Raw genomic sequence first — 114085 nt, 5'->3', positions numbered from 1 at the left:
CGGAGCGGGCCCATTGCCTCGCCCATATCTGCGACTGGAACGCGCCCGGCTATCGCGATTTCACCCCCGGCCTGCCGGAAATGGTGACAAGCGGCGCCGCGCCGTTCCTGTTTCTCGCCTTCGAGGACGATCCCGCGCATCAGCGCATTCGGTCGGAAAGATACGCAAAGCGCCTTGTCGGCACGATCTCTGCCGCCAAGCCCGCGCCGCCAGCCCATGACAAGATCCGCGTGGGCTATTTCTCTGCCGATTTCCACACCCATGCGACGATGCACTTGATGGCCGGGATGCTGGAGGCGCATGATCGCACCCGGTTTGAGCTTTACGCCTATTCCTTCGGGCCGGACATTCAGGACGCCATGCGCAAGCGCGCGGTGTACGCGGTGGATTGCTTTACCGACATCACCGGGATGAGCGATTATGACGCCGCCGCGCTTGCCCGCGCGCATGGGCTGGATATCGCAATCGACCTCAAGGGTTTTACCGGCGGCACGCGCCCCGCCATTTTCGCCCATCGCGCCGCGCCGGTGCAGATCGCATGGCTGGGGTTTCCGGGCACGACGGGCGCGAAGGAAATCGATTACATTATCGCCGACAAGGTCGTGATCCCCCCCAAAGAGCGCCGGCATTACAGCGAGAAAATCCTGACATTGCCCGGCTGCTATCAGCCCAATGACAACACGCGCCCGCTGCCCGATCCGGGCGTGACCCGGGCCGATGTGGGCTTGCCTGCGGAGGGGCTCGTCTTTTGCTGTTTCAACGGCAGCTACAAGATTTCGCCGGTGGAATTCGATATCTGGATGGACCTGCTACGCGAGGTCGATGGCTCCGTGCTGTGGCTGCTGGACGGTGGAGAGGTCGCCAACACCAATCTGCACCGGGCGGCGGAAGCCAGCGGCATCGATTACCGCCGCATCATCTTTGCGCCCAAGATGAAGCACGACCAACATCTCAGCCGCACAGCCCATGCGGACCTGTTCCTTGATACGTTCAACTGCAACGCACATACAACGGCGTCGGATGCGCTATGGGCCGGGGTGCCCGTGCTGACGCTGCCCGGATGCCAATTCGCAGCGCGGGTCGCGGCCAGCCTTGTCACCGCGATCGGCACGCCGGAAACGGTCTGCGACAGCGTCGAGCAGTATCGCGCGAAGGCTTTGGACTACGCCCGCAATCCCGAAAAGCTGGCACATCTGCGCCAAAAGCTGGAGGCGGCCCGTCAGACCGCCCCCCTGTTCGACACCGAAGGGTTCACGCGCGCCTTCGAAGACGCGCTGCGTTCGACACAAAAAACGAAAAAGCGCCGCTAACCGGGTCAGCCGAAATTCGGCGCGCGTTTCTGCATCTGCGCGGCGATGACCTCCATCTGGTGCGGCTTGCCGATAAGCGCCGCCTGTTCGCGGCTTTCCGCCATCAGGATGTCGGACGGGTCAGCCCCGCTTTCGGCATAATCGATCAGCCGTTTCGCCGTGCGAATGCCCGATGGCGATTTTTGTGTGATCGTCCGGGCCAGTTCCATGGCCGCCGCAAGAGGATCCTCTGCCGTTTCGGTGACCAGCCCCCAAGCCAAGGCCTGATCTGCGCCAACCGGGTCAGCGGTGTAGGTCATGCGCCGGATCACGTCGCTGCGCACCAGTTTCGGCAACAGCACCATGCCGCCCATATCCGGCACGATGCCCCATTTCATTTCCATCACGGCCATGCGCATGTCCGGCCCCGCGATGCGGATATCCGCGCCCAGCGCCAATTGGCACCCTGCGCCATAGACCGGACCATGAAGCGCGGCGATCACCGGGATCGGCACCCGCGTCCAGATCATCGCGACTTCCTGCCATTGGTTGGTCGTGCCATCCCCATGGGTGCGCGGCTCCAGCAAGGCCGCCGGGTCTTGCCCGGCCATCGCACCCAGACCGGAAATGTCGATCCCCGCACAGAACGCCTTTCCCTCGCCCGAGATCACGCAAACGCGCGCATCGCTCGCGGCGACCTCCTGTCCGGCGGCAATGATCGAATCGATCATTTTCTGGTCGACGGCATTCATCTTGTCCGTGCGGGTCAGACGCACATGCGCGATATGCGCATCATAGGTGATTTGGACGCGGTCCGGGTCGATCTGGGTCATGCTGTTCCTCCTGCTTGGGCGCAGCAGACCGCAAATTCCCGGCCCGCGCCACAAAAACGTCAGGTCAGGAACGCGCGTTTAACGAATGGTGCAATTACGCGTGTTAGCCTTTCCAGCGGGCAACACGGGCACTACCTAGGGCAGATGGACGATTTCGAACCACCACGGCAGAACCTGATTTGGACCTTGGCGGGCCTTCTTGCGCTTGGTACCGGGATCATCGGAATTGTGCTGCCTGTGCTGCCGACCACACCACTGGTGCTGCTTGCGGCTTTTTGCTTTGGCAAAGGTTCACCCCGGTTGCGTGCGTGGATCATCGACCACGCGCATTTCGGGCCAATGATCCATGACTGGCAGGAACGCGGCGCGATCCCGCCGCGGGCCAAGCGCGCGGCAGTCGTCGCCATGCTGGGGGCGTTCGGGCTATCGCTTGCGCTTGGGCTTTCTGCGACGATCCTGATCATCCAGGCCGTCTGCCTGTCCGGCGCGGCGACATTCGTTCTGACCCGGCCTTCTGCATAACGCATCTTCTTGCGCGGGCCCGCTTGCCGGAGCTTGCGGCGCAGTTTAACGATGCGCGCATGACGACATTTCGCCTGACCCCGCTTGCCGCTTCTCTTCCCGCCACGGTGCCTTTCGTGGGGCCCGAAACGCAGGAGCGCCAGCGCGGTGCCCCGTTCCTTGCCCGTCTGGGCGCGAATGAAAGCATCTTTGGTCCCTCCCCCCGCGCGGTCGAAGCGATGGCCAAGGCGGAACACTGGAAATACGGCGATCCGGAAAACCACGACCTGCGCCACGCGCTTGCCGCGCATCTGGGTGCGACACCCGAAAACATCGTCGTTGGCGAAGGGATCGATGGTCTTCTTGGGTATCTGGTTCGTCTCTTTATCGTCCCCGGCGATGCGGTCGTGACCTCGGACGGGGCCTATCCGACCTTCAATTACCATGTGGCCGGATTTGGCGGCGCTTTGCACAAGGTGCCCTATGACGCGCAGGATCGCGAAAGCCCCGCCGCGCTGTTTGCCAAGGCGGCAGAGGTCGACGCAAAGCTGGTCTATCTGGCCAATCCCGACAACCCGATGGGCACGGTCTGGACCGGGGCGCAGATTACCGCCGCGATGGACGCGCTGCCTGCCGGAACGCTGCTGGTCCTGGACGAGGCCTATATCGAATGTGCGCCGGACGGCACTGCGACGGATTTGCCATGGGACGATCCGCGTCTGATCCGGATGCGCACGTTTTCCAAGGTGTACGGGCTTGCAGGCGCACGGGTCGGATACGCGTTGGGCCACCCGGAGTTGATCACGGCCTTCAACAAGGTGCGCAATCATTTCGGCGTCAACCGCGCGGCGCAGGCCGGTGCTTTGGCGGCGCTTGGCGATCAGGACTGGCTGGCGCAGGTCCAGACCCGGATCACCGAGGCGCGCGGCGAGATCGCCCGCATCGCCACAGCAGCAGGGCTTAGCCCGCTTTCCTCTGCCGCCAATTTCGTCGCGATTGACTGCGGCCATGACGGCGCTTTCGCCAAATCGGTTCTCGATGGGCTGGTCCAACGCGGTATTTTCGTGCGTATGCCCTTCGCCTCGCCGCAAAACCGGTGCATCCGTGTCAGTTGCGGGACTGCCAAGGATCTGAACACCCTCGCCGAATTTCTGCCCAGCGCCCTGCAAGACAGCCGTAATCAGCTTTAATTTACCTGACTTTCAGCTTTTCCAGCCTAAAATATGGTTGGAACAAGCGAAGGTTCGATCTGATGCGCGACCCGATCACGCAATCCGCTCCGGATTACAAAAACGCCTGTCTGGTTCTGTTCGCCGTGAACTTGACCTGGATTCTTATCGCCATTTGGGCCGTCTGGGGGCTGGTTATCGCTGGCCTTGTCGCGGCGGGCATCAATCATGTGATGTCGCGCGTGCATGAACGGGCCGTGGCGCGCGCGCGGATTGATCGCAGCGCCCCACGGGCCAAGGTTCGCAGCTAGCGACGCGGCCTACCCGGCGATGACCTGCGCCGCTGCGCCCAGCGCGTTGTCGCCAATCGGCACATCCAGCGATCGCAGACCGGCCTCGATCCCGCCCAACATGCCCATCACCATGTTGCCGTTCAAATGGCCCATATGCCCCAGCCGGAAGAAATCGTCGCGCTTGGGATCGCCCGGTTCCGCCATCCCCAGACCAATCCCCAGGGTCAGCGAAATCTGGCCTTCCGTCCAGCGCCGCAGCGCCGTGGCACGCCCCTGATCCAGCCGCAGCGAGGTCACCGCCCGGCTGCGATTGTCCGGGTCCGCGACGTTAAGGGACAAGGCGCCGCCCTCAGCCCAGACGTCACACGCCGCCCAGATCGCGCGGGCCAGGGTGTCGTGCCGTTTCCAGACGGCCTCCATCCCCTCAGCCATCAGCATGTCGAGAGCGGCGCGCAACCCATACAGATGCTGCGTCGGCGCGGTGCCGTTCCAATATTGGAAGAACTGCTCGGGATTGGCGCGCGGCGTCCAGTCCCAATAGCGGCTGACCTGCGCCATCCCGGCCCGAACCGAGGCCGCCTTGTCATTGAAGAACACGAAACACATGCCCGGCGGCACCATCAGCCCCTTTTGCGAGCCTGTGACCATCACATCGACGCCCCAGGCGTCCATCTCGAACACATCGCAGCCAAGCGATGCGATACAATCGGCCATCAGCAAAGCTGGGTGACCGGTGCGGTCCAGAGCGGCGCGAAGCCCCGCAATATCGTTGCGGACCGAGGTGGACGTATCCACATGCACCGCCAGAACCGCCTTGATCCGGTGCGCCGTGTCAGCGGCCAAAGCCTCTTCGACGCGGGCCAGATCGAACGGGTCTTTCTTGCCGAAATCCAGAATCTCGGTCTGCACACCAAGCCCCTGCGCCGTATCGGCCCAGCCGTGACCGAACCGCCCCGTCGCGGGCACCAGAACGGTATCGCCGGACGCGACCACATTGGACAGCGCGGCCTCCCACGCGGCGTGGCCATTGCCGATATACATTGCCACATGCCCCTGCGTGCGCGCCACGCGGCGCAGATCCGGCCCCAGCGTCGCCGCCATATCCACCAAAGCCCCTTCGTAGATATTCGGGGCAGCGCGATGCATCGCGGACAGAACCGCGTCGGGCATCACTGACGGACCGGGAATGGCAAGATAGTCGCGACCGGGCATAAGCGGCCTCCTTTGATCGATTTGAGCGCAACCTACGCCCCCCTTCGGCGAGGTCAACGCCTTGCGACCCCGTCCCCAACCCGATAACCCGCAAATACGTGACCACGGATGGCGGACCATGACCCAGACCAGCGCCGATACGGCCCCTGCCCCGAACGCAAACTCCGCCGTGCTGCTTGCGTGGCTGTGGCGCGGTTACCTGCGCCGCCACATCGGGCTTTTGCTGGTGGCCTTGTTCTTCATGACCCTCGAAGGCTCCATGCTGGGCGCGCTTAGCTACATCATGCAGCCCATGTTCGATCTGGTGTTCACCAAAGGTGAGACTGACGCGCTTTGGTGGGTCGGGCTGGCAATCATGGGGATTTTCGCCCTGCGTGCCGTGTCTGGCGTGGTGCAGCGGGTCGTGCTGACGCGGATTGCACAAAAATCAGCCGCCGATCTGCGGATCGACCTGCTCGACCACATGATGCAGCAGGACGGTGCCTTCCATCAGGCCCACCCGCCGGGGCACCTGATTCAGCGCGTGCAAACGGATGTGACCGCCATCGGGCAGGTCTGGAAAGCGCTTCTGACCGGGGCCGGGCGCGACTTCATCTCTCTTTTGGTGCTGTTCGGCGTGGCCCTGTCGGTCGACCCGATCTGGGCGCTGCTGGCCTGCGTGGGCATTCCGATTCTGGTACTTCCCGCCGCGCTGGTGCAGCGCTTCGTGCGCACACAGGCCCGCGATGCCCGCGATCTTGGTGCCTCTCTTGCGACGCGGCTGGACGAGGTGTTCCACGGCATCGTGGCGGTAAAGCTCAACGCGCTGGAAGATTACCAGTCCCGCAAATTCCGCGACCTGTCGGGGCGCTTTGTCGACTCGCAGGTGCGGGCGGCCTTCGGGTCGGCGGTGATCCCCGGCATGATCGACATCATGGCCGGGATCGGGTTTCTGGGCGTGCTGCTTTACGGCGGGTCCGAGATCATCTCGGGCGAGAAAACCGTGGGCCAGTTCATGACATTCTTCACCGCCATCGGGCTGGCCTTTGATCCGATGCGCAAGCTGGGTCAGGTCGCTGGGCTCTGGCAGGTCGCGGCGGCCGCGATTGAACGCCTGAAAGAGCTGATGGAAACGCCGATCCGCCTGACATCGCCAGCGCACCCGGTTCCGGCCGCCACTGGCACACCGGAGATCGTGCTGGAGGATGTCACGCTCAGCTATGGCGACACGACGGTTTTGAACAAGCTCAGCTTTACCGCGGCGGCTGGCAAGACGACGGCGCTTGTCGGCGCGTCCGGTGCCGGCAAGTCGACCGTGTTCAACCTGCTCACCCGCCTTGTGGACCCGCAGGAAGGCAAAGTGCGTCTGGGCGGCCCGGCCGTGAACGAAATGGCGTTGAACGATCTGCGCAGCATGTGCTCTGTCGTGACGCAAGAGGCGCTGCTGTTCGACGATACGATCCGCGAAAACATCCTGCTGGGCCGCGAAGACGTGAACGACGCGCGCCTGCAAGAGGTGCTGAACGCGGCCCATGTGTCGGACTTTATCTCGAAGCTGCCAGACGGGCTGGATACGCAAGTGGGCCCGCGCGGCTCTGCCCTGTCGGGCGGGCAGCGCCAGCGCGTTGTCATCGCGCGTGCCTTGCTGCGTGACACGCCGGTCCTGCTGCTGGACGAGGCAACCTCTGCCCTTGATGCGCAATCGGAAAAAGTGGTGCAGCAAGCGCTGGAACAACTCTCGCAAGGGCGAACAACGCTGGTCATCGCCCACCGCCTGTCGACGATCCGCGAGGCGGACAAGATCGTGGTGATGGATCGCGGCCAAGCGGTTGATGAGGGCACCCATGACGAGCTTTTGGCGCGGGGCGGGCTTTACGCGGATCTCTACCGGTTGCAGTTCAAGGACGGCAAAACCGTTGTCGATGCCCGGCTCGACACCACAGACCCGGAAGACCCGCAGCGCACGACCTTCCGCCCCGGCATCCTGCGCTGGCTGACCTTCTGGCGGTAAGTCGCGCCGGCGTTCAGCGACGGTAGATCGCGGCGAGCCGTTCGGGCGAAATTCCGGCGAAATAGCCCGCAAGGCACCAAAGGTTGCGCGCCCCACGGCGCAGCCAGCCCTGCTTGCGATACTTGGCTGCGCTGGTCACAGCGGTGAACCCTGCGGGGCGCAACTGACCGCGTAAGGCCCGCGCAAGGGCCACATCCTCCATCAGCGGCTGATCGGCATATCCCCCGACTGACTGATAAAGGCGGCGCGGCAACAACAGCGCCTGATCGCCATAGGGCAGCCCGAAAACCTGGCTGCGCAGATTGGCCCAGCCCGCGACCCAGGCGCCGCCCTGATCGAAGCGCAACTGCCCCCACCCGGCCTTGCCCGTCTTCAGATGCGCCACGGCTTTTCCCGTCCAGCCCGGCATAAGCTGGGTATCGGCATGAACCACCAACAACCAATCGGAGCGCGCCGCAGCACAGCCCCGCGCAAGCTGGCCCCCGCGCGAGGGCGGCCCGCTTATCCAGTTTGCGCCGATCTCGTCGGCTATATCCTGCGTCGCGTCCCGAGAGCCGCCATCCGTCACGATCAATTCGCGGATCAACCCTTCGCGCACACCCTCCATCAGCGCGTCCGCACAACCGGGCAAGCTGCCCGCAGCATTGAGAGTCGGGATCACGACGGAGATAGGGGCTGGCATCTGACTGGGACTTTCTTCACACCGGGGACGCGCCTATATCTGGCGAAAACCGCAACCGGGAGCAATCCATGCCGCGCCGTCTGCTGCGCCTGAGTGGCGCTGACACTCATGATTTTCTGCAAGGGCTCGTCACCAATGACGTGCGCAAACTGGCCGATGGTCCGATCTATGCCGCGCTGCTGACGCCGCAGGGCAAGTATATCGCGGATTTCTTCCTGATTGCCGATCGCGGCGATATTCTGATCGATGTGGACGACGCCCTTGCCGCCGCGGTTAAGCAGCGGCTGACCATGTACAAGCTGCGCGCGGATGTGAGCATCGCTGATGCGGATGGCCACCTGCATCGCGGGTTGGGACCGGTCCCGGCCGATGGCTGGGCCGATCCGCGTCATGAGGCGCTTGGATGGCGCGCGTGGCGCGACACGCCGCAACAGGACGATACCGTGGATTGGGAAGCGCTTCGTGTCGCGCATCTTGTCCCGCAATCGGGGATCGAACTGACACCGGACAGCTTTATCCTTGAGACAAATTTCGAAGCGCTGCATGGCGTCGATTTCCGCAAGGGCTGCTATGTCGGGCAGGAAGTGACCGCCCGGATGAAGCACAAGACAGAGCTGCGCAAAGGGCTGGCGGTGGTCGACATCGAAGGCGATGCGCAGATCGGTGATGACATCACCACCCCGGATGGAAAAACCGCCGGAACGCTTTTGACACGCTCCGGCGGCAAGGCACTGGCCTATTTGCGGTTTGACCGATCGGGCCCGGACATGACCTGCGGCAACGCCAAGGTCAGCTATCCGGGCTAAGGCGCCGGGTCAGGCGCGTTCGGCATATTCCATGGTTTCGGTGTTGACGATGATGTCCTCATCCGGCCCGACGAAGGGCGGCACCATCACCTTGACGCCGTTGTCGAGGATCGCGGGCTTGAAGGAATTCGCCGCCGTCTGGCCTTTGACCACTGGCTCTGTCTCGACGATCTTGCAGGTCACCTTTTGCGGCACCGTCGCGTTCAGCGCTTCGTCTTCGTAGAATTCCACGACGATGGTCATGCCATCCTGCAGGAACGGGCGACGATCGCCCAAAAGGTCCGCAGGCAGTTCGATCTGCTCATATGTCTCGGAGTCCATGAACACTAGCATACCGTCGGTTTCATACAGAAATTGCTGATCTTTCTGCTCAAGTCGGACACGTTCCACCTTGTCCGCACTGCGGAAACGTTCGTTCAACTTTGACCCGTTGCGCAGATTACGCATTTCGACCTGCGCGAACGCCCCGCCCTTGCCGGGCTTCACGTGATCGACCTTCACAGCGGCCCACAGGTGGCCGTCATGTTCCAGAACATTACCGGGGCGGATTTCGTTACCGTTGATTTTTGGCATTTGGACGACACCATGGCGAGAGGTTGATGAAAATATGTTCGCCCCTATATATAGCGCTGGAGCGTGGCGCAAGCCGCGCTGGTCGTGTGCGTTTGAGACGAGTTATGCATAAATTGCAAGGGTGATATGCATTTTCGGAGTATCCGAATCGCAACTGATACGCCATAAGGGACGCCACGCCAGAATCCAAGAGCAATAACAATTAGGGAATCGCGATGAAAGATTTCGTCGACGGCACGGCCTTCAACAACGAGCAAGGTAACCGTGCCCGCAAACTGTTCGCAGCCGTTGTGTTGGCTGCACTGGACGACGCAATTGCGGATGACAAGAAGTACGGCAATGGCCCCGAGCAAATCGCACGCTGGGCGCGTTCGCGCGATGGCCGCGAAGTTTTGAGCTGTGCCGGCATCGATCCGAATGAGCGCGTCGTCGAAGGGCTGATGGAATTCGTTGGCAAAGGTGTCCGCACCTCTGTTGCGCTGTCCCGTGAGGAAAGCGAGCGTCGCAACGCTGCTCTGGCTGCCGAAGAGGAAGCCCGCGCCGCCTGACGAACATCGTCCGGTACGAAAAAGGGACCGTGGTTTGAAACCGCGGTCCCTTTTCTTTTGCTCTGCGCCGGGATTGCGCCCCAGCCGGATCGATTTCCGTGAGGTGATCAGTCCAATTCGCGGGTTGCCAGCGCCCGGTGGATTTCCCGGCGGACCAATTTGCGCACATTGCGCGTAATTCTTTCGCCCAAAGCGCCCTGAAGTTCTTGCCGGACGATCTCTGCCACCATGTCGCGCAGCGCTTCCTCGTCAAGCAAGTCCTCGTCAGGTACCAGCGACGCCTCGTTCACCGGCATCGGCATATCCGCCTGCGGGGCCGCATCCGGTTCCGCGCCATCAACGTCATCCGTCTCGCGCCACGTCATTTCCATCGGGTCGCCGCCGGAATACCCATCGTCGTCTTCGCTGCCGTCCGGCTCCCACGCGTCGCCGCGGCGGCCGACCATGGATTCCAGCGCAGCAATCTTGGCGCCAAGGCTGCCAGCCACGCGGAAAGACGTCACCTTCTCGTCATTCTCGGCTGCGGGGGCGTCGCCCTGATCCTCCGGATCGGCAGCCTCCTGATCCAGATCGGTTACGTCCGCGCTGTGATCATCGGTGAAGCTGACTTCTTCCGCTTCCATGAATGGGGCCTCTTCGACCTCCCCCTCCGCAGCGTCCAGATAACCAGCCTCTTCGGTCGCATCGCTGGCCACCTCATCGGGGGCCGCATCCACGGGGCTGAAATCGAACGGATCTTCGTCGAAGCCGAACTCTTCGGGCGCGGCCTCGGCAAGGGTTTCCCCATCAACCTGGCTATCGGATACCGTTTCGGTCGCCTCTTCACCCACCACTTCGGCATTCTCAACGCCGTCAACCGTGTCTGGCATAACCGCGTCCCGCAGAACCAGCGGCTGATCTGCCACCTCTGCGGAGGCATCTGCATCCGCCGTGTCGATCTTGTCGGGTGCGCCTGTAACGTCTTCTGTCCCCGGCTCCGGCGCGTCGGCCACCCGCAAGGATGGCGTCAGGACCAGCCGCTCATTATCCCGCGCCGCATCCGCAACAAACGCGCGCGCATCATCGACGGCCGCCTTTGCCGCAGGCCGCAACGGGCGTTTATCTTCGGATACAAGTCGGCGGATCGACGCCAGCACGTCTTCCACGTCAGCGTTGGATACAGGTTCAGACATTTTTTCTTTTCGAGCTACTCACACCTCTTCCGAAGCATAGCCGCGCGCATAGAGTCGCACAACAGATAGGAAGAATTGTCAGTCTTTTTGCAGAGACTTCAGCACACGGTCCAGTTTCTTGCCCTGAGCGGAGCTTGCAACCGGGGCCGTTTTGACCAGATCGTAGTAGGAACTGGGATCGTATTGCTGAATGCCAAGGCCCAGCCCTGTCACGGTCAATTGCCCCATGGCGGACAGCACCGAATAGGCCGCGATGTACCGGTCCGCCTCGGCAGAAATGCGGGCCGCCTGCGCGTCCAGCAAGTCCTGCTCTGCGTTCAGCACGTCCAGCGTAGTGCGCGCACCCAATGTCGCCTCTTCACGGACACCCCGGAACGCCACGCGCGCGGCGCGAATCTGTTCTTCGGTCGATTGAAGCTGCGCCGTGGCCGCTTGCAAGCTGGCATAGGCATTGCCCACATCCTGACGGATATCGTGGCGCGTTGTGTGCAGCAGGCCACGCTGGGCATCCCGGTTGGCAATCGCCTGACGCGTGACCGAGGCCAGCGCCCCGCCCTGATAGATCGGCCCGGAGGCTTCGATCCCGAAGCTATAACTGTTGGTCCGCCCGCGATTGTTCAGGTTGTCGGACAGGCCTATGGTCCCGACCGCATTGACAGTGGGGGACGCCGACCGCTTTGCTGCCTCGACCCGGATGTCGGCGGCAGCGACCTGATGTTGCACCTGCTTGAGACTTGGGTGATTGCGCACCGCGATTTCCTTGGCGCGCGGAATTTGCGTTTCCAGACGCGGCAGACGGCCCGGCGCGGCCAGTTGTCCGGGCTTGCGGCCTACGACATTGGCATATTCCTCTTGCGCCTGCACCAGATCGCCCATCGCCGATGCCAGCCCACTGCGGGCGGCGGCCAGACTTGCCTGCGCTTGCGCCACGTCGGTACGCGTCACTTCACCGACCTCGAACCGGTCTTCCGCAGCGCGAAGCTGTTCGGTCAGAACGCGCAAGTTGTTGCGGCGCAGGGTGACGTTCTCTGCCGCGCGGCGCACGTTGAAATAGGCGGACACCGCACGCAGGAACACTTGCTGCTCAACTGCGATAAGCTGCTGACGTGTCGCCAGAACCACTTCCTTGACCGCTTCAATGCCCAGCTTGGTCTGCGCGTTGTCCCAAAGCAGGAGTTGCGCGCTCAAACCCAGTTCCAGCGCAGTCGTATTGATGCCGATCCGCAAAAAGCCCGTGCTGCTGCTTCTTGTATCACCGAATGACCGGCTGAGTTCGGCAGACCAGTTGAGGATCGGCCGCAACGCGGCAACCGCCTGTGCCACATCTTCGTCCGCCGCCCTGAGAACCGCCCGGTTCTGGTCGAGCAGACCTGAATGATAATACGATCCGACCAATGCGTCGCGCAGCGTTTCCGCCCCGGCGGCGAACGGTGCCGTTGCGGTTCCAACCATGACGACAAGCGCGCGGGTCACCCGAAGGCCCTGTTTCAGCATCTGTCTACTCCTGCTTCACTGCCTGTGCCCCGCTTTCAAAGAGCGAAGACATCTTGTTTTTCAAACCCCGGCAGAACCGGGGCACCTGCATGAAAGGCGCGGCGCCACGATACGACGCCGTCACTTTTATATCCGATACGCACCTCGCCCAGCGCGCCTTGCGCGAAAATCGCGGCGATACGTCCATTGTCACGAAGCTGATCGGTCAGCGTCTGCGGCACGGTTTCGACCGCGCCCTGAAACAAGATCACGTCAAACGGTGCGTGATCCGGCGCGCCATCCACCAGCGCGCCAACCTCGACGATCACGTTATCCGCATGTTGCGATGACAGCGCATCCTGCGCCTCGCGCGCCAGGCCTTCATCTTCCTCCAGCGCGACAACTGCCTCTGCCAACCGCGCGATCACCGCCGAAGAGTACCCCTGCCCGGCCCCGACATCGAGCACCAGTTCAGTCGGCGCAATATCGAGCGCATCGAGCATCTTGGCCAATGTACGCGGCTCAAGCATGACACGGCCCGCACCCAGATCGAGGTTCTCTCCGACATAAGCCGCCTCGCGCTGGCCCGCCGGTACGAACTCCTCGCGTGCGACATGCAACATGGCGTCGATGATCGGAAATTTGGTCACGTCCGAGGGACGAACCTGCGTGTCTACCATCATGGTCCTGCGCGCTGCGAAATCGGACATCGGTCGAAGCTCTCTCGTTCGTATTCCTTAAAGTCAGATTTGGCACATCTGACCCGATTGGGCAATGATACGCGTTCAATGCATAACAAACCGTGACACTGCTGCCTCTTGCAGCCCCCCGCATGTTCAGCTATTGCCTGCCTCGCACCTCTCGAGGCGAGTTGGCGGAGTGGTGACGCAGCGGATTGCAAATCCGTGTACACCGGTTCGATTCCGGTACTCGCCTCCAAAGCCACCATTCCAATTTTTTCCCAGTATGTTAGCCTCTTGAGGCATACTATGGAACATATTGCGGAACATACAGATGGCCGACTACCCACCCGTCAAACTCGTCTTCATGAAATCAAAGGGCAAGTACTACGCGAACATGACCGTGCCAGCGGACTTACGTGAGGCGACCGGCAGGAACCAGTATCGATTGTCGACTGGCACCAGCGACAAGGGCGTAGCTGAAAGTAAGCGTGGAGCCTTAACCATGAGGATGTATGACTGGCTGGACAAACACCGGCCTGACCCGCTGGGGACGCTGAAAGATACTCTAGCCACCTCCCTTACCCCAGAGGACGTAGATGAGCTTGCTGCTTCTGGAAGCCTCTCTGAAGTCGTGGAAGACCTATCCAAGGAGAAGCTACCAACGACCGGCTTGGAAGAGGATTATTTTACTGCGATTGAAGAGCGCGACGCAGCTCTCGAAGCGCTCTCTATTTTGGAAACATTAGAAGAAGATATAATTCCCGCAACGTCTGACCATACTATTTCTGCGGCGATTTCTGAGTACCTATCGACCAAGCCCTACGCCCTAAACAAGACCGCCAAAGAGGCTGAAACGGCCCTGAATGAATTCGCTGAGTTCACAAGCGCCAGCACGTTGGAAGAAATAAAGAGCATAGATGGGTACCGGTATGCTGATCATATCTCGGCGACCAAATCCCAAAGCACCACCAAGAAAAAACTTGGGTACGTCAGAGGGCTACTAAGTTACTTCGTGCGTTCCGGTGTCCTGCCGGACAATGCTTTCCGGGGATTGAGTCTACCTACGAGTTCAAAAGCAAGAACTTTGCACCGTTTGCCTTTTACGGATGCAGAGTTAGTAGAAATATTCAAGCAAACGATGCCGAAACATGTCCGCGACCTTATGGAAATCCTATGCACAACAGGGATGCGTCTGGACGAAGCTGCCCTACTAGATTGGGAAGACATCAAAGAGGAAGATGGCGTTGTGTTCTTCGACCTCACCCACAGGGACAAAAGAGTTAAGAACATCGGCTCCGCCAGAAAGGTCCCTGTTCCTGCCGTTCTGGCGACAAAGTTCAAACCCGGCAGCGGGACAGGCCAGATTTTCCACCAGTTCAAACGCAATTCTGACGGAAAGAAACAAGGTCCAGCCTCCAAGGCCTGCATGGCTGTGATACGAAAGGTAACGGACGATCCACAGAAGGTTGCTCACTCCTTTCGAGGCAACCTGAAAGACAAACTGCGCTCAGCTGGCGTTGACAAAGAAACCAACGATTTTATTACTGGGCATAGCTCTGGGGACGTTGCAGGTACCTACGGCTCAGGCCCGTCACTGAAGGTCAGGAAAGAGTCGTTAGACAAAATCGAACATCACTGGCTATAAAACTAAGACCCACTAATTTAACAAGCAGGTCTATATGAATACCACATTTATTACCCTTCCAATAATCTCCGTGCTGGCATCCAACGCCGCTGCGGAGGGTTGCACTCAGCAAAGGACCGATTCTAATGCTTACGAGAACCATTGGAAGTACGAGTCAGCTGATGAGATAGTGGCAGGTGGCGAAGTGTTAGCGACAATGAATGACACCACCTTTCAGCTTGCCGTTTTGTACAAAGACAATGTGTATGCCTGCAGATTGTGGCCCGGCGACGGAGCACTCACGTGCAGACGAAAGACGACCCAACCCCTTTTCGATGTTCTCACCTACACTGCGGACAACACATTTTCTTTTGGGCCTTGTGAATAGCGACTTACTCATTTCACTTTTCAGTCGGGGAATGCCAGTGAGTTATAGACAATCCTGTGTGAAAATTTTTTGGCTCCTTTCAAGGAACTGCAGTCACCCCCACTCCCCCTGCCCCGGTTGTCAAGCAAAGCGGATTTTGTAAAGGCCCCCTAGCTTTCAGCAGCCTCCGCATAAGCTGCACCCCAATAGATCAAGCCCTAACGAGACACTCAGCAACCTGAGTCAAACTGTCTCACACAAGTAGGATTCACATTTCGGGACACTCGCCTTACTGTATCTTTGACCTTAATGAGACAAGAGGGGAATGAGATGCTCGTTGGGTATGCCAGAACATCAACACTGGACCAAACCGCAGGACTTGAGGCGCAGCAAGAGGAGTTGAATAAGGCGGGATGCGAGAAGGTTTTCATTGAACAGGTATCGTCAGTGGATGTGGCCAGACGTGAACAACTGATTGAAGCACTGGATTACATCAGAGAGGGAGACACCCTGATTGTTACCAAGCTGGATCGTCTCGCCCGGTCTGTGTCCCACCTTCTGGAACTATTGGAACAGATAGAAAGCAAGAAGGCATCCCTGCGCATCCTCTCAATGGGTGTGGATACCGGAACAGCAACAGGAAAACTCATGCTTACCATACTTGGCAGTGTGGCTGAGTTTGAAAGATCAATCATGCTTGAGCGTCAGCGTGAAGGGATCGCCAAGGCCAAAGCTGCTGGCAAGTACAAGGGACGCAAGCCAACGGCCCGAGCCAAGATTGACGAGATCAAAGCTCTGAAAAGCGAGGGGTTGCCAGTCATCGACATTGCCAGAAAACTGAACATCGGTAGGGCCAGCGTCTATCGCTTGTTGAAAGAATAAAGACTGACGGCCAAACTGTCCATTTTGCTGAAACCTAGGGCGAGAGATGCAGAAACGCAGGAGTCAGAAGCAGAATGTCTTGATTAATAGTTAACATACTTGGAGAGTGCGGTAGCAAAGCTCTTTATGACCAGAGCCACCGCAGTTACTTTTACGCCCCAGCGCCAAATTGGACATGAAAATGAAATATTTACTAGCTCTCGCACTCTTTGCCTTTCCTAGCTCAGGTTTCGCAGCGACAACCCGCGACTACGACCTGCATGGCATTTACCACTACGCATTTGATGTGATTGGGAGTAGAAAGCCCTATGTAGATGTTTACAAGAGCGGAGGCCGCATCGACGATGCCGAGTACGATGCTTTCAGCGAAGCATTTCTACGAGCATATCATCCGATGCGCTCCAGTTTGTTTGAGACTGGGCGTGTGGAACTTGAGGTTGAGTACGGTACCTATCAGGGTGTGTCTGGCAAGGATGTATATGTCTATCCTAGCATCATTATGACATGCCTCTCAGGCATTTTTTGCCGGCCAGAAGGGGGTATACAAGTAAACTATCTGGAAGGAACATACAGTGGTCGTTCTTCAAGTTATGATGCCCAGATAGAGCCGTTCGAAGCGGTAGGTTCTGATTCTCAACATGGCATCTTAAGTGGTTTCTCTTGGTCCGAAGGGTTTAATCCGTACGAAGGCTTCTATGCCGCTGATAACGGTATGGAGTTCGGCCTTGATTTCGATGGCAATGGCTCTGGAGTTTTTCGCTTCGGTGATGACGCGGCCTTTTCCAAGTCTGCCCAATTCGGTGATTACATGATCCAAATGGGGTTCGGCGCAGACACTCGTTTCTATCTGGAGAATGTCGTAATTACGAGAATCGCCCCGGTTCCGCTTCCCCTAAGCGGACAGCTTCTTCTTGGGGGGATACTTGTTCCTGCGGCCTTCATCCGCGTAGGAAAAAGACCAAGTCTGTGCTAAGGTAGGTCAGCGGACTTGGCGGGATGCCTGCTGCGCCAAGCCTGACCGTTAGCTTCGTGAATTTTTCCGGAACCACCGGGTCCGCGTGTTTTGGTAGCGGCTCTGAGGGATTAGGGGCGACAGAGATTGCACAGCGTCTGGGTGTAGGACGCGCTAGCGTCTATCGTGTCCTGAGCGAGTAGATATTTTTCCGGCAATTAGGGAACGACCTCAACGCATAGATTGAGTTTGATTGAATATCTATATGTAACAAAAGGATATCTTAGGGGCAGCCAGTAAGGCGACACACAGAATAATCCCCCCCCCTTAGAGCCATCAGATGCTGCATATAGTATACTTTAGGTATACATTTAGTACCTCTATCTCTCTTAAGTTTTTATTTCTCCTCTTAAGTAAGACTTATAAGAGAGATAGGTACTCTTATGTCTTATCTTTCTTGTCTCCTCTCAGAAAGAAAGCCCTTCAAGATATACTTAAGGTCCTATAGCTCTTGTCTTTCCTCAACGAGGGTCAGGGTCATTTGAGGCTCCTTAAGGTGTACTATCGAGCGATTGTCTTTCCTCCTGCCCCACATCAGCACAGCCAGACTAGCGGATTATAACCACCGGTACATTTTGCTCCGTGACGCGCAGTGGCGGGCTTTTGGCTACCTCCCCATGGAAAGCGCCCCTAGACGCTCTCAGCGCAGCTTATATCCCGGTCCACGGGCTATCTTGCAGCCTCGCTTCGATTGGACTGGCTCTTCTCTGGCAGACCTACCCTAACAAATCGCATACTGTGACCCTCATCCGCTTCCTTCACGATCTGCGCCGCCCAGAACTTGATAGGCCTCGCTTCGAAACAGAGAGTCTCGCCACGGCGGAACTCAATCAACTGGTCTGGGTCTGCACCATTAAGATACATTCTGCGACAGATGGCAGTCGGCCCTTCGTCAGAGCCGGTTAGTTCGTAACTGATCATTAAAATTCCTTGGGATACGAGTTGCGCATTCGGCGAGATGCGGAATGTAGTCAGACTGAAATTGACTGACCTACAGAAAGATGAAGCCGAGTATCGTTATATTATAACACAATCATTCAAGAATGTCAACAACATTTACCTAATGGGGCAATCCCACCCCAACATGGAACATACGAAAGAACATATAACGGAACATACGATCCAGTTATATTATTGTTATTATTATGTAAAAAAATATCGCCTCGATTCCGGTACTCGCCTCCACTTTATTCCAAAAATAGGGTTGACGGCTGAATGGTCGAGTGTGACGCAAAGTGGGACACATACCCTATGATACTGTCGTCCTATCTAAGCCCTTCTCCGGCACGGTGTTTATTACTTCTGATGGGAGGCCCCTCCGTCCCAAGAGGGACAGCGGATCACTGTACGCATCTCTCTGCGGAGCCGTTGGCTGGTTCGGGCGGGTGATTTGGCCCGCCGTCTCGCGACAAGGCCGATTGCCCCGCAACTTACGGCCCATAGTCAGCCGCTAGCGCGTCAAATCAGGAACCCCGCCCGCTGATCGGTTAAGGCCGCTGATGGGGTCATTCCATTTCCAGCATGCAGGTCACTGTGTCTGCGAAATGCGCTAGGGTTGATTTGTCGTTCCAGGTCGAATGAGCACGGCTCTTGTCATCCAGCCTCGTTTCACGCGCGCTGAGCACCCCGCCAAGATAGGATTCCAAGAAGATAAAGCGCTGGTTTTGTATAGTCCGTTTTTTTGACGGCATCAGCACGCGCAGATGCTCCAGACAGCGCTGATAACCGGAGTTCCAGCGCCCCCCCAACGCATCATCGAACAGGGCCCTGTGCGACATGGTAAGCATGTGCAGAAAGCGGTTGTATGTGTCCGTTTCGCCCTCCGCGGCCAAATTGACGGACGGATAGATCAGAATATCGGTGATCTGAGAAATGCTGGTTGGGCCGCCGCTTTCTTCCAAAGCATCAAGCTGCTCGTTTCGACGCGCATCGATAATCTTGGCGCCATCTACGATAAGTTCGCGGATCAACGCCTCCTTCGAGCCGAAGTGATAACCGACTGCGGCAGGGTTCTTTTGGCCGGCCGCCTTGGCGATGTCGCGCACCGTAACCCCGTCGATGCCACGATTGGCAAAGAGGCGCTGCGCCTCCGCCTTGAGCCGTTCCACCGAAGGGCTGGGCACTTTTGAAGACAGTCTGCTCATCTCAGGGTCACGTAGACCACAAGAAATTGAGGGTTGCAATAATTCAAATGATTAATACAAATGATTTATGACAAGCCAACCAAGCAAAGAATCGATGCCGGTCAACCTGCAAGCCCTGACAGCTTGGATGGACGATGTCGGACTGGAACGCGGACCGCTCAGCAACCTACAGCTTCTTGCTGGCGGGACGCAGAATATCCTGCTGCGATTTGACCGTGGCGGCCAAGAATTCGTTTTGCGCAGACCGCCGCTCCATCTGCGGAAAAATTCTAATGACACGATGAAGCGCGAGGCGCGTGTCTTGGAAGCGCTCACCGCAACCGACGTGCCGCATCCGAAATTCATCGCGAGTTGTGACGATGAGGATGTGCTTGGCGCCTGCTTCTACCTGATGGCACCGGTTGAGGGCTTCAATCCTGCCAATGGTTTGCCGACGCTCCACGCCAGCGACCCGGCGATCCGCGCGCGCATGGGCTATTCCTACGTCGAAGGCATGGCGGCGCTGGGGGCGGTTGACTACAAAGCGGTCGGTTTAAAGGAATTCGGCAAGCCCGACGGGTTTCTAGCGCGGCAATCAGGCCGGTGGATGAAGCAGTTGGAAGGCTACGCTGCATTTGACGAATGGACGGGCTTCAAGGAACTGCCCGATGTCGACAGGATTGTCTCTTGGCTTGAACAGAACCTGCCTCAAGAGTTCACGCCCGGCATCCTCCATGGCGATTGTCATTTGGCAAACACAATGTTTGCACATGACAGCGCCGAACTTTCCGCGCTTGTCGATTGGGAACTGGCCACCATTGGCGACCCTTTGATCGACCTTGGATGGGTCATGGCCACATGGGCGGATGATCATACACCTGTCGTGGGCGATATCGAACCCTGGGGCGGCTTCCCAAACCTCAATGAACTCATCGCGCATTATGATGAACACACCACACGCAGCTTGGATGCGATCGCTTGGTACGGTGTTCTCGCCTGTTTCAAATTGGGCACCTTGCTCGAAGGTACCCACGCCCGCGCAAGTGCTGGCAAAGCCCCCAAGGAAACCGGCGATCGCCTGCATGCGATGACAATTTCGCTGTTCGATCGCGCGCACCGCTTGATCGCGAAGAACTAAGAAGGAAGCAGCCATGAATGATTTGGACTTTACGGGAAAGCGGGTGCTGGTTGTCGGCGGCTCCAGCGGGATCGGGAATGGCATCGCCCGCGGTTTCCTCGCACGCGGGGCCGAGGTGCACGTATGGGGCACACGCGCCACGGCAGGCGATTACGCGGCTGAAGAAGGCTCCGACCTGGAGGGCCTGCAATACGCGCGGGTCAATGTCGCTGACTTCGCCGAACTCTCCGCCTACGAACCGCCCTTCGACAGCTTGGATGTGCTTGTCCAATCTCAGGGCTTCGTCCGATACAAGCAGGCAGAATATGCCAAGCAAGGCTGGGATGAAGTGATGGATATCAACATCAACTCCGTCATGCATACGGCGACCAAATTCAAGCCAATGCTCAGCGAAGCCAACGGCTCTCTGGTGATTGTCAGTTCAGTCTCTGGCTTTCAGGCCAATATCGGTAACCCCGCCTATGCCGCCTCCAAGGCCGCCGCGATCAGCCTTACCAAAACGCTTGGTCAGGCGTGGGCGCGGGACGGGATACGGGTGAACGGGCTTGCGCCGGGTTTGGTGCCAACGAAGCTGACCGCCGTCACCACGCAGAATGAGCAACGCGCGCAGGCATCTTTGCGCGCGATCCCGGTGCGCCGCATGGGCACCCCGGAAGAGATGGCCGGCGCCGCCATGTTCCTTGCTTCACCGCTCGCATCCTATGTGCAGGGCCACACACTTGTCGCAGATGGCGGCCTCACACTTTGATGTCGCAGCCAGCCAATACAGTTTAGGATCCCCCTTTCATGTTCTTCGAATATTCCGAGAAAACACAAAACCTGATCGCCAAGCTGCAAGCCTTTGTCGATGCCAATATACTTCCGGTGGATCGCGAGGTTCGTGAATGGAACGACGATCCGGCCAACCGCTGGAAGCCCTGGCCCGGCTTGGAACCGCTCAAGGATAAAGCCAAAGCAGCTGGCCTATGGAACCTGTTCCTACCGGAGGAATATGGCAAATACAGCCCCGGCCTGACCAATCTGGAATATGCACCCTTGGCAGAGATCATGGGCCGCACCGGATGGTGTTCCGAGGTTTTCAACTGCTCCGCGCCGGACACCGGCAATATGGAAGTCTTCGCCAAATTCGGCACCGAAGCGCAGAAACAGGGCTGGCTCGAACCCCTGCTGGCCGGGGACATACGGTCAGCATATTTGATGACCGAACCCGATCACGCCTGCTCTGACGCGACGAATGTCCGCACTGAAATTCGTCGCGATGGCGACGAATATGTCATCAATGGCAAGAAGTGGTGGATTTCGGGCATCCACGACCCACGCTGCAAAGTCTTGCTGGTGATGGGGCGGACCAATCCAGAAAACCCGCGTCATACGCAGCAATCGACAGTGATCGTCCCGCGGGACACGCCCGGCGTCGAGGTGGTGCGCGCCCAGAAGGTATTCGGCAGCGTCCATTCGCCCGGCGGGCATTGCGAAGTGCATTTGAAGGATGTTCGCATCCCCAAAGAGAACATCATTCTTGGCGAAGGGCGTGGCTTTGAAATCGCTCAGGGTCGGCTTGGGCCGGGCCGCATTCATCACTGCATGCGCTCTATCGGGTCGGCGCAGCTTGCTCTGGAATTGATGTGTCAGCGCGTGACAGAGCGCAAGACCTTTGGCCGGATGATGTCGGATCGCTCCAGTATTCGGATGGAGATCGCGAAGAGTTATTGCGAAATCGAGCAGGCCCGCCTGCTCACATTGAAGGCTGCCGATGCGATTGACCGTCACGGCGCGAAGAACGCCAGGGATTTGATCGGAGCGATCAAAGTGGTGGCCCCGCAAATGGCACAAACAGTGGCGGATCGCGCGATCCAGATCTTTGGGGGCATGGGCGTGAGCGATGATGTGCCCTTGGCGGATATTCTTGCCACCCAGCGCTACATTCGTCTGACAGATGGTCCAGAAGAGGTACACGCATCCCAGCTTGGAAAGTTCAAGATCGGGCAATACGCAAAGCCCGGTGCTGGCTGGAATGAAATCCCGCAGACCTAATCCGTTCGGTCCGGGTAAGAAACGCGATGAACGCTCCGGCCTGCGACGGCCCGGGCGGAATTTGCGACGGAACCGAGGACAGTGATACAGCGTTCAGCCGTGGTTGATCACATCCAGACCACGCCGGGCGAAACATCTGGCAAGATGCCCTGCGTCGGCACCGTCCGCCCCCGCCGCATTGCCCGCGCGCACACGATCCGCGATGCCGACCCAGATGACCGAGAACCGGAACAGCGCGAAGGCCTTGTGGAACGAAGTCAAAGGCGGCAAGTCCGGGCAGTTTGACATGTAACGGTCCACGAACGCCTCTTCGGTCGGCAAGTTCTCTGCCGCGAGGTCCAGCCCGAGGATTCCGCCGTATTCCTCCGGCGCCGTGTGCCAAGCCATGCAGCAATAGCCAAGATCGGCGAGAGGATGCCCCAGCGTCGAAAGTTCCCAATCCAAAATGGCCGCGACACGCGGTTCTGTCGGATGAAAGATGACGTTTCCCATCCGGTAATCCCCATGGGCCAGACTTACCCGGCCATCATCCTGGGGTTGGTGTTCGACAAGCCAGGCCGACAACTCGTCCAGTTCCGGGATCGGGTCGCTTTGACTTTCCTGCCACTGGCGCGACCAACGCGCGATCTGCCGGGCGAAGTAATTGCCCGGCCGGCCGAAATCCTCCAGCCCCACGGCTTCGGGGCGTACGTTATGCATGGCGGCCATCGCATCTGCCAGCCCCATCCACAGCGCATGACGTTCCTGTTTATCCGCTGCGGCCAAGGCACCATCTGCGAACACCCGCCCCTCGACCCGTTCCATCAGGTAAAACGGTGTGCCCAAAAGACTTGCATCCGCATGGTACAAAACCGGGCGCGCCACCGGGACGCCTTGCGGGTGCAGCGCCTCCAGCACGCGGTACTCGCGATCGATGGCATGGGCCCCGCGCAAGATCGGCCCGCCCGGCTGCTTGCGCAAGACCAGTCGCGCGTCATCGCGGGTAATGAAATAGGTCGGGTTAGATTGCCCGCCCGCGATCCTCTCTATCGTGACCGGTGCCTTGCCACCGAAGGTTCCAGCCAGGAAATCGGCAAGGGCCTCGGGCTTGAAATCCATTGCCCCTTTCGTAACCGTGTTCATGCACGCCCCCGCAGGTCAAAGCCCTGACCTTCTGACGCTACGCTGCGGGCGATGCTGGTGAATTGGCCAATCCGCGCAATGGTCACTGCGGCGGGGATTTGAGTGATGAAGTACATGGAATTCCGTTCCTTGATCTGTAGACCTGCGGCACTTCTTCAGAACACCATATAACCGCCGTCGATGATGAAATCCTGACCGGTATGCCACGCGCTGGCATCGCTCATGATATAGGCCGCAATCGCGCTGAAATCCGATCCCTGCCCAAGACGCCTTGCAGGTATTCTGGGCACCACCCGGTCCGCGAAAGCCTTTGACGCAAAGCTTTCGTCGGTCAGCGGGGTCTCCACAAATCCCGGCAGGATGCTGTGCGCGGTCACACCGTAGCGCGCATATTCCACCGCCAGGGAACGGATCATGGAAACCAAGGCCCCCTTGGCCGCTGAATAGTGCTGATTGCGGGGCATTCCGTTCAAGGCACCGATACTGGAGGTGCCCACCAAGCGCCCGAACTGATCGCCCGCCTCTGCGCGTTCACGCATATGCCCTGCCGCCGCCCGAAACACGTAATAGGCACCGTTGAGGTTGATATCGATCATCTGGCGCCAATGCGCATCCACTGACTGATCAAAGCCAGCACTCGGCGTGGAAAATCCAGCATTGGCAAAGCAACCATCGACGCGCCCATGGTCGTTCAATGTAGCGGCAAACACGTCGTTCACAGCATCTGAATTGGTCACATCGCAGACATATGCGGTGACCTTTGTGCCATGAGCGGACAGCGTTTCCAGCGCTTGCGCGTTCTTGTCAGCATTCCTGCCCCAAATCGCGATATCGCAGCCGCATCTGGCAAGACCTTCTGCCATGCCCAGACCGATCCCGCTATTGCCGCCAGTGATCAAGGCGGTTTTTCCCGTCAAATCAAACATGTGCAGCCTCATTGCGGCAGGTGTTTTCGGCCGTGGTCATCACACGGCTTTCGAATGCTCGCCCAGTTCCTCGCGGATCGCGGCAGTATCCCCGCCTATTGCACGCGGCGTGTTGATCTCCGGTGATGTGCTGCGCGAAAAACGTGGGGCCGGGGCCGCTTGCAAGACGCCATCCACCTCGACAAGTGTTTTACGCGCCGCCATATGGGGATGAGATGCCGCGTCGGTCATGCTGAGCACAGGGGCCACGCAAGCATCCGTGCCTTCAAATATCTCGGACCACTCGGCCTGTGTCCGCCGCGCAAAGGCCTGCGCATAGAGTTCGGCACGGTCAGCCCAGTTTGCAGGGTCGTTTTGGTCCTTGCCATGCTCGGCGGGCAGCGCGGCTTTTTCCAGCAATACGGCAAAGAACTGCGGCTCCAACGGGCCGACGGACATGAAAAGATCATCCTTGGTCCGGTAGCACCGATAGAATGGGGCGCCCCCGTCCAACAGGTTGGACGCACGGTTTTCATTCCACTCGCCGCGTGCCTTGAAGGTGTGGAAAAGCCCCATCATCGCGCTGACGCCGTCCACCATGGCCGCATCGACCACCTGACCTTTTCCGGATGTCTGCCTCTCGAACACGGCGGCCAGTATTCCAAGCAACAGGAACATGGTGCCCCCGCCATAATCGGCAATAAGGTTCAGCGGCGGCGGCGGCGGGTTCTCGACCTGCCCCATGGCAGCCAACGCGCCCGTCAGGCCAAGGTAGTTGATGTCGTGCCCTGCCGAATGACTCAACGGTCCTTCCTGCCCCCAGCCTGTGATCCGGCCAAAAATCACCGAGTCATCAAGGTCATCTGGACCAAGGCCCAGCCGTTCCATCACGCCCGGCCGAAAGCCTTCGATGACGATGCCTGCCCGGTTGATCAGCGCTTGCGCGGTGCGGTGCCCCTCTTCGGACTTCAGGTCCAGACACACAGATCGCTTCCCGCGCCGGTTTACATCGGTTTTGTCGGCAGGGGCTTCGGCCCGGTCAATGACGATCACGTCTGCGCCAAGATCGGCAAGCAACTGCCCCGCCAAAGGGCCGGGACCGATCCCGGCCATCTCGATCACTTCCAAACCTTTCAATGGTCCCGACATGTTCCCCCCTCAACCTTTAGTGCGATCATCCAGACCGAGGCCGCGACCGATGATTTCACGCATGATCTCAGACGTTCCCGCATAGATCCGGCTGATCCGCGCATCGACATAAAGCCGAGAGATTTCATATTCTTCCATGTACCCCGCGCCGCCATGCAGCTGCAGGCAGGAGTCAATGATTTCCCCTTCGATTTCCGAAGTGAACAACTTGGCCTGCGCCGCCATTTCTGCGGTGCAATTCCCCTCCAGATGGGCCATCGCGCAATGATCCAGAAATGCCCAGCCAACATCCAGTTTAGTCCGTGCATCCGCCATCGCGAACCGGCTGTTCTGGAAGGTGCCGACTGGTTTCCCGAACGCCTTGCGCTCCTTTATGAAGTCCATCGTGATTTCGAACGCGCGTTCGGCACGCCCCAGATAGCCATCGGCCCCCACAAGCCGTTCTTCGGCCAAATTGGTCATCATCAGTTTGAAACCATCGGTTCCATCGCCAACAAGATCCGAGGCAGGGACCTTCACGTTATCAAAGAACAGCTCCGACGTATCCTGCGCATGGAGCCCCATCTTCTTGAGGTTTTGCCCCTTGGAGAACCCTTCCGCGCCCTCTTCGATCCAAAACAGGCCGATGGAGCGTGGATTATCCGGGTCGGTCTTGGCTGCAATCAGATACAGGCCGGCGATCTGACCATTTGAAATGTAGGTTTTTGACCCGTTCAGCACCCAATGGTTCCCCTGCTTTTCAGCGCGGGTTTTGATCGAAGCCAAGTCAGACCCACATCCCGGCTCCGTCATTCCGATCGCAAGGATCGTGTCGCCCGAAACGATACCCGGCATGTACCGGTCTCGCTGGTCGTCGGTCCCGAACTTGTGAAGATAGGGGGCCACGATGCGGTTGTGCAGCGTGATGAAGAAAGAGCTTTCGACCTTGGCCAGCTCTTCGTTAAGCACCATGTCAAAGCGGAAATCGTCAAGGCCCATACCGCCGTATTTCTCATCGGCGAACATCGCCAGAAAGCCGTTCTCCCCCGCCGATTTCCAGGCTTCCTTGCTGACCTGTTTGTTCTGACGCCAGGTTTCGGCATGGGGTTCGACTTCAGCCGCGATCCATTTGCGAACACTGTCGCGGAACATCTCGTGCTCTTCTTCAAAAATGCGTCTTTTGATCATGGGACATCCCTTGGTAATATGTTGGATTCGGGCTTCAGGAGCGTGAATGGGTCAGCTGTTCGTCCAGTTCGGGGCGCGTTTCTCGACAAATGCCGCGACACCTTCCTTCCCGTCATTGGACTGCAGTACGACGTCGAACTCGGCCATATTGCCTTCAAACGCTTCTGGCAGACGCTCGATCTTTTCTTCGAGGGTGTTGAGCACGCGCTTTGACGCCCTGACCGCCGTGGGCGATACCAGTGTGATTTCCTTGGCGATTTCGCGGGCAACATCCATCGCCGTTTCACCTTCGCCCGCAACGCGGTTGATGATGCCAAGCTCACAGGCACGTTCCGCTGTGATTGCCCGGCCCGTCAGGATCAGTTCCATCGCGGCCTTGCGCCCGATCTGGCGGGACAGGCGTTGAACCCCGCCCGCCGCGGCAAATAGGCCAACCTTCACTTCGGGGAGTGCGAATTTCGCCTGCGCATCCGCCACGGCGATATCGGATGCCAGAACGATCTCGCATCCGCCGCCCATCGCAACCCCGTTCACCGCGGCAATGATCGGCTTTTCGCGGCCCCAACGCTGGGTAATTCCGCCAAAACCCGAACTGGCTGGCTCAATATCCTGACCTTCGCTCGTCGCCTTCAAATCGTTGCCCGAGCAAAAGGCTTTGTCCCCGGCGCCTGTTATGATCGCAACCCACAGGTCACGATCCTGATCATATCCGTTGAAAACCTCGTGCAGCTCACGATGCGCCCCACCGTGAAGCGCGTTGTAGCGATCGGCGCGATTGATGGTGACCTCAAGAATATGCCCATCCCGCTTGACCGAAATGTATTCGAAATCACGGTTCCAGATATCTTGGGTGTCTGTCGTTTTTGCGTCACTCATTTCGTTCTCCTGTGTCTTGCGGGGCTGATGGCTTGCCGCGAAGGCGTTTGCTTTTGCGGCAGTGTGTCCGTGGGGAAGCCGCCTCCCCCACGGCCCGGCAAAAGCCTATCAGCGCGGCGCCATCCGGATTGCACCGTCCAGACGGATATCTTCGCCATTCAGATACGGGTTGCTTACGATCGCGATGGCCAGCGACGCGTATTCTTCGGGTCGTCCAAGCCGTGCCGGGTTGGGCACCATTGCCCCCAAGGATTGCCGCACATTTTCGGGCAAGCTCATCAAAAGCGGTGTCTCGAAGAGCCCCGGCAGAATGGTATTGACGCGAATATGCTCCGCAGAAAGATCACGTGCGATGGGCAGCGTCATACCGACGACCGCAGCTTTCGACGCGGAATAGGCGACCTGACCAACCTGACCGTCTTCCGCCGCGACGGAGGCCGTGGAAATGATGGCTCCGCGCTCGCCATCTTCGGGATCAAGGGTCATCATACCGGCTGCGGACTTGACGGTGCAGATAAAGGTACCGACTTGGTTTACTTCGATAATCTTGCGATATTCGGCAATGGGAAACTGTGAAATCTCGCCGGTTTTCCGATCCCGTCCAGCGGTCTTGATCGCGTTGCCGATACCTGCGCAATTGATCAAGATGCGTTCTTGACCGTTCGCCGCGCGCGCCTTTTCGAAACCCGCATCGACGCTGGCTTCGTCCGCCACGTTCACCTTGCAAAACACGCCGCCCAATTCGGCCGCAATCGCTTCTCCGGCCTCCTCGTTCAGATCAAACAACGCGACCTTCACGCCCTGCGCAGCCAACGCCCGCGCGGTAGCCAGACCAAGTCCGGATGCGCCCCCAGTGATGACCGCCGAGACTGAGCTATCTAGTTTCATTTACGTTCTCCGTTTTTAATTTCAAAGGGCGTTGATGCTGTGGCCGCCATCGACCGTGAGGGTCGCGCCGGTCATGTAGGCGTTTTGGTCTGCCGCCAGCATCAGCAGGGGGAGGTTCAACTCTTCCAGAGTGCCGAACCTGCGCTGTGGAATGCGCGCAGCCATGCGCTGCCCGGCTTCTGATGTCAGAAACTCCGCATTCAATTCTGTCTGGAAATAACCCGGCGCCAGCGCGTTGACGCGAATGCCATCACGCGCGACCTCTATCGCGAGGGATTTGGTCATGTGGACCACACCGGCTTTTGTCACGGCATATGCCCCGGACTTGAGCGCTGTGCGCGACGCGGTGATCGACGCGATGTTGATGATCGATCCAGCCGTCTTTGCCTTGCGAAACATCGCCACCGCCTGTTTCGACACGCGCCAGACACCGGTCAGGTTGATATCGACCAGCTGTTGCCACTCGTCTGCTTCCATATCCACAAGCCAGGAATTCTGACCAATGCCCGAATTGTTGATAACGATGTCACAAGGCAGCATGTCTGCAAATGCAGCTTCCACGGCGTCAGCAGATCCTACATCCATTGACATAACCTGGACGTCGCGCCCCATCTTGCGCAACGGCTCCGCCACCTCTTGCAACTTGTCGATGCGCCGCGCGGCAAGAACCAGATCGGCGCCCTGCCCCGCAAGAACAGACGCGAAATGCGCACCCAGACCACTGGAAGCGCCTGTGACCAGCGCTCTCTTTCCGCTTAGGTCGATTGTTAAAGGGTGCGTCATCAAGCTTCTCTTCTTCGGGAAATTTGCAGGGAACCGGTCCGGCATGGCACGGAATGGTCCCCCGCCCGTGCAGGCGCTTAGATGCGCTCGATGATGATTGCGGGGGCCATGCCACCGGCGGCACACATCGTGATCAGCCCATAGCGACCGCCTGAGCGTTCCAGCTCATCGAGTGCGGTGCCGATCAGGATGGAGCCGGTCGCGCCGATGGGGTGGCCAAGCGCCATAGCGCCGCCGTTGATGTTCACCTTCGAACGGTCAAGTTTCAGATCCCGAATGAACTTTTCCGCAACAACGGCAAAAGCTTCATTGATTTCATACACATCAATGTCATCGGTCGTCAGACCGGCCTTCTCCAGAACCTTGCGCGCCGCTGGGACGGGGGCATTCAGCATCAATGTCGGGTCGTCGCCAATATTGGCCGTGGCCACGACGCGCGCACGCGGCTTCATGCCATTCTTTTCGACATAGCTTTCCGATGCCAGCAAGATCGCCGCGGCCCCATCAACCACGCCCGAGGAATTGCCCGCATGGTGGATGTGTTGCATCTTACCCTTCAGTTCAGGGTAGCGCGCATAGATCATATCGCCGTAGGTCGTGCCCTCATCGTCAATCGGAAATTCCATGAACTTGTCGAAGACGGTGTTGAGCGTGGAAAGGGATTCGACCGTTGTTCCGGGACGTGGAAATTCTTCCTTGTCCAACACAAGCTCGCCCGTTTCAGGGTCATGTACAGGCACGATTGAGCCGTCGAAACGCCCTTCGGCAATGGCTTTGGCTGCACGCTCCTGACTGGTGACGGCAAGCTGGTCGGCGGCGGCGCGGTCAATCCCTTCAATCGTCGCGATGGCGTCGGCACTACACCCTTGCTGTGTCTGAGGGTGCTTTGAGCGCAGGCTCAGGTTCCCCGCGTCCATCATGAAGGGCTTATTCGGGTCAGCAATCTGCGCCGTGTAGCTCATCATTTCAGTGCCGCCCGCGATGACGACATCCTCCATGCCCGACATGATTTGAGCGGCCGCCAAGGAAACCGTGGTAATCCCGGAGCCACAGAAACGGTCAAGCGTCACACCCGACGCCTTGATGTCATACCCCGCGTCCAGCGCTGCCATCCGGCCCAAGTCACCGCCCTGCTTGTCCTTTTGGGTGCTGGTCCCCCAGATAATGTCGTCAACATCGGCCGTGTTGAGATCGTTGCGATCCCGCAGCGCGGCCAGCACCGTGGCCCCCAGATGCTGGGGGTGCAGATGCGCAAGCGCGCCCTTGCCGACTTTTCCAACGCCGCGAGGAGTGCGGCAAGCGTCAATGATGTAGGCCTCTGCCATTGGGGTATCCCTTCTCAAGAATCCGACCAGCCGGCACCGGCGGCGCATGCAGCCGAAACCCTGTCAATTCGCGGTGGCACCTGCACTTGATCAGCGATGCCGTTCTTTGCTTCCGCGCTGCGTTCGATATTCCATCGACCCATTAATTAGTCAAGTAGTTAACCAAAGCAGCCGGCAGATTAATTGACCGATTAAGATTCATTTCCATCCTCTCTCAAGCTTAAAGACGACAGGTCCGCGTTTCGGAAACCAGCTTTCCGGTCAGTTCATTATCTCAGGCAGGAACAGTGTGATTTCCGGCCAGATCGCCAGAACCGCCAGCACTAGGAGATCCATCAAGATGAACCATAAAACCCCTCGGAAAATCTGCGTTGTCGTTGCGATACTGCCGACGACGCCCTTGATAACAAAGATGTTCATCCCGATTGGCGGCGTCACCATCCCGATCTCGAGCAGCTTGGTCAGCACGATCCCGAACCAAAGCAACGACCAGTCCAGATCCTGCACAATCGGCAGCACAATCGGCATCGTCAGCAACATCGCGCCAATCGGCTCAAGGAACATCCCCAGTATGAGATAGACCAATATGATCCCAAGCAGGATCATGGCCGGGTTGGCCGACAGCCCGATTATGGAATCCGACAAGTAGTCTCCGGCACCCGACAAGGTCAAAAACCTTGTCAGCAATGTTGCACCGACGCCAATGACGATCAGTGCGGCGGTCGTGATCATCGTCTCTTCCACGGCAAGCCGGAACCGGCGCCAGGTCAGCGTCCTGCGCGCAAGCCCAACCAGACAGGACAGGAAAGCACCGATTGCGCCTGCTTCTGTCGGTGTAAAGGCCCCCGAGAAGAGCCCGCCGAAAATCCCGATCATCACCACCAGGATCGGCCAGGTGTCCTTCAGGGCCGTTATACGCTCCGCCCAAGAGGCCCTTTCGCCGACAGGTGCCAAATCCGGATTGATTTTGACCCGCACGAGGATGACCAGACAATAGCCGATTGCCGAGATAAGCCCCGCCGTAATCCCGCCAAGAAATAGCTGGGGCACCGAGACCTGCGCGATCACACCGTAAAGGATCAGAATGATAGAGGGCGGGATCAACGCCCCGATGGTGCCCGCGACAGCGACGGTGCCTGTGGCAAGTTCGGCGTTGTAGCGTGCGCGCATCATCTCGGGCACGGCGATGCGCCCCATGGCCGCTGCGCAGGCCACGGATGATCCACACACAGCGGCAAAGCCCGCGGACCCGAAGACAGCCGCAATGGCAAGCCCGCCGGGAAGCGCCGATGTCCACACCCTCGCGGCCCTGAACATCCCTTGGGTCAACTCCGCATGGTAGCAAATGAACCCAAGCAGCAGGAACATAGGCACCGAGCTAAGCACCCAGTTCGCCGAAAATTGGTATGGCATCACCGCAAGCGCGCCCCAGGCAACGCGCCAGCCCAGCAGAACGTAAAGCCCGCCGAAGCTGACACCGATCAAGGCAACGCCGATCGGCACCCGCAATGCGATCAGCACGAACAGCAGCCCCAGACCGCTCAGGCCAATACCGATATCATCCATTGGGAAGCTCCTCTGCGCCAAGCTCACCGTTCAAGTCAGGGCCAAATGTCGATTTTGCGCCCCTGGAAATCGCCCAGGCACGCCACAGGGCGGTCACGGCCATCAGGCCGCACCCCACGGGCAGGGCGAAATAGCTTGGCCATACAGGAATGGTCAGCGACCCCTGCTGGATCGCCGCGCTGATGTCGAATTTATGCAGCGCTTCGAGCCATGTGCGGACGGTAACGAAGCCGAAGACGATCGCCGCCAGAAACGCGGCCATTGCCGCAAGTCCGTTTTGCACATTGCGGGGCATCAGCTCTGTGAACACTTCGACAGACACGTGGGCATCGCGCGATTCAGCGACCGCAAGCGAGCAGAAGCCGAGTATCACCATGTAATAGTGCGACACGATGGTGATCGTGCCTCTTATCGGTGCATTGAAGACAAATCGTAGCACCACATCGAACGTGATGTGCAGCATCATCAGCGTTACGCAGATAATTCCGATCAGCCCCATCCCCGAGACCAACGGTTCAAGCACGCGTTGAAAGAACTTCATGTAAGCCTCACGAGTCCAAGGAAAAACGGTGCCGCACCGGATGCGCACGCCACGCATCCGGTGCAGCGGATCACTTACTGCCCGTAGGTCGTCACATCGACCTTGGAGAGGACTTCCGTCCAGTAGAGGTCAGCCAGCTCTTCGGCGGATTGCACGTCCTTCACCAACGACACCCATTTCGTCATCAGTTCACGGATCTTTGCCGCGCCCGCCTCACCATTTGCAACGCCGCGGTCCGCATAGATCCCGACCAGATCATCGATATCCTTGTTGATCCATTCGACGCTTTCAGCCCGCAGGGACGCATCCGCCTCGCGGAATGTGATGCCCTTTTCCTTGGCCTTGGCGATGTTGTCCCGCGCCTCGTTGAAATAGGCGTAGTTCATGTCAGCCGCGCCAACGGCGGAGCCTTTCAACAAAGCGGTGCGACCAGCATCGTCAAGACCGCGCCATGTGTCTTTGTTCACATTGGTCAGCGCCGACACAAAAGAAGACCCCGGCAGGTTTGTGGTAATGTCGGTGACAACGTCGATGAAGCTGAAGTTGGTAAGCTCTGACGCGGAGGACGCGGAACAGTCGATGACACCTTGGTTGAGCGCTTCGAATGTCTCGTTCACCGAGATGGATACCGGGATGGCGCCCATTGCTTCGATCCAGCGGCTCCAGAATGCGCCGGGCGTGCGAATGCGCGTTCCCTTCAGGTCCTCCGCCGTGACGACCGGCTTGGTGCACTGAAGCATATAGGGGGGTGTCCCGGCACCGGCGGTATATACGTGGTTCTGCGCCGCGAATTCGTTCACGCAGTCACCGCAGTTGAACAGAACATACTCCATGATCGCGCCGGAAAACGCGAAGGCCATGCGGTCTGCGTCCCCCTCGACCAGTTCGCTAAGGCTGGCCAGTTCGGTTGCGAAGTTTGTCGCCGGAAACTCGGACAGGAAGTAAGGTGTCAGGACCGTGGTCATATCCGCGATGCCGTCGCGGACCCCCGAGGTCGATTCCAGAAAGTTGAGCAGCGAAAGCGGGAACACTTTGACCGTCACATCACCCCCGGATGCTTCTTCGACTGCGCCGGCATATGCCCCGATCGCCTCGGTCGGCAGCGCGCCCGGAGGCCAGCCAATCGCATACCGCAACTGGTCCGCTTGTGCCGCTGTCGACACCGCACCTGCCGATGCGACGGCAAGAACCAACGCAGATGCGCTGCTTTTGAACATCTTGGAAAACTTCATCTAACTTCTCCCATTTTTCGGTTTTTCAGTCGCCGGGTAACACCCGACTGTTTCATTGATCGTCTGTGCTCTTTCAGAGATGCGAAAGAGCGATGGTTGGGGGCGGCATGTCTTTGAATATGCAGCCCGAATTTCTGTCAGAGGGCCTCCACGATGGTGACGTTTGCCAACCCACCGCCCTCGCACATCGTCTGCAATCCGTAACGCTTGCCGCGCGCGCGCAATCCATGCACCAACGTCGCCATCAATTTTGCGCCAGAGGCCCCCAGCGGATGTCCCAACGCAATCGCGCCACCATTGACGTTCAACCGGTCCGGGTCGGCACCTGTGTGCTTGAGCCAGGCAAGCGGTATCGACGCAAAAGCCTCGTTGACCTCGTAAAGGTCGATTTCATCAATCGTCATGCCGGCGCGGGCCAATGCCCGATCCGTGGCGAAAAGCGGCTCTTCGAGCATGACCACGGGATCGCCGCCCGTCACGGTCATCGACCGGATCTGCGCGAGGGGGGTCAACCCGTGCGCCTTGACCGCTGCGGCACTGGCGATCAAGACAGCCGACGCGCCGTCGCAAATCTGGCTGGCGTTCCCGGCGGTGATGACACCGCCCTCTTTCAGCACCTTCACACCGGCAAGCGCCTCCATCGAGGCGTCAAAGCGGATGCCTTCATCCGCCCGGTGAACTTCGCCGCTCTCCAGCTCAAGCGGCACGATTTCCTGATCGAATGCCCCGCCTTCAGTGGCCTTGACCGCACGCTGATGGCTCTGCAGTGCAAAGGCATCAAGGTCCTCGCGGCTGAAGCCATGCTTGCGCGCAATCGCTTCCGCGCCTGAAAACTGGCTGAAGGCAACGCCGGGATATTTCGCATCCAAACCCGGCGATTTGGCGGAGCCGGGCTCAAAGTTCCGCGAAAACGCTCCGGTGGTTCCCATAGGAACCCGCGACATGGATTCGACGCCCGCAGCGATCACAACGTCCTGGGTTCCGGACATAACAGCCTGCGCTGCAAACTGAATGGCCTGTTGCGAAGACCCGCATTGCCGATCGATCGACACCGCAGGAACGCTTTCGGGCAGGCTTGAGGCAAGCACCGCATTGCGGCCAATGTGCAGCCCCTGTTCACCGCTTTGACCAACGCAGCCCATGATGACATCTTCGATGGCCGCCGGATCAACGCCGGTATTTTGCACCGTCGCGTCCAGTACTCGCGCAGCCAGATCAACCGGATGCCACCCGGCCACCTTGCCACCACGGCGCCCGCCGGGTGTACGCAGTGCAGAACAGATATAAGCTTCGGACATGGTTTCCTCCCTTAACGACCGACGCAACGCGCCTGCCTAGCTGCCAAAACGGGCAGCGCGCTTTTCCTTGAACGCGGCGACACCTTCGACAAAGTCGGGGTGATTGCCCGCGTCTCGTTGCAAAACTCGTTCCAATTGAAGGCTCTCGGTGAAACTGGACTCCGCCGCGGCCCAGGCAGATTGCCGCGTCAGTGCCAGAGCACGGGTTGGTCCGTCCGCCAGTTTCTGCGCGATCTTCATCGCTTCCGCCTCGACCGCGTCATCCTCGACCAGCCGGGTAATCAGGCCCCAGTCAAACGCCTGTTCGGCTGGCAGCTTCTCTGCGAGCATCATCAATTCCATTGCCCGCACGCGCCCGACCGAGCGGGTCAAGAGCCACGCCGCGCCGCCATCGGGAACAAGCCCAATCCGCGCAAATGCCTCAAGAAAATAGGCCGAGCGACCGCTGATGATGATGTCCCCCACCATGGCCAGCGATGCACCGACCCCTGCCGCCGCGCCGCGCACCGCCGTGATAAACGGCACCGGCAAGGTTCTGATCGTCTCAACCAACGGGTTGAACGCATCTTCCAGTGTCTGTCCTGCGTCCAGTTCCCCGTCGCCGGGGGCAAGATCACCGGACAAATTCGCGCCCGAGCAAAAACCGCGTTCGCCGCCCATCAGAATGATGCAATTGGATACCTTCGCTTCGGCACGCAGCGCTTCGCGCAGTGCCAATGCCATTTGCGTATCCATGGAATTCAGTGTTTTGGGATCATTCAGGCGCACCGTGCTGACACGCCCCTCGCGGGTGACTTCTATACGGTCATCAAGGGTGGAAATGGTCATTGGCAGGGGTCCTCTGGTATCGCGGGTAACTGGTGGGTCATTGCCATTTCGGCGCAGACCAATCGGGGAAGATGTCAGGCAAATCGGTGCTTACCCTGTCGGGAAAAACCGCAGGGCGTTTCTCCATGAAGCTACGCACGCCCTCTGCGGCATCGTCCGACGCAGTACGCAATTCGATCGCAAGACTGTCAACGCGGTGCGCTTCCATTGGGTGGTCGGCCCCCAGCATCCGCCACATCATCTGGCGCGTCAGCGCGACGGAAACGGGCGCGCTATTGGCGCTGATCTCCTCGGCCAATTCCTGCGCGGCCCCCAACAGATCAGCGGGCTTGTGAACCGAGCGGACCAATCCAGCGGAAAGCGCTTCTTGGGCATCAAAGATCCGGCCCGTTGCGCTCCACTCCATCGCTTTCGAGATTCCGACCACGCGCGGCAGAAACCAGGAGGAACAGGCCTCTGGCACAATGCCACGGCGACCGAACACGAAACCGAACTTGGCATCCTCGGAGGCCAGCCGCATATCCATCGGCAATTGCATGGTGGCGCCGACACCGACCGCAGCCCCATTGACGGCCGCGATCACGGGTTTGAGGCTGTCAAAGATGCGCAAGGTCAACAGGCCGCCGCCATCGCGCACTGTGGCCTCGCCTAGCTTGCGGTTTTCCACATCCACAAAGCCGCTGGTCCCGCCGGAAATATCCGCACCGGCACAAAATGCCCTGCCCGCCCCCGTCACCACAACGGCGCGCACAGCGTCATCCTTGTCCGCGACATCGAAGGCGTCGATAAGCTCCTGCATCATCTCAATCGTGAAAGCGTTCAACTTTTCGGGCCGGTCGAGGGTGAGCGTCATGATCCCACCGGTGACGTCCGTGCGCACAACAGCCATCAGCTTTCTCCCGCCAGGGGCGCGGCGACGCTGCGCGGGGCCGGGTCGGGAATGTTGCCGCGTCGCGGGCCAAGATAGCCGAACAGCCATGCGCCCACCTTGCGCATTTGAATCTCTTCCGCGCCTTCAGTGATGCGGTAGCGGCGATGGTGGCGATAGATATGTTCGAACGGTTTGTGCCGGGAATATCCAATGCCGCCATGAATTTGCATCGCGCGGTCTGCAGCCTCGCAGCACAGACGATTGGCCTGATAGTTGCACATGCTCACCTTGTCAGAGAGTTTCTTGGCAACCTCGGGATGCGGCATGCGGTCCATCTCCCATGCCGTTTTGCGAATGAGCTGACGGAGCATTTCTGCCTGCGTCGCCAGTTCGACCAAGGGGAACTGGATCGCCTGATTGGCTGCCAGCTCTTTCCCGAAGGGTTTGCGCGCACGGGCATACCGCACGGATTCCTCGATGCAATATACCGCAGCGCCCAGCGAACTGGCGGCCTGCCGAATACGGTTTTCATGCACAAAGGCCTGCGCCAGCGCCAACCCGCCGCCCTCTGGCCCGAACATCAGATCATCCGGCACCCAGACATTGCTGAAACTGATCCGGGGGTGATCAGTCGGCATGTTGAAGGTCCAAAGATACTCTTCGATCTCCAATCCCGGTGTCTGGGCGGGAACCAGAAACGCGGTGATCCCGTCAGCCGCACCATCCGCGCCCGACGTGCGCGCGAAGGTCACGCAATGGGTCGCGGTGTGCATCCCCGTCGTCCACATCTTTTCGCCGTCAATGCGCCAGCCGGATACGCCATCGCGCGTCTCGCGCACCGCGCGCGTTTCCATATGCGTTGCATCCGATCCATGCGCTTCCTCGGTCAGGCCGAACGCCATGCGTATGTCGCCATTCAGCGCGCCGGAAATGAATTTCCGTTTTTGCCCCTCCGTCCCGAAATCGCGCAGCATGACGATCACCGGGAAGTTGCCAACCACGGAATGTTCAGACTGCAAGTCATTGAAAAGCCCCAGCCCCTTGGCGGCCATATGCTCACGCACAACGGCCATCGCCAGGTTGCCTCCATCCTGCCCGCCGAATTCAGCAGGCAGGGAAAACCGGTAGAACCCGGCCTTATCCGCGCGCTTAACCGCTTCGGCCATCAGGGCCTCCCATTCGGGTCGGGGCAGGCCACCATTTTCGAAATCAGTGCGCGCATATTCGCGGCGATGGTCGAAAAACCGCTCGTTATCGTCCTGGGCCTGCAACGGTACGATTTCCGCTTCGATGAAGGCGTCAAGGCGCGTCAGCAGATCGGTAATGTCAGGTGGAAGATCGAAGTTCATTTTGCGTTTCCCATGTTACGATTGGCGGCGGTCGAGGATGGTCTGCTAGGGCATCCCTTTCCTGCGCTGTGCCAATGCCCGCAGGCGCGCGGCTGCGGAAAACTCCGGTTGGTCGATGTCGATCTTGGCCAGTGTTGTTGTGATCAGCAGGTCCGGCAGACCCGGAGTCGAGAGATCCGTTTCGCCGCTTTCGATCTGAGCACAAAGGCGTGAGGTCAGCGCCTGCACGCCCCCCGCTTCGCCCACGAGGTCCGACAGCATCTGGATCTCATCCCCTTCGGACGGTTGCGCGGCAATCTGGCGCCGCACGAGGTCAACCGCACCGGCCGCGACCTTTGCCTCGAACCGCGCATGCGCGGGCAACGCCGCCGCAGCGGTGCCCCGCAGCCATTCAGAGACTGCCGCCAAGATTGCATCAGGTGTCGGATGGTCCTGCATCACGCGGCCCCTTCCAGCAGATCAAGCAGCAATATCGCCTCTGTTTCCGAAGCGCGGCGGGCGATCACATGCCGCTCCACGCTGGTGTCTGTCCCGTGGCGCACCCAAGCGCCCATTTCTTCGATGATGACGCCCCACCGCAACGCCGACAGGATTTCCCACCACCGCACAGCCGCCGGATCGACAGGCGTGCCACCTGCCGCTTCATACCCAGCGAACAAATCCTCGCGACGCCCCAAGCCGCCAACAGGATCGTCATTTCCAAAGCGCCAGCTTTCCATACACAGCCATCCCATATCCGCAGCGGGATCACCGATATGCGCCAGTTCCCAATCCAGAACACCGCGGAGACCTTCCGGCCCAAGCATCAGATTTCCCATACGAAAATCTCCATGCACCAAGGTCCAGGGCCGCGGCGCCGGCGCATGTTCAGCCAGCCAGCGTAAGGCGAACGAAAAGACCGGGCGCGCGTCGCCAACAGCACGATGTCTCGCAGCAAGATCGGCAAGCACCTCTTGAGGGGACTGGGTTGGGATGGGCAGGCCCGCTGGGTCGGTCTGGTGGATTTTGGCCAGAATGCTACCTGCCTGATTGGCAAATTTGGTGCGCGCCGGGGCAAAGCAGGGGTCTCGCAACAGGCGGCTTGGCAGCGCCTCCCCCTCGATCTGCGCCATGATGAAGCCGGTTCCGATACCGTCTTGCGGCATCAATTCATGCACGATGCGGGGCGCAGGCACGCCAGCGTCAACCGCGCGCCGGATCACTGCGGCCTCCGCTGCCATGCCGATGCCCGAGCCACCCGAACGCGCGGCGTCGGGGGCACGGCGCAAGATCAGGCGCTGCCCCTGCCCGCCGTCAATCCGGAAAGACCACGTCTCTTGACTGGCACCGCCCGACAGCCTGCGCAAATCCTGAATGCCTCGCGCCGCAGGATCAAGGACGGACAACAGCCGCGCCAATCCTTCCTCCAAGGCCATCTGGTGCTGTGAGATGCCTTGCGCCGCGATCAATTCACTTGCCGCTCGCGGCCCTCCCAATGAGGCGCGCGAAGGTCACGTTTCAGAAGCTTGCCAGATGCGTTGCGCGGCATCACGTCGATGACGTCAATTGCTTTGGGACATTTGAACGCCGCAAGCTTTCCGCGCATCCAGTTCAGCACTTCTGTTTCGTCGAGGGTCGCATCTGGCTTCAGGGTGACAACCGCCCTCACCGCCTCGCCCCATTTCGCGTCGGGTACGCCGATCACGGCGGCTTCGCGAATGGCGGGATGTGCGTAAAGCGCGCTTTCGACCTCTGCAGGATAGACATTCTCACCGCCCGAAATGATCATGTCCTTGATGCGGTCATGGATATACAGATACCCGTCTTCATCAAGATAACCGGCGTCGCCGGACAGCAGCCATCCATCGTCACGCAGGGTTTTTGCCGTCGCTTCCGGGTTCTTCCAATATCCCAGCATATTCGCCGGAGCCCGGACCGCCACTTCGCCAATTTCCCCGGTTTTGACGGGCTTTCCAGCCGGATCGAACACCGCAATTTCGCACCCCATGGCAGGGCGTCCGGCGCTGCGCATCCGCGCCGATCCCTCTGTCGAGTGATCCTCCGGCGGCAGAATTGCGATAGTGCCCGTCGTTTCGGTCATGCCGTAACACTGGACGAACTTGCAGCCGATCACCTCGATCGCCTCTTGCAAGAGGGGCAAGGGCATCGGCGCGGCACCATACATCACCGTCTGGATGCATGAGAAATCCACATCTGCAGCATTTGGGTGCTGGATGACGATTTGCAGGGCCGCAGGCACGACGAATATCTTTGAAACCCGCTCTCTATGGATCGCATCCAACGCCCCAGCAGGGTCAAACTCTCGCTGAATGACGCTGGTACAGGCATTTACAAAAGAAATGATCCAGAACCCTATGCCGCCGATATGGGCCAGCGGCATTGCGATAAGCCCGATGTCGTCGTCGTCCCAATGGTCATAGATGTGCTTTACCGGCAAGGAATCCAATTTGGGCTGGAGCAAATTGCCGTGGCTGATCAGTACGGCCTTGGGCACACCCGTGGTCCCGGACGTGAACAGCACCAAAGCCGGATCGCTGCTGGATGACCGATCACTGAAAGGAACAGCCGGCTGCGCATCGCGCCAGGCCTCGAAAGTGGGCCAAGGGCCATCGCCGCCTTCCATTGCCAAGATCTGGATATTCGGCAGCGCCTCGGCAATCTCCCCGACCGCAGCAGTGAATTCCGGGCCAAAGAACAAGATGTCTGGCGGATATTGCCGCAGAATTTCGATGATTTCAGCTGGCGCAAGACGCCAATTCAAAGGCGCGAACTTCCCACCCGATCGGGTCGTCCCCACGAAAATCTCAAACACGTGGTCGCAGTTCTTGCCCAGATACGCGACCACTTTCGCCGAACTTGCATCCAAGGCGCTGGCGACCTGATCCACGTGGCGATCAAACTCTGCAAAAGTTGTGTCGCGCCCTTCGAAGCGGTTGCATATCTTGTCAGGCACCCGCTGTGCGGCGCTCCTTGATACGGCACTCATCGTGCTCATCGCTTCTGGATCAATCATTTTACCTCCTCCTGATGCTGTCGCGGCTTCCGCTGATCGACATGCTGCCGGGCCCGAGACCATGGCGCCCGCCGACGCAAAGCAGAACCGCCCTTCCAGCGTGATGTGGCGGGCCGCCTCCTAACCCGAACCACGTCACTCCCATAATTTAACTAATCAGTTAGTTTAGACCTGTAAAGAAATAATTGCGCAGTTAACTCGCATTGTTGACTGCGCGAGACTTTGCGAGATACTGGTGGCCTATATCGCGCTTCGACGGCCTTGGACTCCAGCCTGCACTACAGGCTCGGATGGAGTGCAAAACCAGCGGTAGAACTGGCACACCATGAGGACGAAAAATCAGTGACAATGAGATCGCCAACACTTAAGACGTCCACACCCACAGGAGTTAGTTGAGCAATGAATTCAAAGGCAGCCGCAGCTACCGCCCCCGTCGAAGAGCGTGCCTCAACGAGGGATGATTTGCTGACCGCCGCAAGCGAACTCATGTGCGAACGCGATACCTTGTCGGTGCCAATCATCGATATCGCGGCCAAAGCCGGTGTGAATTCTGCTTTGGTGAAATACTATTTTGGCAACAAGAGTGGCTTGATGCGGGCGCTTCTCCACCGGGATCTGGCCGAGGCGGTCACCCAACTTGAAGCATTGGTCGAGATGGACATGCGCCCGACAGCCAAGATGCGGTATCACCTTTCCGGCCTGATCAACATGTACTTCAAGTATCCGTATTTGCAGCGGCTGTTGACCACGACGATGCGTGACGAGACCGAAGAAGTCAGATCGACCATGATCGAGTCGTATATCGAACCGATCCACCACGCCTACAAGCGCATGATTTCCGACGGCGTGGCGGCAGGAGAGTTCCAACCCGTCGACTACAAGTTTTTCTACTTCATTGTCATTGGCGCATGCGATCAGATTTTTTCGTCGCGAGACGTGCTGAAATACATGCATGGGGTCGATCGGATCGATGACAACATACGCCGTTCCTACACGGAACAGATGATCGCGGTCATCCTGGGCGGCCTGACCGCACGCACCTGACACGGCATCCCTAGACCGCAGTGATAAAACGCTCCGCCCCTTACATGACGGGGTCAAGCATTGGCAGCGGCGAGAGATTGGCCAACCGACCGGAAATGGTATTCGCTGTCACCAAACATCGCATTGATTGTCAGGATGCGCTTTTGAAAGTGGCCGATACTGATCTCATCGGTCATCCCGACACCACCATGCGTCTGAATCGCGGCCTCGCCAATTTGGCGGCCTAGCGTGCCAGTTTGCCCTTTCAGGACAGAGATATCCTGTGCGCTTGCGCGTCCTGCATCCATCAACGCGGTTGTGTACAGTAGATTCGACCGAGCCTTCACATAGGCGATCTTCATATCTGCCAAACGGTGCGAGATCGTCTGAAACGTCGCAATTGGCGCGCCGAACTGCTTCCGGGTCGACGCATAATCGCTTGTCAGTCGAAGCAGCGCGCCCATAGCGCCAACCGCTTCGGCGCAAAGCGCCACGATGGCTTTGGAAATCACTTCCTCAAGGGCATCATGCGCTTCGGTAACAAGTCTGCTTTCGAGGGGCAGATGAACCTCGCTAAAGGCGATATGCGCAGCATGACGCCCGTCAATCGTGACAAAGGGCGTGATGCTGACCCCTTCTTGTTTGGGATTGACCATAAAGACAGACAGCCCCTCCGTGTCCCCGACACCGCCGCGCGCCCTTGCCGACACAACAAGAACATCAGCCTGGGCACCGCCAAGAACCAACCGCTTTTCACCGTTGAGGGTAAAGCCATTCTGACCCTCGGATGCGGCCAGGGAAACAAGGGCCGGGTTCACGGTCCCTTTGCCCTCTTCATGAGCGAAAGCCGCCGTCTGGTCACCGGCAATGACATTGGCCAAAAGCGCCTGCGCAGAAGGATGATCAGAAAGCGCCAGACACTGGCCCGCCAACAAGATCGAAGAAACATAGGGTTCTATCAGCAGATGTGCCCCAAAAGGTTCAGCCACTGCGACGATATCCGCCATCGAACCGCCAAACCCGCCGAGTTCTTCTGCGAAGGGCAGGCCCAGGATTCCCATCTTGGCAAGCGCCTGCCAGATGTCGGACGACCATGGGCGACCAGAGTCCAGCAGCTTTTGACGCGCCTCGAAATCATAGCTTCGATCCAAAAGGCGCGTCACGCTCTCTTGCAACATCTTCTGTTCATCGGTTTGGGAAAAATTCATCTGCATGACCTTTCAGGCGACCTGCAAGCTACGTGCGATCAAGTTGCGTTGAACCTCATTCGTACCTGCGTAGATCGTGGTCGCGCGGCTGTTCAGATAAAGCGGCATTGCGATCAGATCCAATTCGCTCCCCAGCGGGTCTTCCCCTGCCCCCACGGTCAGCGCATCAAGCTGCATGGACAGACCTTCCAGCTGCGCGACCCGCGTCATCATGACTGACACGCGCTGGATCAACTCTGAGTTCATGGTCTTGGCGATGGAAGGCAATGCGGGGTCAGCGGCCAACTCGTGTCCGCTCATGATCAGCCGCTCGAAATGAGAGAGCGTCACGACATCCGCATGCAGCGCGCCCAAGTCGCGTTGAAACACCGGATCATCGGCCAGAGTGCCACCAAAGGGTGACGTTTCCGCGCGCGCCGCTTCAACAATCCGTGTCAGATACCGCATCAGAACAGGACTGTTGGCCGACCCGTTGCGTTCATGTTTCAGCAGGTGTTTCGCAACGCTCCACCCTTCGTTTTCGGCCCCGACCCGGCCGGATTGCGGCACGCGGACGTTGTCGAAAAACACCTCACAAAATTCCGCATTGCCATCCAAGCCCTTGATCGGGCGAATATCCATGCCGGGAAAGTCGGTTCTGTCCAGCAGCAGGAACGTGATGCCCTGCTGCTTTTTGCCTTCGCTGCTGGTGCGGACCAACATGAACATCCGGTTCGATTTGTGGGCGAACGTCGTCCATATCTTGCTGCCGTTGATGATGTAATCCTCGCCATCCGCAACCGCGCTACATTGCAGAGATGCCAGATCGGACCCGGAGTTTGGTTCGGAATACCCTTGCGTCCAGTAATCCTCGCCCGACAAGATCCGGAGCAGGTATTTGGCCTTCTGCTCTTCCGTGCCCAAGTCGATCAGCAACGGCCCCACCATTTTGAGTGAGTTCGGCAGCAAGGGGGGCAAATCCCGCTTGCGGTATTCCTCTTCAAAAATGGTCCGCTGTTCGGCAGACCATCCCGTACCGCCGTATTCTTGCGGCCAATCGGGCGCGGCCCAGCCCTTTTCGTTCAGAATGGCCTGCCAAGCGGCCCCTTGCTCAAAGGGCGGGAACGCGCTCGTGGTTTTACGCCCGGCTTCCCGGATCGCGTCTGTGGGCGCCGTATCCAGAAACGCCGCCACCTCGTCCCGGAACGCGACTAAATCCGCATTGATCTGGGTATTCATTCCGCAATCCTCCCCCGATTACTCAGTTCGAAACCCGGGTCATCTGTTTGTTGGTGAAGGCCGCAATCCGTTCCGCCATATCCGGTCCAATGCCTGCGGTCTCCATCACCTCCCACTGCAATCCGGCATCCAGCGGGCGCATATCCGTCGCGTCCAGCAACTGCTTGTTCGCGGCATGGGAAAATGGAGAGTTCGCGATGATGCGGGCAACCAGATCTTCGATCTCGGGTTCGAAGGCGTCAGCAGGAACCGCATATTCGGCAAGTCCGATCCGCACCGCCTCTTTGGCGTCGATCATGTCCGCCGTGAACATCAACCGTTTCGCTGTCGCGATGCCTACGCGCCGGGGCAGCCGCTGGCTCATCCCCCAGACGGGGGTCAAGGCCCATTTGGCGTGTGTATCCCCGAAACGGGCCGTATCGGCCGCGATGATGAAATCAGCGGCCAGCGCAACTTCGAGCGCGCCAGTGTAGCAATGCCCATGCACCGCCGCGACCACCGGCTTTGGCAGTTTCTCCATCAAGCGCAAGGTTTCGGAATGCCAGCCTTCGGACGGCACGTCCTCGCCTTCGGCAATATCGCCAAGGTCATGGCCCGCCGAAAAACACTTGCCCGCCCCGCGCAGCACAACGCATTGGATCGCGTCGTCACCCCGCAGGTCAAGAATGTGTTGGCGCAACTCCTTGAACAGCGCGACGGTCAGCGAATTCAACTTGTCGGGCCTGTTCAATGTCAGAACAGTCCAGCCATCTTTATCTTCACGCAGCACCAGATCAGCCATCGCGCATCCCCCACCTTACCCTAAATCGACCGGCCCAAGCGGCGGCCGTTACGCGACCAATCGCGCCAGCCGGGTCGAGATTATGGCTTCCGCCTCAGCCACGATGCGCGACACCAGTGCCTCGCATGTCGGAATGTCAGTGATCAGCCCTTGGACCTGCCCCGCCCAGATCAGCCCTCTGTCCAGTTCACCCGACATCAATGCCTCATGCCCCTTGGCGCCTGACACATAGGGTTGCACATCGCGGAATTCCGCCCCCGGCTTCGATCCGATTTCGACCACCATGTCAGAGACCGAATTCTTGGCGACACGTCCGGTGTTCTTGAAACCACGGAAAATCAGGTTGGTGTCCCGTTCGGTATTCGTCACCAGAAACTGTTTCACGCGCTCATGGATCGGTGCCTCGACCGTGGCGCAAAAGCGCGTCCCCATGTTGATCCCATCGGCGCCCAAGGCCAGTGCGGCCGCCAGCCCACGCCCATCGCCAAAGCCACCGGATGCCAGCAATGGTACTTGGATTTGATCCGCAGCGGCAGGGATGAGAACCAGACCCGGCACATCATCCTCACCTGGGTGGCCCGCACATTCGAACCCGTCGATAGAGATGATATCCACCCCCATCTTCACTGCCGAGACACCATGACGAACCGAGGTGCATTTGTGCAAAACCGTAATGCCATGCGCCTTGAAGTCCTCCACATGTTCTTGAGGCCGCCCGCCTGCGGTCTCTACGATTTTGACGCCGCTTTCGATAATCGCACGGCGGTAGTCGCTATAGGGCGGCGGGTTCACAGACGGCAGCACGGTCAGGTTCACGCCGAACGGCTTGTCCGTCATGGTTTTGCAGCGGGCAATCTCTGCGGCCAGTGCGTCAGGTGTCGGTTGGGTCAACGCCGTAAGAATGCCCAGCCCCCCGGCATTTGAGACCGCCGATGCCATCTCGGCCGTGCCGACCCACATCATTCCGCCCTGTACAATCGGGGTGTCGATCCCCAGCATTTCGGTGACCCGCGTATGTAGAGCCATTAGAATATCTCCGCTGATGTGATGTGTGATTTCAGGCTGAAGCAGACATGCCTCATGCGCCGTTTGCCTTTTTCCAGTCCCGCTTGACCTTCTTCGCCAGCGACCATTTGTGGACTTCGGTCGGGCCGTCATAGATCCTGAACGCCCGTATCTCGCGGAAAACCTGTTCGACGATGGTGTCGGCCGTCACGCCTTGCCCGCCCATCACCTGCACGCACCGGTCGGCAACACGCATCAGTGCTTCGGAAACGGCCACCTTCGTCATCGAGCTTTCGACCGTGCCAAGCACGCCGGTATCCAGCACGTCCGCGCACCAATAGACCATCTGTTCGGCTTGCTTCAGATCGATCATGTTCTCGGCCAGCATGAAGCCGACGCCTTCGTGATCGACCAACGGCTTGCCAAAGGCCATGCGGCGGTTGGCGTAATCGCTCGCGATCTCGTTCGCGCGGATCGCCGCGCCAAGCCACCGCATACAATGGGTCAGACGCGCAGGTGACAGCCGCACCTGAGCATAGCGGAAACCCTCGCCACTTTCGCCCAGCATCTGGCTGGCAGGCACCCTCAAGTTGTCGATGTTTATGACCGAATGTCCGCCGATCATGGAATTGTCGATCGTGTCGAGCACCCTTTCGATCCGGATCGCGGGATCGGGCAGATCGACCAGAAACATGCAGGCCCCGTCTTCGGACTTGGCCATAACGATACCCAGCCCCGCACCATCGGCCCCCGTGATCAGCGTCTTGCGGCCATTGATGACCCAGTGGTTCCCATCCATCCTGCAGGTCGTCTGCATCATCATTGGGTCTGACCCGGCGCCGCCCTCTTCCGCAGGCTCCGTCATGAAAAAGGCAGAGCGCATTCTGCCCTCGACCATCGGCGTCAAAAACCGCTCTTTCATCTCGGGAGAGCCAACCTGACCCAAAAGATACATGTTGCCTTCGTCAGGGGCGCCTACATTGCACGCGACCGGTCCAAGCGGGGAAAGACCCGACCGTATCAACACACATGCGGTTTCGAGATGACAGAGATGCGTGCCGTCCTCAAGAATATGGGGCGTCATCACGCCGGCCTTTCGGGCCGCTTCCTTCATCTCATCACCAAGCACCTCTGTCGGGCCGTGGCTGTTGCGGCGATCATCTTTTTCATAGGGAATGATCTGCTCACGCACGAAGGTTTCCACCCGGCCGGCGATTTGCACAGCCCGTTCGGACATTCGGCTATTATCAAGGGAAAAAGTCATGTTGGTGTCCAGTTCATGTCATCACGGCAATCGGTGTCGATGCCTGCTTGTCAGCCGCCCAAACCGGCGGCTCAGTTCCAGTATTCGTCCTTGAGCTTGCGCTTGGTAAGTTTGCCCGTTGGGGTGCGCGGCAACTCTTCACGAAAGTCGATACTCTTCGGCGCCTTGATACGAGACAGACGTGCGCGGCAGAATTCCATCAATTCCTCCGCCTTTGCGGGCCCAGGGTCAATTCCGTCCACAAGCTGAACGACGGCTTTCACCTCTTCGCCCATTTCCTCGTTGGGAACGCCAAACACCGCGACATCTGCAACGTCTGGGTGGCACGCGAGCAGATCTTCCGTTTCCTGCGGGTAGATATTCACACCGCCGGAAATGATCGTGTAAGACGCCCGATCCGTGAGAAACAGGAACCCTTCCGCGTTCACATATCCCACATCCCCCAGCGTTGAGCAGCCGGGGCGCAAATACGCCTTGGCGGTTTTCTCCGGGTCGGCGCGATAGGAAAAGTCGATACCGCTGTCGAAATAGACATCGCCGATCTCTCCAACGGGAAGCGGTTTTCCGTCCTTGTCGACCACCAGAATCTCACCGATCAGCGATCGCCCCACAGTGCCGGGGTATTTCAGCCAATCCTCAGAGGTTGAAACGGTAACGCCATTGGCCTCCGAACCCGCGTAATATTCGATCAGGATCGGGCCGACCCAATCCAGCATTTGCCTCTTGATCTCTTGCGGGCACGGGGCCGCCGCATGGAAAATCACCTTTAGCGAGGAAAGATCACAGGCTTCTCGTTCAGCGCGGGGCAGACGGAGCATTCGCACGAACATTGTGGGCACGACTTGGGTATGCGTCACCCGGTGCTTTTCGATCAGCTGCAGCATTTGACCGGCGTCAAACTGCTCCATGATGATTGACTTGCCGCCCAGCATGACGGCCATCATCGATGTGCGCAACGGGGCCGCATGATACAGCGGGGCCGGCGACAGATAGATACTTTGATCGTCCATATTCGCCATCGTTTCGCACAGCACCGTCATTAACGGCGGGATCACTGTATCGATGGGCTGGCGGGTGAATTCGCGCACGACGCCCTTTGGCCGCCCTGTGGTGCCGGACGAATATAGCAGATCAGCGCCCACTGTCTCATCCGCGACCGGAATTGTGGGCATAGACCGTTCAAAAGCGTTCCAATCTTGTTCAGCACCCTCAGCGCCCCCGCTGACAAAGATCCGAACATCCGGGCAAGCCGTTTGGATCGCAGGCAAAAATTCTGAGAATGTCGAGGACACCACCAAAACTTTCGCCGCGCAGTCGCCGACGATGTAGCTGATCTCATCTGCGGTCAGATGACAGCTGATGGCGGTGTAGAACAATCCCGACCGCTGCGCCGCCCAGGTCAGAACCACGAAATCCAGACAGTTTTCAAAGAGCAGCGCGATGTTTTCGCCCGGCCCCACGCCCAGCTTTCGAAACCCGTGCGCTGCCTGATTGGAGCGGCTGTCAAGCTCTCCAAACGTGAGGGTTTCGCCACTGCTTGCCATTTCATAGGCAATTCTCTCGGGTGCGATTTTCGCGGTGTGGGACGGGTGTTTCACGAGGCCACCGCGCCGCGGCCCGGATCAAGAAGCGCCCCGCCCTCGACAGGCATCTCGGCATTTCGCTGGCTGCTGTGAACCATAATCCCCTCCCAAGGCAAGGCACTCTATCCGGCTAGGGAATCCTCCAACAACACCCCGGCTGACGCGATATTTACGCGATGCTTAATTTTATTTCAAGCAATGCTTTACTTTTCTCGTAAAGTTGCAATTCTCCCATCAAGGCATGGAGGAGCCTACCGCACGCAATCGCGCCCAGCAGGGCGCATCCGCGCATCAGCTTTTCTTGACCCCGAGACTTGAACCTGACCAAAAACGGAGGACACCACCCATGTCCGTCATCCACGTTATCGCCGTGATCACGGCCCAGCCGGGCCAACGCGCAAACCTTCTGGAACTGTTCAACAAGAACGCCGCAACGGTACGCACTGAAAAGGGCTGCATCGCTTACGAAGCCACGATCGACACCGAAAACGCAGGCCCGATGCAAACGGAATTCGGGCCGGATACATTTGTCGTCGTTGAGCAGTGGGAAAGCATGCAGGCGCTCGGCGCACATGCAGTTGCGCCGCATATGAAGGAATATAGCGCGCAATCCAAAGCTATGGTTGCGGGGAGCAAGATTCACATTCTGTCACCGGCATAGCGTTCATGGCATAGGCACGCGGGGAGCCGAAACGCCTCCCGCGACGAAAACGCCCTGCTGCGCGCCGGTTCGACGCGAAATAGCCCGCCAACCCTTTTTCTCGGCCGCGCTTTGTTGATATTTCTACCAGCACAGACCGCTCAAGAGGCAAGCACATGGATGAAAGTGGCAATCTTAGAAAAGGTGAGCGGACACGCAATCGTTTGAAAGAGGCCGCGCTGAAGCTGTTTGCTGAGAACGGCGTCGAAAACGTATCGATCCGAGACATCCAGCTTGCGGCAGGACAAAAGACAAACGGTTCGATCACCTATCACTTTTCTTCCCGCGACGCCCTGATCCGCGAACTGGTTCAAGACGTGGGTAAAATCCTTGATGCTGGCAATAATCAACGACTGGACGCTCTTGAGGCCAAGGGGGGGCCGCATTCGGTCCGTGATGTGACAGAGATCATGATCCCCACTCTGCCTGAAAGCAGCGACCTGTCACCCAAGGAACAAACCTATGGTCTGCGGTTTTTCACATCGGTCATGATCAGCCGCCGCGAGCTGTTGTTTGAAGCGACCGCAGGCCAAGACCGGGGGACGAGGCGCTGTTTTGCTGCCATCCGAAATCTGGCACCTGAGATGCCGCCTGAGATCTTGCGACAGCGAATGATGCTTACACTCATGTTCGGGCTTTCCGCAGGTGCCTCCATGGAGGCGGCGGCCAAAGACCAGGACGTGTGGAAGAACCTCTGGGGGCAACCCTCCGCCCGATCCAACCTTGCAGATACAATGGCCGGGATAATTCTGGCACCGATCTCTGACGAGACACGAGAGATACTGAAAACAGCCCCCTGACACATGGGTTCGTCCGGCGTCAGGGATTTCGGGAACGATTGCAGCATGCCCCGAAAGATATTCTCGCGCACCATGATGGCGTGAACAGGCGGCGCAATTGCCGTGACGCGGTTCTGGACATCAGCATGACCTGCCCGGATCAAAGCGACCCGATCAAGTCGCGCATTGCAATGCGATAATTCGAAACGATTTCATCCCGTTCGATGTGTTTTCCCGATTGAACCGCATGGCGTCCGGCGGACCAGACATCGGTGACGACATCGTCTTTGGCCGCGAATACCAGCCCGTCCAAAACCTGATCCCGGCGCAGGGCGCAAAGCGACGGCGCGTTGCTGTCGATCGCCATCAGGTCCGCCAGCTCGCCCACCGCGATTTCCCCCGCGCCGCGCCCCAACGCCAGAGCGCCGCCCTTGGCCGCGCCTGAATAGAGGGTATCCCCGACCGATCCTTCGCCGACCACCATGACGTTGCGCGCGATATCGCGCAGACGCTGAGAGTATTCGAGCGTGCGCAACTCTTCGGTCAGCGAGATCAACACGTTTGAATCCGATCCGACGCCAAAGGCACCGCCCGCCGCCAAATAGTCCGGCCCATTAAAGGAACCGTCGCCAAGGTTCGCTTCTGTCACCGGGCACAAACCTGCAACCACACCGGACCGGGCCATGTCAGCGGTTTCCTGTACCGTCATGTGGGTCGCGTGGATCAGGCACCAGTCCGGCGACACATCCGCATTGGACAAAAGCCACTCCACCGGGCGCGCGCCGTGCCACGCCGTGATCTCAGCGACCTCTTTGGGCTGTTCCGCGATGTGAATATGCACCGGGCCAGAGGCACGCGCCGCAAGGACGGCCCTTAAATCATCGGGCGAGGTTGCCCGCAGCGAATGCGGTGCGATGCCGACCCGGCAATCCGCAGGCAGGTCCGCGACCGCAGCCTTTGCGCGCCCAACAAGTTCAAGGAAGCGGTCCACCCCATTGCCGAACCGAGCCTGCCCGACTTGCAGCGGCTGCCGCCCTGCCCCGCCATAGGTATACAGCACCGGCAAATGCGTCAGCCCGATACCCGTCCGCGCCGCCGCCGCCATGATCCGCACCGAAAGCTCACCCAGATCGTCATAGGGCGCACCGCCGGGTTGATGATGCAGGTAGTGAAACTCCCCGACGCTGGCGTAACCGGCTTCCTGCATTTCAAGAAAGACGAAAGCGGCGATAGCTTCGATCTGTTCGGGTGTTAGTGTGGCGGTGAAACGGTACATCAAATCGCGCCATGTCCAGAAGCTATCCTTCCCGGCCATGCGATATTCAGTCATGCCTGCCATCGCGCGCTGAAAGCTGTGGCTGTGCAGGTTCGCAAGCGCGGGCAACAGGGTATCGACGCGTGTGTCGGACGGCTGCGGCGCTTGATCCGTCTCAATGGCTGTGATCCGACCATCCGCCAGCGACAGGCGAACATTCGTCGCCCAGCCGGAGGGCAGCTTGGCATACGCAGCAAAAATCATCGGGCACCCTTTCGTATTATGTGTGGACATAAAACACAAATATACGTACTAGAAAAGTGAAAAGCGGACGATTGGTGACACAGATGACCGGGAAAAACACGCTATTCGTGGATATGACCGCCGCAACGATGCAGGACTCGCAGGCGGCCTACGGGTTGGTTCCCGATGCGGCCATCGCGGTTGTGGACGGTGTCATCGAATGGGTCGGACCCGCCGCAGAGCTTCCCGCGCCCCTGCACGACTTGGACCGCACCAGTCTGGGTGGCCGGCTTGTCACCCCCGGCCTGATCGATTGCCACACGCATATCGTCCATGGCGGCAACCGCGCCGCGGAATTCGAGATGCGGTTGAACGGCGCGGGCTACGAAGACGTCGCCCGCGCGGGTGGCGGCATCGTTTCGACCGTCTCTGCGACGCGCGACGCAAGCGAAGCCGACCTGCTGGCAGACGCCTTGCGCCGGGTCGACGCGCTGATCGCCGAAGGGGTCACGACCATCGAGGTCAAATCAGGCTATGGCCTTGATATCGAAACCGAGCTGCGCATGTTGCGCGTTGCCCGCGCCATGGGGAAGCACCGCGCCATCCGGGTGAAAACCACCTTTCTTGGCGCCCATGCGACCCCGGCCGAATATGCCGGGCGCGACGATGCCTATATCGACGAAATCTGCATCCCCGCCCTGCGCGCCGCCCATGCCGAAGGGCTGGTCGATGCGGTCGACGGGTTCTGCGAAGGCATCGCATTCCAGCCCGCCCAGATCGCCCGCGTGTTCGACGCGGCAAGGGAACTGGGGCTGCCGGTGAAACTGCATGCCGAACAACTCTCCAACCTTGGGGGCGCACGACTGGCCGCAAGCTATGGTGCCCTGTCTGCAGATCACATCGAGTATCTGGACGAGGCTGGCGTCAAGGCGTTGGCTGCGGCGGGTACCGTTGCGGTCCTTTTGCCCGGCGCGTTTTATACCCTGCGCGAAACGCAGGCACCGCCTATCGATGCGTTGCGCAAACATGGCGTGCCGATGGCACTGGCCACGGATATCAATCCGGGTTCCTCGCCGCTCAATTCGCTGCTTTTGACGCTGAATATGGGATGCACCCTGTTCCGTCTGACACCCGAAGAGGCGCTGCGCGGCGTGACCCGGAACGCGGCCCAAGCGCTTGGCCTGACCGATCGGGGAACCATTGCTGCCGGGATGCGCGCCGATCTCGCGGTCTGGGACATCGAACACCCTGCCGAACTTGCCTATCGCATCGGTTTCAACCCGCTTCACACCCGCATCTTCGGAGGTGCCGTATGACCACCCTGACGTTGACCCCCGGTGCCGTCACGCTGGATGATCTGGCAACGATCTATTGGGAAGAAGCCTCGGTGCGCCTTGACCCGGCCTGCCATCCCGCAATCGAACTTGCACATTCGCGCATCGCCAAGGCCGTTGCCGGAACCGATGCGGTCTATGGCGTGAATACCGGATTTGGCAAACTCGCCTCCGTCAAAATCGCGTCCAAGGACACGGCGACGCTGCAACGCAATCTGATCCTGTCGCATTGCTGCGGCGTCGGCCCTGCGATCCCGCGCCGCCATGCCCGCCTTCTGATGGCGCTCAAACTGCTCAGCCTCGGGCGCGGCGCGTCCGGCGTGAGGCTTGAGATCGTACAGTTGCTGGAAGGAATGCTGGACAAAGGCGTGACGCCGGTCATCCCCGCGCAAGGCTCTGTCGGGGCATCCGGCGATCTGGCCCCGCTGGCACATATGGCGGCTGTCATGATGGGCCATGGCGAGGCGGAGTTCGACGGCCAAGTCCTGCCCGGCGGCAAAGCGCTGGAAGCGGCGGGCCTGACAGCGGTCGCGCTTGGCCCCAAGGAAGGGCTGGCCCTGATCAATGGCACGCAGTTTTCGACCGCGTTTGCCCTCGCTGGCCTCTTCGGCGCATGGCGCGGGGCGCATTCGGCCTTGGTCACATCGGCCCTGTCCACCGACGCCATCATGGGGTCCACCGCGCCACTGCAACCCGAGATCCACACCCTGCGCGGACATCGCGGCCAGATCGAAGCGGGCGAGACCATGCGCGCGCTTCTCGCCGGGTCCGAGATTCGAGACAGCCATATCGTGGATGACGCGCGCGTTCAGGACCCCTATTGCATCCGCTGCCAGCCGCAGGTGACAGGTGCCGCGATGGACGTGCTGCGCATGGCCGCCCGCACGCTGGAGATCGAGGCGAACGCCGCCACCGATAACCCATTGGTGCTGATCGATGCGGATGTGATCGTCTCTGGCGGCAACTTCCACGCAGAGCCGGTCGGCTTTGCCGCAGACATGATCGCGCTGGCGATTGCCGAGATCGGCGCGATTGCGCAACGCCGAGTGGCGCTGATCGTCGATCCGGTGCTCAGCTTCAACCTGCCGCCCTTCCTGACGCCGAATCCGGGGCTGAACTCCGGTTACATGATCGCCGAAGTCACCACCGCCGCGCTGATGAGCGAGAACAAGCATCTGGCCACCCCCTGCGTGACCGACAGCACACCGACATCCGCCAACCAAGAGGACCACGTCAGCATGGCCGCCCATGGCGCGCGCAGGCTGGGCCCGATGATAGACAACCTCGACCGCATCCTGGGAGTTGAGCTGCTTTGCGCCGCGCAGGGGATCGATTTCCGAGCGCCGCTGGCGACCAGCGACGCATTGAAAGCTGTCGTCGCGCGGGTGCGGCAGGATGTGGCCACGCTGGGCGAGGACCGGTATCTCGCCCCCGATCTGGAACGCGCGGCTGTGATGATCTCCAACGGGGACATCATTGCCGCAGCCGGCATCGACATGCCGGAGATCGCGCCATGACACCGGTAGAAATCCATCAGGGCAACAGCCCCATCGTGCTGGGCCTGCCGCATACCGGCACCCATGTTCCGGATAACATCCGTGCACAGCTGAACGAACGGGGCCGTGGCCTTGGTGATACCGACTGGCACATTCACTCGCTGTATGAGGGGCTTCTGCCCGGTGCGACGACCGTGCGCGCGACCTTCCACCGCTATGTTATCGATGCCAATCGTGATCCGTCGGGCCAATCGCTTTATCCCGGCCAGAACACCACCGGGCTGGTGCCGCTGACCGATTTCGACGGGCAGGATATCTGGACCACTCCGCCGAGCGAGGCCGATATCGAGGCGCGGCGCGAAACCTTCCACGCGCCCTATCACGCCGCTTTGCAGGCAGAGCTGGAACGGGTGCGCGACCTGCACGGCATCGCGATCCTTTACGATTGCCATTCGATCCGGTCGCACATCCCGTTCCTGTTTGACGGCACCCTGCCCGACTTCAACATTGGCACCAATCTGGGCACCACCTGCGCGCCAGCGATCGAAGCCGCCGTACAGGAGATTTGCGCCGCCGCCGATGGCTATACATCCGTGACCAATGGCCGCTTCAAGGGCGGCTGGACCACGCGCCATTACGGCCGCCCGGCCGAGGGGCTGCATGCGATCCAGATGGAACTGGCGCAAAGCACCTACCTTGAGACAGAGGCCGCACCGTGGCGCATGGACGACGACAAGGCCGAGCGCCTGCGCGCGCATCTCACCTCCATTTTGACAACACTGGCCTCTTTGGCCCCGACAGTGAAAGGCACGACATGAGCGATCCGCGAAAGAACACCCGCGACATCTTTCCCGCCACCGGCACCGACCTGACGGCGAAAAGCTGGCTGACCGAAGCGCCTTTGCGGATGCTGATGAACAACCTGCACCCCGATGTGGCCGAAAACCCGCATGAGCTGGTGGTCTATGGCGGCATTGGCCGTGCCGCGCGGACGTGGAAAGACTTTGACATGATTGTCGCCGCGCTGCGTGATCTGGAAGACGACCAGACGCTGATGGTCCAGTCCGGCAAACCGGTGGGCGTGTTTCAGACCCACAAGGACGCGCCGCGCGTGCTGATCGCCAATTCCAACCTTGTGCCGCATTGGGCGACCTGGGACCACTTCAACGAACTCGATAAGAAGGGTCTGGCGATGTACGGCCAGATGACTGCCGGGTCGTGGATCTATATCGGCAGCCAAGGCATCGTGCAGGGCACCTATGAGACCTTTGTCGAGGCGGGGCGCCAGCATTACGGCGGCGACCTCAAAGGCAAGTGGATCCTGACCGGCGGTCTTGGCGGCATGGGCGGTGCGCAGCCCTTGGCCGCAGTGATGGCCGGGGCGTGCTGCCTCGCGGTTGAGTGCAACCCCGACAGCATCGATTTCCGTCTGCGCACGAAATATGTCGACGAAAAAGCCGAAACGCTGGACCAAGCGCTTGAGATGATCGAACGCTGGACCGCTGCAGGCGAAGCGAAATCCGTGGGCCTGCTGGGCAATGCGGCTGACATCTTCCCCGAACTGGTCAAGCGCGGCGTGCGCCCCGATATCGTGACTGACCAGACCTCTGCGCATGATCCGGTCAACGGCTATCTGCCGCAGGGCTGGACGATGGCTGAGTGGCGGGAGAAACGCGAAAGCGCGCCGAAAGAGGTCGAAAAGGCCGCCCGCGCCAGCATGAAAGTGCAGGTCAAGGCGATGGTCGATTTCCACGCGGCTGGCATTCCTACGGTCGATTATGGCAACAATATCCGCCAGATGGCGCTGGAAGAAGGGCTGGAGGATGCGTTCGACTTCCCCGGCTTCGTGCCCGCCTACATCCGCCCGCTCTTCTGCCGTGGTATCGGTCCGTTCCGTTGGGCGGCGCTCTCGGGCGACCCGCAGGACATCTACAAGACCGACGCCAAGGTGAAGGAAATCCTGTCCGACGACAGTCACCTGCACAACTGGCTGGACATGGCGCGCGAGCGGATTTCGTTCCAAGGACTGCCCGCACGGATTTGCTGGGTCGGCCTTGGCGTGCGCCACAAGCTGGGCCTCGCCTTCAATGAAATGGTACGCAATGGCGAGTTGAGCGCGCCCATCGTGATTGGCCGGGACCACCTTGATTCCGGCTCCGTCGCATCGCCCAACCGCGAGACCGAAGCGATGAAAGACGGATCGGACGCGGTGTCGGACTGGCCGCTCCTCAACGCGCTGCTGAACACCGCCTCGGGCGCGACTTGGGTATCGCTGCATCACGGAGGCGGCGTCGGCATGGGCTTTTCGCAGCATTCCGGCATGGTGATCTGCTGTGATGGGTCCGAGGACGCCGACCGCCGCATCGCGCGCGTTCTGTGGAACGATCCGGCTACAGGCGTGATGCGCCACGCCGATGCGGGGTACGAGGATGCATTGGACTGCGCCCGCGAAAATGGCCTGAACCTGCCCGGTATTCTTTGACATCAGCCTTCGCCCTGGCCCACCAGCCGGGGCGGGTGACGCCGCCCGTTGCGCCTTCGACGTCGAACACCGGATCGCCGACGCTGCCGGCAAGGTCGTCCGACAAACTCAGGTCGGCGGGACGGCTGCAATTCCCCTACCGTGTCTGTCGCGCCCAAGTTTCACGAGTACGGCAGGTCGCCTTCACGCCCCACCCCGGCCAGTTCGCGCCCCAGCTTCTTTTCGCGCCTGGAATTGACGCCAGACATGCAACCGGCCCTTTTGGCGCGCATCTTTAGGCAATCGTTAATTTGACAAACCGGCCTAGCACACAGCGCCGGAGGGCGACGCCACATTTTCCCACTTCTTGGAAATGTCGCTGCAAACGGCTTTCACCTTGTTGTACTTGCAAAGCATCATTTCCCGCGACGCTTAAAACTGAGAGCCCCATTTCGGATGCAGGTCGTCGATGACCAGAGCGTGGGAGTGTTGCCGCTGTCCGTTCAGGTGCGGATGGTCGAGTGGCAGATTGCTATGCGTATGCAGCACGCTTTCGGCCTCCTCTGCGGGCCACAGGCGCAGGGCAAGCGCGATCCCTGCCGCGCCCAGCGCCGCCAGCGCGACCATCGCAACGACCGGGCCGAACCGGGTCAAAAGCCACCCCGACAACGGATAGGTACACAGCCAACACGCATGGCTCAGGGCGAATTGTGCGGCAAAGACCGCAGGGCGGTCCTCCGGATGGGCGGAGCGGCGCAAAAGCCGCCCCGAAGGCGTCAGAACCGCCGCATAGCCCAAACCGACCAGCCCCCATGCGCCAAGCAGGACGGGCCAACTTAGTCCCAAGGCGAGGATCACCCCGGCAAACCCCAACAGCGACGCCACCATAAGGGCCCCGCCCGCCAGCATCACCGGCCTGTCAGCGATATGATCGAGCAGCCGCGGCAGGGTAAGCGCCGCAAGCATCGATCCTGCGCCGAACGCGAACATCGTCCAGGCCAGCGCGCTTTCAGGCAGGCCGAGCGCGCTGCGCACCAGCACCACGGAATTGACAAGCACCATCGCACCGGCCGCCGCCGCCGCGAGGTTCAGCGCCAAGAGGCCGCGCAGCCGGGGGGTGGCCAGATAGATGCGGATGCCGCGCGTCGTGCGATCATAGATGCCGCGCGGCTCGGTTGCCTTGGGGCTTGGCAAAATTACCGAAAAGACCAGCAAGGCCGACGCGGCGAACCCTGCGACCGTTCCGAAAAACAGGGCATTATAGCTCATCACAGCCAGCAGCAGCGCCGCAAGGGTCGGGCTGACGATGTTCTCCAGATCATAGGCCAGCCGCGACAGCGACAGCGCACGGGTGTAGCGCGCCTCATCGGGCAGAACATCGGGAATGGTCGCCTGAAAGGTCGGGGTAAATCCGGCAGAGGCCGACTGCAGCAAAAAGATCAGCACATAAACCTGCCAGACTTCCGTGACGAATGGCAGGCACAGCGCCGCCCCGGCCCGCACAAGATCGAGGCTGACGAGCAAGGCACGGCGATTCACGCGATCCGCAAAGGCACCAGCAATCGGCGCGACCCCGACATAGGCGATCATCTTGATGGTAAAGACGGTTCCCAGAACCATCGCCGCCCCCTCGCCCGCCAGATCATAGGCCAAAAGCCCAAGCGCCACGGTTGCCAGCCCGGTTCCAAGCAGCGCAATGACCTGCGCGGCAAAGAGGTTCCGATAGGTGCGATCAGTAAGCAGGTTCAGCATCGAGGGGTGCCTCTGGAAATGCGGGCAATGGCGTTCAGATCATCGCGGTCGGCGGCGCAAGAGTGGCCGCGACTTTGCCCCGGCCAATCATTCGTGACCGCGTCCGGGTCGCCCAAGGCTGTTGCCCTGAAGCTGTAGCGTGGACATGCATACGGCGTCGACATGGCCCACACCTACTCCCCCCGTGCGGTTCGGACAAGATGACCGCAATCCGCGTTTTGCACGGCGGTTTTCAGCTTGGCGCGCTCGCTTCGTCAGCGGTGGCACGCATAATTTCACGTAGCGCGGCGTCTTCAAGCGACGCAGCCACGCCAGACATCTGCTCTGCCAACGCGGGAAGCATCTCGCTCAGCGTTGTGTGGACGCCGGCCTCAATCGGTCCAAGTCCCAGGTCATGGTGAAACGCCCCAACCGCCGCCGCGCCGGTCGCAACGTCGCCATCCGTCATGATCATCGCATGGGCCAGAACGCGGCGACGCCCGCCCCCAATCGGGCGCAACCGCTGCGCGGTCCCGACCACTTTGCGCCCCGACAAGGCAAGGTTCCAGGCGCCGTCGCAAAAACTGTTGGGCGTAGCGCCGGTGGTCCAGTCTGCCGGGATCGCGTCCCGTATGATCTGTGTCAGCAGGCGATACCCGTCCTCGATCGTGAAGGTTCTGCCCGCATTGAACGCAAGGGCAAGGTTCAAGACCCCCGGCCCTTGCGGCACCGCGCCGCCGCCGGTGGGGCGCAGATACACGGGCCAGCCGCGCGCGGCAGCCTGTTGCCGGGCCGCGTCGAAACCGGGCTTGCGCCGCAGGTTCGCAGGGCACACAAGCGCGCGGCGCCGCGCCGACCAAAGACACACGGTGGCACCCTGCCCGCCGAACGCGTCGGCCTCAAGGGCAAGCCCGTCCGCCACGCCGTCCACCGCCTTCAGCGTCTCACCCATTTGCCTATCCCTTCGATTGCGGCATCGCGCTTGGTCATTAAATCGCACAAAGGGGCGCCGTCGAGGGGCCGTTGCACAAAAACCGGCGACAGGCTGGCAGTGCCGCGCCACGGACATGCACCCCGGATACCGCAGTCCGCATTATACCGAAAATCCGAATTCTGAAGCGAAATTTTCGCAGTTTTCTCCGATCCTAAACTTAGTCACGCTCCGATGACAGGGATGCCACAGCCTCCTGCCACCCAACACCGCCTTGGCGCAGATCCAAGGCTCAACACGGAGAGAACCATGAAATACGAGAATTTCACGACATTCAGCGTCGACGTCAAAGACGCCATCGCAACGGTCACATTCGATTTCGGGGCGGTCAATGTCCAGGGGCAGGAAATGCTCGCCGACCTCAATAGCCTGGCGATGCGGCTTGAACGTGATCGCAGCGTGAAGGTCGTTGTCTTCCAATCGGCCCATCCGGAAATCTGGGTCTGCCACTACGATACCGAATTGCTCAAGGACATGTCGATCGAAGCGGTCTCGCGCGATGATGCCAAGCTGCTTGATCTGCAAGCGGTCTGCGAACGCATCAGCAAAGTGCCGCAGGCGACCATCGCCAAGCTCGAAGGCTTCGCCCGCGGCGGCGGTCACGAACTGGCGCTGGCGCTTGACATGCGGTTCGCGGCGCGCGGCAAGTACAAGTTCATGCAGATGGAAGTCGGGATGGGAATTCTTCCCTGCGGCGGCGGTGCGTCGCGCATGGCGCGCCAGACCGGTCTGGGCCGGGCGCTGGAGATCATTCTGAGCGCGCAGGACTACGATGCAGATGATGCGGAACGGATGGGCACGATCAACAAGGCGCTGGAACCGGACGAAATCGGGCCTTACGTCGATGCGCTTGCGCAGCGTATTTCCAAATTTCCCGCGGATTCGATCAATGCCTGCAAACAGATGGTCTATGAATCCATCGACAAGCCAATCGACGCCGCGCTGAAGGCCGAGGCCTATTGGCTGTATCAGGCGACAAGCAAAACCCCCGCCATCAAACGCTTCGCGCTGGCCGATGAGCAAGGGCTGGAACATGACATCGAAAACCAGCGCAACTGGAATGACTTGGTGATGCAGGTTCAAGAGATCGTCTGATCCGCCCCCCAAGGGGCCGTGCCTCAACAACGGCATGGCCCCGGAGCAGCGTCGCGCATAGCGGCACGGCAAACACGATTACACCGAAAATCGGAATACTGAACTCCGATATCGACCGATTATTCAAATTCCCGATCTTGTTAGATTGACGGAAACTCAAGGCACCGAAAGGAATACCAGATGAAAACCATGGCACTTTCCGAATATGGACCCGACGCCCCCTTCGCACAGATCGACCTGCCCCAGCCTGCCGCGCAGGCCGGTCAGGTTATCGTCCGCGTCGAGGCCACAAGCGTAAATACCATCGACATGATGCTGCGCAACATGGGCACCGATCTGGGCTTTGCACCCAGCCTTCCGGCGGTTCTGGGCATGGATTTCGCGGGCACGATCGCAGAGGTCGGTGAAGGCGTCACAGGTTTCGCCGTGGGGGACGAGGTATATGGCTGCGCCGGTGGGCTTGCGGACCTTCAGGGCGCGCTTGCCGAATACATGCCCGCCGATGTCCGCCTGATCGCGAAAAAGCCGACATCCCTGTCGATGCGCGAAGCCGCGGCCATCCCCTTGGTTGGGATCACCGCCTATGAGGGCCTGAAACGCGCCGGTGTCAGCAAAGGTCAAAAGGTACTTGTCCATGGCGGCTCCGGCGGTGTGGGCCATATCGGCGTGCAGCTGGCGCGGTCACTGGGGGCCGAGGTCTTCGCCACGGACACGGGTGAGCAGCGCCTTTCCGTCGTGCGCGAGCTTGGCGCGGAACCAATTGACTTCAAAACCGAAACCGTCGCGGATTATGTCGCCAAACATACCGGCGGCGCAGGGTTCGATGCAGTTCTCGATACGGTCGGGGCCGCCAATCTGACGAACTCCTTCGAGGCCGTCGCGCTGAATGGCCACGTGGCGACCACCTTGGCGCTGGCGGAATTGGACCTGTCTCCGGCCCACCTCAAGGGCGCATCGCTGCATGTCGTCTTCATGCTGATCCCGATGCTCCATGACGCGGGCCGCGAAACCCACGGGGCGATCTTGGCCGAATTGGCGGCGCTGGCCGATAGTGGTGCCTTGAAACCGGTCGTCGACGCGCCACACTTCTCGCTCACAGAGGTCGGCGCAGCCTATGACCGGCTGGCAAGCGGAAACGCCATCGGCAAGGTCGTGGTCGAGGCGTAACCTCCAAAGCAGCGCGGCGCGTCCTTCGATGCGCCGCGCGTCATGGGTGCCGGACCGCCATAGCCGTTGAAGACCGCGACCGACCGGACGTTGACGGACCAAAGCCGAAGGACACGCCATGGAAAGTTTCGCTGACAATCTTGCGCAGATGGGCCGGACCCCGCTGCATGACGACCATGTCGCGGCACTTCGCAAAGCGGGCACGCCCCGCAGCTATGGCGCTGGCGACATCGTCATCCGGCCCGGCGAGCCGATGACCGAATTTCTTTATATCGAGTCTGGCGAAATCGAAGTGGTCTATCCGTCTTCCGGGGATCGGATGATCGCGGCCACCATGGGCCCGACCCAATTCACCGGAGAGATCGGCCTGCTGTCCGGCGCGGTGTCCATGTTCCAGCTGCAGGCCTGCACACAGACCGACGTTATCGTTGTGGAACGCTCCACCCTGGCGGAACTGATGTCCCGCATTCCGGAAATGAGCGATATCATCCTGACGGTCTTCGCCGCCCGCCGCCGCGGGAATGTCGAGCATGGGCAGACGGTGCTGAAGCTGATCGGGGCCGACATTGACCCGGAGATTCAAAGAATTGCCCAATTCGCGTCGCGCAACCGGATCGCCGCGCAATTGATCGACCTGAACGATGCTGATGGCGATGACGCGGCGGACACCGCCTCCGGGGCCGACCGCGAGCCAGCCGTTTGGTTCGGCGGCGAGAGGGTCAAGGATCCGACCCCAGCAAAACTGGCCCGCGCCTTGGGGCTGGAACTGACACTTTCCGATGACGAGGTGATCGACGTGCTGATCGTTGGCGGCGGTCCTGCCGGTGTTGCCGCAGGCGTCTATGCCGGGGCCGAGGGGCTATCGGCTGTCGTAGTCGAGGATATCGCCATTGGGGGTCAGGCCGGCACATCCAGCCGGATTGAAAATTACATGGGCTTTCCCACGGGCATTTCAGGCGGTGATCTTGTTTGGCGCGGTGAAGTGCAGGCCATGAAATTCGGCACGCGCTTTGCAATGCCGGTGCGGGTCACGGCGCTGACGCGGCGCGATGGTGTGTTCCACGCCACCTTGTCGAACGGCAATCAGATTTGCGCCAAGGCCGTCGTGGTCGCGACCGGCGTGCAATATCGCAAGCTCCCGCTGGACCAGTTCGACAGGTTCGAGGGCGCGGGCATCTATTACTCCGCGACCGAGATGGAGGCCCGATTCTGCCGTGGAACCGACGCCGTCATCGTGGGCGGCGGGAATTCTGCGGGTCAGGCCGCCATGTTCCTCAGCCGCAAGGCACGGCATGTGCACCTTCTGGTGCGTTCAGGCGATCTGGCGAAATCCATGTCCAGCTACCTGTCCTCGCGGCTTGATGCCGACCCGCGCATCACCGTGCATTTCAACACAGAGATACGCCAACTCCATGGGGAGGATCGGCTGACAGCCCTGACCGTGCACAACAAGGCAACGGAGGAGACCCGGCGAATCGAGACCCAGGCCACCTTCATCATGGTCGGGGCCGCGCCCAATACGAACTGGCTTGAAGATCACGTTGCCCTGGACAGCCGGGGATTTGTGCTGACCGGGCCGGAGAATGGCGGGCGGTCGCAATTTGAAACCTCAAGCCACGGAATTTTCGCAGTGGGCGACGTGCGCGCGGGCTCTGTCAAACGCGTGGCGTCCTCGGTCGGAGAAGGCTCTGTCGTGATGAGCGCCGTCTGGGAGCACGTCAAAGGCGACTAACCCCGTTTTCGGTGGTCGGCGAGCCCCCCAAGCTGCGGGCGGGCGAAAATCGGTTTGCCCGCTTTGCAGACAGTATGACCATGCTTTGCGCGTCAGGTACACGGCGGCTCTGGTAACCCGGACAAAAGGCGGGCAGGTTCCGGCGGAAAACTCAGCGAAGGAGCACACACTCGTGTTGGCAGAAATTCCAGGATTGCTTGATACTATCAGATCGCGGTTCGCTCATGTGGACAGCTGCCCGTTCGACGGCCCGCGCGTGTTCTTTGAAAATGCGGGCGGTGCGCTGACCCTGAACAAGGTTGTCGAAACCTCCGCAAAATTCGCGGCGATCCCGGACAATCAGGGGCGGGACAACCCGGCCTCGGCGGCGCTGATGGACATCATCGCCAAGTCCAAGGAAGACACGATGACCTTCTTCGGCGCGTCGTCGGGGCAGGTCTTTGTGGGCGAAAGTGGCACAGAACTGCTGTTCCGGCTGCTGCGCACGGCAATCATGAATGCGGGTGGCGGCGAAGTCCTTGGGTCCACCGTGGAACACCCGGCCTCGCGCTCCGCCTGTGCGAAATGGGCCGAACGCGCGGGCCTGCCCTATATACAAGTGCCGCATGACGCGGAACTGGGCCTTGTGACGCCGGACGCCTATCGCGCCCATGTGACCCCGCAGACCCGCGTTGCGACGATCCTGCACACCTCCCCCGTCAGCGGCATGGGGCAGGATGTGGCGGGTATCGCCGCCGCGATCCGCGCCGTCGCGCCGGACTGCCTGATCATCGTCGATGGCATCCAACATGCCTGCCATGGCGGGATCGACATCGATAGCTATGACATCGATGGTTACGTGATCTCGCCCTACAAGGTGTTCTCGCGGCACGGCTATGGCATTGCCTGGGTGTCCGACCGCTTTGGCGCACAGCCCCACGATTCACTGGTGGGCGGCCCGGCGCTTGGCTGGGAATTCGGCACGCGCGATACGGGCAGCTACGCCACGTTCTCCGACGTGGTCGATTACTTCGACTGGCTGGGCGGCGAGGTGTCGCAAGAAACCGACCGCCGCCGCCGGATCGAAGCAGCGGGTGAGGCGATCCACGCCCACGAACATGCCCTGACCCAAGCCATGCTTTATGGCACGGGCAACCAGAAGGGACTGATCGAAATGCCGGGCGTATCGGTGCTGGGCGGCGCCGAGAATGCCGCGCGCGAGGGGCTTGTTTCGGTCGTTGTGGATCATGTGCCCGGCCCCGAAGTGGTGGCGCAACTGCGCGACGCGGGCATCCGCACGCACCTGCGCAAAGCTGACCATTATTCCGGCAACATCCTTGATCCGCTTGGCTTGAAGGACTGCACCCGCGTGTCGCTGGCCCATTACAACACGCTTGGCGAGGTCGCAGCTTTCCTCGCCGCCATGTCCGAGATTTGCGAGAAATAACGCTTACCGAAGCACCCGCCGCGACTTACCCACAGGCGCGGCGGGCGGCATGACCGATAATGCCACAAAAGTATAATTCACCCCGGATTATTAGACAAGTTTTGCGGCAAAAGTCGCAAAAAAGACAAATCATGCCAGCGCCGCTTCCCCTCAAATCTGAGGATAACCTGGCAGGCCACACAAAGCGGATTTTGTCCACAGCCTCAGCGCTGCCCTAGAAGTCACCGGCTTCATTGCAACTTTCGATTGACCCGCGAAACCCTCGGATCGCGCGGATCAATCCGCTGACCCGGACTGCGCCAGATGCTCCATCAGGGCCGGACGCACGCTCATGTCGCCCCGCTCACGCGCGTCGGTGATGACTTTGCGCACCGCGTCCAGATCGCTCCGCAGCAGCAGGCTTTTCACTGGCCCGATCGAGGCCGGGCGCATCGACAGGTTGTGTACGCCAATCGCGGCAATGGCCAAAGCCTCCACCGGACGGCCCGCATCTTCGCCGCAGAAGCTGACCGGCGTGTTCGTTTCGCGGCACCGCTCAACAATCTGTTCGATCAGGCTGAGAAAGCTGACATTGAGCGTATCATAACGCCGCCGCACGCGCTCGTTCTCCCGATCGGCGGCAAAGAAAAACTGCTTCAGATCGTTGCCACCGATGGACAGGAAATCGACCTCTTCAAAGAAGCGGCGCGAGGCAAAGGCGATACTGGGAGTCTCCAGCATGGCGCCGACTTCCAGCTTGCTTGGCAGGGGATGCCCCAGTTTGCGTTCCCGCTCCAACGCCTTGTCGACCTCGGCGCGGGCAGATGTGTATTCTTCGTATTGTGCGATGAAGGGGAACATCACCGTCAGCGGACGACCATCGGCCGCCCGGATCAGCGCCTGCAACTGCATCCGCAGCACGCCCGGCTTGTCCAGCCCCACGCGGATCGCGCGCCAGCCCAGCGCCGGGTTCGGCTCATCCGTCGGGCGCATATAAGGCAGCACCTTGTCCGACCCGATATCAAGCGTGCGGAAGACCACGCGCTTGTCCTGCGCAGCATCCAGAACCCGCGCATAGATCGACACCAGTTCAGACCGGCGCGGCATCTGGTTGCGCACAAGAAACTGCAATTCCGTACGGAACAGTCCCACCCCCTCGGCGCCAGAGCTTTGCAGCGACGGCAGATCGGCCATCAACCCGGCATTCATGAACATGCCAACCGTCTTGCCACAGCGCGTCGTCGCCGTTCTTTCGCGGATCGAGGCGTATCGCGTCTGCGCTTCGGCCTGCATCGCGATCTTGTCGCGGAAAGCGTTCACGATCGTGTCGTCCGGGCGCAAGTGAACGATCCCCTGATCGCCATCGACCATGATGTGATCGCCGTTCAGCGCCTCTGTCGTTATGCGCGGCGCATTGACCACCAGCGGAATCGCAAGCGCCCGTGCCACGATCGCCGCATGTGACCCGACAGAGCCTTCCTCAAGCACGATCCCCTTCAACGCGCGGCCATATTCAAGCAACTCGCCCGGCCCGATATTGCGCGCAATCAGGATCGGATCGCTGGGCATCTCGGCCCCGGTGTTTTTGCCCTGCCCGGTCAGGATTCGCAGCAGCCGGTTGGACAGATCGTCCAGATCCGCCAGCCGTTCGCGCAGGTAATTGTCCTTTGACTGGCCGATCCGGCCACGGGCCAGCGATTGCTCTTTCTCGACCGCAGCTTCGGCCGACAACCCGCGCGAGATGTCTTCCTGCATACGCCGCATCCAGCCTTTGGAATTGGCGAACATGCGATAGGCTTCAAGGACTTGCGCCTGGTCCTTGTCGTGCTGCGCCATCGCCAGCATCTTGTCCACACCCACACGCAATTCGTCCACGGCAGACATCAGCCGTTCCATCTCGCGGTGGGGATCTTCGGCAATCGGGTTGACGACGACCACGCGCGGCTCGTGCAGCCAGACATGACCCTCTGCCGCGCCTTCCTGCGCCGCAGTGGCGCGCAACATGACCGGTTGCGAATGACGCGCCGAAAGGGCCGCGCCCTCCCCGACGAACGCGCCAAGCTCCGTCATTTCGGCCAAGACCATCGCCACGACTTCCAGCGCATAGACTTCGTCGGAACTGAATTCGCGCGCCTCTTTCGACTGCACGACCAGAACGCCAAGGCTGTCGCCAAGGCGCTGAATCGGCACCCCAAGGAAACTGGAGAAGATTTCTTCGCCCGTTTCCGGCATATAGCGAAACCCGCGGGCCGACGGCGCATCCGCCGTATTCACGATCTGCCGCCGCCGCGCGACGCGGCCCACAAGACCTTCGCCCAGCTTCATCCGGGTCTGGTGAACCGCCTCGGATTTCAGACCTTCGGTCGCGCAAAGTTCGAGCGTTTCATCATCGCGGAACAGATAGATCGAGCAGACCTCGCAGCCCATGGAGCCAGCGACCAGCCGCGTGATCTTGTCAAGACGGGCCTGACCGGGATCATCGCCCGCCATGAGATCGCGCAACCGCCCAAGCAGTTTGCGGCTTTCTGTCTCGAAACCATCGGCCATTCTGGCCTGCCCCCCGTTCATCTTGCGGCTTGCAGCATAGACCACAGCCCGGCGCGAAGCGAAACGGAATTCTGATAAAACGCTACGGTTTTTCCCGCTAAACGGGCAGTTTCGGGGCAACCAGCCCAGGTCTGCACAGCCAGCGACCCGGCATCAAGGGCGTGGATGCGCGCCAGAACAGTCCAGCGCGCACAGTTGGGGCAGATGTCGTTCGCCGGGCTGGCCGATCAGGCCGCCTTGTCCAATTCGAACGCATCGTGCAGCGCTTGCACGGCCAATTCCATGTACTTGCGGTCAATCAGGACGGAAATCTTGATCTCCGACGTGGTAATGACCTGAATGTTAATGCCTTCTTGGCTCAGGCACTGGAACATCTTCGCCGCAACCCCGGTGTGCGACCGCATCCCGATACCCACAACCGATACTTTCGCCACGTCCGTATCTGCGATGATTTCGGCAAAGTTCAGAACACCGTCCGACTTGGCCTGCTCCATCGCCTTTTCAGCGCGGGCCACCTGATCGGTGGGGCAAGAGAACGTCATATCCGTGCGCCCCTCTTCCGAGATGTTCTGCACGATCATGTCCACAAGAACGCCAGCCTCGGACAAAGCGCCAAAGATCAGCGCCGCAATGCCCGGACGGTCGGCAACGCTTACCAGCGTCATCTTCGCTTCGTCCCGGCTATAGGCCACACCGGCCACAACGTTATTTTCCACGATCTCATCCTCCGCACAGACCAATGTGCCCGCCTGGTCGTTCATCTCGTCTTCAAAGCTGGAGAGCACCCGCAGCTTCACGTTATACCGCATCGCCAGCTCGACAGAGCGCGTTTGCAGCACTTTCGCCCCCAAAGAGGCCAATTCCAGCATTTCCTCAAAGGAAATCTTGTCCAGCTTGCGCGCTTTCGATTCGATCCGCGGGTCGGTGGTGTAGACGCCATCCACATCGGTATAGATATCGCAGCGCTCCGCGCCGAACGCGGCGGCAAAGGCCACGGCTGTGGTGTCGCTGCCGCCCCGGCCCAGTGTGGTGATACGGCCCTCCGGGCTGATCCCCTGGAAGCCCGCGACAACAGCCACGCGCATCCCTTCGCCGAATTTCGCGTTGATGTTGTCGGTGGGAATCTCGTTGATCCGCGCCGATCCATGGGCGGAACTTGTCAGCAGCGGCACTTGCCAGCCTTGCCAAGAGCGCGCCGGAATGCCCATTTCCTGAAGGCGCAGCGCCATCAACCCGGCGGTGACGTTCTCCCCCGAGGAGACAACGGCGTCGTATTCGCGCGCGTCATACAGCTTGGATGTCTCGTTGACCCAGCCGACCAATTCATTGGTCTTGCCCGACATGGCAGAGACGATGACGATCACGTCATAGCCATTCGCCACTTCCACGCCGACACGTTTGGCAACGCGGGCGATCCGGTCCAAGTTCGCGACGGATGTCCCGCCGAATTTCATCACCAAGATGGGCATGGTTTATCCCGGCCTCACGAAAACTTCGCAGCCGTTTACGCGCCCCCCGCCCTAGGCGCAAGCCTGCCACGCAAGGGGCGACGTGAAAATCGGGATCACAAAGGGTGGTCGCGGCCGTCCCAGGTTCGGAAACAGCCGGTGCTTTGCAGATCAAGCTCGTCAAAGCGGGCCTTGAGCCCCGACGCGGCTTCATCCACCGAAATCTCCGCCGTGCCGCCGCCCATATCGGTGCGCACCCAGCCCGGATGATAGATGCCCACGGCGATGCCTTCGGGCTTGAGATCGACCGCAAGGTTACGGCCCAGATTCAGCGCAGCGGCTTTTGATGCGCGGTAGATATAGCTGCCGCCCGGCGCCTTGGTCTGAGAGGCCATCTGGCTGGAAATAATCGCGATCTTTGGCGTTTCGGCCGCGCGCAGATTGTCCTTAAGCGTCTGGATTGTCAGGAAAACGCCCGTCACATTGACCGCGAATGTCTGCGCCCACAAATCGGCATCGTACCCGGTGGCAATGTCGTGCCCCTTGTCCAGATAGACCCCCGCATTGCAGATCAGCAGATCGACCGGCTTACCGGCCAGCCCCTCTTTCAGCACAGAGAACTCTTCGGGCCGGGTCACATCCAGCGACACTTCCGTATCGGGGCCGCGGCTGGTGCCAAGGACATGCGCGCCCGCCGCACGATAGTCACGCGCAAGCGCTTCGCCGATGCCACGGTTCGCACCGGTAATCACAACTGTCATTTTTCAATTCGTCTTTCGTGTCGGAGTAAAGGGAAGCGGCATCACAGGCACGCCCTCATCGATCAGCGCCTTTGCTTCCGCAGGTTTCGCCTCACCATAGATCGCACGCTCGGGCGCGTCACCCAGATGCATCGCCCGCGCTTCCTTGACGAAATTCTTGCCCACATAGTCGGAATTCGCTTCGACCTGCCGCTTCATCTCTGCCAGCAGCTGGCGCATCTGCGCTTCGGGCACTTTCGCCACGGATTGCGTGGGTTCCGCCGCCCTTTGCGGCACGTCCGGCTGTTTCGTCCGGCTGGTTCCAACATGCGGCGCCATGATGCCTTTCTCGACCTCGATCGATCCGCATACGGCGCAAGATACATGCCCCGCCGCTTTCAGCGAGTCATAGGCGTCAGACGACTTGAACCAGCTTTCAAAACTGTGGCCGCTCGCACATTTCAAACTGTACTGTATCATGTCAGCACTCTACCTGTTCACGCTTTAACACTTAGTCAATCATACGTGGCGATCAAGCCGAACCTGCGTCCAGTTCTGCGCCGCCGCGTGGTGCAGCCCCGCTGCGAAACCGCAACCCCGACCAATTGCAGCTTGCCCTGATGTGAAAGCTCGGGCTACCTCGACGGTCATGTTACGGGCTTTGCCGACACGGTTTTTCCTTGCCTGCCTGATGTGGGCGCTGGCTGCATCTTTCGCGGCCAGTGAACCTGCGCGCACGCTTTTTGCCGCCGCGTCGCTTGGCGATGCCCTGGCCGAGATTCTGAAAGAGGACGATGTGCGCGTTTCGCTTGGTGGCAGCGGCGCGATTGCCCGGCAGATCGACAATGGTGCGCCCGGCGACGCGGTGATGCTTGCCAACCCTGTATGGATGGACTGGCTGGACTCCCGTGGACATCTGCGCGCGGGCACCCGCAGCGCGCCAATCGCCAATCGCCTTGTGCTGGTCGGCCCGCCCGGCGCCCCGCCGCTGCCGGGGCTTACCCGCACCGCGCTGCTGGACCGGCTTGGGCCGGAGGGGCGGCTTGCCATGGGCGAACATCGATCCGTTCCGGCGGGGCAATATGCCCAGGACTGGCTGTCGCGGAAGGGGCTTTGGGATGCGCTTCGCCCGCGGTTGGCAGAGACAGACAATGTCCGCGCCGCCCTCGCCCTCGTTGCGCGGGCAGAGGTGCCGCTGGCCATTGTCTATGCCTCTGACCTCGTGGCCGCGCCGCAAGCCGCATCGCCCGTCTGGCACATCCCACCCGAAGATCAGCCGCGCATCCGCTACGCGCTGGCCGCGCTGACGCCCAAGGGCGACGCGCTGATCGCGGCCCTGCAAACCCCTGAAGCGCTTGAGGTTTTCCGGCGCTTCGGCTTCGAGACAGCGCCATGATGCTGGATCCGGCCGGATGGGAAGCGCTGTTGCTGTCCTTGCGCGTGGCCTTCGTCGCGACGCTGTGTGCCCTGCCGGTTGCGCTGTGGCTGGCATGGCTGCTGGCGCGGCGCGAGTTTCCGGGCAAGGCCGTCCTGTCGGCATTGGTGCATTTGCCCCTTGTCCTGCCGCCGGTGGTCACGGGCTATTTGTTGCTGGTGGCATTTGGACGAAACGGCCCACTTGGCCAGTTTTTCGAGGCCACGCTGGGCCTGACCTTTGCTTTCCGCTGGACTGGCGCCGCGCTCGCCGCCGCGATCATGGGCCTGCCCCTGATGGTCCGCGCCATCCGCCTTGCGCTGGAGGCTGTGGACCCAAGGCTGGAACAGGCCGCCGCGACCCTTGGCACACCTCGCTGGGCGGTGTTCACCCGCATCACCCTGCCCCTTGCCCTGCCCGGCGTGCTTGCGGGCGCGGTCATGGGATTTGCCAAGGCAATGGGCGAATTCGGCGCAACCATCACTTTCGTCGCGAATATCCCGGGCGAGACTCAAACCCTGCCCTCTGCCATCTACGCCTTGCTGCAAATCCCGGGGCAAGAGGGACCAGCGGCGACCCTCGTCCTATGGGCCGTCGCGATATCGGTAGGGGCCGTGCTGCTGTCCGAATGGTTGGCGCGGCGACTGGCCCGCCGGATCGGAGGACGCGATGCAGTTTGACCTGCGCCTGCGCCACGCCTTGCCCGACCTGACCCTGGATATCGCCTTGCAGGGCGGTCCCGGCGTCACTGCTCTTTTCGGCCCCTCCGGGGCGGGCAAAACAAGCATTATCAACGCAGTTGCCGGGCTTTTTCGCCCGGACCATGGCCGCATGACACTTGGCGACCGGGTGCTGTTCGATGACCGGGTGTGGTTACCGCCAGAGCGGCGGCGCATGGGGTATGTCTTTCAGGATGGGCGACTGTTCCCCCATCTGACCGTGCGCGAGAACCTCCGCTTTGGCGCGCCCTACAGCGCCGACGCGCCGCCATTGGACGAGGACACACTGATTGACCTACTCGCCCTCGCGCCGCTGCTCAATCGTCGTCCGCGCACCCTGTCGGGCGGAGAGACCCAGCGCGTCGCGCTCGCCCGCGCGCTGCTATGCGCACCGCAGATGCTGCTGATGGATGAGCCGCTGGCAGCGCTGGACGGCCCCCGGAAAGAGGACATCCTGCCCTATCTTGATCGGGTGAAATCACAGGCGGGCATCCCGATCCTGTATGTCACCCATGCGGTGGATGAGATCGCCCGGCTGGCGGACCATGTGGCGCTGCTGCAGAACGGGCGGATCACCCTGCACGGACCCGTCTTCGACGTGCTGTCCGATCCTGCCGCAATGCCCCTGCTGGGCGTGCGCGAGGCGGGGGCGATCCTCCATGCGGTCGTGGCCGATCACGGCGCAGATGGCCTTACGCGCCTGTCCGTCGGGGGACAATTCATGGAACTTCCGGGGGTAGATGCCGCGCCGGGCGAACAGTTGCGCCTGCGCATTCTCGCCCGCGATGTGATCCTGTCGCGGACCCGGCCCGAGGGGTTGTCGGCCCGCAACATCCTGTACACCACGATCGACGCGCTCCAAACCGGGCGGGGTCCGGGCACGGCCGTCGTGCTGCAACTGGAAGGCCAGCGCCTGCTGGCCCGTGTGACCGACCGATCCGTCGCGGATTTGGCGCTTGCCCCCGGTCAGGCGGTCTATGCCATCGTCAAATCCACATCCGTGGCACGCTCTGCCATGATGCGGTTGGGTCAGGACTGAACGTCCGGCCCGGTCAGCTCTTTCTGCAATGCGCGCAGCAGGGCGTGCTCATTGATCCCCGTATCCACGGAAAGCTTGCGCAACCCGAACTGCACATGCGCCATTTCACGGTAATATCCGGTATAGGCGAAGTTGATCGCCGCCCCTGCCGCCGCCCCAAGGATCGGCACCGCTTGCGCCGCCAGCTTCTGGCCCAGCGCCCCGGCGAGCTTCGGCGAGACCGCCGCCAGCACCTTTTGTAACGCCGCCCCGTTCAGCGCCAGCCGGGCGGAGATAAACGCCGTTTCCGCCCCGTCATCCTGATCGAGCGGACCCGCAGAGGCGAAGACGGTCAGACAGTCGAACTGGACGCTCTCCTCCGCCGGGTCGAAATCATATTCCGCCGCGACGCCCTGAATGATGCGCATCAGCAATGTCACCGTCACGGGAAGCTCGGCCAGGGCGGTGGCCGTCCCGCCGATTCCGCCAGCCGCCCCCATGGCCGCGCCAACCGCCGTGTTCACCCATCCGGGCTGATCGGGAACCGCGCCCCGGCTGACATGAGCCGCCTTGGAGGCCTGCACAAGGGCGCTGCGTGTCGCGCCATCCAGCCCGATGCGAACCGGCCCCGGCAGACGCCCCAGCCAGGATTCGGCCTGACCGCCCAGCGCATTGATCACCGTGATCCCCACGCCCGAAGCGTTTCGGTGCCGCGTCGCCAGATTGCGGATCTTGGCCAAAACCGGGGCGGGCAATTCGATATGCTGTGTGTTCATGGTCAAAAGGTTGTCTCGAAACCGGCGGGTTTCAACCCTTCCAGCGCGAGACCTTGCCCGAAACCCCATTCCACGCGCCCGGCGTCAGCGATCGCCCCAACACCCGCGCCGGGTTGGTCGGCGGCGGCATGCGCACGCCCGAGAGCTTCTCGAATCCGAACCGCTGGTAGTAAGGCGCATCCCCAACCAAAAGCACGCGGTCCCAACCTTGCGCGCGCGCAAGCGTGTCATGAATCAACTGCCCGCCCAGCCCCTCGCCCTGACGCGTCGGGTGTACCGCTACCGGCCCCAGCAACAAGGCAGGCGCGCGGCCCACATGGACGGGCCAATAGCGGATAGCACCGGACAGAATCCCAAGTTCGTCCCGGGCGGTCACGCACAGCTCCGGCACCGGGTCGATTCCATCGCGCAGCCGGTAGGAACTCAGCGCCTCGCGACCCGGCGCAAAGCACAGGTCATAGAGAGCTTCGACCTCCCAAAGGTCGTGCGCTGCCTCCTGCGTGAACTGATACACCTGCCCCGCCCCTGCTTCCCGGACTGGCATTCGGCCTAGCATGAGGGTACGGGTTTGCCAAACCGATACGGAGGTCTCATGTTCTATCGTCCCGCAGACGGTCACGGTCTGCCCCACAACCCGTTCAACGCCATCGTCACACCGCGCCCGATCGGCTGGATTTCGACGAAAGGCGCAGATGGGATCGCCAATCTGGCGCCCTACTCTTTCTTCAACGCGGTTGCCTATGTCCCGCCGCAGGTGATGTTCGCGTCCACCAGCGCCAAGGACGATCAGGATGGCACCAAGGACAGCGTTGCCAATATCCGCGCAACCGGCGTGTTCTGCGTGAATATCGTCGAAGCCGCCGCACAGAACGCGATGAACGTCACCTCTGCCACCTTCCCGGCGGGCACGGACGAATTCGCTGAAGCCGGGCTGACCGCTGCGCAATGCGAGACGATAGATTGCCCAAGGGTGGATGGCGTTCCCGCCGCGCTGGAATGCCGGATGACGCAGATCGTCAAGATCGAGGGAGAAACCAACTATGTCGTGTTCGGGGAAGTGACCGGCGTGCATATGCGCGACGATTGCCTGAACGATGGCCGCTTCGACGTGACCCGGTTCCAGCCGCTCTCACGGCTTGGCTATCGCGATTACACGGTGGTGCGCGATGTGTTCGAACTTGAACGCCCCGATGACTGACGCGGCGCTCGCGCTGCCCTTCTGCGGGACGGCGGGCGGGGCGATCTGCGCGGCACATAGCCGTGCAGGAGCGCCGCTCCGGCGGAGCTTGCCATGATCTTCCCCGACCCGGCCCGCACCCATCCCGTCACCCTTCCGGACGGCACGGTGCATCCGGGCACCGTCTTTCTGTCGCGCGTGATCGACCACCCGAATTTCCATGTGGGCGATTTCACCTATGCCTCGGATTTCGCCCCGCCCTCCGACTGGGCCAGCCAGCTTGCGCCCTATCTCTTTCCGGGCGGCACAGAGCATCTGCATATCGGGAAATACTGCCAGATCGCCCATGCTGTGCGCTTTCTGACCGCTGGGGCCAATCACGCGCAGGACGGCCTGACCTGTTTTCCCTTCCCGATCTTCGATCCCGCGACCTTGGCGGGCTACCAGCCGGATACCCGCGACACCGTCATCGGCCATGATATCTGGTTCGGTTACGGGGCCCTGATCCTGCCCGGCGCGCATATCGGCCATGGCGCGATCATCGGCGCCGGTGCGGTCGTGCGCGGCACTGTCCCGCCCTATGCGATTGTCACGGGCAATCCCGGCACCGTGATCCGCCACAGGTTCGATACCAAGACCGCCGCGCGGCTTTTGGAGCTGGCATGGTGGGACTGGCCGCCGGAAATCGTGGCAAAAGCCCGGCCCGCGCTGATGGCAGGCGATCTGGCCGCATTGGAACGCGCCGCGCCCTGAACCATTCCGGGTCCGCTGGGCACGGCGCTTTGTGCGCTTAGTGACCGCCGCCGAACAGGCCGCGCTGCACCGCGTAATCTGCCGCGATTTGATATTCGGGATCATCATCGGCTTCGTCGATGATCAGCCCGGTCTTGCTTAGCAGCGCCTTGCAATCACGGCTCAGGTGCCGCAGGTGCAGCTCCTTGCCCTCTTCCGCATAGCGCCCCGCCAGTGTCTCGATCGCGTTGAGCGCGGATTGATCCGCAACCCGGCTTTCCGCGAAATCGATGAACACCTTTTTCGGATCGCCTTTGACGTCGAAAATCTCTTGGAAGCCTTCCGCCGAGCCGAAGAACAGCGGCCCGTCCACCTGATACACTTTCGCCCCTTCCGGCGTCGTGTAGGCCCGCGCATGGATGCGGCGGGCATTGACCCACGCATATTGCAGCGCCGAAACGATCACGCCGACGACAACCGCCACGGCAAGGTCTTCCAGCACGGTGACAACCGTCACAAGGATCGTCACGAAGCTGGCGAACTTGGTCGAAACGCGCATGATCCGGAACGTGTTCCATGCGAATGTGCCGATCACGACCATGAACATCACGCCCACCAGCGCAGCCAGCGGAATCTGCTCGATCAGCGGGCTGGCGAAGAGGATGAAGCTCAGCAGGAACAGCGCCGCCGCGATCCCGGCGATGCGCGTGCGCCCGCCCGATTTCACGTTGATCATGGATTGTCCGATCATCGCACAGCCACCCATGCCGCCGAAAAAACCGGTCACGGTGTTGGAAATCCCCTGCGCGATGCACTCCTGGCTCGCCCCGCCACGCTGGTCCGTCATCTGGTTCACAAGGTTCAGTGTCAGCAGGCTTTCGATCAGGCCGATCGCCGCCAGTACCAGCGCATAGGGGAAGATGATCTCAAGCGTGTCGAAATTCAGCGGCACGGACGGGATATGGAACGGCGGCAGACCACCTTCGATGGACGCCATGTCGCCCACGCGCGGAACGTCCAGATTGAAACCGATCACGATCAGCGCCACGATCAGAATACCCGCCAGCGGTGCCGGAAACGCGCTGGTGATCTTGGGCGTGGCCCAGATAATCAGCATGGTCAACGCGACCAGAGCCAGCATCAGATACAGCGGCCAGCCGCTCAACCATTCGCCGCCCGACATGCCGTGGCCCGACGCCTCGGCGCTGCCCGGCACCTGAAACTGCGTCAATTGCGCCAGGAAAATCACGATCGCCAGCCCGTTCACAAAGCCCAGCATCACCGCATGTGGCACCAGCCGGATGAACTTGCCCAGCTTGAACACACCCGCAAGGATTTGCATGATCCCCATCAGCACCACGGTGGCGAACAGGTATTCGACCCCGTGTTCCGCCACCAAAGCCACCATGACGACGGCCAACGCGCCCGTCGCGCCCGAGATCATGCCCGGACGGCCGCCGATCAGCGCTGTGATCAGCCCCACAAGAAACGCCGCATACAGCCCGACCAGCGGGTGAACCCCGGCCACGAAGGCAAAGGCGACGGCTTCGGGGACAAGGGCAAGCGCCACGGTCAACCCGGACAGGATTTCGGTTCGCAACATCTCTCCGACCGGGCGATTGTCGCTTACCGGACGGATAGAAAGGGACGCGGACAAGTTACGGGCAAAGCTGGAATAGCTGCTATCGGCCAAAACGTGGCTCCTTGAAGGGATCGTTGTGCGATTTGTCGCGGCGCTAACACAAGGCGCGCCAAGGCGCCACACCTAACCGCCCGGCGCGGGCGGAGTTGTGGCACGGTCGCGGCGAACGCCCCGTATCCTTGCACTGCGCGGCCCCATTCGGCAGCGCAGGCGGCGACGCCACAGGTCCCGCCCCCCCAGCCTTCGCCCCAGTCACGAAGAAATGCGCCGATCCCCCGACCGCACGCTTGAAACCTGCACGCCGCTTGGCCAGTGTTGCCGCACAGCAGCAAACCCGAGGATGCCCGCCATGACCCAGCCCCAGACAGACACCATGATCGCCGTGATCGGCGGCTCTGGCATCTATGAAATCGACGGGCTGGAAGACGCCACATGGCAGACGGTGGAAACGCCTTGGGGTGCGCCTTCGGATCAGATTCTGACCGGCACGCTGGATGGGGTGAAGATGGCGTTCCTGCCCCGCCACGGGCGCGGGCATGTGCATTCCCCCTCAACCGTGCCCTACCGCGCAAATATCGACGCGCTCAAACGGATCGGCGCGACGGATGTGATCTCTGTCTCGGCCTGCGGATCATTCCGCGAAGAGCTGGCACCAGGGCATTTCGTGATTGTCGATCAGTTCATCGACCGCACCTTCGCGCGGGAAAAATCCTTTTTCGGCACAGGCTGCGTCGCGCATGTTTCTGTCGCGCACCCAACCTGCCCGCGCCTGTCGGACGCCTGCGAAACTGCGGCCAAGGGGGCGGGCATCACCGTCCACCGGGGCGGCACCTATCTGGCGATGGAAGGGCCGCAATTCTCGTCGATCGCGGAATCGAAGATGTATCGCGTGGCGTGGGGCTGCGACGTGATCGGCATGACGAACATGCCCGAGGCGAAGCTCGCCCGCGAGGCAGAGCTTTGTTACGCCTCCGTCGCGATGATCACCGATTACGATAGCTGGCACCCGGAACATGGCGCTGTCGATATCAACGACATCATTGCCACGCTGGGCGCCAATTCCGACAATGGCCGCGCGCTGGTCAAGGCGCTGCCCGCCCTTCTGGGGGCAGAGCGCACAGCCTGCCCGCATGGCTGCAACCGGGCGCTGGAATTCGCGATCATGACCGCGCCGGACAAGCGCGACCCGGCCGTGCTGGCGAAACTGGACGCGGTGGCGGGCCGGGTTCTGTAGTCAGGGGCGCACCAGCGCCTCCAGCTGGTCTGTTTCGATCGCGCCCAGCACAACCTTGCGCCCGGCTGCGATCCCCGGCGTGCCGCTGATCCCCAGACGCGCGGCGGCAGCGGCGGTTTGCTGCAACCGGCGCGCGACCTCTGGCCCGGCCATATCCTGGCGCAGCATCGCACCATCCAGCCCGGCTGTTTCGGCCACGGTGCTGAACCAACTGGCTGTGGGCTTCACGCCTTGCCGGGCCAAAGCTTGCGTGAACTCGGCGTAGCCGTCCTGAAGATCCGCCGCCACAGATGCCCGCGCGGCCCAACCCGATAGCGGGCCAAGTAACGGCAATTCATGCCAATTCGCGCGAAGGACGCCCGCGTTTTCCAATGCCTTCACACGCGGCACCAATTCCCGGCAATAAGGGCAGAAATAGTCTGAAAACACCGCGACCGGTACTGTGTCGCGGCGCGGATAAAGCACGTTCTCCAGCAGCGCGGGGTCAAGCGGTTCTGGCCCCTCGTCCAGCCCGATTGTCGCGAAATCCGCCCCGCTCAGCCCGCTGATCCCACCGGCAGAGGCAAACGACCAGCCCGGCGCACCATGGATCGCCCTGAATTCCAGTGCCGCACGGCGCTGAACGCCATAGCGCTGCCAAAGCGCCATAATAGCGACCATCCCGCCGCCCAGCAACAATCCGCGCCGTCCAAATCCTGCCATTTCGCTTGCCTTTCCCTGCCCGGCTGGCCCACAACCGCAGCGTAACCGACTGCAAAGAGCCGCCAATGCCAAATCACAAAACCGTTCAGGATTACATCCGCACCATCGTCGATTTCCCGCATGAGGGCATCATGTTCCGCGATGTGACCACCTTGTTCGCCGATCCGCGCGGACTTCGGCTGGCGGTGGATCAGATGCTTCACCCCTATGCTGGGACGCGCATCGACAAGGTTATCGGGCTGGAAGCGCGCGGCTTCATCCTGGGCGGTGCCATCGCGCACCAATTGTCGGTCGGCTTCGTGCCGATCCGCAAGAAGAGCAAGCTGCCCGGTGCGACGATCTCGGAGGCATATACGCTCGAATATGGCGAAGCGGTCGTGGAAATCCATGACGACGCGATTCAAGCGGGCGAGAAAATCCTGCTGGTCGATGATCTGCTGGCCACGGGCGGAACCGCCGAGGCGGGTATCAAACTGGTCGAACGGCTGGGCGGCGAAATCGTCGGCTGCGCCTTCGTGATCGACCTGCCCGATCTTGGTGGCCGGGCCCGGCTGGAGAAGATGGGCATGGACGTACACGCGCTGTGCGCCTTCGAGGGCGAGTAACCCTTGATGCGTCTTAGCCGCGTGCGGGCAACACAGCGCCGGGATTCATGATCCCCAACGGATCAAGCGCATCCTTGATCGCCCGCATCGCGGCCAGTTTCACCGGATCGCCATAGCGTTGCAGATCGCCGACCTTGAGCCGGCCAATCCCGTGTTCTGCACTGACGGAGCCGCCAAGTTCATGCACCAGATCATGGACCGCGCGCTTGATGTCATCGCGCTGCTCCACATGGTCCTGCCGCGTGCGGCCCGGCGCGGGGAACACGTTGTAATGCAGATTACCGTCGCCGACATGGCCGAAACAGTTGATCCGAAACGCCCCCAGCCCCGCGATGATCGCGTCGCCGCGTTCGATGAATTCCGGAATGGCGCTGAGCGGGACCGAGATATCATGGCTCGACACGGACCCGATCCTGCGGTTCGCTTCGGGGATATGCTCGCGCACGGACCAGAATTCTGCCGCTTGCGCTTCTGACTGCGCGATAAGCCCGTCATCCACCAGACCCGCCTCAAGCGCTGCGCCGAACAGCTCCTCCAGCGCGCCCGAGGCGCTTTGCCGCGCGGGCAGGCCAAGGTCGATCAGCACCGTCCATTCAGGCGGCTCGGCGAAGGGTTGGCGCACGTCCGGCAAGGTTTCCGTCAGGAATTCAAAGCCTTGCCGATGCATCAACTCGAACGCGCTGACCCCGTCGCCCAGCATATCGCGCGCCATGGCCAGCAGTTTCAGCGCGGCCTGCGGCGAGGCCACCGCCATCAACGCCGTGCCGGTTGCGCGCGGAAGCGGCCACAGCTTGAGCGCAGCGGCGGTGATCACACCCAAGGTGCCTTCAGAGCCGATCAACAGATTGCGCAGATCATAGCCGGTGTTGTCCTTGCGCAGTCGCGACAAGCCATGCCAGACCGTGCCATCGGGCAGAACGGCCTCCAACCCAAGGCACAAATCGCGCGCATTGCCATAGCGCAGCACACCGGTGCCGCCAGCATTGGTCGCCAGATTGCCGCCGATCCGCGCGGTCCCCTCCGCCGCCAGTGACAACGGGAAAAGCCGGTCCGCGCCAGCGGCGGCAGCTTGGACATCCGCCAGAATCGCGCCTGCCTCTGCCACCATTACGTTTTCCTCAGGATAGACCGCGCGAATGGCGGTCATCCGTTCCAGCGACAGCAAAAGCGGCGCAGGCCCGTCTGGCGCGATCTGCCCGCCCACAAGCCCCGTTCCGCCGCCATAAGGGACAATCGCCACCTTGTGCTGCGCTGCAAGACGGACGAGGGCGGCCACCTCATCGGTCGATCGCGGCGCGGCGATCAGGCCAGCATTCCCCGCCCACCTGCCGCGCGGCTCTTCCAGATAGCGCGCTTCAGCCGGACGAAGCACCTCCGGCGGCAGGGCTTGCAGGATCAGGGTACGAAAGCGGTCATCGGCAGCATTTAGTGTCATGGCCCCTACCCTTGACAGATCGGCGGCGAAGGCAAGCGCTTACTCGGTATCGCGGAGCCATTCGGGATGCAAAACCATGATCGTGGGCCGCCCCGGCAATCGGTCCATGGACACTTCGATGGACGACCCGGGCACGCGGACGACTTGGAAATCCTCCTGCATATCCGCCAAGAAGCGCTGCAAGGTAGTCTCGCCAAACCAATGCATCGGAATGACGATAGAGGATCGCAGCCGCTGCAAAATCCGCGTCATGGTCGGCAGATCCACCGTCATGCCACCATCGACCGCCGCCATGACCACATCAAGCCGACCGATCGCGGCGTATTGCTCGGCCGTTGGTTCGTGGTGCAGGTGACCAAGATGCCCGATGCACAGCCCCGCCATCTCAAAGATGAAGATCGAATTGCCCTCGGTCTCCGTCCCGCCATAGGCGCTGCGAATATCGGTCGAAACATTGCGTATCAGAACCTCGCCCAACTCAAGCTCGTGATCGATACCGGTGCCGAATTCCGCGCCCCAGCCGGGCAGAACATGCGGGATCGCGGGGTCAGGCGACGCGGTCCAGTGGGTCGAATGGGCGTGGTTCATGGTGACCACATCGGGAATCATATCGACGCTTCCGATAAAGCCCGTGAAATCCGTCACCATGTTCAGCCCGCCCGCGCTTTGGATCAGGAATGACGCATGGGCGATATAGCGGATGCGCACGGTTTCGTCGGGCAGAGGCGCGGTCCAGCTGGCGCGCTGAGTATATTCAAGGCCCGGCGCGGCATCTGCAAGCGCGCGGCAATGGCTGGGCGTCCGGGTGGGCTGCTGCTGCGCCAGCGCGGGCGCGGCCAAGAGCGACAGGAAGAGGAAAAGGCGTAACATGACATCTCCTTTCGACAAGGGGATGTTAGCGCGCCGCGGCTTTATGTCAGCATCACTTTTTCGCGCCGGACCTTTGCCCGCCGGGCAATGCCTTCAATTTCAGCTTGTTTCCAACCGGCCCCGCCGATCATTTCGCAGCGACGCATACAGCACATGGTTGCGCCAGCGCCCGTCAATCTGAAGGTAGCTTTGCGCCACGCCTTCATATTTGAACCCGCATTTTTCGAGCAACCCGCGCGAGGCGGCATTCTGCGGCAGGCAGGCCGCTTCGATCCGGCTGAGATCCTGCTGAACAAAGGCGTGATGCAGAACAGCGAGAATGGCTTCCTGCATATATCCCTGCCGCGCGTAGTGGACGCCGGTCCAATAACCCAGCGTGCCCGATTGCGATGGCCCGCGCCGGATATTGTCGAGCGTGATCGCCCCAAGCAGCGCGTCATCCTCGCGCCGGATCAGGAACAGGGGCACCGCGCTGCCCGAATTGATCGACCGCTGCGCCCAATAAACGCGATTGGTGAATGCCTTGCGCGACAGATGGTCATCGGCCCAACGCGGCTCCCACGGGACCAGATGCGCTTCGCTTGTCTGCCGCAGGGCAACCCACGGCCGGAAATCCGCATGGACCGGCGGGCGCAGAGTCAGCCGTTCCGTCTCAATCCGGACTTTGCGGCGCGGCAGCAACATCAGGCAGCGCGCCTCTCCTGCAATTGCTGCAAGGCGGGCGCCGACTCCACGGGTCCATAGAGCGCCAAAGCCGCTGGCGCCTTCAGAACCATCTGCGACGCGAATTGGCGCACGCCATCCACCGTCACGGAATTGATCCGGTCGATGGTTTCCTGCAACGCCGGAACGCGGTCCCAGATATGGATCATCCGTGCCAGACGTTCGGCGCGGCTCGACGGGCTTTCCAGCCCCATCAACAACCCGGCCCGCATCTGCGCACGCGCCCGCGCGACCTCGGCCTCTGACATATCGTCGGCAGCGCGCTTCATCTCGTCCACGGTGATCCCCGCCAATTCCGGAAGCTGTTCCCCCGATGTGCCGGAATAGATCGTCATCATGCCCGTATCGGCATAAGCCCCGGCTTGAGCGAAAATCGTATAGCACAGCCCGCGGACTTCGCGGATTTCCTGAAACAACCGGGAGGACATACCGCCGCCAAGGATCGAGGCATAAACCTGCGCCGTATAGAAATCCTCGCTCCGGTAGCCGGGCGATTCAAAAGCCAAGGCGAAATGCGCTTGCTCCAGATCCTTGACCTCGCGGGTTTCGCCGCCTTCAAACCGGGCGGGGTCCGCATCCAGATGACCACGGGGCGGCAAGCCGCCAAACAGGTCTTCGGCCATCTTGCACAACGCGTCGTGATCGACAGCGCCCGCCGCCGACAGGATCATCTGATCGGGGCCGTAATGTTCATGCACGAACCCGGCAAGATCATCGCGGGAAAACGCGCTGACACGTTCGGACGGGCCAAGAATGGTCCGGCCAATGGGTTGTTCGGGATAGGCTTTTTCCTGAAGCCAGTCAAAGATCACATCATCGGGCGTATCAAGCGCCTGCCCGATCTCTTGCAGGATCACGCCGCGCTCGATCTCGATCTCTTTGGGATCGAATTCCGGGTTCAGCAGGATATCCGCGATCACATCGACCGCCAGCGGCACATCTTCGCCCAGCACACGGGCGTAATAGGCCGTCACCTCGCGCGAGGTATAGGCGTTGATATAGCCACCCACATCTTCGATGGTTTCCGCAATCTGCAACGCTGTACGCCGCGCGGTTCCCTTGAAGGCCATATGTTCAAGGAAATGCGCGATTCCGTTTTGTTCGGCCCGCTCATGGCGCGCGCCTGCCGTGACCCAGATGCCGACCGCCGCCGAGGACAGACCCGGCATGTGTTCGGAGACAACGCGAAACCCGTTGGAAAGCCTATGTGTCTTGACCGTCAACCCGCGATTTTCCCTTTGATATGAGCCTGAAGCGCCGCCAGATCGTTGGGCACTCTCTCAAGCCGTTCCGGACGCTCATACAGGTCCGCCATACGGGATGGAAGGGGCGGTCTGACACCAGTCGCGGCCTCGACCGCATCGGGGAATTTCGCCGGATGCGCAGTGGCAAGCGTGATCATCGGCGTGGCCCCATCAAGATGCGCTTCAGCGACCTTCACGCCAATGGCGCTGTGCGGGCAGAGCAGCTCGCCAGTGCCCTTGAGGCTGGCGGCGATCTGGGCGGAGGTTTCCTCTTCCGACACGCGACCCGAGGCGTAGATTTCGCGCAGCGCCTGCATGGCGCCCTGGCTGATATCGAACCCGCCCGATTTCAGTTCTTCCATCAATTGCGCGACCGCCTTGCCATCACGCCCATAGGCGTCGAAAAGCGCGCGTTCGAAGTTGGACGATACCTGAATATCCATCGACGGGCTGATCGAAGGGATCGTTTCCCCCTTGTGATAGCCCTGCCCCGACAAGGCACGGTGCAGGATGTCATTCTGGTTGGTGGCCACCACCAGACGGTCAATCGGCAAGCCCATGGAGCGCGCGATATAGCCCGCGAAGATATCTCCGAAATTGCCGGTCGGCACCGTGAAGCTGACCTTGCGGTGCGGCGCGCCAAGGGCCACCGCACTGGAGAAATAATAGACGACCTGCGCCAGCACCCGCGCCCAGTTGATCGAATTGACCCCGGCCAGTTTCACACCGTCGCGGAAATCGAAATCGTTGAACATATCCTTCAGCCGCGCCTGACAATCATCGAAATCGCCATCCAGCGCCAGCGCATGCACATTGCTTGCCGCCGGTGTCGTCATCTGGCGACGCTGCACTTCGGACACGCGGCCATGCGGGTACAGGATGAACACATCGACATTGTCCAGACCGGCGAAGGCCTCGATCGCGGCAGATCCGGTATCGCCCGACGTCGCGCCGACGATGGTCACACGTTCGCCCCGGCGTTTCAGCGCCGCCTGAAAAAGCTGCCCGATCAATTGCATCGCGAAATCTTTGAAGGCCAGCGTCGGACCGTGGAACAACTCCAGCAGGAAATGCCCCTGCCCCAGTTGCACCAGCGGCGCGCGGGCATCGTGATTGAACCCGGCATAGGCGGCATCGATCAGGCCGCGAAACTCTGCATCGGTGAAGGTGTCGCCAACAAAGGGGCGCATCACACGAAAGGCGATTTCCTCATAGGGCAGGCCCGCCAGCGCGGCGATGTCCTCGGCGCTCATCTGCGGGATCGTTTCGGGCACATACAGCCCCCCATCCCGCGCCAGCCCCGACAGCATCGCGTCTTCAAAGGTAAGAACGGGCGCCTGCCCACGAGTGGAGACATAATGCATCAGTCAGTCTTTCTTGTTTCGGCTTCGCCAGACGAACAGGAACGTCATCGCCCCCCAGATCGCGGCCAGCGAAAACCACGTGATCGCATATTGTAGGTGATCGTTCGGAATGCCAGCGGTATCGACCGGCCAAGGCGTTGTTCCCAACACCGTGTTCGGTGCGGCCCGCAAAACCAGCAGGATCGGGCGCGTGTCATAGGCCTGCGCCATGGCGGGAACGTCACGGGCGAACCAGAAGTTGTCCTTTAGGTCCGGCGCGGGCGTGAATCCATCCGTCTCGCGCGGCCAATCAAGGTTGCCGGTCAGCATGACAGGGACGGTCGGCAGCGGAGCCAGCGCGGTGTCATCCTCCGTCCAGCCAATATCGACGAGGATGCGACCATCCGTCAGCGTCTCAAACGGAACGATATGGCGATGGACAGCACCGATCTGGCGGCGCGAAGCCAGCATCTTCGCCTGCACGTCCGGCACAAACCGCCCTTCGACCCGGACCGGCAGATACCGGTCGGCATCTGGGTCAGGCTGCACCGGAAGGGGCACGGGATCGGCCGCGATGCGGGTTTCGATATCCGCCAGCAGCGCCTCTTTCCAGCCAAGTCGCTGCACCTGCCATGTGCCAAGCGACACAAGCAGCGCGATCCCACCCAGACCGATCACCAGCGGAAACAGCAGACGCCAGTTCATGGCTCCCCCAAAGAGCTCGCCCAAAGAAACGGCGCGCGAAGAACCCTCCGCGCGCCTGCATGTGTTAGCCCTCCCCCCCGGCAATGCCAAGAGGATGAAAGACCCTTAGGGCTGACCCCAGAGGTAAACCGCGAAGAACAGGAACAGCCACACCACGTCGACGAAGTGCCAGTACCAAGCGGCGGCTTCGAAACCGATATGCTGTTCGGGCGTGAAGTGGCCCTTGATCGCGCGGATCAGGCAGACCGTCAGGAAGATCGTGCCGATGATCACGTGCATACCGTGGAAGCCAGTCGCCATGAAGAAGTTCGAATAGAACTCATCCCCGCCGAACTGCCATTCCTCATGCGCCAGCAGGTGATAGTATTCATAGGCCTGCAGCACGGTGAAGATCGCCCCAAGGAAGATACCAATGGCCAGACCGTTGATCAGGTCCTTGCGGTTATTGCCATGGACCAGCGCGTGGTGCGCCCATGTCACGGCACAGCCCGACAGCAGCAGGATCAGCGTGTTGATCAGCGGCAGGTGGAACGCATCGACCGCGTGGATATTCGGCGCGACATATTCGGTGCCGGCATATGTCTCCATCGGGTAGATGACGTGCTTGAAGAACGACCAGAACCAAGCGGCAAAGAACATCACTTCGGACATGATGAACAGGATGAAACCATAGCGCAGACCGATCCGTACGACCGGCGTGTGATCGCCTGCCTTGTTCTCGGCAACGGTTTCGGACCACCACGCGAACATGGTGTAGAGCACGCCGACAAAGCCAGCGAAGAACATCAACGAGGTGACGCCGTGCATCCAGAGCACGCCCCCGAAAAGCATCACAAACGCCGACACCGATCCGGCGAAGGGCCAGATGGAGGGGTTCAGAATGTGGAAATCATGGTTTTTGACATGCGCCATGGCGTATCCCTCTTGGTTTTGGCGTCAGTTTTTCACTGTCGTTGTGTCTTGATCAAGGGCGGCGAAGCCCTCGGGCAGATCGATTTCATAGAACGTATAGCTAAGCGTGATCGAATGCACATGCTCGCCATCGCGGTCGGTGACGATTTCCGGATCGACATAGAACGTAACCGGCATCTGCACCCGTTCACCCGGTTGCAGGACTTGCTCTTCAAAGCAGAAGCAATCGATTTTTGTGAAGAACCCGCTCGCCTGATAGGGTGCGATATTGTAGCTGGCCGAACCGGCGACGGGAACGTCCTTCGGGTTATACGCCTCGTAGAAGGCAAGCCCGGTTTCCCCGATGCGCAGTTCCATCTCGCGCTGGACCGGCTTGAATTCCCACGGCATCCCGCGCTCAAGCGACGCATCGAAGCGCACCTTGATCGTCTGATCGAGGATTTCATCGGCGCCCGCCTCGGCCACCAGCGGGGTGCCCCCGAAACCGGTAACGCGGCAGAACCAGTCGTAAAACGGGACCGACGCCCACGCCAGGCCGCCCATCACCACGATGACAGCGACCAATTGAACAACGGTTTTCTGCGGGCCTTCCAGTTTCATTGCGACACCTCTTGTTCCGCCTTGGGAAGTTCGAAATCGCCTCGCGTCACCTTCACGAAGGTCAGCGAGAACACCAGCACGATGAAGCCGACTAACAGCAGACCGACGCCGATATTGCGCCCTTTGCGCCGCTGGTGCAGCTCATGTTCCTTGCTCAGAGCCATCCCCAGCCCCCATAGCCGAACGGGCGCAGCGCTGCTTCCAGCAGGATCGCCCCGAAATGCAGGAAGAGATAGAGCAGCGAGAGCTTGAAGAAGCTTTTCTCGACTGCGTAATCATCGGCTTCCGCCTGCACCTCATCCCGGCGCCAAATCTCGATCGCCCCCTTGAGGAACAGCGCGTTCAGCACCGCCGCAACCGCCAGATAGATCGGACCGCCGATGGACGTCGCCGCAGCGGCCAGCGCAAAGACGGCAAGGAAAACGGTATAGACTAGGATGTGGTTGCGCGTCGCGGGCCGCCCGTGCGTAACCGTCAGCATCGGCACGCCGGCATCATCATAGTCGGACCGCATGAACAGCGCCAAAGCCCAGAAATGCGGCGGCGTCCACATGAAGATCAGCGCGAACATCAGCCACGCTTCGATGGTCACAGACCCGGTTGCGCAAACCCAACCGATCATCGGAGGAAACGCGCCCGCAGCGCCGCCAATCACGATATTCTGCGGCGTCGAACGTTTGAGCCACATCGAATACACGACGGCATAGAAGAAGATGGTGAAGGCCAGCAGCGCGGCGGCCAGAAGATTCGCGGCCAGCCCCAGCATGACAACCGCCAGACCGGAGAGCGCAACACCAACGGCCAGCGCCTCGCCCGGTTCGACCCGGCCCGAGGGGATCGGGCGCTTGGCCGTCCGGCGCATCACCGCGTCAATATCCGCGTCCCACCACATGTTCAGCGCGCCCGAGGCCCCGGCCCCGATCGCGATAAACAGAATGGAGGCAAAGATTTCGACCGGGTGCATCGGCACCGGCGCCGCCAGAAGCCCGACCAAAGCGGTAAAAACCACCAGCGACATCACGCGCGGCTTGAGCAGCGCGAAATAGTCGCCCAGTGTCGGCTCGTAGTCCCGGCTCAGGTCAGTTGCTTCGGTCATTGCTTTCCTTTGCTGGGAACCGCGTGCGGAACACGCGGCCCTTGCAGGGTTTCAACTGAAACGTCAGGCGCAGATCAGTTCGACGCCACGTCGTAGTCGAGCGGCTTGCCCGCGTACTGGTCGATCGCGCCTTGCAGCCATGCATCATAGGCTTCTTGGCTGACCACTTTCACGGTGATCGGCATATAGGCGTGGTCCTTGCCGCAAAGCTCGGAGCATTGGCCGAAATAGATGCCTTCCTTCTCGGCGGCGAACCACAGTTCGGCCAGGCGGCCAGGTACGGCGTCTTGCTTCACGCCAAAGGCCGGAACGGTCCAGGAGTGGATCACGTCAGCGCCTGTCACCTGCACAACAACTGTTGCGCCAACCGGGATGACCACGGCGGTGTCTGTCGCCAGAAGATACTCAGACTGGCTGTAACCCGCCTCTTCCAGATCTTCGCGCGCCAGCATGAAGCTGTCGAAGGCGAATTCGTGGTCGACATACTCATAGCCCCAGTACCACTGGTACCCGGTCGCTTTGATGGTGATGTCAGCCTCGGGGATTTCCTGCTGCTTGAACAGCACCGGCAGGGAGAAGGCGCCAATGAACACGAGGATCACAATCGGCACGATTGTCCACGCAACCTCAAGCGGCGTGTTGTGCGTGAATGTGGACGCTTTCGGGTTCGCTTTCTTGTTGTAGCGCGCGATCACAAAAAGCAGCAGCCCGGTCACGAAAAGCGTGATCACGGTGATGATCACGAGAATCATGCCGTCGAGCCATTGCGTATCCCGTGCGATTTCCGAAGCCGCAGGTTGGAAGCCCATCGCACCGTCGCGCGGTGTACCGATGATCGGGAGGTTTTCCTGTGCCAGAGCGGGCGCGGCGGCGGCAAGAGCGGCCAGAAGGCTGAAGCCTTTGAGTAGCTTGTTCATCTGCGGTCCTGATCTTGTGTGATCACTGTTGGTTTCAGGACACATCCACATCGCAGTGTGCATCCCGTTGTATTCTGTGCAGCTTACAATCATATTCTGACCACAAGATAAAGAGTGTGAGTTGCGGCAAACAGCCGCTTTCTGCGGCACGCGCTCTGCTGAACCCACCACAATGAAGGGACCGCACCGATGGCTGACGCCCCGTTTGACCCGTTTTCCGACACGCTGGAGAAGCAAGCCGCGCTGACCCGGCTGCGCGCGGCCACCGATGGCGCCGATGATGGCGAACTCTTTCTTGAACGTCGGCGGTCCGAAGCCTTGGTCTTTGATGACGGGCGGCTCAAGACCGCAAGCTTCGATGCTGCGCAGGGATTTGGGCTGCGCGCCGTGTCCGGCGAAGCGGTCGGCTATGCGCATTCCTCCGAACTCAGCGATGCGGCTCTGGCACGCGCGGGCGAGACTGTGCGCCTGGCCGTGACAGGTCAAGGCGGCGTGCTGGCGGATACTCCGCAGGCGACGAACCGGCGGCTTTATACGGATGCAGACCCGATTGCCGGGACCGAATTCGGCGTCAAAGTCGAAACGCTGCGGGAAATCGACGATTTCGCCCGCGCGCTGGATTCGCGGGTAATTCAAGTCTCCGCCACTATCGCGGCCAGCCATCAGGAGGTCGTGATTCTGCGCCCCGATGGACATCTGGTTTCAGATGACCGCCCGATGACCCGGCTGAACGTCTCCGTGATCGTCGAACAGAATGGCCGGCGCGAAAGCGGTTCTGCCGGGGGTGGCGGGCGCTATCTTCTTGAAGGCGGTGTGCTCGACCGCGCCGACTGGGAAGCCAAAACGCGCGAGGCGCTGCGAATCGCGCTTGTGAATCTGGACGCAGAACCCGCGCCCGCTGGCGTCATGGATGTCGTGCTTGGACCGGGCTGGCCGGGCATCCTGCTGCACGAGGCCATCGGCCACGGGCTGGAGGGGGACTTCAACCGCAAGGGCGAGTCGGCTTTCGCCGGGCTGATGGGCCAGCAAATCGCGGCCAAGGGCGTGACCGTACTTGATGACGGGACAATCCCCGACCGCCGCGGATCGATCACCGTCGATGACGAGGGCACGCCTTCCGGCAAGAATACCCTGATCGAAGACGGTGTGCTGGTCGGCTATATGCAGGACCGTCAGAACGCGCGCCTGATGGGTGTCACCCCGACCGGGAATGGCCGCCGCGAAAGCTATGCACATGCGCCGATGCCGCGCATGACCAATACCTACATGCTGGGCGGCGACGCCACACGCGAAGACATCGTCGCCGACCTCAAGGACGGGATCTATGCGGTCGGCTTCGGCGGCGGACAGGTCGATATTACCAACGGGAAATTCGTTTTCTCCTGCACCGAAGCCTACCGCGTTCGAAACGGCAAGGTCGGCGCACCGGTCAAGGGCGCAACGCTTATTGGTGACGGCGCGACCGCGCTCAAACAGATTCGCGCGCTTGGCAACGATATGGCGCTTGATCCGGGCATGGGCAATTGCGGCAAGCAGGGCCAGTGGGTGCCGGTGGGCGTGGGGCAACCGACCGTGATGATCGGGGGACTCACCGTGGGAGGGTCCGCCGCGTAACGCGCAGGGCATATTTACTAACAATTGAGGTGATTTTAGTGACGCTAATTGGCGTCACCCTGCGGGGCTTTGTACGAGCGTTAATATTTATTAATGGCTTAGCCATCCTTAATCTCCCCCAAAATAGTGAGGTACGTGTTTAGAGGTTGTTAACCTCCTTCGCACTAAAGTGAGGGTGCAACAGGTTGGAGAGCGAGGATGGCCGGAGAAAGTTTTTCTTCTTCCACTCACCCCCCACTCCCACCCACCACGGAAGATATCCGGTTCACCAGCCTCCGCCTGTTGCGCTCCCGTCGTGTCGGGGCCACCACCTTCCACAGATTACGCGCCGAACATGGAAGCGCACGCGATGCCTTGGCCGCCTTGCCAGACGTCGCCCGTGCCGCCGGTGTCTCTTCTTACGAAATCTGCCCCGAGGGCGTCATCGCCGCTGAATTGAAAGCCGGTGCGCGCGCCGGTGCCGTCTTGCTGGTGCATGGCTTTGCCGGGTATCCGGACGCGCTGGCGGATCTTGCCGATGCGCCGCCGGTTCTCTGGGCGCTGGGGCGGCTTGATTTGCTGAACAAACCGATGATCTCGCTGGTCGGCGCGCGCAACGCGTCGTCACTGGGCACGCGCATGGCAAAGGCGCTGTCACGCGAACTTGGCGAAGAAGGTCATGTGGTGGTGTCGGGCCTGGCGCGTGGAATCGACGCCGCCGCCCACTTGGCGGCCCTTCCCAGCGGAACGATTGCGGTGCAAGCAGGCGGTGTCGACGTTATATACCCTGCCGAAAACGCCGATCTGGCAGATCGCATCGCCAAGGACGGGCTGCGCCTGTCCGAACAACCGATGGGGCTGCAACCGATGGCGCGCCATTTCCCGGCCCGCAATCGAATCATCGCCGGGTTGGGCCGCGCCTGCGTCGTGGTCGAGGCGGCCGCCAAGTCAGGCAGCCTGATCACCGCGCGCGACGCCGCCGATCTTGGCAGGGAGGTCATGGCCGTGCCGGGCCATCCGTTCGACGCCCGTGCCGCAGGCTGCAACATGCTGATCCGCGACGGGGCCACCTTGATCCGCCGGGCAGCGGATGTGATCGAAGCGCTTGGCCCTCTGGCACATCCCGGCTTGGAAAAACTGGCCGGCGGCGACCCCGTGCGGCCCCTGCCCGCCCCGACCTCCGCGCGCGCCAGCGGCACCGCGGAAACGATCCGCACCAAGCCGATCGCCACCGACATCGCGAAACTGCACAGCCAGATTCTCGACCGGCTCGGCCCCACCCCTGTGCCCGAAGACCAGTTGATCCGCGACCTCGCGGCCACGCCCGCCAGTTTGAGCCCGGCGCTGACCGAACTCGAGCTGTCCGGTGAGATTACGCGCCATTCCGGGGGGCTCCTCAGCCGGAGCAACTGACCCGCTCAGCCTCATCTCGCCAGAAATCGGGCGTTCGAACCACGCCATTGACAATCATGCAATCGCCACCACATGTTCCGCCGCCATAGACTCACCTTTGGTTTCAATAACGAGGTCGCCCCGGATTATGCCCGTCGTAGTTGTCGAATCTCCTGCTAAAGCAAAGACAATTAACAAATATCTCGGGCCGGATTACACCGTCCTCGCCTCTTACGGGCACGTTCGGGATTTGCCGCCAAAGGACGGCTCCGTTGATCCTGACAACAGTTTCGACATGCTTTGGGAAGTCTCCAGCGACAGTAAAAAGCACGTCAAAGCCATTGCCGACGCGCTGGCCGAAGATGGCGAACTGATCCTCGCAACCGACCCCGACCGCGAGGGCGAGGCGATCAGTTGGCACCTGCAAGAAGCGCTGACCAAGCGCCGGTCGATCAAGAAAGACACCCCGGTCAGCCGCGTGACCTTCAACGCCATCACCAAGGATGCCGTGGCCGAAGCGATGGCCCATCCGCGCCAGGTCGACATGCCTTTGGTGGAGGCGTATCTCGCCCGCCGCGCATTGGATTACCTTGTAGGCTTCAACCTGTCGCCGGTGCTTTGGCGCAAGCTGCCCGGCGCGAAATCCGCCGGACGGGTGCAATCGGTCTGCCTGCGCCTGATCGTCGAGCGCGAGATGGAAATCGAAGCCTTCCGCGCACGTGAATACTGGTCGGTCAGCGCCGTTCTGGCGACTCCGCGCGGTCAGGAATACGAAGCCCGGCTTACGCTGCTGGCGGGCAAGAAACTCGACAAATTCGATATCGAAAACGAGACGCAGGCCGAAATGGCCGTGCAGGCGATCACTTCGCGCGATCTGAAGATCACCTCGGTCGAAGCGAAGCCCGCCTCGCGCAACCCGTCTGCGCCATTCATGACCTCGACCCTGCAACAGGAAGCCAGCCGCAAGTTCGGCATGGGTGCGCGCCAGACCATGAGCGCGGCGCAGCGTCTGTATGAAGCAGGCTACATTACTTATATGCGAACCGACGGGATCGACATGGCGCCCGAGGCCGTGCATGCCGCCCGCGATGCGATCAAGGACCGCTATGGCGCGGAATATGTTCCGTCCTCCCCGCGCATGTACAAGAACAAGGCGAAGAACGCGCAGGAAGCGCACGAATGTATTCGCCCGACCGACATGACGCTGGACGCCAAGGCGATCAAGGTGACCGAAGACGATCAGCGCAAGCTTTACGATCTGATCTGGAAGCGGACGCTGGCCTGCCAGATGGAAGGCGCCCGGATGGAGCGCACAACGGTCGAGATCGGCAGTGACGATGGCGAGGTTGGCCTGCGCGCCACCGGTCAGGTCATGCTGTTTGACGGTTTCATGCGTGTGTATGAAGAAGGCCGCGACGATGAGGTCGTTGATGATGACGACAAGCGCTTGCCGCAAATCTCCGAAGGGGAACCGGCTGAAAAGCGCGGCGTCACCCCGGCGCAGCATTTCACGCAGCCGCCCCCGCGCTATACCGAAGCGACGCTGGTCAAGCGCATGGAAGAACTTGGGATCGGGCGGCCGTCGACCTATGCGTCGATCGTCACCACGATTCAGGACCGCGAATATGTCCGCAAAGACAAGAACCGCCTGATTCCCGAAGACAAGGGCCGGTTGGTCATCGCGTTCCTCGAAAACTACTTCCGCCGCTATGTGGGCTATGACTTCACCGCCTCGCTCGAAGAAGAGCTGGACGACGTCAGCGCAGGCGAACGTGACTATAAAGATGTGTTGAACCGCTTTTGGCAGGATTTTTCTGCCGCGATTGCGGAAACCTCCGATCTGCGCATCACCGAGGTGTTGGAGAAGATCAACGAAGTTCTGGAGCCGCATCTTTTCCCGGCCAAGGAAGACGGCAGTGATCCGCGCCTTTGCCCCAATTGCGGCGAAGGGCGCCTGTCGATGCGCACGGCGCGGTCGGGTGGGGCGTTTATCGGCTGCTCCAATTACCCCGAATGCCGCTACACGCGCCCCTTCGGCCCGCCGGGCATGGAAGATGACAGTGCGATCCCGCCCGAGGGCAAGCTGCTGGGCGAAGATGCCGGCGACGAGATTCGGATCTTCAAGGGCCGGTTCGGCCCCTATGCCCAGCGCGGTGCCGTGACGGAAGAACAGCCCAAACCGCCGCGCCAATCGATTCCCAAAGGCTGGACACCCGAGGAAGTGACGCTGGAACAGGCGCTGAAGCTGCTCAGCCTGCCCCGCGAGATCGGCCCGCACCCGGATGATGGCGTGATGATCTGGGCCAATATCGGGCGTTATGGTCCCTATCTGAAACATGCGGACAGTATCTCCAATCGGGGCGGCACCAATGCCAATCTCGAAAGTATCGAGGACGTCTTCGAAATCGGCATGAACCGTGCGGTCGAAGTGCTGGCCGCCAAGCCGAAGCGCGGCAAACCGGCCCCGGCCACGCCGCTGAAGGAACTGGGCGAGCACCCGGACGAAGGCGGCCCGATCAATGTGATGAAGGGGCGCTATGGCCCATATGTGAAGTGGGGCAAGGTCAATGCCACTCTTCCCGACACGTTGGAGCCCGATTCCGTAACGCTGGATCAGGCGCTTGAACTGATCGCGGCCAAAGCATCGAAGGGCGGCGGCAAGAAGAAAACCGCGGCAAAGAAGAAGCCCGCTGCCAAGAAAAAGGCCCCCGCCAAGAAGCCAGCCGCGAAAAAGGCTGCGGCAAAGAAAGACGTGGCTGAAAAAGAGTGACTTTTCTGGTAGGCTTGCCCTGACACCAAAGGGGGGCCTGTCATGTCACAGCTTCACGGCACATTCTGTTGGAACGAATTGAACACGCGCGATCCCGACGGGGCCGCGCACCATTATGCGTCGCTGATGGGCTGGCAGATCGAAACTGCCCCCATGGCCGACGGATCGAATTATCATGTCGCCATGCGGGGCGACACACCGGTCGCCGGAATTTTCGATATGCGGCCCCATGCTTTTATGAATGGCATGCCCGACCACTGGTTCAGCTATATCGCCCATGATGACGTGGATCGCGCCGTGACCGATTTCGAAGCGGCCGGTGGAGCGGTGCGCCGCCCGGCCTTCGATGTGCCGGGCACGGGCCGGATCGCGATTGTCGTCGACCCGATTGGCGCGGTGATCGGCCTGATGACGCCGGGGACGATGTAACTGCGTAAATGCGCGCAATGCTCCGTCACCGACGCTGGCAGCGTCCGAAGGCCGGGCGCTTACATTGACTTCACGTAAGCGCAGCGCAATACAGACGCGACACCAGATCCAACGGAGTTTTCCATGAAGAAAGTCTACGGGTCCGCGAGCGATGCTCTGGACGGCCTCCTGTTCGACGGGATGTTCATCGCCGCCGGCGGCTTCGGCCTCTGCGGCATTCCCGAATTGCTGTTGCAGGCGATCAAAGACGCCGGCACCAAAGACCTGACCTTCGCGTCCAACAACGCGGGGGTCGACGATTTCGGCATCGGCATCCTGCTGCAGACCCGGCAAGTGAAGAAGATGATCTCTTCCTACGTGGGCGAGAACGCGGAATTCATGCGCCAGTATCTGTCGGGCGAGCTTGAGCTTGAGTTTAACCCGCAAGGCACATTGGCCGAGCGGATGCGTGCAGGTGGCGCAGGCATTCCGGGCTTCTACACCAAGACCGGTGTGGGAACCGTCATCGCCGAAGGCAAGGACCACAAGGACTTCAACGGCGAGACCTATATCATGGAAGAAGGCATCTTCGCCGACCTCGCCATCGTGAAGGCATGGAAAGCGGATGAGACCGGGAACCTGATCTTCCGCAAGACCGCGCGCAACTTCAACGTGCCCGCCGCGACTTGCGGCAAGGTCTGCATCGCCGAGGTCGAAGAGATCGTGCCGACCGGCTCGCTCGATCCCGACGCGATCCACCTGCCGGGCATTTACGTGCACCGGATCATCAAGGGCGATCACGAGAAGCGGATCGAACAACGCACCGTGCGCAAGAAGGAAGACGCATAATGGCTTGGGACCGGAACCAGATGGCCGCTCGGGCGGCGCAGGAATTGCAGGACGGGTGGTATGTGAACCTTGGCATCGGCATACCGACGCTGGTCAGCAACTATATCCCCGAGGGAATCGAAGTGACTCTGCAATCTGAGAACGGGATGCTGGGCATGGGCCCCTTCCCGATCGAAGGCGAAGAGGACGCGGACCTGATCAATGCCGGCAAGCAGACAATCACCGAATTGCCGCAGACTGCCTATTTCGACAGTGCGACAAGCTTTGCGATGATCCGCGGCGGCAAGATCGCCATGGCGATTCTGGGCGCGATGGAAGTGGCCGAGAATGGCGATCTGGCGAACTGGATGATTCCAGGCAAGCTGGTCAAAGGCATGGGCGGCGCGATGGATCTTGTGGCCGGTGTGGGGCGTGTGGTCGTCGTGATGGACCACACCAACAAGCATGGTGACAGCAAGGTGCTGAAGGAATGCACGCTGCCGCTGACCGGCAAAAGCGTCGTGGACCGCATCATCACCAATCTGGGCGTTCTGGACGTGGTCGAAGGCGGGCTGAAAATCGTCGAATGCGCGGATGGCGTCACCGAAGACGAACTGCGCGCCGCAACACAAGCGACCATCGTCTGATACCAGCGCCGGAAACCGACACGGTTTCCGGTTCGTTTTGCGTGCCGCAAAACGGACTACTGCATCAAGGCAAAGACACAGCCATCACTGGCAAGCACCGGTGGCGTGCGGCACAGGCCGCGCGCCACTTGAAACGCCGCAAGAACCTTCGGGACATAATCGCGCGTCTCGGCAAATGGCGGCACACCTTGATGGTTCCGCACCGACCCCTCCCCCGCATTATATGCCGCAAGTACAAGCAGCGGGTCGCCGTCGAACTCGCCCATCAGCCAATCGAGGTATTTTACCCCGCCCGCAATATTCTGCGACGGCTCGAAACTGTTCTCGACCCCGAACCGCGCCGCCGTGTCGGGCATCAGCTGCATCAACCCCTGCGCCCCCGCCGTACTTTGCGCATCCGCCTGCCCAGCCGATTCCACGGAAATCACCGCCAGCACCAAGGCCGGCGACACCCGTGTTCCGACAGTCGCCCCAAGAATCTCGACGCCCCGCGCGCCTGCGATCTCTTGCAGCGCCTGCAAGCGAGGGGCCGGAACTTTCGTGCTGGCCCCGGCGAGCGCATGCATCGCCCCTTCAAGCCGCCCCGCACTGGCCAGCGCCAGATCCGGAGAGACCTTTTCCCAGAACCAGGGATAGCGTCCCGGGACATCCGGCGCGGGCGCCGCGTTTGCTGACGCCTCTGGCATTGGTGCCTTGGGCTGCGCCGCGCTTTGTTCAGACGGATCGATCTGCACGGTGATGCGCCGCTTGGTGCTGCTGGCCTTGGGCGCTTTGACATGCTTTGCCGAAAAATCAGGAAACGGCGCCGGTGTCTCTGCCACCGCGCCCTCTGCCAACAAAAATGCACCGAGGATAAAGAGTGCCTTAACTTTTTTCATGAGTCTGCCATTGCCGTTCCGGCTTTTTTCCACTGCTCGGAAACAATTTCGCAAAAAACGAAGGATCACGCCAGAAAAGGCTGACAAAGAAGAACAACGCATGCGAGAATCTGGCCAGAAAACAACTATTTTGCACCAAATATTCTCGTTTTCTCGTCAATAGACGTAAACGTTTTCAAACACTTAACCCCCTGCCACCGTCCTTTCCCTCAAGTTCCGCGAAAAGCCCGTTTTCCCGCCCAAATCATGCCCCAATCGGAGGCGCATATAGGGTCATACCAAGTCGGGCACAGGCCAATGAGAGAGAGGCGGCCTGAGCCACACACGGCAAGGTACTATGTAAACTGAGTGATCCTTTGGAGGGACATACCATGATCAAGTTCATCAAGAACTTCCGCAAAGACGAAAACGGCGCCGTTACAGTTGACTGGGTTGTGCTGACTGCTGCCGTTGTTGGCCTGGCCGTTGCTGCTTACACCTCGATCGAAACCGGTGCGACTGGCCTGACCGGCGACACCGAAACGTTCCTGGACGGCCAAGACCCGAACTAAGGTCTCGTCTCGTTTGACGAACAAGGAGCCGCGTCCGACATCGGGCGCGGCTTCTTGCTTATGAAAGACCCCCGCACGGCCAGGCTTGATTGGTACGGTGCCGGGTCGCCATCGCGCAGAAGCGCGCCCCACTGTCTCCTATCCTATGGCTGAAAATCGCCACAATCGTCTGCCATTCGTCAGCCAGAGCAGACTCGCCGGGCCAATGCACCGGCGTGATTGAATAAAGAGGTGTTAATATGCGCGTCGTTTTCGGATTGGTACTTATGGCCGGGCTCGCTCTTGCAGGCGGTGCGGTCTACATGGCGAAAAATTATATCGGTCAATATCAGACAGCTCTCGCCAAAGAGCGGGCAGCACGGGAGAAGATGGTCAAGACCGTCCCTGTCTATGTTGCCGAACGTGCGATGAAATACGGTGAAGAACTGACGCTTGAGGATGTGCGCACGGTCGATTGGCCCGAAAACGCCATTCCGGAGGGCGCGTTTAACGCCGAAGAAGATCTTTTCTCCAGGGGTGTGGACACACCGCGCGTCGTTCTGCGCGCAATGGAAAAAGACGAAGCCATTCTGGCCGTTAAAGTCACCGAACCGGGCGAAGATGCCGGGATCACATCGCGTCTGGAACGCGGGATGCGGGCCTTCGCGCTGCGTGTGGACGTGGCCTCGGGCGTGTCCGGCTTCCTGCGCCCCGGCGACCGCGTTGATGTCTATTGGACCGGCAAGGTGGCAACGGGCAAAAGCGGTCAAGTTCTCGGCGATGTGACGAAGTTGATCGAATCCGGTGTCCAGTTGATCGCGGTCGACCAAACGGCAAGCGGGGATCTTGATGGCGCGCTGGTGGCCCGGACGGTGACAGTCGCGGCCACGCCGCAACAGGTTGCATCGCTCGCCCAGGCGCAAACCACCGGACGGCTCTCGTTGAGCCTTGTCGGCGCCGGTGACGACGTCGTCGCCGAAGCGATCGAAGTCGACCAATATCGCCTTCTGGGGATCGAACGGGAACAGGAAGCAGCCCCCGAAGTGAAGAAAGCAGAAGAAAAAGTCTGCACGATCCGGACGCGCCGCGGTGCAGAAGTGGTCGCCATTCCGATCCCCTGCCCCGACTAAACGTCAACGCTTTCATTGCCTTAGCCTAAGCGCGCCCCACCCGGCGCGCTTTTGCGTTTTCTACCCTTGTTGCGAATTACCCACATTCACCGGGACCGGGAAGGTCTTGATTCTTGCAATAAATTTCAATTTGCCGCAGATTGACGACAATAACCGGAAAACCGGCCATCGAGCGTGACATAGAGGCAGGTCACATGAAAATTGACAGAATATTGAAATCAGCCCTTCTCGGGCTGTCACTTTGCGTAAGCCCGCTTGCGCTCGTGTCTGACATCACCGCCCAGGCGAATAACCTGCGTGTGGTGAAAAAGGGAACGTCCTCGACGTTGAATGTTCCCATGAACCGCGCGGTTGTCGTTGAAAGCGAAACCCCATTCGCGGAACTTTCCATCGCCAACCCTGGCATCGCGGATATTTCGTCGCTGTCGGATCGGACAATCTACGTTCTGGGCAAAAGCCCGGGCCTGACCACGCTGACCCTTCTTGATGCGTCGGGCCAACTGATTACCAATGTCGATGTCCGTGTGGCAGCCGACGTCACCGAGTTCAAGGAACGGCTGCGGCAGATTCTTCCCGGTGAGAAGATCGAAGTGCGCACCGCCAATGACGGTATCGTGCTGTCTGGCGTCGTATCCTCTGCCGCGCGCCTGCAACGCGCGCTTGATCTTGCAGAGCGTTACGCACCGGACCGCGTGTCGAACCTGATGGTTGTCGGCGGTATTCAGCAAGTCATGCTGAAAGTGCGCTTCGCGGAGATGCAGCGTTCCGTTTCCAAATCGCTGAGCTCGTCCCTGGCACTGAACGGCACCACCTTTGGTGGCGATCTGGGCATCAATGGCGGCACCGGGACAACCGTTGGCTCTGGCGGGGTGGCGAATTCGCTCTCCGGTTCGGTTCCAGCGGCGAACGAAAACGCGGGCGCGATGGTGTTCGGCTTCAATGCCGGGTCGATGCAGATCGGCATCCTGCTGGAAGCGCTTGAACAAAAAGGCGTCGTACGAACCTTGGCGGAACCGAACCTTGTTGCCCTGTCCGGGCAAGAGGCCACGTTCCTTGCCGGCGGTGAGTACCCGGTTCCGGTTTCCAGATCTGACACGGCGACCGGCTCCACCGGCATTACGGTCGAATACAAACCGTTCGGCGTTGAAATGAACTTCATCCCGCGCGTCGTGGACAGGGACATCATCAACCTTGAACTGAAAGCCGCCGTGTCGGCAATCGACCCGGATAATGGCTTTGAAGTCAACGGGTTCGAGATCGACGCCTTCACCCGCCGCGAGACGACAACCACCGTGGAAATGCGGGATGGCGACAGCTTTGCCATCGCGGGTCTGTTGCAGGACGACTTCCTCGACAGCTCCTCGCAGCTTCCATGGCTGGGCGATGTTCCGGTTCTTGGCTCGCTGTTCCGCAGTGCGAACTACCAGCGCAACCAGACAGAACTGGTGATCATCATCACCGCGCATCTGGTGCAACCGACCCGTGGCGAGGCCCTGGCCCTGCCGACCGACCGGGTTGCCCTGCCGACCGAGCGTGACCTGTTTCTTAACGGCAATGTTGCCGGACGCACCAACCGCCGCCCTGTAAAGGGTGCGGCCGGGGAAGTTGCGAAACAGGATTTCAGTGGGTCTTATGGGTATGTTCTGGACTAAGGGACAAGCAGCGAAAGGACTTGAGCCGTGAAACACTCCAAAGTGATAAGCCTCGTGGCCGGGCTGGGTCTGCTCAGCGCCTGTGCCAATACGAGCGATCCGATCTACACCCAGTTCTTCCGACCAGCCGGTGCGCTGATCGATAACGGAGAATTCGGGCGGGCGACCCAGAATAACGTTCTGATCCAGACCGGGCAGGAACAATATGTCTATGATCTGGCGCAGCGCTTCTCGGAAGAGGTGCTGACGACAGTCAACTTCGCCTTCAACAGTGCGGCGCTGGATGCCGGGGCACGCGATACATTGCGCGAACAAGCGCGCTGGATCCGTCAGTTCCCCGAGGTTCAGTTCCGCGTTTACGGCCATACCGACTTGGTTGGCGGCAACAGCTACAACAAAAGCCTCGGTTTGCGCCGGGCCCGTGCGGCGGTGAACTTCCTTGTCAGCCAGGGGATTTCGCGTGACCGGCTTGAGGCTGTTGTATCCTTCGGGGAAACCCAACCGCTGATCGTGACCCAAGGCCGCGAACGTCGCAATCGCCGCACCGTGACCGAGGTATCGGGCTTCGTGCAAGGCAGCCCGCTGGTGCTGGATGGCAAATACGCGCAGATCATCTATCGCGACTATATTGCCAGCGCTCAGGCGGAAAGCGAACTGCGCACGATGGAAGACGGACAGATCGAAGAAGTCGCCCAGTAAGGTTTCTTCCTAAAATCGACAACATTTAGAGGCGTGGCCATACCGGTCACGCCTCTTTTGGTTCGGTTAACTAGTGAACCAGTAAGGCTCCTGCCCCACTATTGTTCGAAGAAACCCAACTAATGCGGAAGTTTGGCCCCAATCTCGCCCAGATTGACTGCAAAACATTGGTCAATGGGACACGTGCGTTCGATCCGGGTGGGTTGGACGCGGGGTGAAAGCAAGGCATTTTTGAGCTGGATTAACCTGACTTCAAGATTGCTCTGCCAAAGCCCTTATATAAAAGGACAAGTTGGCAATGAGCAGCGTAATGCCACAACCAGAATTGGCCCCGATCGTCGCATGTACGGTCTGCCGGGACGTTCAAAACTTCGATCTCCTGATCGAAGACATGGAAGCTGCTCTGGGGGAATCCTGGGGCGATCTCGGCTTTGCCGAGGCCTTGGCCTTCTTCGGCCAACCTGAAGCAGAATCATTGGAATTCATAGCCTTGGCGATCGACAGCGAGGATGAGGAAAACCTCGTCATGCTGACCGAGATCGTCAATCAGGCCGTCATTCGTGACATCGCCGTCATTCTTATTGCCGAAGATGTCTCGCCCCCCACACTGCACGCCTTGATGCGCCAGTCGAACGGCGAATTCGTCCCCTATCCCCTGCCGGAAAACGAATTGGCAGAGGCGATTGCCCGGACGAAACAGAAAAACGATCCGAAAGTCGCCGCAGGCGCCGACAACAGCCCGCGACTTGATAGCAATGCCGACAAGCAAGGCGCCGTTTTCGCGGTGCATGGGCTGGCCGGCGGCGTGGGTGCGACGACCCTGGCCGTGAACCTGGCCTGGGAATTGGCGAATATCTCGAAAGAGGCTGCGCCTTCGGTTTGCCTTCTCGACCTCGACATGCAGTTCGGAAGTGTTTCCACCTATCTCGACCTGCCGCGGCGCGAGGCGGTATATGAAATGCTGTCCGAGACAGAGACAATGGACGACGAAGTTTTCGGGCAGGCATTGCTCAGCTTCGAAGATACGCTCAGCGTTCTGACATCGCCCGCCGATATGCTGCCGCTTGAAATGATCTCGCCCGAGGATATCAGCCGGCTGATCGCCATGGCCCGCGCGCATTTCGATTACGTCATCATCGACATGCCCTCTACGCTGGTACACTGGACAGAAACCGTTCTGACGGAATCCCACGTGTATTTCTGCCCGATCGAACTGGATATGCGCTGCGCCCAGAACACGCTGCGCTTCAAGCGGGCCCTTCAATCCGAAGAGCTTCCCGTTGAAAAACTGCGCTATGTCATGAACCGGGCGCCGAAATTTACCGACCTGTCGGGCAAGTCGCGCGTGAAACGCATGGCCGAAAGCCTCGACATTTCCATCGACCTGCTCCTGCCCGATGGCGGGAAGCCGGTGCTTCAGGCCGCCGATCACGGCCTGCCCCTTGTCACGCAGGCCGCGAAGAATCCCCTGCGCAAGGAAATCGCCAAACTGGCACTGCAAATCCATGAACTTCAGGAAACGGCCGCCAAGGCTGCCTGAACGTCGAAAGGACCGTTAACGCATGTTCTCGAAATACAAGAAACAAGCGTCTGAGAAACCGGCACCTGCTACGGCACTGGAACCCAGCCCGCAGCCCTCGCCCGAGGCGGCGGCAAAATCCTCCGTCGTGCGGCGTCCCTCTTCCAAGGCGGCGGCGCAGCCCGTCCCCATGGACAAGGAGCGTAAGCGCAAAGAGCGCATGGGCGACATCAAGCTCGAACTGCACCGCGCCTTGCTGGACAACCTCAACCTGTCCGCTTTGGAAACCGCGACCGAACAGGATTTGCGGTCTGAAATCAACGCCATCACCGGCGAAGTTCTTGAAGAAAAGGCCATCGTGCTGAACCGCGAGGATCGGCAACAGCTCAATCAGGAACTCTTTGACGAGGTCACCGGCCTTGGCCCGTTGGAAACGCTGCTGAAAGACGACACCGTCAACGATATTCTGGTCAATGGCCCGCAGCAGATCTTTGTCGAACGCGCGGGCAAGCTGCAGTTGACCGACGTCACCTTCAAGGACGAACGCCACCTGCTGCGGATCATCGACAAGATCGTGTCCGCCGTGGGCCGGCGTGTCGATGAATCCAACCCTTATGTTGACGCGCGCCTCAAAGATGGCTCGCGTTTCAACGCAATGGTGCCGCCGATTGCGGTGGATGGCTCGCTCGTCTCCATTCGTAAATTCAAGAAAGACAAGCTCGGCATCGACGACCTTGTGAATTTCGGCGCGTTTACCGAAGAAATGGCCGCCTATCTCCAGGCCGCCGTCGCCACCAGGCTGAATATCATCGTCTCCGGCGGTACCGGTTCCGGTAAAACGACGACGCTGAATGCGCTGTCCTCCTTCATCGACAATGCCGAGCGCATCCTGACGATCGAGGATACCGCCGAACTTCAACTGCAACAGACCCATGTGGGCCGGATGGAAAGCCGTCCGCCCAACGTGGAAGGCAAGGGTGAAGTCAGCCCGCGCGATTGTTTGAAAAACGCGCTGCGGATGCGTCCTGACCGTATCATCGTGGGGGAGACCCGCGGCGAAGAGGTTATCGACATGTTGCAGGCCATGAACACGGGCCACGACGGTTCGATGACCACGATCCACGCGAACTCTGCCCGTGACGGTATCAGCCGTCTGGAGAACATGATCGCCATGGCCGGGGTCGAAATGCCGATCAAGGCCGTGCGCTCGCAGATTGCTTCGGCTGTGAACCTGATCGTGCAGGCCTCGCGCTTGCAGGACGGCTCGCGGCGGATGACCTCCATCACCGAAATTACCGGGATGGAAGGGGACGTGATCTCCATGCAGGAAGTGTTCCGCTTCCAGCGCGTCGGATTGACCTCTGACAACAAGATCATCGGCCATTTCACCGCGACCGGCGTGCGCAGCAACTACGCCGAACGCTTCCGCCTTTGGGGGTACGATTTGCCCGCATCCATCTACGAACCCGTGGCCGCGCAGTAACAGGAGCCGGAGTAATGAGTGCAGAACCAATCATCTACGGCCTGATCTTCATCGGTGTCCTCGTACTGGTCGAGGGCATCTATCTGGTCGCCTTCGGCAAATCCATCAGCCTCAACAGCCGTGTGAACCGGCGGCTGGAAATGCTCAACAAGGGCAATTCCCGGGACGAGGTGCTGGAAAAGCTGCGCAAGGAAATGCAGCAGCATATGCGTGCGCGGTCGATCCCGCTCTATTCCCTTCTGGCGGATAAGGCCCAGAAAGCGGCCATCGCATTTACGCCCAAACAGCTGATCCTGATCATGGTCGGTGTGTCATTCGTCGCCTTCATCGGCCTGTCGATCGGCACCGCGACCGAACCGCCCGTGCGCATTCTGATGTCGATCGGCATCGGTGTTGGCGGCGTCTATTTCTGGGTGTCGTCCAAGGCGAACAAACGTCTGTCGATGCTCGAAGAACAGCTTCCCGACGCCATCGAACTGATGGTGCGCAGCTTGCGCGTCGGCCACCCCTTCTCTTCCGCCATTTCCATCGTCTCGAAGGAGGTCGCGGATCCGCTGGCCTCCGAGATGGGCGTTATCTCGGACGAAAGCGCCTATGGCCGCGATGTGGGCGAGGCGCTCAAGGACATGGCCGAACGGCTGGACATGCAGGATTTGCGCTTCCTCGCCGTGGCCGTAACGATCCAGCAGCAATCGGGTGGTAACCTTGCGGAAATCCTCGCCGGTCTTTCCAAGGTGATCCGGGCCCGCTTCCGCCTGTTCCGCCGTGTGAAAGCCATCACCGCCGAGGCACAGTGGTCCGGCAAATTCCTGTCCGCCTTCCCCGTCGTGGCGCTGATCGTGATCAACGTCTCTGACCCGCATTACTACGACGAAGTGCGCGATCACGCGATGTTCATTCCGGCCTGTTTCTTCGTGGGCATCATGCTGGCGCTGAACCTCTACGTGATGCGCGTTCTGACCAACATTAAAGTTTAAGGGTTCGTTCCATGGGTTTCTTGAAAACGATCAACGACTTCCTGGTTGAGTATCTGGGCGATCTCGGTCCGATCATCCTTGTCGGGGTCTTGGGCCTTGTCATCGTGGCGATCACCGTCTCCATGATGCTGGCACAACCCGAAGACCCGCTGGAAAAACTGAAAAAAAGTGCCAAGGCCGGCACCACCCAGAAGGGCGAAAAAGAACGCCTGCGCCAAGGTGGCCGGAACGAACAGCTTGAGCGGTTTTCCAAGTTCCTCGAACCCGAGGACGTGGCAGAGCTGAGCAAACTGCAACTGACCATGCGCCAGGCCGGGTATCAGGCCAAGGACGCGGTGCTCATGTACCATGCGGCGCAGTTCGTTCTGGGCATTGTCGGCCTGATTGCCGGCGTGACCTATGTGGCCTTCTTCATCGGCGACCCGGCGGAAGTCGGCACCCAGAAAATGGTCATGTACGCGCTTGGCCCCGGCTTCATCGGGTATTACCTGCCGAAATACTGGATCACCAAACGCGTGGAAGAGCGTAAGGAACAGATCACGCAGGGCTTTCCCGACAGTCTCGACATGATGCTGGTTTGCGTGGAAGCGGGCCAATCGCTGGATCAGGCGATCACCCGCGTGGCCAAGGAACTGCGCGCTTCCTGCGCGGCGCTGGCTGACGAATATGAGATCGTCAGCTACGAGATGAAGGCCGGTAAAGACAAGTCGTCGGTTCTTCAGGATATGGGCGAACGGTGCGGCGTTCAGGACGTGTCGTCCTTTGTGACCGTGCTTGTTCAATCCGCGACCTTCGGTACCTCGATCTCTGAAGCGCTCCGCGTCTACGCGTCGGAAATGCGCGACAAGCGGGTTATGCGCGCCGAAGAGGCCGCCAACAAGCTGCCCACCAAGATGACGCTGGCGACAATGATGCTGACGGTTCCGCCGCTTCTGGTCATCCTTGTTGGCCCCTCGGTCCACGGCATCACGCAGCTGGGCAACATGTCCAAATAGCGAGTCCCCCAGAACACAGCCTGTAAAAACCGCGCTTCACGGCGCGGTTTTTCTTTGCTTTTTCGGTATTTTCCGGAAAGCTTCAGCAAAAAAGAGAGCAGGCAGTTTCGAATGACTAACAGGCACCCCGGAATCCGGCCGGTGCGCGCTATGGCGCTTGTGGCTTTCCTAAGCCTGTGCGCGGCTTGCGCGCAGGGGCTTGGTGCGCGCGGCGACGGCGTGTTCGCACCCGGCGTCAACCGGCTTGCCACCGCGCAGGATGGCGTCGAAGTGGGGCACCGGTTGATCAATGCCGGGGAATACGAACTGGCGTTGCGTGCCTTTGCCCGCGCAACCTTGGAACGCGGCGAGACAGACGCTGAAATCTTGCTGGGTCTGGGCACCGCCAATCTTGGTCTGGGGCGTTTGCACCAGGCCGAGCGGATGTTCCGGCTGGCGCTGGAAAAAGAGGCTGACTGGCCTGAGCTTTACAACAATCTCGGCGTGACTCTCATGGAACAGGGCCGGACCGCTGAGGCGGCCAATGTGTTCCGAAAGGGTTACGCGCTCGATAACGGGCAGACGGATGAGATCCGCAACAACCTCAGATTGGCCCTGTCCAAAACGGACGAATTCGGCCATACTTCGGGGCAAGATCAAGAAAATGGATACAAATTGGTGCGACGCGGGACCGCTGATTACAAGATCCGCAAGACACCATGATCGAGGCAAGAGCAGCAAAAGGACGCAGAAAAATGCGCCGACCCATTCTAGTTTCCCTCTGCATCAGCAGTGCCGTAATGTTGTCCGCCTGCGCCGATAATGGCGATCAGGCGGTGGACCGGGCGTTCCAGGACGTCAACGTCATCGATGAGAGCAATCTCAACGACGTGATGCTGACCGTCGCGGACCCGAACGAGGCCGTGACCTATTTCACCCGCGTGGTGAAAGAGCATCCCAAGCGCGTTGACGGGCACCGCGGTCTCGCGAAATCCCTCATCCGCGCCAAGCGCAACACCGAAGGCGCGGCGCAGTGGAAAAAGACCGTGGCCCTTGAAGACGCGACCGATGATGACCGCGTCGATTATGCGGACGCGCTGATCCGCTCGGGTGACTGGGCCACTGCGGAAAAGATCCTCGACGCGATCCCGCCCACCCATGAGACATTCAAGCGTTACCGGCTTGAGGCGATGGTCGCTGACAGCAAGCAGGAATGGAAGAAGGCCGACAGCTTCTATGAGACCGCCGTGGGCCTGACGACACGCCCGGCCGGTGTCATGAACAACTGGGGCTATTCGAAACTGACGCGCGGCGAATACAAATCGGCAGAGCGTCTGTTCGGCGATGCGATCAAATCCGATCCGTCCCTGTTCACCGCCAAGAACAACCTCGTTCTGGCCCGCGCGGCGCAGCGGAACTACACCCTGCCCGTGGTCGAGATGGACCAGACGGAACGCGCGCACCTGCTGCACACGATGGCACTGTCCGCGATCAAGCAAGGCGATGTGGAAACCGGCAAGGGATTGCTGCGTGACGCAATCGAAACCCACCCGCAGCATTTCGAAGCGGCGGTCCGGGCCTTGCGCGCGCTTGAAGACACTGTCTCGGCGGGATGATGTCGCTAACGCAGCACGAAGCGTGGATTTATCTGCCCTTCGTGCTCCCCATCTGCTTCTACGTCTGTTTCACCGACCTGCGCGAAATGCGGATCACCAATCAAGCGGTGATCCTGCTGGGTGGGCTGTTCCTCGTGCTGGGCCTGATCGCCCTGCCCTTTGACGCCTATGCCTGGCGGCTGGCCCAACTGGTCATCGTGCTGCTGTTCGGGATCGTTCTGAATGCCGCAGGTGCGGTCGGTGCGGGCGATGCCAAATTCGCCGCCGCCGCGGCCCCTTACATCGCTTTGGGCGATTTTCGCCTGCTGTTGATCATTCTCATGGCGAACCTGCTTGCAGCGGTCGCCACGCACCGGATCGCGAAATATACGCCCCTGCGCAAGCTGGCACCGCATTGGGCCAGTTGGGAAAAGGGTTGGGAGTTCCCGATGGGCCTCTCACTTGGGGGTACATTGGCCATATATCTCTGCCTTGGCGCCATATTCGGGTCATAATGCTCTGCCATCAGGATGCGGGCCGAAGCGGTTAGCCAGTTTCGGCCAATGACACCGATCCAAGGCAAGAGCAGGCCCGATCCAATGAATATGCAAGTTTCCAACGTCGTGGCGCCCCCTGCGCCCAAACGTATCGAAGACATGAAGCTGCCCGTCGTGATGATGCGGGACATTCTTCTCAAGACGATGTTCCGCAAGAACCTCGACCTTGTCAGCGAACTGGCTCGCGCAATCTGTTTGCCAACGCCTGTGACCCAGGAACTGGTCGACATCGGACGCGACCAAAAGCTGATCGAGGCCACCGGCACACTGTCCGCCACATCCGGCAACGAGATGGGCTATCAACTGACGGATGCGGGCAAGACACGCGCCCTCGACGCGCTGGCCCAGTCCGAATATTTCGGTGCGATGCCGGTGCCGCTGGACGTCTACCGCGAACAGGTGAAGCGCCAATCGATCCGCAACATCCAGATCACCCGAGAGCAACTGACCGGCGCGATGGGGCACCTGATCCTGCCCGACAGCCTGCTGGACCATCTTGGACCGGCTGTCGGTTCTGGCCGGTCGATCCTGATGTACGGCCCGCCGGGCAACGGCAAGTCGTCCATTTCCAACGGTATTCGCGACGCGATGGGCGACAAGGTCTATGTGCCGCGCGCCATCGAATTCGCGGGTCAGGTGATTACGGTCTATGACCCGATCGTTCACTCGAAAGCAGAAGAGCAGCTGGACGACCCCAACGCGCTTCGCCGTACCGGCAACCGCTTTGACACACGCTATGTCCGCTGCGAACGGCCCACCGTGATCACCGGCGGTGAACTCAGCCTCGACATGCTGGACCTTGTCTATAACCCGACCGCGCGAACCTATCAGGCGCCGTTGCAGTTGAAATCCACCGGCGGCATCTTCATCGTCGACGACCTTGGCCGTCAGGCTGAACCGCCGCAATCCCTGGTCAACCGGTGGATCGTTCCGCTGGAAGAGGGCAAGGACATTCTGGCCCTGCAATCGGGCGAAAAGTTCGAAGTGCCCTTCGATACGCTGGTCATCTTCTCCACCAACTTCCACCCGAACGAGATCTTCGACCAGGCCGCGTTGCGCCGGATCTTCTTCAAGATCAAGATCGATGGCCCGAACCAGGAAAACTTCCTGAAAATCTTTGCGATGGTGGCGCGCAAAAAGGGCGTGCCGCTCGACGAAGCTTCGCTCGTGCATTTGTTGAAGGTGAAATACCCGACCATCGACAATGTTTACGCCAACTATCAGCCGAACTTCCTGATCGATCAGATCAAGTCGATCTGCGACTTCGAGGGCATCCCCTATCAGATGCGGCCAGACCTGATCGACCGCGCTTGGGCGAATATGTTCGTGAAGGACGAGGACATCGTAAGATGACCGGCGCGCGGCCTTCGGGCCGCGCAAGTCATGTTTCAGGGGGCGTTGCCCCCCGGCTCCTTCGGAGCCGTCCCCCAAAGTATTTTCGAACAAGCGAAGCGGTCAGGGGCTGATCTTCCGCTGCGGCGGGTTATCTATGGCCTTATGGAAATTCCCGCAGTCATCACCCAATGGTTCGAAACACAGGGCTGGCAGGTGCATCCGCATCAGCAGGCCATGGTGGCGCGGGCCGATGCCCCGGCGGTTTTGCTGATTGCGCCCACGGGCGGGGGCAAGACGATGGCCGGGTTTCTGCCCACGCTGTCCGATTTGGCCGAAACGCCGCATCAGGGGCTTCATACGCTTTATGTCTCACCGCTGAAGGCGCTGGCCGCCGATATCAAGCGCAACCTGCGCCGGCCTGTGGAAGAGATCGGCCTGCCCATTCGGATCGAGGATCGTACCGGGGATACATCGGCCACCCGGAAGCGGCGGCAGCGCGCGGACCCGCCGCATATCCTGCTGACCACACCGGAGAGCCTTGCGCTGCTGACGTCCTATGAGGATGCGCCGCGCATGTTCGCTGGTTTGAAGCGGGTGATCGTGGATGAAATCCACGCCCTGTCGGAGAGTAAGCGCGGGGATCAGTTGTTTCTGGCCCTGTCCCGATTGCAGGAACTGCGCCCCGATCTGCGCCGCGTGGGTCTGTCTGCGACCGTGGATGACCCGGCTGCGATTGCGCATCTTCTGGCCCGCCACCCGGACCCCTGCGAGATTTTGACAGCCGATCCCGGCCCTGCACCCGATATTTCCATGCTGGAGACGGAGGAGGCCCCGCCTTGGTCCGGAGGGGGCGCGAAATACGCGGTGCCTGCGGTTCTGGAGCAGGTGAAACAGCACAAGACCACGCTGATCTTCCACAACACCCGCGCGCAGGCAGAGATCTTCTTTCATAACCTGTGGCTCGCCAATGAGGACGCGTTGCCGATCGGAATCCATCATGGATCATTGGACCGGGTACAGCGCGAGCGAGTCGAGCGGGCCATGGTGCGCGGAGATTTGCGGGCCATTGTCTGCACCGGGAGCCTCGATCTGGGGATTGATTGGGGCGATGTCGATCTGGTGATTCAAATCGGTGCGCCCAAGAACGTGAAACGTCTGGTGCAGCGGATCGGGCGCGCGAACCACCGGTACAATGCGCCTTCCAAGGCGCTGCTCGTGCCGGCCAACCGGTTCGAGGTCGTCGAATGCGTTGCGGCGCTGGATGCGGTTCGGGCCGGTGATCTGGATGGAGAACCGCGTGGGCGCGGACCACGTGATGTGCTGTGCCAGCATATCCTGATCACTGCTGCCGCCGGACCGTTCGACGCCGATCAGCTTTATGCGCGATTTCGGACCGTGGGGGCTTATTCCGATCTGACGCGGGCCGAGTATGACGCCTGTCTCGATTTCTGTGCCACCGGGGGCTACGCGCTGCGCGCCTATGACAAGTGGCAACGCCTGCTGCAACGCGCGGACGGCCTTTGGCAATTGCGCGACCCGCGCAGCGCACGACACATCCGGATGAATATCGGCACCATTCAGGACACCGACACGCTGAAGGTCCGCCTGAAACGGGCCCGTGGCGGCAAGCCCTTGGGCGAGATCGAAGAGGGCTTTGCCGCCTCACTTTCCCAAGGCGACACCTTTCTGATCGGCGGCGAAATCGTCCGATACGAGGGCCTCAACCAAATGACGGTGGAGGTCACGCGCCGCGCCGACAAGAAGCCCAAGATCGCAACCTTCATGGGCACGAAATTCGCCACCTCGACCCAGTTGTCGGACCGCATCTTGCGGATGTTTCAGCAGCCCAGCTGGCCGGAACTGCCACCGCACACTGCCGATTGGCTGGCGCTGCAACGCGATCTGTCGCGCCTGCCGGAACCGGGGCGGCTGCTGGTGGAAAGTTTTCCCCATGACGGGCGCGAAAACACGGTTGTCTATGGATTCGCCGGGCGCAATGCGATGCAGACGCTTGGCCTGTTGCTGTCGAAACGCCTTGAGGAAGAAGGCTTGGCGCCGCTTGGCTTTGTCGCCACCGATTATGCAACGCTGATTTGGGGGCTGGATCAGGTTCCCGACCCTGCGCCGCTTTTCGACATCGACGCGTTGCGGGCGGGGCTGGACATGTGGCTGGCCGGGAACGCGGTGATGAAGCGCACCTTTCGCGCCTCTGCCACTATCGCCGGGCTTATCGAGCGTAACACGCCCTCTGCCCGCAAGACCGGGCGGCAGGCCACTTTCAGCTCGGACATCCTTTACGATACCCTGCTGAAATACGACCCAGACCACCTGATGATGCAGATCACCCGGGAAGAAGCGATGCGCGGGCTGGTCGATTTCGGACGCATCGAAGAGATGGCCGCGCGCACGGCGGGGCGGATCGATCATGTACGACCGGGGCGGATCACCCCGCTGGCCGCGCCCTTGTTTCTGGAACCGGGCCGGGTGCCGATCAAGGGGCTGGCCGAAGAACGTCTGCTGGCAGAAGAGGCCGAAAAGCTGCTGGCGGATGCGGGGATCACGGAACAGATCGTCAAACCGGTCTGGCGCGTTCCCTATTGAAACCAGCTGCGTTTCACGCAATGAACAAAGCATGAACTCGCACAGTTTCACCTTTTCCGGCGCGGCGCTGACCGCCCTGCCATCGGGCGCGTTGTGGTGGGCGCAGCGCGGCCTGCTTTGCGTGTCCGAC

General features: G+C 60.5%; 106 protein-coding genes, 1 tRNA gene and 1 pseudogene (2 of these 108 running past the window's edge). 53 read left to right on the top strand and 55 right to left on the bottom strand.

Features of this window, described 5'->3' with window-relative positions; genetic code table 11:
• A protein-coding gene (locus E4Z66_RS10445; RefSeq protein WP_168797772.1) for an O-linked N-acetylglucosamine transferase, SPINDLY family protein crosses the window boundary here: on the top strand, window positions 1-1310 show its 3' portion. The gene continues 646 nt to the left of window position 1, outside the view; the window shows 1310 of its 1956 coding nt (coding positions 647-1956); its start codon lies beyond the left edge, outside the window; the stop codon is at window positions 1308-1310.
• A gap of 5 nt (window positions 1311-1315) precedes the next feature.
• Here E4Z66_RS10445 and E4Z66_RS10440 read toward each other — a convergent pair whose 3' ends face one another.
• Window positions 1316-2122 carry a crotonase/enoyl-CoA hydratase family protein gene (locus E4Z66_RS10440; RefSeq protein WP_136462922.1) on the bottom strand — a complete coding sequence of 269 codons (807 nt, stop codon included), beginning with the start codon at window positions 2120-2122 and terminating at the stop codon, window positions 1316-1318.
• Between the two features lie 144 nt (window positions 2123-2266).
• On the opposite strand from E4Z66_RS10440, the gene E4Z66_RS10435 reads away from it, so the two are divergent.
• The 3 genes from E4Z66_RS10435 to E4Z66_RS10425 all read left to right on the top strand — a co-directional run bounded on the left by E4Z66_RS10435 (window position 2267) and on the right by E4Z66_RS10425 (window position 4103).
• Window positions 2267-2644, top strand: a complete 378-nt coding sequence (locus E4Z66_RS10435; protein WP_136462921.1) for a YbaN family protein — start codon at window positions 2267-2269, stop codon at window positions 2642-2644.
• A gap of 59 nt (window positions 2645-2703) precedes the next feature.
• Entirely contained in the window at window positions 2704-3813 is a 1110-nt protein-coding gene (locus tag E4Z66_RS10430) for a pyridoxal phosphate-dependent aminotransferase (protein ID WP_136462920.1), read from the top strand.
• Window positions 3814-3875: 62 nt separating this feature from the next.
• Window positions 3876-4103, top strand: coding sequence for a histidinol phosphate aminotransferase (locus E4Z66_RS10425; RefSeq protein WP_136462919.1), 228 nt, complete (start codon window positions 3876-3878; stop codon window positions 4101-4103).
• A gap of 9 nt (window positions 4104-4112) precedes the next feature.
• On the opposite strand, the gene E4Z66_RS10420 is transcribed toward E4Z66_RS10425, so the two are convergent.
• Entirely contained in the window at window positions 4113-5297 is a 1185-nt protein-coding gene (locus E4Z66_RS10420; RefSeq protein WP_136462918.1) for a pyridoxal-phosphate-dependent aminotransferase family protein, read from the bottom strand.
• 118 nt (window positions 5298-5415) lie between these two features.
• Here E4Z66_RS10420 and E4Z66_RS10415 point away from each other — a divergent pair, with 118 nt between their 5' ends.
• Window positions 5416-7287, top strand: coding sequence for an ABC transporter ATP-binding protein (locus E4Z66_RS10415; protein ID WP_136462917.1), 1872 nt, complete (start codon window positions 5416-5418; stop codon window positions 7285-7287).
• A 13-nt stretch (window positions 7288-7300) separates the two neighbouring features.
• On the opposite strand, the gene E4Z66_RS10410 is transcribed toward E4Z66_RS10415, so the two are convergent.
• Window positions 7301-7969, bottom strand: a complete 669-nt coding sequence (locus tag E4Z66_RS10410) for a glycosyltransferase (RefSeq protein ID WP_136462916.1) — start codon at window positions 7967-7969, stop codon at window positions 7301-7303.
• Window positions 7970-8037: 68 nt separating this feature from the next.
• On the opposite strand from E4Z66_RS10410, the gene ygfZ reads away from it, so the two are divergent.
• On the top strand, window positions 8038-8775 hold the full coding sequence (gene ygfZ, locus E4Z66_RS10405) for a CAF17-like 4Fe-4S cluster assembly/insertion protein YgfZ (RefSeq protein ID WP_136462915.1): 738 nt from the start codon (window positions 8038-8040) through the stop codon (window positions 8773-8775).
• Between the two features lie 9 nt (window positions 8776-8784).
• On the opposite strand, the gene efp is transcribed toward ygfZ, so the two are convergent.
• Entirely contained in the window at window positions 8785-9348 is a 564-nt protein-coding gene (gene efp, locus E4Z66_RS10400) for an elongation factor P (RefSeq protein ID WP_136462914.1), read from the bottom strand.
• A 215-nt stretch (window positions 9349-9563) separates the two neighbouring features.
• Here efp and E4Z66_RS10395 point away from each other — a divergent pair, with 215 nt between their 5' ends.
• Entirely contained in the window at window positions 9564-9896 is a 333-nt protein-coding gene (locus tag E4Z66_RS10395) for a DUF6280 family protein (protein ID WP_136462913.1), read from the top strand.
• Between the two features lie 107 nt (window positions 9897-10003).
• Here the strand turns inward: E4Z66_RS10395 and E4Z66_RS10390 are convergent, their stop codons facing one another.
• From E4Z66_RS10390 to E4Z66_RS10380, 3 genes are all read right to left on the bottom strand, one after another.
• Complete coding sequence (locus E4Z66_RS10390; RefSeq protein ID WP_136462912.1) at window positions 10004-11068, bottom strand: hypothetical protein; 1065 nt, start codon at window positions 11066-11068, stop codon at window positions 10004-10006.
• A 78-nt stretch (window positions 11069-11146) separates the two neighbouring features.
• Complete coding sequence (locus E4Z66_RS10385; RefSeq protein WP_136462911.1) at window positions 11147-12562, bottom strand: TolC family outer membrane protein; 1416 nt, start codon at window positions 12560-12562, stop codon at window positions 11147-11149.
• 35 nt (window positions 12563-12597) lie between these two features.
• Complete coding sequence (locus E4Z66_RS10380; protein ID WP_136462910.1) at window positions 12598-13251, bottom strand: protein-L-isoaspartate O-methyltransferase family protein; 654 nt, start codon at window positions 13249-13251, stop codon at window positions 12598-12600.
• 155 nt (window positions 13252-13406) lie between these two features.
• On the opposite strand from E4Z66_RS10380, the gene E4Z66_RS10375 reads away from it, so the two are divergent.
• The 5 genes from E4Z66_RS10375 (at window position 13407) to E4Z66_RS20000 (ending at window position 17252) form a co-directional block, all read left to right on the top strand.
• Window positions 13407-13480 (top strand) — tRNA-Cys (locus E4Z66_RS10375).
• A gap of 75 nt (window positions 13481-13555) precedes the next feature.
• Window positions 13556-14869: a DUF6538 domain-containing protein gene (locus tag E4Z66_RS10370; RefSeq protein WP_136462909.1), complete on the top strand. Its 1314-nt coding sequence runs from the start codon at window positions 13556-13558 to the stop codon at window positions 14867-14869.
• A 676-nt stretch (window positions 14870-15545) separates the two neighbouring features.
• Window positions 15546-16097, top strand: a complete 552-nt coding sequence (locus tag E4Z66_RS10365; protein WP_136462908.1) for a recombinase family protein — start codon at window positions 15546-15548, stop codon at window positions 16095-16097.
• 175 nt (window positions 16098-16272) lie between these two features.
• Window positions 16273-17070: a hypothetical protein gene (locus E4Z66_RS10360; RefSeq protein ID WP_211097138.1), complete on the top strand. Its 798-nt coding sequence runs from the start codon at window positions 16273-16275 to the stop codon at window positions 17068-17070.
• A gap of 23 nt (window positions 17071-17093) precedes the next feature.
• Window positions 17094-17252, top strand: coding sequence for a helix-turn-helix domain-containing protein (locus E4Z66_RS20000; RefSeq protein ID WP_211097137.1), 159 nt, complete (start codon window positions 17094-17096; stop codon window positions 17250-17252).
• A gap of 1362 nt (window positions 17253-18614) precedes the next feature.
• Here E4Z66_RS20000 and E4Z66_RS10350 read toward each other — a convergent pair.
• Window positions 18615-19217, bottom strand: coding sequence for a TetR/AcrR family transcriptional regulator (locus tag E4Z66_RS10350; RefSeq protein ID WP_246035963.1), 603 nt, complete (start codon window positions 19215-19217; stop codon window positions 18615-18617).
• 103 nt (window positions 19218-19320) lie between these two features.
• Between E4Z66_RS10350 and E4Z66_RS10345 the strand changes: the two genes are divergently transcribed.
• Genes E4Z66_RS10345 through E4Z66_RS10335 form a run of 3 tightly spaced genes read left to right on the top strand, consistent with a single transcriptional unit; the run spans window position 19321 to window position 22404 of the window.
• Window positions 19321-20370, top strand: a complete 1050-nt coding sequence (locus tag E4Z66_RS10345; RefSeq protein ID WP_211097136.1) for a phosphotransferase family protein — start codon at window positions 19321-19323, stop codon at window positions 20368-20370.
• A 13-nt stretch (window positions 20371-20383) separates the two neighbouring features.
• Window positions 20384-21118 (top strand): SDR family NAD(P)-dependent oxidoreductase, encoded by a 735-nt coding sequence (locus tag E4Z66_RS10340; RefSeq protein WP_136462905.1) that lies wholly within the window; start codon window positions 20384-20386, stop codon window positions 21116-21118.
• A gap of 38 nt (window positions 21119-21156) precedes the next feature.
• Window positions 21157-22404, top strand: a complete 1248-nt coding sequence (locus E4Z66_RS10335) for an acyl-CoA dehydrogenase family protein (RefSeq protein WP_136462904.1) — start codon at window positions 21157-21159, stop codon at window positions 22402-22404.
• A 93-nt stretch (window positions 22405-22497) separates the two neighbouring features.
• Here the strand turns inward: E4Z66_RS10335 and E4Z66_RS10330 are convergent, their stop codons facing one another.
• The 18 genes and pseudogenes from E4Z66_RS10330 to E4Z66_RS10245 form a co-directional block, all read right to left on the bottom strand.
• A complete protein-coding gene (locus E4Z66_RS10330; protein WP_136462903.1) occupies window positions 22498-23526 on the bottom strand; it encodes a phosphotransferase family protein in 1029 nt (342 codons plus the stop codon).
• 155 nt (window positions 23527-23681) lie between these two features.
• Window positions 23682-24452 (bottom strand): SDR family NAD(P)-dependent oxidoreductase, encoded by a 771-nt coding sequence (locus E4Z66_RS10325; RefSeq protein ID WP_211097135.1) that lies wholly within the window; start codon window positions 24450-24452, stop codon window positions 23682-23684.
• A gap of 39 nt (window positions 24453-24491) precedes the next feature.
• Entirely contained in the window at window positions 24492-25580 is a 1089-nt protein-coding gene (locus tag E4Z66_RS10320) for a CaiB/BaiF CoA transferase family protein (RefSeq protein WP_136462902.1), read from the bottom strand.
• Between the two features lie 9 nt (window positions 25581-25589).
• On the bottom strand, window positions 25590-26747 hold the full coding sequence (locus tag E4Z66_RS10315) for an acyl-CoA dehydrogenase family protein (RefSeq protein ID WP_211097134.1): 1158 nt from the start codon (window positions 26745-26747) through the stop codon (window positions 25590-25592).
• A gap of 51 nt (window positions 26748-26798) precedes the next feature.
• Complete coding sequence (locus tag E4Z66_RS10310) at window positions 26799-27623, bottom strand: enoyl-CoA hydratase-related protein (protein ID WP_136462901.1); 825 nt, start codon at window positions 27621-27623, stop codon at window positions 26799-26801.
• Window positions 27624-27731: 108 nt separating this feature from the next.
• Window positions 27732-28511 carry an SDR family NAD(P)-dependent oxidoreductase gene (locus tag E4Z66_RS10305; RefSeq protein ID WP_136462900.1) on the bottom strand — a complete coding sequence of 260 codons (780 nt, stop codon included), beginning with the start codon at window positions 28509-28511 and terminating at the stop codon, window positions 27732-27734.
• Between the two features lie 21 nt (window positions 28512-28532).
• A complete protein-coding gene (locus E4Z66_RS10300; RefSeq protein WP_136462899.1) occupies window positions 28533-29294 on the bottom strand; it encodes an SDR family NAD(P)-dependent oxidoreductase in 762 nt (253 codons plus the stop codon).
• A 77-nt stretch (window positions 29295-29371) separates the two neighbouring features.
• Entirely contained in the window at window positions 29372-30619 is a 1248-nt protein-coding gene (locus tag E4Z66_RS10295) for an acetyl-CoA C-acetyltransferase (RefSeq protein WP_136462898.1), read from the bottom strand.
• Between the two features lie 261 nt (window positions 30620-30880).
• The gene (locus E4Z66_RS10290; protein ID WP_136462897.1) at window positions 30881-32185 is read right to left on the bottom strand and encodes a TRAP transporter large permease; all 1305 of its coding nucleotides are present in this window, start codon (window positions 32183-32185) and stop codon (window positions 30881-30883) included.
• Window positions 32178-32726: a TRAP transporter small permease gene (locus tag E4Z66_RS10285; protein WP_136462896.1), complete on the bottom strand. Its 549-nt coding sequence runs from the start codon at window positions 32724-32726 to the stop codon at window positions 32178-32180. Before E4Z66_RS10285 ends, E4Z66_RS10290 begins: the two co-directional genes overlap by 8 nt.
• A gap of 275 nt (window positions 32727-33001) precedes the next feature.
• Window positions 33002-33943 (bottom strand): annotated as a pseudogene (locus E4Z66_RS10280) (C4-dicarboxylate TRAP transporter substrate-binding protein); the annotation flags it as partial.
• A gap of 152 nt (window positions 33944-34095) precedes the next feature.
• Window positions 34096-35256, bottom strand: coding sequence for an acetyl-CoA C-acetyltransferase (locus tag E4Z66_RS10275; RefSeq protein ID WP_136462894.1), 1161 nt, complete (start codon window positions 35254-35256; stop codon window positions 34096-34098).
• Window positions 35257-35292: 36 nt separating this feature from the next.
• Entirely contained in the window at window positions 35293-36084 is a 792-nt protein-coding gene (locus E4Z66_RS10270) for an enoyl-CoA hydratase-related protein (RefSeq protein ID WP_136462893.1), read from the bottom strand.
• 37 nt (window positions 36085-36121) lie between these two features.
• Entirely contained in the window at window positions 36122-36973 is an 852-nt protein-coding gene (locus E4Z66_RS10265; protein ID WP_136462892.1) for a crotonase/enoyl-CoA hydratase family protein, read from the bottom strand.
• Complete coding sequence (locus E4Z66_RS10260; RefSeq protein WP_136462891.1) at window positions 36973-38304, bottom strand: acyl-CoA dehydrogenase family protein; 1332 nt, start codon at window positions 38302-38304, stop codon at window positions 36973-36975. The genes E4Z66_RS10265 and E4Z66_RS10260 overlap by 1 nt, the downstream gene beginning before the upstream one ends.
• A 45-nt stretch (window positions 38305-38349) precedes the next feature.
• Window positions 38350-38742 (bottom strand): DUF6285 domain-containing protein, encoded by a 393-nt coding sequence (locus E4Z66_RS10255; RefSeq protein WP_136462890.1) that lies wholly within the window; start codon window positions 38740-38742, stop codon window positions 38350-38352.
• Window positions 38742-39719, bottom strand: a complete 978-nt coding sequence (locus tag E4Z66_RS10250; RefSeq protein ID WP_168797771.1) for a phosphotransferase family protein — start codon at window positions 39717-39719, stop codon at window positions 38742-38744. Before E4Z66_RS10250 ends, E4Z66_RS10255 begins: the two co-directional genes overlap by 1 nt.
• A 29-nt stretch (window positions 39720-39748) precedes the next feature.
• Entirely contained in the window at window positions 39749-41317 is a 1569-nt protein-coding gene (locus E4Z66_RS10245) for a long-chain-fatty-acid--CoA ligase (protein WP_136462889.1), read from the bottom strand.
• A 399-nt stretch (window positions 41318-41716) separates the two neighbouring features.
• Here E4Z66_RS10245 and E4Z66_RS10240 point away from each other — a divergent pair, with 399 nt between their 5' ends.
• Window positions 41717-42361 carry a TetR family transcriptional regulator gene (locus E4Z66_RS10240; protein WP_136462888.1) on the top strand — a complete coding sequence of 215 codons (645 nt, stop codon included), beginning with the start codon at window positions 41717-41719 and terminating at the stop codon, window positions 42359-42361.
• Window positions 42362-42414: 53 nt separating this feature from the next.
• On the opposite strand, the gene E4Z66_RS10235 is transcribed toward E4Z66_RS10240, so the two are convergent.
• The 6 genes from E4Z66_RS10235 to E4Z66_RS10210 form a co-directional block, all read right to left on the bottom strand.
• Window positions 42415-43548 carry an acyl-CoA dehydrogenase family protein gene (locus tag E4Z66_RS10235; protein WP_136462887.1) on the bottom strand — a complete coding sequence of 378 codons (1134 nt, stop codon included), beginning with the start codon at window positions 43546-43548 and terminating at the stop codon, window positions 42415-42417.
• 12 nt (window positions 43549-43560) lie between these two features.
• Window positions 43561-44766, bottom strand: coding sequence for an acyl-CoA dehydrogenase family protein (locus E4Z66_RS10230; RefSeq protein WP_136462886.1), 1206 nt, complete (start codon window positions 44764-44766; stop codon window positions 43561-43563).
• Window positions 44767-44788: 22 nt separating this feature from the next.
• Window positions 44789-45547 carry an enoyl-CoA hydratase/isomerase family protein gene (locus E4Z66_RS10225; RefSeq protein ID WP_136462885.1) on the bottom strand — a complete coding sequence of 253 codons (759 nt, stop codon included), beginning with the start codon at window positions 45545-45547 and terminating at the stop codon, window positions 44789-44791.
• A 48-nt stretch (window positions 45548-45595) separates the two neighbouring features.
• On the bottom strand, window positions 45596-46705 hold the full coding sequence (locus E4Z66_RS10220) for an NAD(P)H-dependent flavin oxidoreductase (RefSeq protein ID WP_281276216.1): 1110 nt from the start codon (window positions 46703-46705) through the stop codon (window positions 45596-45598).
• Window positions 46626-47816 (bottom strand): acyl-CoA dehydrogenase family protein, encoded by a 1191-nt coding sequence (locus tag E4Z66_RS10215; protein ID WP_246035961.1) that lies wholly within the window; start codon window positions 47814-47816, stop codon window positions 46626-46628. Before E4Z66_RS10215 ends, E4Z66_RS10220 begins: the two co-directional genes overlap by 80 nt.
• Window positions 47817-47887: 71 nt before the next feature.
• Window positions 47888-49414 carry an acyl-CoA synthetase gene (locus E4Z66_RS10210; RefSeq protein WP_136462884.1) on the bottom strand — a complete coding sequence of 509 codons (1527 nt, stop codon included), beginning with the start codon at window positions 49412-49414 and terminating at the stop codon, window positions 47888-47890.
• 331 nt (window positions 49415-49745) lie between these two features.
• On the opposite strand from E4Z66_RS10210, the gene E4Z66_RS10205 reads away from it, so the two are divergent.
• Together E4Z66_RS10205 and E4Z66_RS10200 are read left to right on the top strand one after the other, a co-directional pair.
• Window positions 49746-50060 carry a putative quinol monooxygenase gene (locus E4Z66_RS10205; protein ID WP_136462883.1) on the top strand — a complete coding sequence of 105 codons (315 nt, stop codon included), beginning with the start codon at window positions 49746-49748 and terminating at the stop codon, window positions 50058-50060.
• A gap of 155 nt (window positions 50061-50215) precedes the next feature.
• Window positions 50216-50899 carry a TetR/AcrR family transcriptional regulator gene (locus E4Z66_RS10200; protein WP_136462882.1) on the top strand — a complete coding sequence of 228 codons (684 nt, stop codon included), beginning with the start codon at window positions 50216-50218 and terminating at the stop codon, window positions 50897-50899.
• 139 nt (window positions 50900-51038) lie between these two features.
• Here the strand turns inward: E4Z66_RS10200 and E4Z66_RS10195 are convergent, their stop codons facing one another.
• Window positions 51039-52397 (bottom strand): formimidoylglutamate deiminase, encoded by a 1359-nt coding sequence (locus tag E4Z66_RS10195; protein WP_136462881.1) that lies wholly within the window; start codon window positions 52395-52397, stop codon window positions 51039-51041.
• Between the two features lie 83 nt (window positions 52398-52480).
• Here E4Z66_RS10195 and hutI point away from each other — a divergent pair, with 83 nt between their 5' ends.
• Genes hutI through hutU form a run of 4 tightly spaced genes read left to right on the top strand, consistent with a single transcriptional unit; the run spans window position 52481 to window position 57688 of the window.
• Complete coding sequence (gene hutI / locus E4Z66_RS10190; RefSeq protein WP_136462880.1) at window positions 52481-53692, top strand: imidazolonepropionase; 1212 nt, start codon at window positions 52481-52483, stop codon at window positions 53690-53692.
• Window positions 53689-55227, top strand: coding sequence for a histidine ammonia-lyase (gene hutH / locus E4Z66_RS10185; RefSeq protein WP_136462879.1), 1539 nt, complete (start codon window positions 53689-53691; stop codon window positions 55225-55227). Before hutI ends, hutH begins: the two co-directional genes overlap by 4 nt.
• Window positions 55224-56024, top strand: coding sequence for an N-formylglutamate deformylase (hutG, locus tag E4Z66_RS10180; RefSeq protein ID WP_136462878.1), 801 nt, complete (start codon window positions 55224-55226; stop codon window positions 56022-56024). Before hutH ends, hutG begins: the two co-directional genes overlap by 4 nt.
• Window positions 56021-57688: a urocanate hydratase gene (gene hutU / locus E4Z66_RS10175; RefSeq protein ID WP_136462877.1), complete on the top strand. Its 1668-nt coding sequence runs from the start codon at window positions 56021-56023 to the stop codon at window positions 57686-57688. Before hutG ends, hutU begins: the two co-directional genes overlap by 4 nt.
• A gap of 411 nt (window positions 57689-58099) precedes the next feature.
• Here hutU and E4Z66_RS10170 read toward each other — a convergent pair whose 3' ends face one another.
• Both E4Z66_RS10170 and E4Z66_RS10165 read right to left on the bottom strand, forming a co-directional pair.
• Window positions 58100-59419 carry an MFS transporter gene (locus tag E4Z66_RS10170; RefSeq protein WP_136462876.1) on the bottom strand — a complete coding sequence of 440 codons (1320 nt, stop codon included), beginning with the start codon at window positions 59417-59419 and terminating at the stop codon, window positions 58100-58102.
• 232 nt (window positions 59420-59651) lie between these two features.
• Complete coding sequence (locus E4Z66_RS10165; RefSeq protein ID WP_136462875.1) at window positions 59652-60350, bottom strand: lipoyl protein ligase domain-containing protein; 699 nt, start codon at window positions 60348-60350, stop codon at window positions 59652-59654.
• Window positions 60351-60638: 288 nt separating this feature from the next.
• Between E4Z66_RS10165 and E4Z66_RS10160 the strand changes: the two genes are divergently transcribed.
• The 4 genes from E4Z66_RS10160 (at window position 60639) to E4Z66_RS10145 (ending at window position 65809) form a co-directional block, all read left to right on the top strand.
• Window positions 60639-61484: an enoyl-CoA hydratase/isomerase family protein gene (locus tag E4Z66_RS10160; RefSeq protein ID WP_136462874.1), complete on the top strand. Its 846-nt coding sequence runs from the start codon at window positions 60639-60641 to the stop codon at window positions 61482-61484.
• Between the two features lie 180 nt (window positions 61485-61664).
• On the top strand, window positions 61665-62651 hold the full coding sequence (locus tag E4Z66_RS10155) for a zinc-dependent alcohol dehydrogenase family protein (RefSeq protein WP_136462873.1): 987 nt from the start codon (window positions 61665-61667) through the stop codon (window positions 62649-62651).
• A gap of 118 nt (window positions 62652-62769) precedes the next feature.
• Entirely contained in the window at window positions 62770-64383 is a 1614-nt protein-coding gene (locus E4Z66_RS10150) for an FAD-dependent oxidoreductase (protein WP_136462872.1), read from the top strand.
• A 172-nt stretch (window positions 64384-64555) separates the two neighbouring features.
• Window positions 64556-65809: an aminotransferase class V-fold PLP-dependent enzyme gene (locus tag E4Z66_RS10145; RefSeq protein ID WP_136462871.1), complete on the top strand. Its 1254-nt coding sequence runs from the start codon at window positions 64556-64558 to the stop codon at window positions 65807-65809.
• A gap of 276 nt (window positions 65810-66085) precedes the next feature.
• On the opposite strand, the gene ptsP is transcribed toward E4Z66_RS10145, so the two are convergent.
• The 4 genes from ptsP to E4Z66_RS10125 form a co-directional block, all read right to left on the bottom strand.
• On the bottom strand, window positions 66086-68335 hold the full coding sequence (ptsP, locus tag E4Z66_RS10140; RefSeq protein ID WP_136463091.1) for a phosphoenolpyruvate--protein phosphotransferase: 2250 nt from the start codon (window positions 68333-68335) through the stop codon (window positions 66086-66088).
• A 227-nt stretch (window positions 68336-68562) separates the two neighbouring features.
• Window positions 68563-69804, bottom strand: coding sequence for an aspartate kinase (locus E4Z66_RS10135; RefSeq protein ID WP_136462870.1), 1242 nt, complete (start codon window positions 69802-69804; stop codon window positions 68563-68565).
• Between the two features lie 95 nt (window positions 69805-69899).
• The gene (locus E4Z66_RS10130; RefSeq protein ID WP_136462869.1) at window positions 69900-70544 is read right to left on the bottom strand and encodes an SDR family oxidoreductase; all 645 of its coding nucleotides are present in this window, start codon (window positions 70542-70544) and stop codon (window positions 69900-69902) included.
• A 3-nt stretch (window positions 70545-70547) separates the two neighbouring features.
• Window positions 70548-71003 (bottom strand): DUF1178 family protein, encoded by a 456-nt coding sequence (locus E4Z66_RS10125; RefSeq protein WP_136462868.1) that lies wholly within the window; start codon window positions 71001-71003, stop codon window positions 70548-70550.
• Between the two features lie 169 nt (window positions 71004-71172).
• Between E4Z66_RS10125 and modA the strand changes: the two genes are divergently transcribed.
• The 3 genes from modA to modC are packed head-to-tail and all read left to right on the top strand — an operon-like array spanning window position 71173 to window position 73695.
• The gene (gene modA, locus E4Z66_RS10120) at window positions 71173-71919 is read left to right on the top strand and encodes a molybdate ABC transporter substrate-binding protein (RefSeq protein ID WP_136462867.1); all 747 of its coding nucleotides are present in this window, start codon (window positions 71173-71175) and stop codon (window positions 71917-71919) included.
• A complete protein-coding gene (gene modB, locus E4Z66_RS10115; protein ID WP_136462866.1) occupies window positions 71916-72617 on the top strand; it encodes a molybdate ABC transporter permease subunit in 702 nt (233 codons plus the stop codon). The genes modA and modB overlap by 4 nt, the downstream gene beginning before the upstream one ends.
• Window positions 72607-73695, top strand: coding sequence for a molybdenum ABC transporter ATP-binding protein (gene modC, locus E4Z66_RS10110; RefSeq protein ID WP_136462865.1), 1089 nt, complete (start codon window positions 72607-72609; stop codon window positions 73693-73695). The genes modB and modC overlap by 11 nt, the downstream gene beginning before the upstream one ends.
• Here the strand turns inward: modC and E4Z66_RS10105 are convergent.
• Together E4Z66_RS10105 and E4Z66_RS10100 are read right to left on the bottom strand one after the other, a co-directional pair.
• Window positions 73686-74450 carry an EcsC family protein gene (locus E4Z66_RS10105; RefSeq protein ID WP_136462864.1) on the bottom strand — a complete coding sequence of 255 codons (765 nt, stop codon included), beginning with the start codon at window positions 74448-74450 and terminating at the stop codon, window positions 73686-73688. The genes modC and E4Z66_RS10105 overlap by 10 nt on opposite strands.
• Before the next feature lie 31 nt (window positions 74451-74481).
• Complete coding sequence (locus E4Z66_RS10100; protein WP_136462863.1) at window positions 74482-74994, bottom strand: GNAT family N-acetyltransferase; 513 nt, start codon at window positions 74992-74994, stop codon at window positions 74482-74484.
• A 48-nt stretch (window positions 74995-75042) separates the two neighbouring features.
• Between E4Z66_RS10100 and E4Z66_RS10095 the strand changes: the two genes are divergently transcribed.
• The gene (locus E4Z66_RS10095) at window positions 75043-75648 is read left to right on the top strand and encodes a flavin reductase family protein (protein WP_136462862.1); all 606 of its coding nucleotides are present in this window, start codon (window positions 75043-75045) and stop codon (window positions 75646-75648) included.
• Between the two features lie 93 nt (window positions 75649-75741).
• Window positions 75742-76380: a CatB-related O-acetyltransferase gene (locus E4Z66_RS10090; protein ID WP_136462861.1), complete on the top strand. Its 639-nt coding sequence runs from the start codon at window positions 75742-75744 to the stop codon at window positions 76378-76380.
• 37 nt (window positions 76381-76417) lie between these two features.
• Here the strand turns inward: E4Z66_RS10090 and E4Z66_RS10085 are convergent, their stop codons facing one another.
• On the bottom strand, window positions 76418-78052 hold the full coding sequence (locus E4Z66_RS10085) for a SulP family inorganic anion transporter (RefSeq protein WP_425456131.1): 1635 nt from the start codon (window positions 78050-78052) through the stop codon (window positions 76418-76420).
• A gap of 298 nt (window positions 78053-78350) precedes the next feature.
• Here E4Z66_RS10085 and E4Z66_RS10080 point away from each other — a divergent pair, with 298 nt between their 5' ends.
• The gene (locus E4Z66_RS10080; RefSeq protein WP_136462860.1) at window positions 78351-79235 is read left to right on the top strand and encodes an S-methyl-5'-thioadenosine phosphorylase; all 885 of its coding nucleotides are present in this window, start codon (window positions 78351-78353) and stop codon (window positions 79233-79235) included.
• Here the strand turns inward: E4Z66_RS10080 and E4Z66_RS10075 are convergent, their stop codons facing one another.
• Window positions 79236-79937 (bottom strand): DsbA family protein, encoded by a 702-nt coding sequence (locus tag E4Z66_RS10075; protein ID WP_136462859.1) that lies wholly within the window; start codon window positions 79935-79937, stop codon window positions 79236-79238.
• Window positions 79938-80002: 65 nt separating this feature from the next.
• Between E4Z66_RS10075 and E4Z66_RS10070 the strand changes: the two genes are divergently transcribed.
• Complete coding sequence (locus E4Z66_RS10070; RefSeq protein ID WP_136462858.1) at window positions 80003-80542, top strand: adenine phosphoribosyltransferase; 540 nt, start codon at window positions 80003-80005, stop codon at window positions 80540-80542.
• A gap of 13 nt (window positions 80543-80555) precedes the next feature.
• On the opposite strand, the gene E4Z66_RS10065 is transcribed toward E4Z66_RS10070, so the two are convergent.
• The 11 genes from E4Z66_RS10065 to coxB form a co-directional block, all read right to left on the bottom strand.
• Window positions 80556-81977 (bottom strand): FAD-binding oxidoreductase, encoded by a 1422-nt coding sequence (locus E4Z66_RS10065; RefSeq protein ID WP_136462857.1) that lies wholly within the window; start codon window positions 81975-81977, stop codon window positions 80556-80558.
• 39 nt (window positions 81978-82016) lie between these two features.
• Entirely contained in the window at window positions 82017-82847 is an 831-nt protein-coding gene (locus tag E4Z66_RS10060; RefSeq protein ID WP_136462856.1) for an MBL fold metallo-hydrolase, read from the bottom strand.
• A 99-nt stretch (window positions 82848-82946) separates the two neighbouring features.
• Window positions 82947-83531, bottom strand: a complete 585-nt coding sequence (locus tag E4Z66_RS10055) for a GNAT family N-acetyltransferase (protein WP_136462855.1) — start codon at window positions 83529-83531, stop codon at window positions 82947-82949.
• A complete protein-coding gene (locus tag E4Z66_RS10050; RefSeq protein WP_425456134.1) occupies window positions 83531-84739 on the bottom strand; it encodes a M16 family metallopeptidase in 1209 nt (402 codons plus the stop codon). The genes E4Z66_RS10055 and E4Z66_RS10050 overlap by 1 nt, the downstream gene beginning before the upstream one ends.
• A gap of 50 nt (window positions 84740-84789) precedes the next feature.
• Window positions 84790-86178, bottom strand: coding sequence for a threonine synthase (thrC, locus tag E4Z66_RS10045; RefSeq protein ID WP_136462853.1), 1389 nt, complete (start codon window positions 86176-86178; stop codon window positions 84790-84792).
• A 3-nt stretch (window positions 86179-86181) separates the two neighbouring features.
• Window positions 86182-86862 (bottom strand): SURF1 family protein, encoded by a 681-nt coding sequence (locus tag E4Z66_RS10040; RefSeq protein ID WP_136462852.1) that lies wholly within the window; start codon window positions 86860-86862, stop codon window positions 86182-86184.
• 105 nt (window positions 86863-86967) lie between these two features.
• Window positions 86968-87774, bottom strand: a complete 807-nt coding sequence (locus E4Z66_RS10035; protein ID WP_136462851.1) for a cytochrome c oxidase subunit 3 — start codon at window positions 87772-87774, stop codon at window positions 86968-86970.
• A gap of 24 nt (window positions 87775-87798) precedes the next feature.
• The gene (locus E4Z66_RS10030; protein ID WP_136462850.1) at window positions 87799-88374 is read right to left on the bottom strand and encodes a cytochrome c oxidase assembly protein; all 576 of its coding nucleotides are present in this window, start codon (window positions 88372-88374) and stop codon (window positions 87799-87801) included.
• A complete protein-coding gene (locus tag E4Z66_RS10025) occupies window positions 88371-88538 on the bottom strand; it encodes a cytochrome C oxidase assembly protein (protein WP_136462849.1) in 168 nt (55 codons plus the stop codon). Before E4Z66_RS10025 ends, E4Z66_RS10030 begins: the two co-directional genes overlap by 4 nt.
• Window positions 88529-89470, bottom strand: coding sequence for a heme o synthase (cyoE, locus tag E4Z66_RS10020; RefSeq protein ID WP_136462848.1), 942 nt, complete (start codon window positions 89468-89470; stop codon window positions 88529-88531). The genes E4Z66_RS10025 and cyoE overlap by 10 nt, the downstream gene beginning before the upstream one ends.
• 74 nt (window positions 89471-89544) lie before the next feature.
• Window positions 89545-90387: a cytochrome c oxidase subunit II gene (coxB, locus tag E4Z66_RS10015; protein ID WP_136462847.1), complete on the bottom strand. Its 843-nt coding sequence runs from the start codon at window positions 90385-90387 to the stop codon at window positions 89545-89547.
• A 189-nt stretch (window positions 90388-90576) separates the two neighbouring features.
• On the opposite strand from coxB, the gene tldD reads away from it, so the two are divergent.
• From tldD to E4Z66_RS09985, 6 genes are all read left to right on the top strand, one after another.
• The gene (gene tldD / locus E4Z66_RS10010; RefSeq protein ID WP_136462846.1) at window positions 90577-92001 is read left to right on the top strand and encodes a metalloprotease TldD; all 1425 of its coding nucleotides are present in this window, start codon (window positions 90577-90579) and stop codon (window positions 91999-92001) included.
• Window positions 92002-92199: 198 nt separating this feature from the next.
• Entirely contained in the window at window positions 92200-93393 is a 1194-nt protein-coding gene (dprA, locus tag E4Z66_RS10005) for a DNA-processing protein DprA (protein WP_136462845.1), read from the top strand.
• A 127-nt stretch (window positions 93394-93520) separates the two neighbouring features.
• Window positions 93521-96142 carry a type I DNA topoisomerase gene (topA, locus tag E4Z66_RS10000; RefSeq protein WP_136462844.1) on the top strand — a complete coding sequence of 874 codons (2622 nt, stop codon included), beginning with the start codon at window positions 93521-93523 and terminating at the stop codon, window positions 96140-96142.
• A gap of 42 nt (window positions 96143-96184) precedes the next feature.
• Window positions 96185-96571 (top strand): VOC family protein, encoded by a 387-nt coding sequence (locus E4Z66_RS09995; protein WP_136462843.1) that lies wholly within the window; start codon window positions 96185-96187, stop codon window positions 96569-96571.
• 123 nt (window positions 96572-96694) lie between these two features.
• Window positions 96695-97399: a CoA transferase subunit A gene (locus tag E4Z66_RS09990; protein ID WP_136462842.1), complete on the top strand. Its 705-nt coding sequence runs from the start codon at window positions 96695-96697 to the stop codon at window positions 97397-97399.
• Window positions 97399-98025 carry a 3-oxoacid CoA-transferase subunit B gene (locus E4Z66_RS09985; RefSeq protein ID WP_136462841.1) on the top strand — a complete coding sequence of 209 codons (627 nt, stop codon included), beginning with the start codon at window positions 97399-97401 and terminating at the stop codon, window positions 98023-98025. The genes E4Z66_RS09990 and E4Z66_RS09985 overlap by 1 nt, the downstream gene beginning before the upstream one ends.
• A gap of 56 nt (window positions 98026-98081) precedes the next feature.
• On the opposite strand, the gene E4Z66_RS09980 is transcribed toward E4Z66_RS09985, so the two are convergent.
• Complete coding sequence (locus E4Z66_RS09980; protein WP_136462840.1) at window positions 98082-98903, bottom strand: lytic transglycosylase domain-containing protein; 822 nt, start codon at window positions 98901-98903, stop codon at window positions 98082-98084.
• Between the two features lie 371 nt (window positions 98904-99274).
• Here E4Z66_RS09980 and E4Z66_RS09975 point away from each other — a divergent pair, with 371 nt between their 5' ends.
• From E4Z66_RS09975 to pdeM, 14 genes are all read left to right on the top strand, one after another.
• Window positions 99275-99454 carry a hypothetical protein gene (locus tag E4Z66_RS09975; protein WP_136462839.1) on the top strand — a complete coding sequence of 60 codons (180 nt, stop codon included), beginning with the start codon at window positions 99275-99277 and terminating at the stop codon, window positions 99452-99454.
• 239 nt (window positions 99455-99693) lie between these two features.
• Complete coding sequence (cpaB, locus tag E4Z66_RS09970; RefSeq protein WP_136462838.1) at window positions 99694-100563, top strand: Flp pilus assembly protein CpaB; 870 nt, start codon at window positions 99694-99696, stop codon at window positions 100561-100563.
• A gap of 194 nt (window positions 100564-100757) precedes the next feature.
• On the top strand, window positions 100758-102215 hold the full coding sequence (locus E4Z66_RS09965) for a type II and III secretion system protein family protein (RefSeq protein WP_136462837.1): 1458 nt from the start codon (window positions 100758-100760) through the stop codon (window positions 102213-102215).
• A 27-nt stretch (window positions 102216-102242) separates the two neighbouring features.
• Window positions 102243-102914 carry an OmpA family protein gene (locus E4Z66_RS09960; RefSeq protein WP_136462836.1) on the top strand — a complete coding sequence of 224 codons (672 nt, stop codon included), beginning with the start codon at window positions 102243-102245 and terminating at the stop codon, window positions 102912-102914.
• A 298-nt stretch (window positions 102915-103212) separates the two neighbouring features.
• A complete protein-coding gene (locus E4Z66_RS09955; RefSeq protein WP_136462835.1) occupies window positions 103213-104454 on the top strand; it encodes a CpaE/TadZ family protein in 1242 nt (413 codons plus the stop codon).
• A gap of 22 nt (window positions 104455-104476) precedes the next feature.
• Entirely contained in the window at window positions 104477-105916 is a 1440-nt protein-coding gene (locus tag E4Z66_RS09950; RefSeq protein ID WP_136462834.1) for a TadA family conjugal transfer-associated ATPase, read from the top strand.
• Between the two features lie 14 nt (window positions 105917-105930).
• On the top strand, window positions 105931-106893 hold the full coding sequence (locus E4Z66_RS09945; protein WP_136462833.1) for a type II secretion system F family protein: 963 nt from the start codon (window positions 105931-105933) through the stop codon (window positions 106891-106893).
• Between the two features lie 11 nt (window positions 106894-106904).
• Window positions 106905-107888: a type II secretion system F family protein gene (locus tag E4Z66_RS09940; RefSeq protein ID WP_136462832.1), complete on the top strand. Its 984-nt coding sequence runs from the start codon at window positions 106905-106907 to the stop codon at window positions 107886-107888.
• Between the two features lie 150 nt (window positions 107889-108038).
• Window positions 108039-108590, top strand: a complete 552-nt coding sequence (locus E4Z66_RS09935) for a tetratricopeptide repeat protein (RefSeq protein ID WP_136462831.1) — start codon at window positions 108039-108041, stop codon at window positions 108588-108590.
• 32 nt (window positions 108591-108622) lie between these two features.
• Window positions 108623-109483: a tetratricopeptide repeat protein gene (locus tag E4Z66_RS09930; RefSeq protein WP_136462830.1), complete on the top strand. Its 861-nt coding sequence runs from the start codon at window positions 108623-108625 to the stop codon at window positions 109481-109483.
• Window positions 109480-109977 carry a prepilin peptidase gene (locus tag E4Z66_RS09925; protein WP_342773447.1) on the top strand — a complete coding sequence of 166 codons (498 nt, stop codon included), beginning with the start codon at window positions 109480-109482 and terminating at the stop codon, window positions 109975-109977. Before E4Z66_RS09930 ends, E4Z66_RS09925 begins: the two co-directional genes overlap by 4 nt.
• A gap of 84 nt (window positions 109978-110061) precedes the next feature.
• Window positions 110062-111372 (top strand): ATPase, encoded by a 1311-nt coding sequence (locus E4Z66_RS09920; protein ID WP_136462828.1) that lies wholly within the window; start codon window positions 110062-110064, stop codon window positions 111370-111372.
• A 144-nt stretch (window positions 111373-111516) separates the two neighbouring features.
• Window positions 111517-113955, top strand: a complete 2439-nt coding sequence (locus tag E4Z66_RS09915; protein WP_136462827.1) for a ligase-associated DNA damage response DEXH box helicase — start codon at window positions 111517-111519, stop codon at window positions 113953-113955.
• A gap of 31 nt (window positions 113956-113986) precedes the next feature.
• Window positions 113987-114085 carry the 5' portion of a ligase-associated DNA damage response endonuclease PdeM gene (gene pdeM, locus E4Z66_RS09910; protein ID WP_136462826.1) on the top strand. 600 nt of this gene lie beyond the right edge of the window, so 99 of the gene's 699 nt are visible here — the first part of the coding sequence; its start codon is at window positions 113987-113989; its stop codon lies off the right edge, out of view.

Source organism: Aliishimia ponticola, assembly GCF_004803475.1.
GTDB lineage: Bacteria > Pseudomonadota > Alphaproteobacteria > Rhodobacterales > Rhodobacteraceae > Aliishimia > Aliishimia ponticola.
Note: the sequence above shows the minus strand (reverse complement) of the source record. Positions and strands in the feature narration are given on the sequence as shown.

What these genes read in the sequence shown, in the direction of transcription:
- E4Z66_RS10440 (WP_136462922.1), bottom strand. Translation starts at nt 2,122, where the DNA reads ATGACCCAGATCGACCCGGACCGCGTCCAAATCACCTATGATGCGCAT.
- E4Z66_RS10435 (WP_136462921.1), top strand. Translation starts at nt 2,267, where the DNA reads ATGGACGATTTCGAACCACCACGGCAGAACCTGATTTGGACCTTGGCG.
- E4Z66_RS10430 (WP_136462920.1), top strand. Translation starts at nt 2,704, where the DNA reads ATGACGACATTTCGCCTGACCCCGCTTGCCGCTTCTCTTCCCGCCACG.
- E4Z66_RS10425 (WP_136462919.1), top strand. Translation starts at nt 3,876, where the DNA reads ATGCGCGACCCGATCACGCAATCCGCTCCGGATTACAAAAACGCCTGT.
- E4Z66_RS10420 (WP_136462918.1), bottom strand. Translation starts at nt 5,297, where the DNA reads ATGCCCGGTCGCGACTATCTTGCCATTCCCGGTCCGTCAGTGATGCCC.
- E4Z66_RS10415 (WP_136462917.1), top strand. Translation starts at nt 5,416, where the DNA reads ATGACCCAGACCAGCGCCGATACGGCCCCTGCCCCGAACGCAAACTCC.
- E4Z66_RS10410 (WP_136462916.1), bottom strand. Translation starts at nt 7,969, where the DNA reads ATGCCAGCCCCTATCTCCGTCGTGATCCCGACTCTCAATGCTGCGGGC.
- ygfZ (WP_136462915.1), top strand. Translation starts at nt 8,038, where the DNA reads ATGCCGCGCCGTCTGCTGCGCCTGAGTGGCGCTGACACTCATGATTTT.
- efp (WP_136462914.1), bottom strand. Translation starts at nt 9,348, where the DNA reads ATGCCAAAAATCAACGGTAACGAAATCCGCCCCGGTAATGTTCTGGAA.
- E4Z66_RS10395 (WP_136462913.1), top strand. Translation starts at nt 9,564, where the DNA reads ATGAAAGATTTCGTCGACGGCACGGCCTTCAACAACGAGCAAGGTAAC.
- E4Z66_RS10390 (WP_136462912.1), bottom strand. Translation starts at nt 11,068, where the DNA reads ATGTCTGAACCTGTATCCAACGCTGACGTGGAAGACGTGCTGGCGTCG.
- E4Z66_RS10385 (WP_136462911.1), bottom strand. Translation starts at nt 12,562, where the DNA reads ATGCTGAAACAGGGCCTTCGGGTGACCCGCGCGCTTGTCGTCATGGTT.
- E4Z66_RS10380 (WP_136462910.1), bottom strand. Translation starts at nt 13,251, where the DNA reads ATGTCCGATTTCGCAGCGCGCAGGACCATGATGGTAGACACGCAGGTT.
- E4Z66_RS10370 (WP_136462909.1), top strand. Translation starts at nt 13,556, where the DNA reads ATGGCCGACTACCCACCCGTCAAACTCGTCTTCATGAAATCAAAGGGC.
- E4Z66_RS10365 (WP_136462908.1), top strand. Translation starts at nt 15,546, where the DNA reads ATGCTCGTTGGGTATGCCAGAACATCAACACTGGACCAAACCGCAGGA.
- E4Z66_RS10360 (WP_211097138.1), top strand. Translation starts at nt 16,273, where the DNA reads ATGAAAATGAAATATTTACTAGCTCTCGCACTCTTTGCCTTTCCTAGC.
- E4Z66_RS20000 (WP_211097137.1), top strand. Translation starts at nt 17,094, where the DNA reads ATGCCTGCTGCGCCAAGCCTGACCGTTAGCTTCGTGAATTTTTCCGGA.
- E4Z66_RS10345 (WP_211097136.1), top strand. Translation starts at nt 19,321, where the DNA reads ATGACAAGCCAACCAAGCAAAGAATCGATGCCGGTCAACCTGCAAGCC.
- E4Z66_RS10340 (WP_136462905.1), top strand. Translation starts at nt 20,384, where the DNA reads ATGAATGATTTGGACTTTACGGGAAAGCGGGTGCTGGTTGTCGGCGGC.
- E4Z66_RS10335 (WP_136462904.1), top strand. Translation starts at nt 21,157, where the DNA reads ATGTTCTTCGAATATTCCGAGAAAACACAAAACCTGATCGCCAAGCTG.
- E4Z66_RS10330 (WP_136462903.1), bottom strand. Translation starts at nt 23,526, where the DNA reads ATGAACACGGTTACGAAAGGGGCAATGGATTTCAAGCCCGAGGCCCTT.
- E4Z66_RS10325 (WP_211097135.1), bottom strand. Translation starts at nt 24,452, where the DNA reads ATGTTTGATTTGACGGGAAAAACCGCCTTGATCACTGGCGGCAATAGC.
- E4Z66_RS10320 (WP_136462902.1), bottom strand. Translation starts at nt 25,580, where the DNA reads ATGTCGGGACCATTGAAAGGTTTGGAAGTGATCGAGATGGCCGGGATC.
- E4Z66_RS10315 (WP_211097134.1), bottom strand. Translation starts at nt 26,747, where the DNA reads ATGATCAAAAGACGCATTTTTGAAGAAGAGCACGAGATGTTCCGCGAC.
- E4Z66_RS10310 (WP_136462901.1), bottom strand. Translation starts at nt 27,623, where the DNA reads ATGAGTGACGCAAAAACGACAGACACCCAAGATATCTGGAACCGTGAT.
- E4Z66_RS10305 (WP_136462900.1), bottom strand. Translation starts at nt 28,511, where the DNA reads ATGAAACTAGATAGCTCAGTCTCGGCGGTCATCACTGGGGGCGCATCC.
- E4Z66_RS10300 (WP_136462899.1), bottom strand. Translation starts at nt 29,294, where the DNA reads ATGACGCACCCTTTAACAATCGACCTAAGCGGAAAGAGAGCGCTGGTC.
- E4Z66_RS10295 (WP_136462898.1), bottom strand. Translation starts at nt 30,619, where the DNA reads ATGGCAGAGGCCTACATCATTGACGCTTGCCGCACTCCTCGCGGCGTT.
- E4Z66_RS10290 (WP_136462897.1), bottom strand. Translation starts at nt 32,185, where the DNA reads ATGGATGATATCGGTATTGGCCTGAGCGGTCTGGGGCTGCTGTTCGTG.
- E4Z66_RS10285 (WP_136462896.1), bottom strand. Translation starts at nt 32,726, where the DNA reads ATGAAGTTCTTTCAACGCGTGCTTGAACCGTTGGTCTCGGGGATGGGG.
- E4Z66_RS10275 (WP_136462894.1), bottom strand. Translation starts at nt 35,256, where the DNA reads ATGTCCGAAGCTTATATCTGTTCTGCACTGCGTACACCCGGCGGGCGC.
- E4Z66_RS10270 (WP_136462893.1), bottom strand. Translation starts at nt 36,084, where the DNA reads ATGACCATTTCCACCCTTGATGACCGTATAGAAGTCACCCGCGAGGGG.
- E4Z66_RS10265 (WP_136462892.1), bottom strand. Translation starts at nt 36,973, where the DNA reads ATGGCTGTTGTGCGCACGGACGTCACCGGTGGGATCATGACGCTCACC.
- E4Z66_RS10260 (WP_136462891.1), bottom strand. Translation starts at nt 38,304, where the DNA reads ATGAACTTCGATCTTCCACCTGACATTACCGATCTGCTGACGCGCCTT.
- E4Z66_RS10255 (WP_136462890.1), bottom strand. Translation starts at nt 38,742, where the DNA reads ATGCAGGACCATCCGACACCTGATGCAATCTTGGCGGCAGTCTCTGAA.
- E4Z66_RS10250 (WP_168797771.1), bottom strand. Translation starts at nt 39,719, where the DNA reads ATGGCCTTGGAGGAAGGATTGGCGCGGCTGTTGTCCGTCCTTGATCCT.
- E4Z66_RS10245 (WP_136462889.1), bottom strand. Translation starts at nt 41,317, where the DNA reads ATGATTGATCCAGAAGCGATGAGCACGATGAGTGCCGTATCAAGGAGC.
- E4Z66_RS10240 (WP_136462888.1), top strand. Translation starts at nt 41,717, where the DNA reads ATGAATTCAAAGGCAGCCGCAGCTACCGCCCCCGTCGAAGAGCGTGCC.
- E4Z66_RS10235 (WP_136462887.1), bottom strand. Translation starts at nt 43,548, where the DNA reads ATGAATTTTTCCCAAACCGATGAACAGAAGATGTTGCAAGAGAGCGTG.
- E4Z66_RS10230 (WP_136462886.1), bottom strand. Translation starts at nt 44,766, where the DNA reads ATGAATACCCAGATCAATGCGGATTTAGTCGCGTTCCGGGACGAGGTG.
- E4Z66_RS10225 (WP_136462885.1), bottom strand. Translation starts at nt 45,547, where the DNA reads ATGGCTGATCTGGTGCTGCGTGAAGATAAAGATGGCTGGACTGTTCTG.
- E4Z66_RS10220 (WP_281276216.1), bottom strand. Translation starts at nt 46,705, where the DNA reads ATGACGGCCCGACCGAAGTCCACAAATGGTCGCTGGCGAAGAAGGTCA.
- E4Z66_RS10215 (WP_246035961.1), bottom strand. Translation starts at nt 47,816, where the DNA reads ATGACTTTTTCCCTTGATAATAGCCGAATGTCCGAACGGGCTGTGCAA.
- E4Z66_RS10205 (WP_136462883.1), top strand. Translation starts at nt 49,746, where the DNA reads ATGTCCGTCATCCACGTTATCGCCGTGATCACGGCCCAGCCGGGCCAA.
- E4Z66_RS10200 (WP_136462882.1), top strand. Translation starts at nt 50,216, where the DNA reads ATGGATGAAAGTGGCAATCTTAGAAAAGGTGAGCGGACACGCAATCGT.
- E4Z66_RS10195 (WP_136462881.1), bottom strand. Translation starts at nt 52,397, where the DNA reads ATGATTTTTGCTGCGTATGCCAAGCTGCCCTCCGGCTGGGCGACGAAT.
- hutI (WP_136462880.1), top strand. Translation starts at nt 52,481, where the DNA reads ATGACCGGGAAAAACACGCTATTCGTGGATATGACCGCCGCAACGATG.
- hutH (WP_136462879.1), top strand. Translation starts at nt 53,689, where the DNA reads ATGACCACCCTGACGTTGACCCCCGGTGCCGTCACGCTGGATGATCTG.
- hutG (WP_136462878.1), top strand. Translation starts at nt 55,224, where the DNA reads ATGACACCGGTAGAAATCCATCAGGGCAACAGCCCCATCGTGCTGGGC.
- hutU (WP_136462877.1), top strand. Translation starts at nt 56,021, where the DNA reads ATGAGCGATCCGCGAAAGAACACCCGCGACATCTTTCCCGCCACCGGC.
- E4Z66_RS10170 (WP_136462876.1), bottom strand. Translation starts at nt 59,419, where the DNA reads ATGCTGAACCTGCTTACTGATCGCACCTATCGGAACCTCTTTGCCGCG.
- E4Z66_RS10165 (WP_136462875.1), bottom strand. Translation starts at nt 60,350, where the DNA reads ATGGGTGAGACGCTGAAGGCGGTGGACGGCGTGGCGGACGGGCTTGCC.
- E4Z66_RS10160 (WP_136462874.1), top strand. Translation starts at nt 60,639, where the DNA reads ATGAAATACGAGAATTTCACGACATTCAGCGTCGACGTCAAAGACGCC.
- E4Z66_RS10155 (WP_136462873.1), top strand. Translation starts at nt 61,665, where the DNA reads ATGAAAACCATGGCACTTTCCGAATATGGACCCGACGCCCCCTTCGCA.
- E4Z66_RS10150 (WP_136462872.1), top strand. Translation starts at nt 62,770, where the DNA reads ATGGAAAGTTTCGCTGACAATCTTGCGCAGATGGGCCGGACCCCGCTG.
- ptsP (WP_136463091.1), bottom strand. Translation starts at nt 68,335, where the DNA reads ATGGCCGATGGTTTCGAGACAGAAAGCCGCAAACTGCTTGGGCGGTTG.
- E4Z66_RS10135 (WP_136462870.1), bottom strand. Translation starts at nt 69,804, where the DNA reads ATGCCCATCTTGGTGATGAAATTCGGCGGGACATCCGTCGCGAACTTG.
- E4Z66_RS10130 (WP_136462869.1), bottom strand. Translation starts at nt 70,544, where the DNA reads ATGACAGTTGTGATTACCGGTGCGAACCGTGGCATCGGCGAAGCGCTT.
- E4Z66_RS10125 (WP_136462868.1), bottom strand. Translation starts at nt 71,003, where the DNA reads ATGATACAGTACAGTTTGAAATGTGCGAGCGGCCACAGTTTTGAAAGC.
- modA (WP_136462867.1), top strand. Translation starts at nt 71,173, where the DNA reads ATGTTACGGGCTTTGCCGACACGGTTTTTCCTTGCCTGCCTGATGTGG.
- modB (WP_136462866.1), top strand. Translation starts at nt 71,916, where the DNA reads ATGATGCTGGATCCGGCCGGATGGGAAGCGCTGTTGCTGTCCTTGCGC.
- modC (WP_136462865.1), top strand. Translation starts at nt 72,607, where the DNA reads ATGCAGTTTGACCTGCGCCTGCGCCACGCCTTGCCCGACCTGACCCTG.
- E4Z66_RS10105 (WP_136462864.1), bottom strand. Translation starts at nt 74,450, where the DNA reads ATGAACACACAGCATATCGAATTGCCCGCCCCGGTTTTGGCCAAGATC.
- E4Z66_RS10100 (WP_136462863.1), bottom strand. Translation starts at nt 74,994, where the DNA reads ATGCCAGTCCGGGAAGCAGGGGCGGGGCAGGTGTATCAGTTCACGCAG.
- E4Z66_RS10095 (WP_136462862.1), top strand. Translation starts at nt 75,043, where the DNA reads ATGTTCTATCGTCCCGCAGACGGTCACGGTCTGCCCCACAACCCGTTC.
- E4Z66_RS10090 (WP_136462861.1), top strand. Translation starts at nt 75,742, where the DNA reads ATGATCTTCCCCGACCCGGCCCGCACCCATCCCGTCACCCTTCCGGAC.
- E4Z66_RS10080 (WP_136462860.1), top strand. Translation starts at nt 78,351, where the DNA reads ATGACCCAGCCCCAGACAGACACCATGATCGCCGTGATCGGCGGCTCT.
- E4Z66_RS10075 (WP_136462859.1), bottom strand. Translation starts at nt 79,937, where the DNA reads ATGGCAGGATTTGGACGGCGCGGATTGTTGCTGGGCGGCGGGATGGTC.
- E4Z66_RS10070 (WP_136462858.1), top strand. Translation starts at nt 80,003, where the DNA reads ATGCCAAATCACAAAACCGTTCAGGATTACATCCGCACCATCGTCGAT.
- E4Z66_RS10065 (WP_136462857.1), bottom strand. Translation starts at nt 81,977, where the DNA reads ATGACACTAAATGCTGCCGATGACCGCTTTCGTACCCTGATCCTGCAA.
- E4Z66_RS10060 (WP_136462856.1), bottom strand. Translation starts at nt 82,847, where the DNA reads ATGTTACGCCTTTTCCTCTTCCTGTCGCTCTTGGCCGCGCCCGCGCTG.
- E4Z66_RS10055 (WP_136462855.1), bottom strand. Translation starts at nt 83,531, where the DNA reads ATGTTGCTGCCGCGCCGCAAAGTCCGGATTGAGACGGAACGGCTGACT.
- E4Z66_RS10050 (WP_425456134.1), bottom strand. Translation starts at nt 84,739, where the DNA reads ATGCCGGGTCTGTCCTCGGCGGCGGTCGGCATCTGGGTCACGGCAGGC.
- thrC (WP_136462853.1), bottom strand. Translation starts at nt 86,178, where the DNA reads ATGCATTATGTCTCCACTCGTGGGCAGGCGCCCGTTCTTACCTTTGAA.
- E4Z66_RS10040 (WP_136462852.1), bottom strand. Translation starts at nt 86,862, where the DNA reads ATGAACTGGCGTCTGCTGTTTCCGCTGGTGATCGGTCTGGGTGGGATC.
- E4Z66_RS10035 (WP_136462851.1), bottom strand. Translation starts at nt 87,774, where the DNA reads ATGGCGCATGTCAAAAACCATGATTTCCACATTCTGAACCCCTCCATC.
- E4Z66_RS10030 (WP_136462850.1), bottom strand. Translation starts at nt 88,374, where the DNA reads ATGAAACTGGAAGGCCCGCAGAAAACCGTTGTTCAATTGGTCGCTGTC.
- E4Z66_RS10025 (WP_136462849.1), bottom strand. Translation starts at nt 88,538, where the DNA reads ATGGCTCTGAGCAAGGAACATGAGCTGCACCAGCGGCGCAAAGGGCGC.
- cyoE (WP_136462848.1), bottom strand. Translation starts at nt 89,470, where the DNA reads ATGACCGAAGCAACTGACCTGAGCCGGGACTACGAGCCGACACTGGGC.
- coxB (WP_136462847.1), bottom strand. Translation starts at nt 90,387, where the DNA reads ATGAACAAGCTACTCAAAGGCTTCAGCCTTCTGGCCGCTCTTGCCGCC.
- tldD (WP_136462846.1), top strand. Translation starts at nt 90,577, where the DNA reads ATGGCTGACGCCCCGTTTGACCCGTTTTCCGACACGCTGGAGAAGCAA.
- dprA (WP_136462845.1), top strand. Translation starts at nt 92,200, where the DNA reads ATGGCCGGAGAAAGTTTTTCTTCTTCCACTCACCCCCCACTCCCACCC.
- topA (WP_136462844.1), top strand. Translation starts at nt 93,521, where the DNA reads ATGCCCGTCGTAGTTGTCGAATCTCCTGCTAAAGCAAAGACAATTAAC.
- E4Z66_RS09995 (WP_136462843.1), top strand. Translation starts at nt 96,185, where the DNA reads ATGTCACAGCTTCACGGCACATTCTGTTGGAACGAATTGAACACGCGC.
- E4Z66_RS09990 (WP_136462842.1), top strand. Translation starts at nt 96,695, where the DNA reads ATGAAGAAAGTCTACGGGTCCGCGAGCGATGCTCTGGACGGCCTCCTG.
- E4Z66_RS09985 (WP_136462841.1), top strand. Translation starts at nt 97,399, where the DNA reads ATGGCTTGGGACCGGAACCAGATGGCCGCTCGGGCGGCGCAGGAATTG.
- E4Z66_RS09980 (WP_136462840.1), bottom strand. Translation starts at nt 98,903, where the DNA reads ATGAAAAAAGTTAAGGCACTCTTTATCCTCGGTGCATTTTTGTTGGCA.
- E4Z66_RS09975 (WP_136462839.1), top strand. Translation starts at nt 99,275, where the DNA reads ATGATCAAGTTCATCAAGAACTTCCGCAAAGACGAAAACGGCGCCGTT.
- cpaB (WP_136462838.1), top strand. Translation starts at nt 99,694, where the DNA reads ATGCGCGTCGTTTTCGGATTGGTACTTATGGCCGGGCTCGCTCTTGCA.
- E4Z66_RS09965 (WP_136462837.1), top strand. Translation starts at nt 100,758, where the DNA reads ATGAAAATTGACAGAATATTGAAATCAGCCCTTCTCGGGCTGTCACTT.
- E4Z66_RS09955 (WP_136462835.1), top strand. Translation starts at nt 103,213, where the DNA reads ATGAGCAGCGTAATGCCACAACCAGAATTGGCCCCGATCGTCGCATGT.
- E4Z66_RS09950 (WP_136462834.1), top strand. Translation starts at nt 104,477, where the DNA reads ATGTTCTCGAAATACAAGAAACAAGCGTCTGAGAAACCGGCACCTGCT.
- E4Z66_RS09945 (WP_136462833.1), top strand. Translation starts at nt 105,931, where the DNA reads ATGAGTGCAGAACCAATCATCTACGGCCTGATCTTCATCGGTGTCCTC.
- E4Z66_RS09940 (WP_136462832.1), top strand. Translation starts at nt 106,905, where the DNA reads ATGGGTTTCTTGAAAACGATCAACGACTTCCTGGTTGAGTATCTGGGC.
- E4Z66_RS09935 (WP_136462831.1), top strand. Translation starts at nt 108,039, where the DNA reads ATGGCGCTTGTGGCTTTCCTAAGCCTGTGCGCGGCTTGCGCGCAGGGG.
- E4Z66_RS09930 (WP_136462830.1), top strand. Translation starts at nt 108,623, where the DNA reads ATGCGCCGACCCATTCTAGTTTCCCTCTGCATCAGCAGTGCCGTAATG.
- E4Z66_RS09925 (WP_342773447.1), top strand. Translation starts at nt 109,480, where the DNA reads ATGATGTCGCTAACGCAGCACGAAGCGTGGATTTATCTGCCCTTCGTG.
- E4Z66_RS09920 (WP_136462828.1), top strand. Translation starts at nt 110,062, where the DNA reads ATGAATATGCAAGTTTCCAACGTCGTGGCGCCCCCTGCGCCCAAACGT.
- E4Z66_RS09915 (WP_136462827.1), top strand. Translation starts at nt 111,517, where the DNA reads ATGGAAATTCCCGCAGTCATCACCCAATGGTTCGAAACACAGGGCTGG.